The organism is Variovorax sp. 01N425, from assembly GCF_056399465.1.
Window position 1 is genome coordinate 1 of record NZ_JBFTRJ010000014.1, and the last position, 112,568, is coordinate 112,568.

General features: G+C 69.2%; 98 protein-coding genes, 3 tRNA genes and 2 pseudogenes (1 of these 103 running past the window's edge). 34 read left to right on the forward strand and 69 right to left on the reverse strand.

What is annotated here, in order from left to right; genetic code table 11:
* From AC1DSC_RS23455 to trpE, 12 genes are all read right to left on the reverse strand, one after another.
* Nucleotides 1-144: GTP-binding protein (locus tag AC1DSC_RS23455; protein ID WP_341888899.1), on the reverse strand; the 144-nt coding region annotated here is incomplete at its 3' end.
* 74 nt (nt 145-218) lie between these two features.
* Nucleotides 219-293 (reverse strand) — tRNA-Thr (locus tag AC1DSC_RS23460).
* A gap of 41 nt (nt 294-334) precedes the next feature.
* A tRNA-Gly gene (locus tag AC1DSC_RS23465) sits at nt 335-408 on the reverse strand.
* 65 nt (nt 409-473) lie between these two features.
* Nucleotides 474-559 (reverse strand) — tRNA-Tyr (locus tag AC1DSC_RS23470).
* Nucleotides 560-651: 92 nt separating this feature from the next.
* Complete coding sequence (locus AC1DSC_RS23475) at nt 652-1,371, reverse strand: uracil-DNA glycosylase (protein WP_027730227.1); 720 nt, start codon at nt 1,369-1,371, stop codon at nt 652-654.
* Entirely contained in the window at nt 1,368-2,168 is an 801-nt protein-coding gene (gene trpC, locus AC1DSC_RS23480; protein WP_278875526.1) for an indole-3-glycerol phosphate synthase TrpC, read from the reverse strand. Before trpC ends, AC1DSC_RS23475 begins: the two co-directional genes overlap by 4 nt.
* A 29-nt stretch (nt 2,169-2,197) precedes the next feature.
* Nucleotides 2,198-3,223, reverse strand: a complete 1,026-nt coding sequence (trpD, locus tag AC1DSC_RS23485; RefSeq protein ID WP_278875528.1) for an anthranilate phosphoribosyltransferase — start codon at nt 3,221-3,223, stop codon at nt 2,198-2,200.
* Nucleotides 3,224-3,243: 20 nt separating this feature from the next.
* On the reverse strand, nt 3,244-3,903 hold the full coding sequence (locus tag AC1DSC_RS23490) for a LysE family translocator (protein ID WP_278875531.1): 660 nt from the start codon (nt 3,901-3,903) through the stop codon (nt 3,244-3,246).
* An 18-nt stretch (nt 3,904-3,921) separates the two neighbouring features.
* Entirely contained in the window at nt 3,922-4,980 is a 1,059-nt protein-coding gene (gene ltaE / locus AC1DSC_RS23495) for a low-specificity L-threonine aldolase (RefSeq protein ID WP_278875533.1), read from the reverse strand.
* A gap of 8 nt (nt 4,981-4,988) precedes the next feature.
* On the reverse strand, nt 4,989-5,573 hold the full coding sequence (locus AC1DSC_RS23500; protein WP_278875536.1) for an aminodeoxychorismate/anthranilate synthase component II: 585 nt from the start codon (nt 5,571-5,573) through the stop codon (nt 4,989-4,991).
* Nucleotides 5,570-5,962, reverse strand: a complete 393-nt coding sequence (locus AC1DSC_RS23505) for a GxxExxY protein (protein WP_436287230.1) — start codon at nt 5,960-5,962, stop codon at nt 5,570-5,572. Before AC1DSC_RS23505 ends, AC1DSC_RS23500 begins: the two co-directional genes overlap by 4 nt.
* On the reverse strand, nt 5,959-7,461 hold the full coding sequence (gene trpE / locus AC1DSC_RS23510) for an anthranilate synthase component I (RefSeq protein ID WP_018904105.1): 1,503 nt from the start codon (nt 7,459-7,461) through the stop codon (nt 5,959-5,961). Before trpE ends, AC1DSC_RS23505 begins: the two co-directional genes overlap by 4 nt.
* Before the next feature lie 328 nt (nt 7,462-7,789).
* Here trpE and AC1DSC_RS23515 point away from each other — a divergent pair, with 328 nt between their 5' ends.
* Nucleotides 7,790-8,392 carry a chalcone isomerase family protein gene (locus AC1DSC_RS23515; RefSeq protein WP_436287229.1) on the forward strand — a complete coding sequence of 201 codons (603 nt, stop codon included), beginning with the start codon at nt 7,790-7,792 and terminating at the stop codon, nt 8,390-8,392.
* A 12-nt stretch (nt 8,393-8,404) separates the two neighbouring features.
* Here AC1DSC_RS23515 and gph read toward each other — a convergent pair whose 3' ends face one another.
* From gph to AC1DSC_RS23530, 3 genes are all read right to left on the reverse strand, one after another.
* Complete coding sequence (gph, locus tag AC1DSC_RS23520) at nt 8,405-9,133, reverse strand: phosphoglycolate phosphatase (protein ID WP_436287227.1); 729 nt, start codon at nt 9,131-9,133, stop codon at nt 8,405-8,407.
* 85 nt (nt 9,134-9,218) lie between these two features.
* Nucleotides 9,219-9,704 carry a ferritin-like domain-containing protein gene (locus tag AC1DSC_RS23525; protein WP_018904102.1) on the reverse strand — a complete coding sequence of 162 codons (486 nt, stop codon included), beginning with the start codon at nt 9,702-9,704 and terminating at the stop codon, nt 9,219-9,221.
* 192 nt (nt 9,705-9,896) lie between these two features.
* Nucleotides 9,897-10,082 (reverse strand): hypothetical protein, encoded by a 186-nt coding sequence (locus tag AC1DSC_RS23530; RefSeq protein WP_436287226.1) that lies wholly within the window; start codon nt 10,080-10,082, stop codon nt 9,897-9,899.
* A 273-nt stretch (nt 10,083-10,355) separates the two neighbouring features.
* Between AC1DSC_RS23530 and AC1DSC_RS23535 the strand changes: the two genes are divergently transcribed.
* Both AC1DSC_RS23535 and AC1DSC_RS23540 read left to right on the forward strand, forming a co-directional pair.
* Complete coding sequence (locus AC1DSC_RS23535) at nt 10,356-10,706, forward strand: hypothetical protein (RefSeq protein ID WP_012745731.1); 351 nt, start codon at nt 10,356-10,358, stop codon at nt 10,704-10,706.
* A 21-nt stretch (nt 10,707-10,727) separates the two neighbouring features.
* Complete coding sequence (locus tag AC1DSC_RS23540; RefSeq protein WP_012745730.1) at nt 10,728-10,955, forward strand: hypothetical protein; 228 nt, start codon at nt 10,728-10,730, stop codon at nt 10,953-10,955.
* A 23-nt stretch (nt 10,956-10,978) separates the two neighbouring features.
* Here AC1DSC_RS23540 and AC1DSC_RS23545 read toward each other — a convergent pair whose 3' ends face one another.
* Nucleotides 10,979-11,434 (reverse strand): hypothetical protein, encoded by a 456-nt coding sequence (locus tag AC1DSC_RS23545; RefSeq protein WP_012745729.1) that lies wholly within the window; start codon nt 11,432-11,434, stop codon nt 10,979-10,981.
* A gap of 20 nt (nt 11,435-11,454) precedes the next feature.
* The gene (locus tag AC1DSC_RS23550; RefSeq protein WP_018904099.1) at nt 11,455-11,823 is read right to left on the reverse strand and encodes a hypothetical protein; all 369 of its coding nucleotides are present in this window, start codon (nt 11,821-11,823) and stop codon (nt 11,455-11,457) included.
* A gap of 273 nt (nt 11,824-12,096) precedes the next feature.
* Here AC1DSC_RS23550 and AC1DSC_RS23555 point away from each other — a divergent pair, with 273 nt between their 5' ends.
* On the forward strand, nt 12,097-12,546 hold the full coding sequence (locus AC1DSC_RS23555; RefSeq protein WP_278876454.1) for a beta/gamma crystallin domain-containing protein: 450 nt from the start codon (nt 12,097-12,099) through the stop codon (nt 12,544-12,546).
* Between the two features lie 15 nt (nt 12,547-12,561).
* Here AC1DSC_RS23555 and AC1DSC_RS23560 read toward each other — a convergent pair whose 3' ends face one another.
* Entirely contained in the window at nt 12,562-13,959 is a 1,398-nt protein-coding gene (locus AC1DSC_RS23560; RefSeq protein WP_278876452.1) for an aminotransferase-like domain-containing protein, read from the reverse strand.
* A 350-nt stretch (nt 13,960-14,309) separates the two neighbouring features.
* On the opposite strand from AC1DSC_RS23560, the gene AC1DSC_RS23565 reads away from it, so the two are divergent.
* Genes AC1DSC_RS23565 through AC1DSC_RS23595 form a run of 7 tightly spaced genes read left to right on the forward strand, consistent with a single transcriptional unit; the run spans nt 14,310 to nt 20,106 of the window.
* Nucleotides 14,310-14,792: an MSMEG_0572/Sll0783 family nitrogen starvation response protein gene (locus AC1DSC_RS23565; protein ID WP_018904096.1), complete on the forward strand. Its 483-nt coding sequence runs from the start codon at nt 14,310-14,312 to the stop codon at nt 14,790-14,792.
* A gap of 15 nt (nt 14,793-14,807) precedes the next feature.
* On the forward strand, nt 14,808-15,860 hold the full coding sequence (locus tag AC1DSC_RS23570) for a Nit6803 family nitrilase (protein WP_436287224.1): 1,053 nt from the start codon (nt 14,808-14,810) through the stop codon (nt 15,858-15,860).
* A complete protein-coding gene (locus tag AC1DSC_RS23575; protein WP_412512118.1) occupies nt 15,823-16,905 on the forward strand; it encodes an MSMEG_0568 family radical SAM protein in 1,083 nt (360 codons plus the stop codon). The genes AC1DSC_RS23570 and AC1DSC_RS23575 overlap by 38 nt, the downstream gene beginning before the upstream one ends.
* Before the next feature lie 2 nt (nt 16,906-16,907).
* On the forward strand, nt 16,908-17,468 hold the full coding sequence (locus AC1DSC_RS23580; RefSeq protein WP_436287223.1) for an MSMEG_0567/Sll0786 family nitrogen starvation N-acetyltransferase: 561 nt from the start codon (nt 16,908-16,910) through the stop codon (nt 17,466-17,468).
* On the forward strand, nt 17,465-18,463 hold the full coding sequence (locus tag AC1DSC_RS23585) for a sll0787 family AIR synthase-like protein (protein WP_436287222.1): 999 nt from the start codon (nt 17,465-17,467) through the stop codon (nt 18,461-18,463). The genes AC1DSC_RS23580 and AC1DSC_RS23585 overlap by 4 nt, the downstream gene beginning before the upstream one ends.
* A complete protein-coding gene (locus tag AC1DSC_RS23590) occupies nt 18,454-18,738 on the forward strand; it encodes an MSMEG_0570 family nitrogen starvation response protein (RefSeq protein WP_062363556.1) in 285 nt (94 codons plus the stop codon). Before AC1DSC_RS23585 ends, AC1DSC_RS23590 begins: the two co-directional genes overlap by 10 nt.
* 36 nt (nt 18,739-18,774) lie before the next feature.
* The gene (locus AC1DSC_RS23595; RefSeq protein ID WP_436287221.1) at nt 18,775-20,106 is read left to right on the forward strand and encodes an MSMEG_0569 family flavin-dependent oxidoreductase; all 1,332 of its coding nucleotides are present in this window, start codon (nt 18,775-18,777) and stop codon (nt 20,104-20,106) included.
* A gap of 8 nt (nt 20,107-20,114) precedes the next feature.
* Here the strand turns inward: AC1DSC_RS23595 and AC1DSC_RS23600 are convergent, their stop codons facing one another.
* On the reverse strand, nt 20,115-20,798 hold the full coding sequence (locus AC1DSC_RS23600; RefSeq protein ID WP_436287220.1) for a response regulator: 684 nt from the start codon (nt 20,796-20,798) through the stop codon (nt 20,115-20,117).
* A 262-nt stretch (nt 20,799-21,060) separates the two neighbouring features.
* Between AC1DSC_RS23600 and AC1DSC_RS23605 the strand changes: the two genes are divergently transcribed.
* Together AC1DSC_RS23605 and AC1DSC_RS23610 are read left to right on the forward strand one after the other, a co-directional pair.
* On the forward strand, nt 21,061-22,386 hold the full coding sequence (locus AC1DSC_RS23605) for a DotU family type IV/VI secretion system protein (RefSeq protein WP_012745717.1): 1,326 nt from the start codon (nt 21,061-21,063) through the stop codon (nt 22,384-22,386).
* A 10-nt stretch (nt 22,387-22,396) separates the two neighbouring features.
* Entirely contained in the window at nt 22,397-23,527 is a 1,131-nt protein-coding gene (locus AC1DSC_RS23610; RefSeq protein ID WP_012745716.1) for a type VI secretion protein IcmF/TssM N-terminal domain-containing protein, read from the forward strand.
* A gap of 22 nt (nt 23,528-23,549) precedes the next feature.
* Here the strand turns inward: AC1DSC_RS23610 and tssJ are convergent, their stop codons facing one another.
* The gene (gene tssJ / locus AC1DSC_RS23615; RefSeq protein ID WP_230537763.1) at nt 23,550-23,978 is read right to left on the reverse strand and encodes a type VI secretion system lipoprotein TssJ; all 429 of its coding nucleotides are present in this window, start codon (nt 23,976-23,978) and stop codon (nt 23,550-23,552) included.
* 158 nt (nt 23,979-24,136) lie between these two features.
* On the opposite strand from tssJ, the gene tssA reads away from it, so the two are divergent.
* From tssA to AC1DSC_RS23645, 6 genes are all read left to right on the forward strand, one after another.
* Complete coding sequence (gene tssA / locus AC1DSC_RS23620; RefSeq protein ID WP_012745714.1) at nt 24,137-25,168, forward strand: type VI secretion system protein TssA; 1,032 nt, start codon at nt 24,137-24,139, stop codon at nt 25,166-25,168.
* Nucleotides 25,169-25,238: 70 nt separating this feature from the next.
* Nucleotides 25,239-25,757, forward strand: a complete 519-nt coding sequence (tssB, locus tag AC1DSC_RS23625) for a type VI secretion system contractile sheath small subunit (protein ID WP_012745713.1) — start codon at nt 25,239-25,241, stop codon at nt 25,755-25,757.
* 41 nt (nt 25,758-25,798) lie between these two features.
* On the forward strand, nt 25,799-27,292 hold the full coding sequence (gene tssC / locus AC1DSC_RS23630; RefSeq protein WP_018904086.1) for a type VI secretion system contractile sheath large subunit: 1,494 nt from the start codon (nt 25,799-25,801) through the stop codon (nt 27,290-27,292).
* Nucleotides 27,293-27,438: 146 nt separating this feature from the next.
* Nucleotides 27,439-27,921 carry an Hcp family type VI secretion system effector gene (locus AC1DSC_RS23635; protein WP_012745711.1) on the forward strand — a complete coding sequence of 161 codons (483 nt, stop codon included), beginning with the start codon at nt 27,439-27,441 and terminating at the stop codon, nt 27,919-27,921.
* Between the two features lie 72 nt (nt 27,922-27,993).
* Entirely contained in the window at nt 27,994-28,554 is a 561-nt protein-coding gene (locus tag AC1DSC_RS23640; protein ID WP_012745710.1) for a hypothetical protein, read from the forward strand.
* A gap of 27 nt (nt 28,555-28,581) precedes the next feature.
* Nucleotides 28,582-29,121 carry an N-acetylmuramoyl-L-alanine amidase gene (locus tag AC1DSC_RS23645; RefSeq protein WP_012745709.1) on the forward strand — a complete coding sequence of 180 codons (540 nt, stop codon included), beginning with the start codon at nt 28,582-28,584 and terminating at the stop codon, nt 29,119-29,121.
* Nucleotides 29,122-29,147: 26 nt separating this feature from the next.
* Here the strand turns inward: AC1DSC_RS23645 and AC1DSC_RS23650 are convergent, their stop codons facing one another.
* The 35 genes and pseudogenes from AC1DSC_RS23650 to phnD form a co-directional block, all read right to left on the reverse strand.
* Nucleotides 29,148-29,987: a PP2C family protein-serine/threonine phosphatase gene (locus AC1DSC_RS23650; protein ID WP_012745708.1), complete on the reverse strand. Its 840-nt coding sequence runs from the start codon at nt 29,985-29,987 to the stop codon at nt 29,148-29,150.
* Between the two features lie 55 nt (nt 29,988-30,042).
* A complete protein-coding gene (gene tagH, locus AC1DSC_RS23655; RefSeq protein ID WP_436287218.1) occupies nt 30,043-31,713 on the reverse strand; it encodes a type VI secretion system-associated FHA domain protein TagH in 1,671 nt (556 codons plus the stop codon).
* Nucleotides 31,714-31,826: 113 nt separating this feature from the next.
* The gene (locus AC1DSC_RS23660; RefSeq protein ID WP_012745706.1) at nt 31,827-31,997 is read right to left on the reverse strand and encodes a hypothetical protein; all 171 of its coding nucleotides are present in this window, start codon (nt 31,995-31,997) and stop codon (nt 31,827-31,829) included.
* A gap of 2 nt (nt 31,998-31,999) precedes the next feature.
* On the reverse strand, nt 32,000-33,304 hold the full coding sequence (locus AC1DSC_RS23665; RefSeq protein ID WP_436287217.1) for a TIGR02270 family protein: 1,305 nt from the start codon (nt 33,302-33,304) through the stop codon (nt 32,000-32,002).
* A complete protein-coding gene (locus AC1DSC_RS23670; protein WP_018904079.1) occupies nt 33,277-34,182 on the reverse strand; it encodes a beta propeller repeat protein in 906 nt (301 codons plus the stop codon). The genes AC1DSC_RS23665 and AC1DSC_RS23670 overlap by 28 nt, the downstream gene beginning before the upstream one ends.
* 23 nt (nt 34,183-34,205) lie before the next feature.
* Nucleotides 34,206-35,375, reverse strand: coding sequence for a PAAR-like domain-containing protein (locus tag AC1DSC_RS23675; RefSeq protein ID WP_012745703.1), 1,170 nt, complete (start codon nt 35,373-35,375; stop codon nt 34,206-34,208).
* Nucleotides 35,372-36,403, reverse strand: a complete 1,032-nt coding sequence (locus AC1DSC_RS23680; protein ID WP_436287216.1) for a hypothetical protein — start codon at nt 36,401-36,403, stop codon at nt 35,372-35,374. The genes AC1DSC_RS23675 and AC1DSC_RS23680 overlap by 4 nt, the downstream gene beginning before the upstream one ends.
* A complete protein-coding gene (locus tag AC1DSC_RS23685) occupies nt 36,400-37,521 on the reverse strand; it encodes a DUF2169 family type VI secretion system accessory protein (protein ID WP_012745701.1) in 1,122 nt (373 codons plus the stop codon). The genes AC1DSC_RS23680 and AC1DSC_RS23685 overlap by 4 nt, the downstream gene beginning before the upstream one ends.
* A 19-nt stretch (nt 37,522-37,540) precedes the next feature.
* Entirely contained in the window at nt 37,541-38,023 is a 483-nt protein-coding gene (locus AC1DSC_RS23690) for a DUF6484 domain-containing protein (protein WP_018904076.1), read from the reverse strand.
* Nucleotides 38,024-38,049: 26 nt separating this feature from the next.
* On the reverse strand, nt 38,050-40,428 hold the full coding sequence (locus tag AC1DSC_RS23695; RefSeq protein ID WP_436287215.1) for a type VI secretion system Vgr family protein: 2,379 nt from the start codon (nt 40,426-40,428) through the stop codon (nt 38,050-38,052).
* Nucleotides 40,429-40,515: 87 nt separating this feature from the next.
* The gene (locus AC1DSC_RS23700; protein ID WP_012745698.1) at nt 40,516-40,911 is read right to left on the reverse strand and encodes a DUF4150 domain-containing protein; all 396 of its coding nucleotides are present in this window, start codon (nt 40,909-40,911) and stop codon (nt 40,516-40,518) included.
* A 12-nt stretch (nt 40,912-40,923) separates the two neighbouring features.
* Nucleotides 40,924-41,610, reverse strand: coding sequence for a DUF3540 domain-containing protein (locus tag AC1DSC_RS23705; RefSeq protein WP_012745697.1), 687 nt, complete (start codon nt 41,608-41,610; stop codon nt 40,924-40,926).
* 67 nt (nt 41,611-41,677) lie between these two features.
* Nucleotides 41,678-42,745, reverse strand: a complete 1,068-nt coding sequence (locus tag AC1DSC_RS23710) for a pentapeptide repeat-containing protein (RefSeq protein WP_012745696.1) — start codon at nt 42,743-42,745, stop codon at nt 41,678-41,680.
* 1 nt (nt 42,746) lies between these two features.
* Nucleotides 42,747-45,359: a DUF2169 family type VI secretion system accessory protein gene (locus tag AC1DSC_RS23715; protein ID WP_436287214.1), complete on the reverse strand. Its 2,613-nt coding sequence runs from the start codon at nt 45,357-45,359 to the stop codon at nt 42,747-42,749.
* Between the two features lie 85 nt (nt 45,360-45,444).
* Nucleotides 45,445-46,269: pseudogene (locus tag AC1DSC_RS23720) on the reverse strand (hypothetical protein); the annotation flags it as partial.
* A gap of 194 nt (nt 46,270-46,463) precedes the next feature.
* Nucleotides 46,464-48,326 (reverse strand): annotated as a pseudogene (locus tag AC1DSC_RS23725) (type VI secretion system Vgr family protein); the annotation flags it as partial.
* A gap of 24 nt (nt 48,327-48,350) precedes the next feature.
* Nucleotides 48,351-51,080, reverse strand: a complete 2,730-nt coding sequence (gene tssH / locus AC1DSC_RS23730; protein WP_436287213.1) for a type VI secretion system ATPase TssH — start codon at nt 51,078-51,080, stop codon at nt 48,351-48,353.
* 69 nt (nt 51,081-51,149) lie between these two features.
* Nucleotides 51,150-52,484, reverse strand: coding sequence for a methyltransferase domain-containing protein (locus AC1DSC_RS23735; protein ID WP_436035011.1), 1,335 nt, complete (start codon nt 52,482-52,484; stop codon nt 51,150-51,152).
* Nucleotides 52,481-53,584, reverse strand: a complete 1,104-nt coding sequence (gene tssG / locus AC1DSC_RS23740) for a type VI secretion system baseplate subunit TssG (protein WP_436035010.1) — start codon at nt 53,582-53,584, stop codon at nt 52,481-52,483. Before tssG ends, AC1DSC_RS23735 begins: the two co-directional genes overlap by 4 nt.
* A complete protein-coding gene (gene tssF, locus AC1DSC_RS23745) occupies nt 53,581-55,473 on the reverse strand; it encodes a type VI secretion system baseplate subunit TssF (RefSeq protein ID WP_436035009.1) in 1,893 nt (630 codons plus the stop codon). Before tssF ends, tssG begins: the two co-directional genes overlap by 4 nt.
* 7 nt (nt 55,474-55,480) lie before the next feature.
* Nucleotides 55,481-55,996 (reverse strand): type VI secretion system baseplate subunit TssE, encoded by a 516-nt coding sequence (gene tssE / locus AC1DSC_RS23750; protein WP_012745689.1) that lies wholly within the window; start codon nt 55,994-55,996, stop codon nt 55,481-55,483.
* 2 nt (nt 55,997-55,998) lie between these two features.
* Nucleotides 55,999-56,835 (reverse strand): type VI secretion system accessory protein TagJ, encoded by an 837-nt coding sequence (locus AC1DSC_RS23755; RefSeq protein WP_436035008.1) that lies wholly within the window; start codon nt 56,833-56,835, stop codon nt 55,999-56,001.
* A gap of 1 nt (nt 56,836) precedes the next feature.
* On the reverse strand, nt 56,837-57,394 hold the full coding sequence (locus tag AC1DSC_RS23760) for a type VI secretion system tube protein Hcp (RefSeq protein ID WP_012745687.1): 558 nt from the start codon (nt 57,392-57,394) through the stop codon (nt 56,837-56,839).
* 34 nt (nt 57,395-57,428) lie between these two features.
* Nucleotides 57,429-59,375, reverse strand: a complete 1,947-nt coding sequence (locus AC1DSC_RS23765) for a caspase family protein (RefSeq protein ID WP_436287212.1) — start codon at nt 59,373-59,375, stop codon at nt 57,429-57,431.
* A 170-nt stretch (nt 59,376-59,545) separates the two neighbouring features.
* Nucleotides 59,546-60,694 carry a hypothetical protein gene (locus AC1DSC_RS23770; RefSeq protein ID WP_436287211.1) on the reverse strand — a complete coding sequence of 383 codons (1,149 nt, stop codon included), beginning with the start codon at nt 60,692-60,694 and terminating at the stop codon, nt 59,546-59,548.
* Between the two features lie 28 nt (nt 60,695-60,722).
* A complete protein-coding gene (locus tag AC1DSC_RS23775) occupies nt 60,723-61,472 on the reverse strand; it encodes a hypothetical protein (RefSeq protein WP_012745684.1) in 750 nt (249 codons plus the stop codon).
* A gap of 105 nt (nt 61,473-61,577) precedes the next feature.
* Nucleotides 61,578-63,182: a murein transglycosylase A gene (mltA, locus tag AC1DSC_RS23780; protein ID WP_436287210.1), complete on the reverse strand. Its 1,605-nt coding sequence runs from the start codon at nt 63,180-63,182 to the stop codon at nt 61,578-61,580.
* 54 nt (nt 63,183-63,236) lie between these two features.
* Complete coding sequence (locus tag AC1DSC_RS23785; RefSeq protein ID WP_436287209.1) at nt 63,237-65,162, reverse strand: protein kinase domain-containing protein; 1,926 nt, start codon at nt 65,160-65,162, stop codon at nt 63,237-63,239.
* A 622-nt stretch (nt 65,163-65,784) separates the two neighbouring features.
* Nucleotides 65,785-66,408 (reverse strand): type VI secretion system-associated protein TagF, encoded by a 624-nt coding sequence (gene tagF, locus AC1DSC_RS23790; protein ID WP_436035003.1) that lies wholly within the window; start codon nt 66,406-66,408, stop codon nt 65,785-65,787.
* Nucleotides 66,405-70,004, reverse strand: a complete 3,600-nt coding sequence (gene tssM, locus AC1DSC_RS23795; RefSeq protein ID WP_436287208.1) for a type VI secretion system membrane subunit TssM — start codon at nt 70,002-70,004, stop codon at nt 66,405-66,407. Before tssM ends, tagF begins: the two co-directional genes overlap by 4 nt.
* Nucleotides 70,001-71,329 (reverse strand): DotU family type VI secretion system protein, encoded by a 1,329-nt coding sequence (locus tag AC1DSC_RS23800; RefSeq protein WP_436287207.1) that lies wholly within the window; start codon nt 71,327-71,329, stop codon nt 70,001-70,003. Before AC1DSC_RS23800 ends, tssM begins: the two co-directional genes overlap by 4 nt.
* 32 nt (nt 71,330-71,361) lie before the next feature.
* Nucleotides 71,362-72,693 (reverse strand): type VI secretion system baseplate subunit TssK, encoded by a 1,332-nt coding sequence (gene tssK / locus AC1DSC_RS23805; protein WP_369664137.1) that lies wholly within the window; start codon nt 72,691-72,693, stop codon nt 71,362-71,364.
* A 197-nt stretch (nt 72,694-72,890) separates the two neighbouring features.
* Nucleotides 72,891-73,292, reverse strand: a complete 402-nt coding sequence (locus AC1DSC_RS23810; RefSeq protein WP_369664136.1) for a hypothetical protein — start codon at nt 73,290-73,292, stop codon at nt 72,891-72,893.
* Nucleotides 73,293-73,363: 71 nt separating this feature from the next.
* Nucleotides 73,364-74,422: a phosphate/phosphite/phosphonate ABC transporter substrate-binding protein gene (locus AC1DSC_RS23815; RefSeq protein ID WP_436287206.1), complete on the reverse strand. Its 1,059-nt coding sequence runs from the start codon at nt 74,420-74,422 to the stop codon at nt 73,364-73,366.
* A gap of 14 nt (nt 74,423-74,436) precedes the next feature.
* The gene (phnD, locus tag AC1DSC_RS23820) at nt 74,437-75,420 is read right to left on the reverse strand and encodes a phosphate/phosphite/phosphonate ABC transporter substrate-binding protein (RefSeq protein ID WP_307592889.1); all 984 of its coding nucleotides are present in this window, start codon (nt 75,418-75,420) and stop codon (nt 74,437-74,439) included.
* Nucleotides 75,421-75,711: 291 nt separating this feature from the next.
* Between phnD and AC1DSC_RS23825 the strand changes: the two genes are divergently transcribed.
* The 4 genes from AC1DSC_RS23825 (at nt 75,712) to AC1DSC_RS23840 (ending at nt 81,671) form a co-directional block, all read left to right on the forward strand.
* Nucleotides 75,712-77,601: an ATP-binding response regulator gene (locus tag AC1DSC_RS23825; protein WP_278873640.1), complete on the forward strand. Its 1,890-nt coding sequence runs from the start codon at nt 75,712-75,714 to the stop codon at nt 77,599-77,601.
* Nucleotides 77,602-77,825: 224 nt separating this feature from the next.
* A complete protein-coding gene (locus tag AC1DSC_RS23830; protein WP_436287204.1) occupies nt 77,826-78,821 on the forward strand; it encodes an ABC transporter substrate-binding protein in 996 nt (331 codons plus the stop codon).
* Nucleotides 78,818-80,809, forward strand: a complete 1,992-nt coding sequence (locus AC1DSC_RS23835; protein ID WP_436287203.1) for an ATP-binding response regulator — start codon at nt 78,818-78,820, stop codon at nt 80,807-80,809. Before AC1DSC_RS23830 ends, AC1DSC_RS23835 begins: the two co-directional genes overlap by 4 nt.
* A gap of 58 nt (nt 80,810-80,867) precedes the next feature.
* Nucleotides 80,868-81,671 carry a hypothetical protein gene (locus AC1DSC_RS23840; protein WP_436287202.1) on the forward strand — a complete coding sequence of 268 codons (804 nt, stop codon included), beginning with the start codon at nt 80,868-80,870 and terminating at the stop codon, nt 81,669-81,671.
* A gap of 18 nt (nt 81,672-81,689) precedes the next feature.
* On the opposite strand, the gene AC1DSC_RS23845 is transcribed toward AC1DSC_RS23840, so the two are convergent.
* The 7 genes from AC1DSC_RS23845 to AC1DSC_RS23875 all read right to left on the reverse strand — a co-directional run bounded on the left by AC1DSC_RS23845 (nt 81,690) and on the right by AC1DSC_RS23875 (nt 95,878).
* Nucleotides 81,690-82,469 (reverse strand): glycosyltransferase, encoded by a 780-nt coding sequence (locus AC1DSC_RS23845; RefSeq protein ID WP_436287201.1) that lies wholly within the window; start codon nt 82,467-82,469, stop codon nt 81,690-81,692.
* A 1-nt stretch (nt 82,470) separates the two neighbouring features.
* Nucleotides 82,471-83,571 carry a radical SAM protein gene (locus AC1DSC_RS23850; protein ID WP_436287200.1) on the reverse strand — a complete coding sequence of 367 codons (1,101 nt, stop codon included), beginning with the start codon at nt 83,569-83,571 and terminating at the stop codon, nt 82,471-82,473.
* A gap of 13 nt (nt 83,572-83,584) precedes the next feature.
* Nucleotides 83,585-89,122, reverse strand: coding sequence for a two-partner secretion domain-containing protein (locus AC1DSC_RS23855; protein ID WP_436287199.1), 5,538 nt, complete (start codon nt 89,120-89,122; stop codon nt 83,585-83,587).
* Between the two features lie 7 nt (nt 89,123-89,129).
* Entirely contained in the window at nt 89,130-90,842 is a 1,713-nt protein-coding gene (locus AC1DSC_RS23860; protein ID WP_478131932.1) for a ShlB/FhaC/HecB family hemolysin secretion/activation protein, read from the reverse strand.
* A gap of 372 nt (nt 90,843-91,214) precedes the next feature.
* The gene (locus AC1DSC_RS23865; protein WP_436287197.1) at nt 91,215-93,368 is read right to left on the reverse strand and encodes a CHAT domain-containing protein; all 2,154 of its coding nucleotides are present in this window, start codon (nt 93,366-93,368) and stop codon (nt 91,215-91,217) included.
* Nucleotides 93,369-93,527: 159 nt separating this feature from the next.
* Complete coding sequence (gene katE, locus AC1DSC_RS23870; protein ID WP_436287196.1) at nt 93,528-95,714, reverse strand: catalase HPII; 2,187 nt, start codon at nt 95,712-95,714, stop codon at nt 93,528-93,530.
* Nucleotides 95,711-95,878 carry a hypothetical protein gene (locus AC1DSC_RS23875; RefSeq protein ID WP_012745663.1) on the reverse strand — a complete coding sequence of 56 codons (168 nt, stop codon included), beginning with the start codon at nt 95,876-95,878 and terminating at the stop codon, nt 95,711-95,713. The genes katE and AC1DSC_RS23875 overlap by 4 nt, the downstream gene beginning before the upstream one ends.
* A gap of 336 nt (nt 95,879-96,214) precedes the next feature.
* On the opposite strand from AC1DSC_RS23875, the gene AC1DSC_RS23880 reads away from it, so the two are divergent.
* Nucleotides 96,215-97,033: a transglutaminase-like domain-containing protein gene (locus tag AC1DSC_RS23880; RefSeq protein WP_018904044.1), complete on the forward strand. Its 819-nt coding sequence runs from the start codon at nt 96,215-96,217 to the stop codon at nt 97,031-97,033.
* A gap of 22 nt (nt 97,034-97,055) precedes the next feature.
* On the opposite strand, the gene ligD is transcribed toward AC1DSC_RS23880, so the two are convergent.
* The 3 genes from ligD to AC1DSC_RS23895 all read right to left on the reverse strand — a co-directional run bounded on the left by ligD (nt 97,056) and on the right by AC1DSC_RS23895 (nt 100,127).
* A complete protein-coding gene (gene ligD, locus AC1DSC_RS23885) occupies nt 97,056-97,964 on the reverse strand; it encodes a non-homologous end-joining DNA ligase (RefSeq protein ID WP_436287195.1) in 909 nt (302 codons plus the stop codon).
* The gene (gene ku / locus AC1DSC_RS23890; RefSeq protein ID WP_278877594.1) at nt 97,961-98,983 is read right to left on the reverse strand and encodes a non-homologous end joining protein Ku; all 1,023 of its coding nucleotides are present in this window, start codon (nt 98,981-98,983) and stop codon (nt 97,961-97,963) included. The genes ligD and ku overlap by 4 nt, the downstream gene beginning before the upstream one ends.
* Before the next feature lie 130 nt (nt 98,984-99,113).
* Nucleotides 99,114-100,127: a M14 family metallopeptidase gene (locus tag AC1DSC_RS23895; RefSeq protein WP_436287194.1), complete on the reverse strand. Its 1,014-nt coding sequence runs from the start codon at nt 100,125-100,127 to the stop codon at nt 99,114-99,116.
* Nucleotides 100,128-100,309: 182 nt separating this feature from the next.
* Here AC1DSC_RS23895 and AC1DSC_RS23900 point away from each other — a divergent pair, with 182 nt between their 5' ends.
* Nucleotides 100,310-100,582 carry a hypothetical protein gene (locus AC1DSC_RS23900; RefSeq protein WP_278877596.1) on the forward strand — a complete coding sequence of 91 codons (273 nt, stop codon included), beginning with the start codon at nt 100,310-100,312 and terminating at the stop codon, nt 100,580-100,582.
* Nucleotides 100,583-100,591: 9 nt separating this feature from the next.
* Here the strand turns inward: AC1DSC_RS23900 and rpe are convergent, their stop codons facing one another.
* A complete protein-coding gene (gene rpe / locus AC1DSC_RS23905; RefSeq protein WP_436287193.1) occupies nt 100,592-101,290 on the reverse strand; it encodes a ribulose-phosphate 3-epimerase in 699 nt (232 codons plus the stop codon).
* Nucleotides 101,291-101,361: 71 nt separating this feature from the next.
* On the opposite strand from rpe, the gene apaG reads away from it, so the two are divergent.
* The 4 genes from apaG to AC1DSC_RS23925 all read left to right on the forward strand — a co-directional run bounded on the left by apaG (nt 101,362) and on the right by AC1DSC_RS23925 (nt 106,314).
* A complete protein-coding gene (apaG, locus tag AC1DSC_RS23910) occupies nt 101,362-101,757 on the forward strand; it encodes a Co2+/Mg2+ efflux protein ApaG (RefSeq protein ID WP_012745656.1) in 396 nt (131 codons plus the stop codon).
* Nucleotides 101,758-101,876: 119 nt separating this feature from the next.
* Entirely contained in the window at nt 101,877-103,847 is a 1,971-nt protein-coding gene (locus AC1DSC_RS23915; RefSeq protein ID WP_436287192.1) for a site-specific recombinase, read from the forward strand.
* Nucleotides 103,844-105,115, forward strand: coding sequence for a cation:proton antiporter (locus AC1DSC_RS23920; protein WP_012745654.1), 1,272 nt, complete (start codon nt 103,844-103,846; stop codon nt 105,113-105,115). The genes AC1DSC_RS23915 and AC1DSC_RS23920 overlap by 4 nt, the downstream gene beginning before the upstream one ends.
* Entirely contained in the window at nt 105,112-106,314 is a 1,203-nt protein-coding gene (locus AC1DSC_RS23925; RefSeq protein WP_081247509.1) for a YbdK family carboxylate-amine ligase, read from the forward strand. Before AC1DSC_RS23920 ends, AC1DSC_RS23925 begins: the two co-directional genes overlap by 4 nt.
* On the opposite strand, the gene AC1DSC_RS23930 is transcribed toward AC1DSC_RS23925, so the two are convergent.
* Nucleotides 106,311-107,288, reverse strand: coding sequence for a GlxA family transcriptional regulator (locus AC1DSC_RS23930; RefSeq protein WP_436287191.1), 978 nt, complete (start codon nt 107,286-107,288; stop codon nt 106,311-106,313). The genes AC1DSC_RS23925 and AC1DSC_RS23930 overlap by 4 nt on opposite strands.
* 103 nt (nt 107,289-107,391) lie before the next feature.
* On the opposite strand from AC1DSC_RS23930, the gene AC1DSC_RS23935 reads away from it, so the two are divergent.
* Nucleotides 107,392-108,021: an isochorismatase family protein gene (locus tag AC1DSC_RS23935; RefSeq protein WP_436287190.1), complete on the forward strand. Its 630-nt coding sequence runs from the start codon at nt 107,392-107,394 to the stop codon at nt 108,019-108,021.
* 25 nt (nt 108,022-108,046) lie between these two features.
* Nucleotides 108,047-109,006, forward strand: a complete 960-nt coding sequence (gene thiL, locus AC1DSC_RS23940) for a thiamine-phosphate kinase (RefSeq protein ID WP_436287189.1) — start codon at nt 108,047-108,049, stop codon at nt 109,004-109,006.
* Here the strand turns inward: thiL and AC1DSC_RS23945 are convergent, their stop codons facing one another.
* Entirely contained in the window at nt 109,007-109,717 is a 711-nt protein-coding gene (locus AC1DSC_RS23945; protein ID WP_436287188.1) for a DUF3053 domain-containing protein, read from the reverse strand.
* Between the two features lie 88 nt (nt 109,718-109,805).
* The gene (locus AC1DSC_RS23950) at nt 109,806-111,290 is read right to left on the reverse strand and encodes an MFS transporter (protein ID WP_436287187.1); all 1,485 of its coding nucleotides are present in this window, start codon (nt 111,288-111,290) and stop codon (nt 109,806-109,808) included.
* A 166-nt stretch (nt 111,291-111,456) separates the two neighbouring features.
* Here AC1DSC_RS23950 and AC1DSC_RS23955 point away from each other — a divergent pair, with 166 nt between their 5' ends.
* The 3 genes in view from AC1DSC_RS23955 to AC1DSC_RS23965 are tightly spaced (at most 1 nt apart) and all read left to right on the forward strand, a layout consistent with a single transcriptional unit that may run on beyond the window.
* Nucleotides 111,457-111,984 (forward strand): phosphatidylglycerophosphatase A family protein, encoded by a 528-nt coding sequence (locus AC1DSC_RS23955; RefSeq protein WP_062363668.1) that lies wholly within the window; start codon nt 111,457-111,459, stop codon nt 111,982-111,984.
* Nucleotides 111,978-112,532 (forward strand): CinA family protein, encoded by a 555-nt coding sequence (locus AC1DSC_RS23960; protein ID WP_436287186.1) that lies wholly within the window; start codon nt 111,978-111,980, stop codon nt 112,530-112,532. The genes AC1DSC_RS23955 and AC1DSC_RS23960 overlap by 7 nt, the downstream gene beginning before the upstream one ends.
* A 1-nt stretch (nt 112,533) precedes the next feature.
* Nucleotides 112,534-112,568 carry the beginning of a nuclear transport factor 2 family protein gene (locus tag AC1DSC_RS23965; RefSeq protein ID WP_436287185.1) on the forward strand. The gene runs 463 nt beyond the window's last position, so the window shows 35 of its 498 coding nt (coding positions 1-35); it begins with the start codon at nt 112,534-112,536; its stop codon lies off the right edge, out of view.

Genomic DNA, 112,568 nt, shown 5'->3' on the forward strand with positions numbered 1-112,568 from the left:
GTCGTAGGCCTTGGCTTCGCCGCCGAACTTGGCCGACAGCACCGTGGCGATGGCCGCCGTCAGCGTGGTCTTGCCGTGGTCAACGTGACCGATCGTGCCCACGTTCACGTGCGGCTTGGTGCGGGTGAATTTACCTTTTGCCATTTTTCGACTCCGAAAAAAACGATTTCAACGTATGCAGATGGGTTGCAAACCTGCCGTTGCAACCCCCTAAAAACTGGTGCCCTTTGCGGGAATCGGACCCGCGACCTCTCCCTTACCAAGGGAGTGCTCTACCACTGAGCCAAAAGGGCTTTTGTCTAACCAATCGCTTTCCGGCGCCGAACCGGGTCTCTGGAGCGGGAGACGGGAATCGAACCCGCGTCATCAGCTTGGAAGGCTGGGGTTCTACCATTGAACTACTCCCGCATCGGGGGCACTTCAAGGCACCCAAAGCGCTAGATCCAATCGCTCTTAGAAACCAAATTCATCGCTGGTGGAGAGGGCTGGATTCGAACCAGCGTACTCGTTAGAGGGCAGATTTACAGTCTGCTGCCATTAACCACTCGGCCACCTCTCCGGCGAACCTCGAAATATAGCACGGTTTTGTGACTACGCAGAACTCAGCACCAAGAAGATGCGGGGAAACTGCCCGAGGCGAAACAGCCGGCATTATCCGTGAATTTCGCCGCCCGGCTGGTGCGCGAGCCGCCAGGCGCGCGCCTCGCCGAAGTGGCCGCAGCCGATGAACGGAACGGGCGGGCGCAAGGCCGAAAGCGGCGACGGATGATTCGACATCAGCACCTTATGGCGGCCAATGTCGATCAACGCACGCTTACTCTGGGCATGCGAACCCCAGAGCATAAAAACAACAGGTTTCTCGCCGTCCGATACATGGCGGATGACGGCATCGGTCAGCACCTCCCAGCCGCGGCCCGAATGGCTGGCCGGCTGCCCTTCCTCGACCGTGAGACAGGTGTTGAGCAGCAGCACGCCGTGGGTGGCCCACTTCACCAGGCTGCCGCCCGGGTTCGGGAATGGCGGCGGCGCCGTTCCCAGGTCGCGCTGGAGTTCCTTGAAGATGTTGCGCAGCGATGGCGGCAGCGCCACGCCGGGCGCCACCGAGAATGCGAGCCCTTCGGCCTGGCCGCGGCCGTGGTACGGGTCCTGGCCCAGGATGACGACGCGCACGTCCTCGGGCGGGGTCAGCTCCAGGGCCCGCAGCGGCTGCGGCGGGAAGATGACGGCGCCCGCATCGAGGCGCTCGCGCAGGAAACCGAGCAGCTTCTGGCCCACGATGCCGGCAAAGAAGCCGTCCACCAGCGGCCGCCAGCCCGGCGCGACGGGCCAGTCGGCCGGATCGCTGCTCGCCAGCTGATCGGGCCGGCTCATTTGAACAATGCGGCGAGCGCCTCGCCGGGTTCCTTGGCGCGCATGAAGGCCTCGCCGACCAGGAAGGCATGGACGCCGGCCGCGCGCAGGGTTGCGACGTCCTCGCGCGTGGCAATGCCCGATTCGGTGACGGCCAGCCGGTCGGCCGGCAGCCTGGGCAGCAGGTCGATGGTGGCCTGGATCGACACCTCGAAGTTGCGCAGGTTGCGGTTGTTCACGCCGATGAGCGGCGTCTTGAGCTTGAGCGCGCGCTCGAGTTCGGCCGCGTCGTGCACTTCGACCAGCACCGCCATGCCGAGGCCGCGCGCGATGGCCTCGTAGTCCTTCATCTGCGCGTCGTCGAGGCAGGCAGCGATCAACAGCACGGCATCGGCGCCCATCGCGCGCGATTCGTACACCTGGTAGGCGTCGACAATGAAATCCTTGCGCAGCACCGGCAGGTCGCACGAGGCGCGGGCCTGCTTGAGGTAGTCGACGCCGCCCTGGAAGAACTGCTTGTCGGTCAGCACGGAGAGGCAGGCCGCGCTGATTTCACCGTCGCCTTCGGCATAGCTCTGCGCGATGTCGGCTGGAATGAAGTCCTCGCGCAGCACGCCCTTGCTCGGGCTGGCCTTCTTGACCTCGGCGATCACCGCGGCGTGGCCGGCGGCGATCTTGGCGCGCAGCGCGCCCTCGAAATCGCGCGTCAGCACGCGGCTTTCAGCGTCGAAGCGCACGGCTTCGAGCGGGCTTCTCTTCTGCGCTGCAGCAATTTCCTGCCGCTTGACGGCCATGATCTTGTCGAGGATGTCGGACATTTTTCTGCGTTCCTGGCTGTTTTCCTGCTTCACGCGGCGGCCGTGGAGGCCTTGACCAACTCGGCCAGCTTGGCGCGCGCCGCGCCCGATGCCACGGCCTCGCGCGCACGCTCGATGCCCGCGGCCATCGACTCGGCCACGTTGGCGGCATACAGGGCCGCGCCGGCGTTGAGCAACACGATGTCGAGCGCCGGGCCGGCCTGATTGTCGAGCACGCCGAGCAGCATGGTCTTCGACTGTTCGGGCGTTTCCACGCGCAGCGCGCGGTTGCTCGACATCGCAAAGCCGAAGTCCTCGGGGTGCAGTTCGTATTCGCGGATCTCGCCGTCCTTGAGTTCGCCCACCATGGTGGCGGCGCCGAGCGAGATCTCGTCCATGCCGTCGCGGCCATACACCACCATCGCGTGCTCGGCGCCCAAGCGCTGCAGCGCGCGCACCTGGATGCCCACGAGGTCGGGATGGAACACGCCCATCAGGATGTTCGGCGCGCCGGCCGGATTGGTCAGCGGCCCGAGGATGTTGAAGATGGTCTTGATGCCGAGCTCCTTGCGCACGGGAGCGACGTTCTTCATGGCCGGATGGTGGTTGGGCGCGAACATGAAGCCGATGCCCACCTCTTCGATGGAACGCGCGATCTGCTCCGGCGGCAGGTTGATGTTGACGCCCAGCGACTCCAGCACGTCGGCGCTGCCCGATTTGCTCGACACGCTGCGCCCGCCGTGCTTGCTGACCTTGGCGCCCGCCGCGGCCGCGACGAACATCGAGCAGGTCGAGATGTTGAAGGTGTGCGAGCCGTCGCCGCCGGTGCCGACGATGTCGACCAGGTGCGTGGTGTCCTTCACGGGCACCTTGGTCGACACCTCGCGCATCACCTGCGCGGCCGCGGTGATCTCGCCGATGGTTTCCTTCTTGACGCGCAGCCCGGTGATCAGCGCCGCCATCATCACGGGCGAGCATTCGCCGCTCATGATGAGCCGCACGATGTGCAGCATCTCGTCGTGGAACACCTCGCGGTGCTCGATGGTGCGCTGGAGCGCTTCCTGGGGGGTGATCATGGGGAGTCTCCTCGGTGTTTTCAGGGGCCGACGCGGCCGGCCGGCGCGTCCGTGAATGCAAGCTTGAGGCCGAAGCCGATGAACAGCACGCCGGCCGCGCGGTCGAGCCAGTGCATGCCCTTCTGCACGGCGCTGCGGCGCGCCATCCAGCCGGCGAATGCGGCCCATCCCACGATGACGGGAATGGAATTGAAATTGAACAGCACGCCCAGCAGCACGAAGTACAGGCCCTTGTTGTCGGCGTCCGGTGCGATGAACTGCGGCACGAAGGCCAGGAAGAACAACGCGACCTTGGGGTTCAGCACATTGGTCCAGAAGCCGCCCAGGAAGATCTCCTTGAGCCCGCGCTCGCCCGATGCGGCCGCCGCCTGCTGCAGATCGGCCGGCGCCTTGGCGCGCGAGAACACCATGCGCACGCCCAGGTACAGCAGGTAGGCCGCGCCAACATACTTGAGCACCGTGAAGGCCGCCGCCGAGGTGGCCAGCAGCGTGCCGACGCCGACCGCCGCCGCAAAGATGTGGACGAAGCAGCCGGTGAGGATGCCGAAGCCGCCGACGATGCCCGCGCGCACGCCGGAGCGCAGCGAGTTGGCAATGATGTAGAGCACGTCGGGCCCCGGCGTGAGGTTCAGCAGCCAGCCGGCGGCGATGAAAGCGAGCAGATGCGGGAGATCGGGCATCGCACGGCTCCTTGGGGTTCAGGCGTTGAAGAAGCCGCGGATGGCCGCCACGGCGCGGTCGACGCCGGCCGCATCGACATCGAGGTGCGTCACGAAGCGCAGCCGATAGAGGCCGGTGGCAAGAATGCCCTGCCCGTTGAGGTTCGCGAGCAGTTCGGCCGAACGCGCCTGCGCTGCGCCCATGAGGTCGACGAACACGATGTTCGTGTGCGGCGCCTCGACCTTCAGGCCCTCGATGCCCTCGAGCCCCTCGGCCAGGCGACGGGCCAGGGCATGGTCGTCGGCGAGGCGGTCGATGTGGTGGTCGAGCGCATGCGAAGCGGCTGCAGCAAGCAAGCCCGCCTGCCGCATGCCGCCGCCCGCCATCTTGCGGATGCGGTGCGCCCGCGCGATGAACTCGCGCGAACCGACCAGCGCCGAGCCGATGGGTGCGCCCAGGCCCTTGCTGAAGCAGACCGACACGCTGTCGAAGCACTGCGCGATGCGGCGCGCTTCGGTGCGGACGTCGCCGTTCTTGTTCAGCGCGGCCTGCGCGGTGGCGGCATTGAAGAGCCGCGCGCCATCGAGGTGCCGCTGCAGCCCCCTGCTTTTCGCCAGGTCGGTTGCCGCCTGCACGTATTCGAAGGGCAGCAGCTTGCCGCCCAGCGTGTTCTCCAGTGCCAGGAGGCGTGTGCGCGCGAAGTGCGCGTCGTCGGGCTTGATGGCGGCTTCGATCTGCGCGAGCGGCAGCGTGCCGTCGGATGCGTGGTCGAGCGGCTGCGGCTGCACGCTGCCGAACACCGCGGCGCCGCCGCCTTCCCAGCGGTAGCAGTGCGCCTGCTGGCCGACGATGTACTCGTCGCCGCGCCCGCAGTGCGAAAGGATCGCGCACAGGTTGCTCTGCGTGCCCGTCGGCACCAGCAGTGCCGCCTCGAAGCCCAGCAGCGCGGCGATCTTTTCCTGCAGCGCGTTGACGCTCGGATCGGTGCCGAAGACGTCGTCGCCGAGCGGCGCCGCCATCATGGCCTCGCGCATCGCCGGGGTGGGCTGCGTGACGGTGTCGCTGCGCAGGTCGACGAGCAAGGAGCGGTCTGTCATGGCGGGTTTCAATCGAGAAAGTTCTTGAGCATCGCGTGGCCGTGCTCGGTGAGGATCGATTCGGGATGGAACTGCACGCCCTCGATGCGCACCTCATGCGCAAAGCCGGTGTGCCGCACGCCCATGATCTCGCCGTCGTCGGTCCAGGCGGTGATGGCCAGCACCTTCGGGCAGCTCTCGCGCTCGATCGAGAGCGAGTGGTAGCGGTTGACGGTGAACTTCTCGGGCAGCCCCGCGAACACGCCCTCTTGCGTGGTCGTGATCTCGCTGGTCTTGCCGTGCATGAGTTGCTGCGCGCGAATGATCTTGCCGCCAAAGGCCGCGCCGATGGCCTGGTGGCCCAGGCACACGCCAAGGATCGGCAGCTTGCCCGCGAACGCCTCGATGGCCGCCACCGAAACACCTGCTTCCGCCGGCGAGCAGGGACCCGGCGACACCACGAGCCGCGTGACGCCGGAGGCGATCAGTTCGCCGATCTGCGCCACGCTGATCTCGTCGTTGCGGTGCACCTGGACATCCGCACCCAGCTCGCCCAGGTACTGGACGATGTTGTAGGTGAAGGAATCGTAGTTGTCGATCATCAGCAGTTTCATGGCTTGCTCACAATCCGGTGCACGCCCTTGACGACGGGGAACACGTTGAAGTTGATCAGGAGGCCCAGCTTGAGGCCCGACAGGCGCAGTGCGGCCAGCACCTGCGCGCGGTGCAGGTCGGTCAGCACGTCGACCGCCTTGAGCTCGACGATGACCGACTGCTCGACCACGAAGCCCGCGCGGTACACCTCGCCGAGCGAGCGGCCCTTGTAGCTGGCCGAGAGCGCCACGTCGCGCGTGAAGCCGATCTCGCGCTCGGCGAGTTCGATGGCCAGCGCGGCGGCGTAGGCCTCCTCTCCAAGGCCCATGCCGAGCACGCGCTGCACCTCGACGGCGGCGCCGATGATCTCGTGCGAGAAATCGTTCTGGATGTCGGGTACGTTGCTCATTCCAGGCCTTCCTCGACCAGTTCGGCGGCACGCAGCAGTGCGCGCGCCTTGGCCTCTGTTTCTTTCCACTCCAGCTCGGGCACCGAGTCGGCCACCACGCCGGCCGCGGCCTGCACGTGCAGCATCTGGTCCTTCACGATGCCGGTTCGGATGGCAATCGCCACGTCCATGTCGCCGGCATAGCTGATGTAGCCGCAGGCGCCGCCATAGAGGCCGCGCTTGGTGGGTTCGAGCTGGTCGATGAGCTCCATCGCATGCACCTTGGGTGCGCCGGTGAGCGTGCCGGCCGGGAAGGTGGCCTTGAGCACGTCGATGGCGGTCATGCCGTCCTTCAGCGTGCCTTCGACGTTGCTCACGATGTGCATCACGTGGCTGTAGCGCTCCACCGCGAAGGCCTCGGTCACCTTCACGGTGCCGGTCTTGGCGATGCGGCCGATGTCGTTGCGTGCGAGGTCGATCAGCATCACGTGCTCGGCGCGCTCCTTGGGGTCGTTGATGAGTTCTTCCTCGGCCGCCTTGTCGAGCTCGATCGAGGCGCCGCGCGGGCGCGTGCCGGCCAGCGGGCGGATGGTGATCTTCTGCTCGCCGTCGCCCGTGTTCTCCTGGCGCACCAGGATCTCGGGCGAAGCCCCCACCACGTGGAAATCGCCCAGGTGGTAGTAGTACATGTAGGGCGAGGGGTTGAGCGAGCGCAGCGCGCGGTACAGCGACAGCGGCGACTCGGTGTAGCGCTTGCTGATGCGCTGGCCCACCTGCACCTGCATGAAGTCGCCGGCGGCGATCATGTCCTTGGCGCGTTCCACGGCCGCGAGGTAGTCGGCCTTGGCAAAGCTGCGCTCGGGCGGATGCGGCTGCGTGGGCTTCACGATGGGCGCGCTCACCGAGTACTTGAGCTTTTCCTTCAGCTCGCGCAGGCGGCGCTTGCCCGCCGCGTAGGCCTCGGGCTGCTTCGGGTCGGCATAGACGATCAGGTAGAGCTTGCCCGAGAGGTTGTCGATGACCGCCAGTTCCTCGCATTGCAGCAGCAGGACGTCGGGGCAGCCCAGCGCATCGGGCGGGCAGCTTTTTTCGAGCTTGCGTTCGATGTGGCGCACGGTGTCGTAGCCGAAGTAGCCCGCAAGGCCGCCGCAGAAACGCGGCAGGCCGGGCCGCAGCGCCACCTTGAAGCGCTTCTGGTATTCGGCGATGAAATCGAGCGGATTGCCCGCGGCCGTTTCGACGACCTGGCCGTCGGTCACCACTTCGGTGACGGCATCGGCGCCGAAGCCGCTCGCGCGCAGCAGCGTGCGCGCCGGCAGGCCGATGAAGCTGTAGCGCCCGAAGCGCTCGCCGCCCACCACCGATTCGAGCAGAAAGCTGTGCTTGCCGCCGCCTTGCGAATGGGCGAGCTTCAGATAGAGGGAAAGCGGCGTTTCGAGGTCGGCAAAGGCCTCGGCCATCAGCGGGATGCGGTTGTAGCCCTGGGCGCTGAGGCTCTTGAATTCAAGTTCGGTGATCACGGATTCGTTCTCCAGTTGCCGGCCGGCGCTTCTTGGCCGGTGGCAAGGTCATTCACTGGTGGCCCGGCGTCGAGAAAAAACGATCCGGTACCGCGGGCGCACGGCGTGCGCCGTGCAATCAAACAGTCAGCGATGTATGGCGACGCCAGGGCCAGGCTCCCCGGCTGCCTTCACCTGTTTGAATGATGTGATGAACGAACATGGAGCGTGGAGTTTAGCCCACGAAAACGCTGGCGGGTGCAACCGCCGCCTTCAGGGTTCGCCCGAGGGGCCGGCAGTAAAACGAAAAGATACATTCGAACGATCGTTCGCAAATCAAGGAAGCCTCGTGCCCGCTGCCCTTTCGCTCCCGACCCGGTTGTTCTCCCGACTGGCCGTGCTGGCCTGCGCCTGGTTCGCGCTCGGCGCCTCGGCCGCGCAGGTCGACGTGGCCGGCGTCAAGCTGAACGACACCCTCGACCTGCGCGGCAGCACCCTGCAGCTCAACGGCGCGGGGGTGCGCTACAAGGCCATCTTCAAGGTGTACGCGGCGGGCCTGTACGTGGAGAAGAAGGTCTCCACGCCCGAGGAGGCGCTGGCCGCGCCCGGGCCCAAGCGCGTGGCCATCACCATGCTGCGCGACATCGATGCCGACGAGCTCGGCAAGTTCTTCACCAAGGGCGTGGAAGAAAACTCGCCCAAGAGCGAAATGGTCAACCTCATTCCGGGGCTGCTGCGCATGGGCCGGATGTTCTCCGACCAGAAGCAGCTCAAGGCCGGCGACAGCTTCACCATCGACTGGCTGCCCGGCACGGGCACGCTGGTGACGGTGCGCGGCGTGCCGCAGCCCGATCCGGTGAAGGAGCCGGCGTTCTTCAACGCGCTGCTGCGCATCTGGCTCGGGCCGGCGCCGGCCGACTGGAAGCTCAAGGACGCGCTGCTCGGCAAGTAGCCGCGGCGCCGATCAGGAAGCGGTTCGGTCGATCTCCGCGAGCGAGTCGACGAAGCCATCGGCATCGACGCCGCGCACCGGCTCGCCGTGGTTGTAGCCGTAGGTGACCAGCACCACCGGGCATCCGGCGGCGCGCGCGGCCTTGGCGTCGTTGCTCGAGTCGCCGATCATCAGCGTGCGCGCGGGGGCGGTGCCCAGCGCTTCGCAGGTCTTCAGGAGCGGCAGCGGATCGGGCTTCTTGCGCGCGAAGGCATCGCCGCCGAACGCGAAGTCGAAGAAGCCGTCGAGCCCCTTGGCCGCCAGCAGCGGCTTGGCGAACGAGGTCGGCTTGTTGGTGAGGCAGGCCAGGCGCAGGCCGCGCGAGCGCAGCGCCTTCAATCCTTCGACCACGCCCGGGTACACCGCCGAGTGCTGTCCGTTGATGGCCAGGTAGTGGTGCTGGTAGCGTTCCCAGGCTTGATCGAAGAGCGCTTGTGCGCGCGCATGCGGCACCTCTGCGTCGGCGCTACCGGGCACCGCACCGCCCGACGACATCACATGCGCGAGTGCCGAAAGAATCAGGTGCTCCGATCCCTTGCCTACCATCTTCTCGATGGCGGCCGGTGCCACCGGCGGCAGCGAAAGGTCGCCCAGCATGTGGTTGAGCGACACCGCGAAATCGCCGAGGGTGTCGACCATGGTGCCGTCGAGATCGACGATGGCGGCATCGAAGCGCGCGAGGTCGTAGTGAATGGAGGTCAAGGACAAGGCCGCCGGAGTTGCAGGACGATGTCCATTTTGCCCCGTGCGGCCCTGCCGGGCGGCGCAGTCCCTTGCCCCTTGTGACTTACTTGCTCTTGCTGCGCATCTCGTCGCGCAGCCGCTTGATCTGGTCGTGGTTGCGCTTGGCGCCTTCGGACTGCTGCTGGATCACGGCGCGCACGTCGGCCGGCAAGTCCTCCTTCAGCGCCTTGCGGTAGCGCGCCACCGCGGCGTCTTCACCGCGCTCGCATTCCTCGAGCATGGAGAGCGCGCTGTTGGCGCCCACCGTGCCCTTCACGTGCACCCAGCCGCGGTGCATGGCACCGGTCGCCGTGCCGCCCTTGTCGGGCGAGCCGCCGAAACGCTGGATGAGCTGGACCAGTTCCGCTGCCGCCTTGGCGCATTCGGCCGAGCGGCTCTGGAAGACCTGCTTGAGCTGCGGCGAGTCGACCTCCTCGGCACAGGCGCGGAAGCCGTATTCGCCGTCGCGCGAGTTCTCCAGAAGATCGTTCAGCACCTTGACCACGTCCTCGGTGGTGGCGGTGTCCGCGGTGTTCGTGTAGTTGGCCATGTCATGACTCCTTCGTAGGCCTCGTCGAGATCGAGGCAGGTTGAGAATTGCCAGCGCCAGCTGCTGCACTGCGTGCGCTGGTTCCATGAAGAAATGGTGTTCGAGCGGAGAAGGACCGGTGTCGGTGCCGCCTGACGTCCGCTGTAAGCGTTCTTCGGGGTGGGCTGCCCCGATGCATTCACCGGCGGCTCATCATTCCTCGCGCAATGCCTTCTCGGGGCGGCCGGGCTGGCTGCCCGGCGAACTGCCGTGGTTGCCGCTTTCGCCGACCGCGGCATCGCCGGGGGTGGGCGGCTTTCTTTGCTCGGTGATGGCCGGGCCGTTGTTGGGGCCCATGGGCTCGCCGTTTTCAGCCGGCGTCCTGGCCTCGCGCTTCATGCTGCGCTCGGCGGGCACGGGCGGCCGTAGGCCGGTGCATTCGCTGATTCGGTGGATCGTTTTTGGGTCACGCTGTGGATTCCTTTGCTAGAAAGAAAATTCCACCGTGCGCCGCGCTGGCGGCGGCGCGCGTAGGAAAGCGGCGCGTCTTCGGCGCAAGCGAGTCGCGCGCAGGCCTGCCACCGGCGCGGGAATGCTGTCCCTGCCTACAAGCACGCGGCCAGGCTGCGCGAGAAAGGAGGCTTGCAGCTTCTTCTTTTCGAGGACTCCTCCATGCACGGCAAACCACTGCGCTTCTTCCAATGCGGCCTCGCGGCAGCCGCCATGGCCCTGGCCGCCATGGCCGCGGTCGCCCAGCCCACCGGCACGCCCAAGGGCACGCGCGCTCCGCCGATGAGCGATGCGGAAAAACCGCCGGCCACGCGCCCCGCGGACCAGCCCGCCGGCGCGACCGACCAGCGCCAGCTCGGCGCCGACCAGGGCCCGGCCAGCGCGCGCACGCAGACCTCGCGGCCGCCCTCGGCGGGTTCGCCCGGCGGCCTCGCACCCACGCGCGATGCCGATCCTTCCAAGGAGCAGCGCAGCGACGGCAGCCACCGCCACGCGCGCCCCGCGCCGCAATAGCAAGCAAGGCAGATCAAGACCATGACTTCCACCACGCAGATCGACGCCCGCATCGCAGGCGATGTGGCCTTTCGCGCCGGCGACGGCCCGCAGCTGAAGATCCCGAAGGGGAACTGCCAGATCATGATGGCCGACGACAGCGTCGTGCTCACCTGGACCGACCAGGGCCAGTCGCTGACCGCGGCCATTCCCAAGCTCGAATTCGACCGCTACATCCAGGACGGCGCGATCGTGCTGGGCCGGGGCTGAGTGAAGGCCCGCCCGCCGCGCGCTCACTCCTCGCGCAGGCTGCTGCTGGCGCGCGCGTCGAGCGCCTGCGCGTACGAAGCGGCTTCCTCGGGCGTCATGGAGCCTTCGAGCTCGGCCAGTTCGAGCCGTTCGAAGTCGTAGGAAATCCATTCGAACAGGTGCGACTTGGGCATGTCGTCGAAGCTCTCGCTGTCGCTCCACGACTGCAGCCGCACGGGCGCGCTTTCCAGCAGCAGGCGCAGGTACAACGCGCGCGCAATCTTGATTTCCGCGATCTGGTGCGGATCGTCGATCAGCAGGCGCAGCTGCGCGAGCACCTGCTCGCACTGCTGCACCCGGCGATGCGACTCGCCGATGGCGGCTTCGCAGGACGCGGGACAGTCCGTCCTCGCCTGCCAGGCCTGGTGGAATTCGCGCGTGATCCGGGCATAGGCAAGCTGCTGGAGCCCGTGGAGCGCGCAGTCAAGTTGGCCGTGCATGGCGTTGCACCGAACTCGCCTCAAGCGGGCTTGTTGCCGGCGTCCTCCGCTTCGTCGTCGTTGTCGCCGTCGATTTCTTCTTCTTCCGTGCCGGCAAGCTCGTCGGGCGAGCCCGCGTCCTCGGTGCGGTCCGGCAGGATGTCCGCATCGGGCGCTGACGGCGGAGCGTCCGCCGACGCACGCTCACCGGTGCCCTCGGCATCGGTGCTGCTTTCATGCGAAATGGGAATGGCGCCTTCCGCGGCGTCTTCGGGAATGGCGCTGCGTTCGCGCGAGGTGCGCACGTCGCTTCCGCTGTCGCTCGTGTCGCTGGGGCCCAGGCTGTCGACGTCCGTCCCCTTCGGTTCCTCCGGCGGGCGTTCGCCTCCCAGGATGCTGCTCGTGGCCATGGCTTCCTTCGATGATGAACAAGAAAAGAATTGGATGGGTGCGAATCGCCAGACTGGACATCCGCAGCACCGGCCGGCGTAGGAAAGGGGCGCATCCGGGCCGCAGCCATTCGCGGAGATTTGCCGCCCGGCGTTGTGCGCGGCAAACGCCGCCGTCGCGGCGCGGGGACGGGCGCTTGGGCTTTGCTCCTACGCGGCGGGCAGCCGTGGCCGCTAGCCTGAAGAGCCTGCTTTCCCAACCGCAAGCAACCACCATCCTCATCCAATGAACCAATGAAGAATTTCCGCTACCTCATGATTGCCGGCGCCGTGGCGCTCGGCGCCTGTTCCCACATGCCCGGCCCCACGCGCTCGGCCAGCCCGACCGCCGCCGCGGACAACCGGCCCGATCCCACGATCCTGCTCGTGCCCGTGCGCATCGAGGACCCCGCGCTGGCCTCGGGCTGCTGGGCCCAGTTCTATACCGGCCGCAACTTCCAGGGCGACATGCTGACGCTGGTGGGACCGGCCGAGGTCCAGAGCATGGACCGCGGCACCGCGCGGCAGCTCAAGCGCGACATCGACAGCGTCAGCGTGGGCCCGCGCGCCACGCTGAAGGTGTACGAGCATGCGATGTTCAAGGACCGCACGGTCGACTTTCCCGCGAACAGCCGCGAGGGCGGCCTGATGCGCAAGCTCGGCTTCGGCGGCCGCATCGAGGCACTGAAGCTCGACTGCGCCTGAGCACGGCCACCGCGCTCAGCCGCCGCGCAGCGTGGCGTGCGGATGCAGCGGATGCGCGAGCGTGTCGGCAATGAGCCGCAGCGCCTGGTCGCACTGCTCGCGCGACATCGGGCCGCCCAGGCAGATGCGCACCGCCTCGGGCGGATCGCCATCGGTGGAGAAGGCCGCGCTCGCCACCACGCCGACGTTCTGCGTGCGCAGGTAGGAGGCGAACTCCACCGGGCTCCAGCCCGGCGCGAGCGGCAGCCAGGCATGGAAGCCCTCGGGATGCGCCTGCAGCCCGCTGCCGCCCAGATGCCGCGCGGCCAGCGCCTGCCGCGCCATCGATTCGCCGCGCACCGCCTGCAGCATGGCCTCGGCGGTGCCGTCCTCGACCCACAGCGTGGTCAAGGCGTTGGTGATGGGCGAGGCCATCACGGTGGTCGCTCGCATCGCGCCGGCCAGGCGCTGCGACTGGACCACGGTGGGCGAGCACACGTAGGCGCTGCGCAGTCCCGCGCCAAAGCATTTGGAGAATCCGCTCACGTAGTAGGTGAGCCCGGGCGCCAGCGTGGCGAGCGCGGCCGGCGTCTGGCGCGGCAGCATGCCGTAGGCGTCGTCCTCGATGATCGGCACCGCATAGCGCAGCGCCACGTCGGCCAGCGCTTCGCGCCGCGCGCGGGGCACCGTGCCCGCGGTCGGGTTCAGCAGCGTGGGGTTGCAATAGAGCGCCTTGGGCTTGAGCGTCCTGCAGGCGTGCTCGAAGGCATCGGCAATGGGGCCGTCGTCATCGAGCTGCAGCGCATGCAGCTGCACGCCCAGCTGCGCCGCGATGGCCTTCACGCCCGGATAGGTGAGCGACTCCACGCAGATCAGCTCGCCCGGCCGCGCGAGCTGCGAGAACAGCGCCGTGAGCACGCCGTGGATGCCCGGGCACACGAGGATGCGGTCGATGCCCGCGTCGGGCACGAAGGGCCGCAGCCAGTGCATCGCGGCCTCGCGGTCGTGCGCGGTGCCGCCGAAGTCCTGGTAGCGCAGCAGGTCGTGCAGGTTGGCCTCGGCGAAGGCGCGGCTCGCGCTGTCGTGCAGCCGCGCCATCAGGTGCGGGTCGTCGGGCTCGGGCGGCATGTTCATCGTCATCTCGGCGCCGCTGCCGCCGCGCAGCCGCAGGCTCGGGCTGCCCGAGCGGATGAAGGTGCCGGTGCCGGCGCGCGAATCGATCAGGCCGCGCTTGCGCGCCTCGGCATAGCCGCGTGCCACCGTCGTGTAGTTGAGCTCCAGCTCGGCCGCGAGTTCGCGCAAGGTGGGCAGCCGGTCGCGCACGGCGAGGCGGCCGGTCTTGATGTCGTCGGCAATCAATTCGGCCAGCAGCAGGTAGGCCGGCTTGGCGGTGTTGCGCAGCTGCTTGCGCCAGTGGGCGGTGATCGTGGTCATCGGCAAAGTTGATTGCATCCATTGATTGCATCGGGCCAACGATCAGGCACGCAGGAATCGCGCCCGCTCCAGAGGGGCCGGATGCCTCGATCAGGTGCGATCAACCCCGTTGATCGGGTGCATTGATCGCATGGCGGATGCGTCTTCCCGGTGCAGGCGGGGCCGCGCCGGCCGCCTTGGCCGAGGGGTTTTCGTGCGGCCGAAAAAAGTTTTCGGGCGTGCAGGCCGCATCCCGGCGAATTGATCGCGCATTGATCGCACGCGCCGCGCCGGGCGCTGGCACATCGCCTGCAAAGAGAAAGGCACGCAGGACCTGCGTTCATCCCCTTTTTCTTCAACCGGAGTACCCCATGCCCAAAGTCACCCGCCCCCGCAACGAGAAAGGCGAGTTCCTCGTCGACTACGAAGAGAAGGTGTTCGAAGACGTCAAGGCCGAGCCCGGCGAGAAGGCGCTCGTCACCTTCCACACCGTGGCCTTCGAGGGCTCGATCGGCTTCGTGAACCTGCTGCAGGCCACGCGCCTCAGGCGCAAGGGCTACGAGACCTCGGTGCTGCTGTACGGCCCCGGCGTGACGCTGGGCGTGCAGCGCGGCTTTCCGACGCTGGGCGACGAGGCCTTTCCGGGCCACCAGAACTTCAACAAGCAGATCAGCAAGTTCATGGAGGAAGGCGGCAAGGTGTATGCGTGCCGCTTCGCGCTGCAGGCGCTGTACGGCCACGGCGAGGGCGCGCTGATCGAGGGCATCACGCCGATCAACCCGCTCGACGTGCTGGACCTCGTGCTGCTGCACAAGAAGGCGGGCGCCGTGATCCTGGACACCTGGACGCTGTAAGGCAGGACCCGAGCGATGGCCTCCCCACCCCGCATCGTGCGTGCCGCGGCGATCCAGATCGCGCCCGACTTCGACCGGCCCGACGGCACGCTCGAGCGGGTGTGCGGCGCCATCGACGAGGCCGCGGCCAAGGGCGCGCAGCTGGCGGTCTTTCCCGAGACCTTCGTGCCCTACTACCCCTACTTCAGCTTCGTGCTGCCGCCGGTGCTGCAGGGTGCGCCGCACCTCGCGCTGGCGGAGCGCGCTGTGGTCGTGCCCGGGCCGGTCACGCAGGCCGTGGCCGAGCGTGCGCGGCATCACGGCATGGTCGTGGTGCTGGGCGTGAACGAGCGCGACCACGGCAGCCTCTACAACACGCAGCTGGTGTTCGATGCCGATGGCACGCTGGCGCTCAAGCGCCGCAAGATCACGCCGACGTACCACGAGCGCATGGTGTGGGGCCAGGGGGACGGCGCCGGCCTCAAGGTGGTCGACACCGCCGTCGGCCGCGTTGGCGCGCTCGCCTGCTGGGAGCACTACAACCCGCTCGCGCGCTACGCCCTGATGGCGCAGCACGAGGAGATCCACTGCGCGCAGTTCCCGGGCTCGCTGGTGGGCCCGATCTTCGCGGAGCAGATGGAAGTGACCATCCGCCACCACGCACTGGAGTCGGGCTGCTTCGTGGTCAACGCCACCGGCTGGCTCACTGACGAACAGATCCGCAGCGTGACGCCCGACGCCAGCCTGCAGAAGGCGCTGCGCGGCGGCTGCCACACCGCCATCGTCTCGCCCGAGGGCAAGCACCTTGCGCCGCCGCTCACCGAGGGCGAAGGCATGGTGATTGCAGACCTCGACATGGCGCTGATCGCCAAGCGCAAGCGAATGATGGATTCGGTCGGCCACTACGCGCGGCCCGAGCTGCTGTCGCTCGCCATCAACGACCGGCCGGCGCAGACCACCGTGCCGATGCATCCCACGCAACCCCTCGCTCAACGGAGCCCCGACCATGACCACCATCACCACGACGACCCCACCGGACAGCCGGCAGCTGATGACCGAGCTCCAGTCCTTCGGGTTGCGGCTGGTTGATCCTTCGGCCGGCGTGGCAAGCCGCCGCGGCGGCGCGGGCCCGTCCGACCACAAGGCCGTCACGGTGGACGGCCACACGATCATGGTGCCGGTCCACACTTCGAGCGCCTGGCATTCGCCGTTCACGGCCGAGGCGCCCGATGCGCGGGGCATGAGCCGCGTGATGCGCGGCAGCATTCCCATTGCAAGCATCAGCTTTCCGAAGCAGCCGCGCTTCTATGCGATGCAGACCTTCGATGGCGTGCCCTATTCGCACATTGCCACGCTGCACGGCAGCGACGTGCTCGCCACCACCGTGCTGCAGAGCTGCATCCGCTACGAGAGCCGCAAAAAGAGCTGCAAGTTCTGCGCGATCGGCCAGTCGCTCGCGGCCGGCCGCACCATCGCGCGCAAGACGCCCGAGCAGCTGGCCGAGGTGGCGCGCGCGGCCGTGCTGCTCGACGGCGTGAAGCACATGGTGATGACCACCGGCACGCCCAACGCCGCCGACCGCGGCGCGGCCATCCTCTGCGAGAGCGCCTTCGCGATCAAGGCCGCGGTCGACATTCCGATCCAGGGCCAGTGCGAGCCGCCCGACGACGACCAGTGGTTCCACCGCATGAAGGCCGCGGGCATCGACACGCTGGGCATGCACCTGGAGGTGGTCACGCCCGAGGTGCGCGAACGCATCATGCCGGGCAAGGCCAGCGTGCCGGTCTCGCGCTACATGAGCGCCTTCGAGGCGGCCGTGCGCGTGTTCGGGCGCGGCCAGGTCAGCACCTACATCCTGGCCGGGCTGGGCGACACGCGCGAGGCCATCCTGGACACCTGCGACCAGCTGCTCGCGCGCGGTGTGTACCCCTTCGTCGTGCCCTTCGTACCGATCAGCGGCACGCCGCTCGAGGACCATCCCGCACCGTCTCCGGAATTCATGAAGTCGCTGCTGGCACCGCTGGGCGAGCGCGTGGTGGCCGCGGGCCTGCGCTCGGCCGACATCAAGGCGGGCTGCGGCAAGTGCGGCGCCTGCTCGTCGCTGTCGATCTACGAAAAAGAAAGCGAAAGCTGACCATGCTGTGCATCGACGACCTCAGCGGGCTCGACCCGCACTACGCGCCGGTCGAATACCTGGTGCGCGAAGCGGCGCAGCAGTGGGAGCGCGACGAAGCCATGGCGCTGCGCCGTGCGGTGTTCTGCATCGAGCAGGGCATCTTCGCGCGCGACGACCGCGACGCGATCGACGGCCATGCGCGGCTGCTGGTCGCCATGTCGTGCAACGGCGGCATGCCCGAGCAGGTGGTGGGCACGGTGCGCATCCACCGCGGCGAGGCGCCGGGCGAATGGTGGGGCTCGCGCCTTGCGGTGCATCCCGCGTTCCGCAGCCAGGGCCACCTGGGCGCCACGCTGATACGGCTCGCGGTGTCGCGCGCCAACGCGCTGGGCTGCGATGCGTTCTTCGCGCAGGTGCAGATGCAGAACGTGCCGCTGTTCCAGAAGCTCGGCTGGAAGATGCTCGATGAAAGCGCCATCCACGGCCGTCCGCATGCGCGCATGCAGGCGGGGCTCGCTTTCTACCCGCCCTGCCACGACCCGGTGAGCGGCTTCGTCACGCGCGCGAAGGTGCTGTCATGACGACGGCCCACGACATTGCCGAAGCCCTGCGCGCCACGCGCGGCTTCGCCCACAAGCGCGACATCAGCGACGTGGTGTCGGCGCTCGGCCGGTCGCTGCCCGGTGGCCATGCCGCGCTCGCGCAGGCCGTGCCCATCGGCGACGACTGCGCGGCCATTCCCGACGGCCATGGCGGCTACCTGCTGTTCGCGATCGAAGGCATGGTGGAAGACTTCATCGTGCGCATGCCGTGGTTCGCGGGCTACTGCGGCGTGATGGTCAACGTGAGCGACATCTATGCGATGGGCGGCCGCCCCACAGCCGTGGTCGATGCGCTGTGGAGCACCGGCATGCACCCGGCCGACGAGGTGCTGCGCGGCATGGCGGAAGCCTCGGTGCGCTACGGCGTGCCGGTGGTGGGCGGCCACAGCAACAACCGCAGCGAGCGGCCGCAGCTCGCGGTTGCGATTCTCGGCCACGCACGCAAGCTGCTCACCAGCTTCGACGCCAGGCCCGGCGACCTGCTGGTGATGGCGGCCGACCTGCGCGGCGCCTACGAGGAGCCCTTTCCCTACTGGAACGCGTCGACCACGGCGCCGGCCGCGCGGCTACGCGCGGACCTCGAACTGCTGCCCTCCATTGCGGAAGGGGGCCTGTGCCGCGCCGCGAAGGACATCAGCATGGCCGGCGCGGTCGGCACCGCGATGATGCTGCTGGAGTGCTCGGGCGTGGGCGCGCGCATCGACCTCGATGCACTGCCCAGGCCCGGCGGCGTGCCGCTGCTGCGCTGGCTTTCTTCTTTTCCGAGCTACGGATTCGTGCTCAGCGTGGCGCCTTCGCAGGTTGCGCCGGTGCTCGGCCGCTTTGCCGCGCGCGACATCGCCTGCGCGGTGGTCGGCGAGGTCGATGCGACGCGGCAGGTGCGGCTGCAGGCCGGCGGCGACGAGGCCCTGCTGTGGGACTTCGGCCGCGATGCCTTCATCCAGCCGCCGCAGGAGGCGCTCGCATGCCCGTGATGCACTTCCAGGTGCGTTGGCCCGACGCCAGCGAAACGCGCTGCTACTCGCCCTCTTCCGTGGTGCAGGATTTCTTCGCGCCCGGCGAGCGCTATGCGCTCGAAGACTTCCTGCAGCGCTCGCGCGAGGCCTTGGGCATCGCCTCCGAACGCGTGCGCGCCAAGTACGGCTTCGCGTGCTCGCAGGCCATGGACCAGCTCGCCGAGATCGAGCGCATCGCCGCCCGCTTCACCGGCGCCGACGATGCCCAAGTCACCGTCGTCGCCTTCGATTGACGCCCCCCGCATCCAGAGAGAAAGAAAGAAGACCCCATGTCCTATCCATTTGGCGGACGCAGCCACTACAGCGTCATCGTCGTCGGCGGCGGCCAGGCCGGCCTGTCGCTGAGCCACTGCCTGCAGCAGCGCGGCATCGACCACCTCGTGATCGAGAAGCGCAGCCTGGTGCACAGCTGGCGCACGCAGCGCTGGGATTCGTTCTGCCTGGTCACGCCCAACTGGCAGTGCCAGCTGCCGGGCTGGGCCTACCACGGCGACGATCCGCACGGCTTCATGGTCAAGGACCAGATCAACGAATGGCTCGCGGGCTTCGTCGCGCAGGTGAAGGCGCCGGCCATCGAGGGCGTGACCGTCGAGCGCGTGGCGCGCGTGCCAGGCACGGGCGAGCGCGACCGCTTCATGGTGCAGACCGACGCCGGCCTCTACACCGCCGACCAGGTGGTGGTGGCCTCCGGCGGCTACCACCGCCCGATCGTGCCGCGCCTGGCCGAGAAGCTGCCGCCGCACGTGGTGCAGTACCACTCGGCGCAGTACCGCAACCCGGCGCAGTTGCCCGAGGGCGCGGTGCTGGTGGTGGGTTGCGGCCAGTCGGGTTCGCAGATCGCCGAGGACCTGCACCTGGCCGGGCGCAAGGTGTACCTTGCCACCGGCGATGCGCCGCGCTGCGCGCGCTTCTACCGCGGCCGCGAAGTGGTCGACTGGCTCGCCGACATGAAGTACTACGACATGCCCGTGACCGAGCATCCGCTGCGCGAGGGGGTGCGCGACAACACCAACCACTATGTGACCGGCCGCGACGGCGGCCGCGACATCGACCTGCGGCGCTTCGCGCTCGAAGGCATGGAGCTGTACGGCCTTCTGACCGGCCTGGGCGGCGACGGCACGCTGGAGTTCCAGCCCAACCTGCGCGAGCACCTGGACAGCGCCGACGCCACCTACAACCGCATCAACGCGTCGATCGACAAGTTCATTGCCTCCCGGGGCATCGAGGCGCCGCCGCCCTCGGTCTACACGCCGATGTGGGAGCCGCCCGAGGAGCGCACGCGCCTGAGCCTTGCCGAGGCGGGCATCGCGAGCGTGCTCTGGTGCATCGGCTTCTCGCCCGACTTCGATTGGGTGGATGCGCCGGTGTTCAACGGCCGCGGCGCGCCGGTGCACCAGCGCGGCGTGACGGGCGTGCCGGGACTCTATTTCCTGGGGCTGCCGTGGCTGCACACCTGGGGATCGGGCCGCTTCTCGGGCGTGGCGCGCGATGCGGAGTTTCTTGCCGAAGCGATCGAGGAGAGAAAGAAGGCGGCGGCGGCCGGCCGAGCCGATGCGCAGGAGGAGGAACCGGCCGGCGCCGGGCTGCGCGCTGCAGCCTGAGCTCAGGCTCAGGCCTGCTGCGCCTCGGTCAGCGCCTGCGCGGCCACCACGGCCTCGGTGCGGTTGCGCACGTTGAGCGCGCGGAAGATGGCCGCCAGGTGGATCTTGACCGTGCCCTCGCTGATGCCCAGGCTGCGGCCGATGAGCTTGTTGGGCTTGCCCTGCGAGAGCAGCTGCAGCACCTCGACCTGGCGCTCGGTGAGCACGCTGCGCAGGTGCTCGAGCGTCTGCGAAGAAGCGCCTGCGGAGCGCGCGTCGCCGTTCTGCGCGGGCGCCACGCCGGCCACGATGCCGGGCGGCAGCGCCGTGAGCATCATGGGCGGCACGTACACGCCGCCGGCCAGCACCAGCCGCACGGCCGACAGCATGACCTCGGGCGAGTAGGCCTTGGGAATGAAGCCGAGCACGCCGCGCTCGAGCGCGCTGCGCATGATGGCCGGGTCTTCGTAGCCCGAGAGCACGATGACCGGCACGGCCGGATGGCGGCGGCGGATTTCGTCGATGTGCGCCTGGCCGTCGGCGCCGGGCATGTTGAGGTCGATCAGGGCCAGGTCGAGCTCGTCGGTGGCGCCGGCAAGCAATTCGTCGACGCTCATCGCCAGGACGAACTCGATGCCGGGCTCGAGCTCCGACAACTTGGCCTTGACCGCCTCGATGACGAGCCGGTGGTCGTCGGCGATCAGAATTTTCATGGCATGTCCTAGTGTCCCGGGTGTCCCAGCGTGCGTGCATTGAACTCAGCGGATGCCGAAGATACCGGCGATTGCCCCGTACAGCAAGCCGGTTTGCCCGACGAACGGCATAGTCCCCAAGCGATATGGCGCCCGCCGCCCGGCGTTCGGAAGATGGAATCCTTACTCGAAGGAACCGGGGACATGGGGATGTGCCATCGCAGCAGACGCCGGTGCAAGGGATCCTCCGCAACGCAGGCGCGGTGAGCGGGCGCGGTCATCCATGCTCCGGCTGCTCGACTGTTTTTCCGCATTCGTCTCCTTCGGCCTCGCCCTCGACGCATCGATCGCGGCCGGCCGCGCCGCGCCGCCCTCGCACGCTGCCGCGCAGCAACAGGCCCGCCGGCTGCTCGACGCGGCGCGCGCCTGCGCATCGGGCCAGCCCGCCGCGCAGGTCGAATCGGCGGTCTTTGCGATGGTGGCCTGGATCGACGAGATCCTGGCGCGCCATCCCGGTGCGGCCGCGGGCGCGGCGCCGCTGCAGGTGCAGCTGTTCAACTCGAACAACGCCCACAGCGAGTTCTTCCACCACCTGTCGGCGCTGGGCGCCGAGGACGACGAGCTGCGCGAGGTCTACTGGCATGCGCTGGTGCACGGCTTCAAGGGCCAGTACTACTTCGAGAGCGACGACCGCGGCGAGCTCGGCAAGCTGAAGGAGCTGCACGGCCACCAGCTGCGGCAGAGGCCCCTGGCGCTCGGCAGCCTGGTGCAGGACCGCATCACGCCGCAGCCCTATGGCGTGGCGGATCCGCCGGGCCCGCACGACCTGCACCGCCGCGACCGCAGCCTGCTGCGCGCGCTCGGGGCGCTCGCGCTGCTGCTGCCGCTGCTCTATCTGCTGTGGTGGCAGTGGCCGGCCGGGCTGCACGCGGGCGAGCCGGGACCGGCGCAGCGCATCGAGCAGCATCTTCAAGGCTATGCATGCGCCGATCTCTCGGCTTCGGCCGACAGGGGCGGTAAGCTGCACGTGAGCGGCTTCGTCTCGCTGCCGGCCGACCTCGAGCGGGTGGAGCGCGAGGTGGCCGGCCTGCTGCCCGATGGCGGCTCGCCCACCTTCGACGTCAGGCTGCGCGTGTGGCCCCACTGCGAGGTGTTCGCCATCCTGAAGCCCTACCAGCTGCGCAACCGCGAGAAGGCCCTCGGACTGGACGTGACGGCCGTGACGGCCCGCAACGGCCGGCTGCGCGAAGGAGACGACGTACGCATGCAGGTGGCCGCGCCCCGGCACGACAGCTACCTGTGGGTCGACTACTACACCGCCGACGGTTCGGTCATGCACCTGAACACAGGCCAGCCGATGCGGCTGCGCGCCGGCGAGAAGCTGGAGCTGGGCCGCGACATCCCGGCGAGCTGGCTGGTGGGCCCGCCCTTCGGCACCGTGCTGGTCACGGCGCTCTCGTCCCCCACGCCGCTCGACGGCGCGGCCGACCGGCCGCCCTACGAACTCGCTTCGGCCTACCTGCTGCGGCTGCGCGAGGTGCTCGCGGCCAACAAGGGCAACGAGCGGCTGCTTGCCGATTTCGAGTTCCTCGAGACCACTGCACGTTGAAAGCCGCAGCATGCCCGCCGCGTTGTTGCCTGCCCATTTCTTCTGGCTCCTGCTCGCGCTGTGCCTGGCCGGCTTTGCGCTGCTGTACGCCGCGGTCCACGACGCGGGCCGCGGTGCGCGCCGCCGCGCGCTGCGCCGGCGCATTGCCGCACTCGGCCCGCCGGCGGCCGAAGCCGACGAAGCCGCGATCGAATCCATGAGGGAGGCCATGAGGAAAGCCATGTCGCACGCACGCCAGCTCCTGCGCCAGCCATCGTGCCAGCAAGCCGCACCGGTGCCCTGGTTCCTCTTTCTCGGCGATGCGGCGGCCAACCTGCCGGGGCTGCTGGCGGCGGCCCATGCCGAGCACCTGGCACCTTCGGGCAGCGAGCCTTTCGGCGAACCCTACTGGCGCTGGTGGCTCACCGGCTCGATGACGGCCATCGAGCTGCACCCGAGCGCCGTCAGCGACGTGGCCGCGGCGCCGCACACGCGTGCGCTGTGGCTCCAGGCGCTCCTCGCACTGGCCGAGCGGCGCGACCGCGTGCCGATCAACGGCGTGGTGGCCTGCGTGGCGGCGAGCGAACTGCTGCACCCGTCCAGCGCAGGCATGAAGCCGCTGGCCGGCAGGATGCGCCGGCTGCTCGACGAGGCCGCGGACACCCTGCGCCTGCAGCTGCCGGTCTACCTGGTCGTGACCGGCCTGGAGCAGCTGGCCGGCTATGCCACGCTGCGCGGTGCGCTGCCGCCCGAAGTGCTCGCACAGGTGATCGGCCATCGCCTGGCCGGGCCGGCCGCCCACGGCGAGACCGCGGCCGAACGGCTCGATGCCCTGTTCGACCCCATGGCGCGCCAGCTGCATGCGCTGCGCATGGCGCTGCTGCGCGAACAGCCGGGCGCATCGGGCCGGCTCGCGATCCATGAGTTCATCGAGGCGCTGCGGGCGCTGCAGCCCGCATTGCGCGAAGTGGCCGAGGCCCTGTTCGAAAGCCATGGCCGCGGCTCGCGCGGCCCGCGATGGCGCGGCCTCTATGTGACGGCTGCCGCATCGGGTGCGGCCGGCGGCGCCTTCGTGACCGACCTGTTCGAGCGCTTCCTGCCCGCCGACCAGCCGCTCGCGCGGCCCGGCCGCGCGCCGAACGCCAGCGCGGCGAAGGCGTGAATGAGCGGCCCTTAGGCGGGGTTTATTTGCTGCTGTCGATGCGGATCTGCCGCGCGCCGAAGGTCACGGTGAGCGTCTGCGGCTTGCCGGGCTCCACGGCGCGCACTTCGCGCCAGCGCGCACGGTCGAGATCGCGGAACGCGGCCATCACGCCAATGGCCTTGGCATCGGCCGGCAGCGTGAGGTCGAGCTTTCTGCTTTCGCCCGGGCGCAGCAGCATCTCTTCGCGCTGCACCAGCTCGGCGCCGAGCGTGGCCTGGTCCTTTTCGAACAGCGAGAAGAAGTCGGCCCCTTCGAAGGGGCCGGGCGACTTCAGCGCATAGATGCGCACCGTGAGCGGCGATGCGCGGCCGCGCGCATCGGGGTTGGCGTCGGCACCGGCCGCGAGCGTGATCGACACCGGCGTGACCACGGGCTTGCTTGCGCAGCCTGCGATCAGGGCACCGGTCAATGCGAGGCCAGAGGCCAATGCAACGCGCCGCGAGACCGCAGCAAAAGAGCGTCCATAGGACGAATGGTGTGTACCCAGCGTGCGCATGCTATTCCCTTCGTTGCATTGACCGGTTCGGACGCATCTTTGATTATCACCAGCCAACTCGAACAGGCAACATGCTGACCACCGAACTTGTCGAAGCCCTGCTCACGCCCATCGGCGAGGCCTCGCCGTGCGGCGACGATCTGGAGTACGACGCGGCCTTTACCGCGCTCACCACCGCAGCGCAGGGCAAGCCCGAGCAGCAGTTCGGCGACACCGTCATCCCCGCGGTGGAGCCGGAGTGGCGCGAGGTGGCCGAACAGTCCGATGCGATCCTGCGCCGCAGCAAGGACGTGCGCGCCGCCGTGCTGCTGCTGCGTGCTTCCACGCGGCTGCAGGGACTTGCCGGTTTCGTTGCCGGGCTCGAACTGCTCACCCGCCTGCTCGACAACTTCTGGGACGGCATACATCCAAAGCTCGATGCCGAGGACGACAACGATCCCACCATGCGCCTGAACGCGCTCGCGCCGCTCGGCGACGAGACGATGGTCCTGCGCGACCTGTACGACGCGCAGGTGGGCGTGGCACCCGGCGTGGGCGCGATCCGCGTGCGCGACATCGCGGTAGCCAACAACGCATTGAATGCGGTGGGCGGCGAAGCCACCTATTCGCCGGCACAGATCCAGGGCGGCCTCGAGGCGCTCCATGCCGAGCGGCCCGAGCTGATCCAGGCCGCCATCGGCGTGCCCGGCGGGGTCGAGAAGCTGCAGGCCCTGCTGGTGGAGCGCACCGGCCGCTCCGACGCGATCGACCTCTCCCCGCTGCGCGCCATCGGCCGCATGCTGCAGAAGGCGTGCAGCGCGGCCATCGGTGCGCCCGAAGAAGCCGGCACCGCCGAAGAGGCGCAAGGCGATGCGCCGCAGGCCGGCGGCGCGCCGCGGCCCGCTGCCATGCGCGGCGAGATCCAGAGCCGGCAGGACGCGCTGCAGATGCTGGACCGCGTGATCCGCTTTCTCGAGCAGACCGAGCCCGGCAACCCCGCCCCGCTCCTGATCGAGCGCGCCAAGAAGCTCATCGGCGTGAGCTTTCTCGAAATCATGGCCAACCTCGCGCCCGGCGCGCTGGACACGATCGAGACCGTGACCGGCAAGCGTCCGTCCGAGTAGCCGGCTTTTCCCTTTCCTTTTTTTTCCTGTTGATCGAACCGCCTCATCTACCCCCGCAAGGAGCATCGCCATGGCCAAGAGCAGTCAGAAATTCATCGCCCGCAACCGGGCGCCACGCGTGCAGATCGAGTACGACGTGGAACTCTACGGCGCCGAGAAGAAGATCCAGCTGCCCTTCGTGATGGGCGTGCTGGCCGACCTGTCGGGCAAGCCGGCCGATCCGCTCGCGCCCGTGGCCGACCGCAAGTTCCTCGAGTTCGACGTGGACAACTTCGACTCGCGCATGAAGGCCATGAAGCCGCGCGCCGCCTTCGCGGTGGAGAACTCGCTGACCGGCGAAGGCGAGCTCAAGGTCGAGCTCACCTTCGAGAACATGGAAGACTTCTCGCCCGCCGCCGTGGCCAGGAAGGTCGGCGCGCTCGACAAGCTGCTCGAGGCGCGCACCCAGCTGTCGAACCTCGTGACCTACATGGACGGCAAGAACGGCGCCGAGGAACTGCTGGCCAAGGTGCTCGAGGACCCGGCCCTGCTGCAGTCGCTGGCGGCCACCGCCAAGCCCGACGACGAAGCGGCCAAGCCGGCCGCCTGATCCCCCACACCCGACACACCGGACCCCCGAGGAGAACCACCATGGCCGAAGCACTCGAGCAGAGCGCACTCAAGGATGTCGCCTATGCGGGCAGCGATTTTTCGTCGCTCCTGCAAAAGGAATTCAAGCCGCGCAGCGACGAAGCCAAGAGCGCCGTCGAAGCCGCGGTGCTCACGCTCGCGCAGCAGGCGCTGAGCAACAGTACCGTCATCGGCAAGGACGTGACCAAGTCGATCCAGTCGATGATCGCCGCGATCGACGCCAAGCTGACCGACCAGGTCAACAAGATCATCCACCACCCCGACTACCAGAAGCTCGAGAGTGCGTGGCGCGGCCTGCACTACATGGTGAACAACACCGAGACCGACGAGCACCTGAAGATCCGGGTGATGGACATCTCGAAGACGGACCTTGCCAAGAGCCTGAAGAAGTTCAAGGGCGCGGCCTGGGACCAGAGCCCGATGTTCAAGAAGATCTACGAGCAGGAATACGGCCAGTTCGGCGGCGAGCCCTTCGGCGCGCTGGTGGGCGACTACCACTTCGACCAGAGCCCGCCCGACATCGAGCTGCTGGGCGAGATGTCCAAGATCGCCGCCTCGGCGCATGCGCCCTTCATCACCGGCGCGAGCCCCAACCTGATGCAGATGGAATCGTGGCAGGAGCTCGCCAACCCGCGCGACCTGACCAAGATCTTTCTCACGCCCGAGTACGCCGGCTGGCGGTCGCTGCGCGACTCCGACGACGCCAAGTACCTGGGCCTGTGCATGCCGCGCTTCCTGGCGCGCACGCCCTACGGCGCCAACACCAATCCGGTGGAGGAGTTCGACTTCGAGGAAGACACCGCCGGCGCCGACCACAGCAAGTACGCCTGGGCCAACGCAGCCTATGCGATGGCCACCAACATCAACCGCTCCTACAAGCTCTACGGCTGGGGTTCGCGCATCCGCGGCATCGAATCGGGCGGCGCGGTGGAGAACCTGCCGCTGCACACCTTCCCGAGCGACGACGGCGGCGTGGACCAGAAGTGCCCGACCGAGATCGCCATCAGCGACCGGCGCGAAGCCGAGCTCTCGAAGGCCGGCCTGCTTTCGCTGATCCACCGCAAGAACTCCGACTTCGCGGCCTTCATCGGTGCGCAGTCGCTGCACAAGCCGGCCGAGTACGACGACCCGGACGCCACGGCCAACGCCAACCTGGCGGCGCGCCTGCCCTACCTCTTTGCCTGCAACCGCTTTGCGCACTACCTGAAGTGCATCGTGCGCGACAAGGTCGGCAGCTTCAAGGAGCGCGACGACATGCAGCGCTGGCTCAACAAGTGGATCATGAACTACGTGGACGGCGACCCCGTCAACTCCTCCGAAGAGACCAAGGCCAGGAAGCCCCTGGCCGCGGCCGAGGTGGTGGTGGAAGAGGTCGAGGGCAACCCCGGCTACTACACCTCCAAGTTCTTCCTGCGCCCGCACTACCAGCTCGAAGGCCTCACGGTGTCGCTGCGGCTGGTGTCGAAGCTGCCCTCGGCCAAGGGCGGCAAGTAGCAACGGGCGGCATATGCCGTCGGTGGGCCTTTGAAAACAGGGCCCATTGCTCGTTCTCTCCATAGCTCCCGGGCACCACCGCCGACCAGGCACCGCACGGAAGCCCTTTTTTTCTCTGACTCGCACACAACTGAAAGGTAAGCATCATGGCTGCAGACATGTTTTTGAAGCTCGAGGGCGTCGACGGTGAATCCAAGGACGATTCGCACAAGAAGGAGATCGACGTTCTCTCCTGGAGCTGGGGTGCCAGCCAATCGGGCACCGGCCACGTGGGCGGCGGCTCGGGCGCAGGCAAGGTGAGCGTGCAAGACCTCTCGGTCACCAAGTACGTGGACTCCTCCTCGCACCTGCTGCTGCTCGACTGCTGCAATGGCCAGCACATCAAGAAGGGCACGCTGGTGGTCCGCAAGGCCGGGGCCACGCCGCTCGAGTACATCAAGCTCACGATGGAAGACATCATCGTCAGCAACATCCACACCGGCGGCAGCGGCGGCGAAGACCGCCTGACCGAGACCATCACGCTGAACTTCTCGAAGTTCAAGTACGAGTACACGCCGCAGAAGGCCGACGGTTCCGGCGACGGCACCAAGGAAACCGGCTGGGACATCGCCGCCAACAAGAAGGTCTGAGGCGCCTTGCGCCAACGGCCGCCCGGTGGACGGCGGCCGCCCCTTGATTGACCTTCCAGCCGGAGAGACGCGATGGCCACACTCAACACCACGGTCCTTCAGTGGGCCAGCGCACAGCTGGGCAAGCAGATCGGCGCGGGCGAATGCTGGGATCTGGCCAACTCTGCCCTCGGCCAAGCCGGCGCCGGCACCTCGTCGGACTTCGGCCCGATGGGCGACGACGACGATTACATCTGGGGCAACGAAGTCGCGCTCAAGGATGCGCTTCCCGGCGACATCCTGCAGTACCGCGACTACGAGATGACGACGACCACCACCACCGACGTCACCTTTGCCGATGGCACGGGCTGGACCGACAGCCCCTACGTAACGGTCGGCCATCCGCACCACACCTCGATCCTCTCCAAGAACCCGGGCACCGGCGCCATCACGGTGCTGGAGCAGAACCACCAGGGCAACAAGGAGCCCGTGCGCGCCAGCACGATCCGCTGGAAGGGCAGCTCCACCTCGACCACCACCCGCAAGCCGATGAAGCGGCAGGACAACGGCAAGACGGAGTCGGCTCTCGTGGTGGTCACGGTGGACGTGACGGTGAGCGGCAAGCTCAAGGCGTACCGGCCGAAGAAGCCCTGACACCTGCCAACGAACAGGAGTTCGAGCATGAGCAGCAAGTGGAACGACAACGACTATCACCCCTATGCGGATGCGTACTACCCGCTGAGCAAGCACTATGGCGGCCCGGGGGCTGCCGGCCTGATGAAGAAGACCGGCATCAAGGGGCTGATCGTCCACATCACCGACGGCAACAGCCTGCTCAGCTCGCTCAAGACCACCTGGGAAAACCGCGCGGCCTCGGCTCACTTCGCGGTGGACAAGGGCGGCACGATCGCGCAGTACATTCCGCTGTCGCAGCGCTCCTGGGCCGTCGACGGCTGGAAGGTGGACAACCTCTGGTACAGCGTGGAGAACGTCGCGGTGCACGGCGAGACGCTCACCGACATGCAGATCCGCATGAACGGCTATCTGCTCGCGTGGCTCAACGGGGAATACGGCGTGCCGCTGAAGCTCGCGGCCACGCCGGACGACAGCGGCCTGTCGTACCACGCGATGTTCACCAAGTCGAAGCCCTGCCCCGGCAAGCCGGTCATCGCGCAGCTGCAGGACATCGTGGACGCTGCCGTGGGATTGAACGGCGGCTAGATTCCCGCGGGTCCGGCCCCGGTTCGTCAATCCGGCAGTTTGCCGGGCGCCGCCGAAGGTTCCTCGATCGACGCCGGCATCGTCTCTTCCTCGGCCGCCGGCATCAGGCGCGTGGCGTCGTCGACGTCATCGGGAATCACCCACAGCGTGAGCGCCGTGTAGTTGTCGTACCCCGGCTTGGCGTGCGCCTTGATCTGCGCGTCGAGCTGCTCGGTCCACTGGCTGGGCGTGCGCGAGGCGTGCAGCGTGTCGACCAGGCACTCGTCGCCCAGCGGCTCCCACACGCCGTCGCTGCACAGGAGCAGCACGTCGCCGGGCATCAGGCGCATGCGGTCGGACACCGTGATGTCGGGCGCTTCCTCGATCGAGCCGAGCGCCGAGAGCAGCATGTTGCGCTGCGGATGCAGGCGCGCGCCTTCCTCGTCGAGCATGCCGCCGGCCACCATCTGCTGCACCAGGCTGTGGTCGGTGGTGCGCGCCACGATGGCGCCGCCGCGGAACAGGTAGGCGCGGCTGTCGCCGCTGTGCACCCAGGCCAGCGCCTGGCTCTCCAGGTCGATGGCCGCGAAGACCACCGTGGAGCGCATGCCGGCAAGCTTGCCGCCTTCGGACTGCCGCGCCACCACGTCGCGGTTGGCCTGCTCGACCAGCGTGCGCAAGGTGAACTCGTCCAGCCCCGGCGCCGCCGAGAAGCCGCCCAGCACGCTGCTGCGCGTGGTTGCCGCCGCCACATCGCCGCCGCCATGGCCGCCGGCGCCGTCGGCCACCAGGCAGGCGACGTAGCGCTCGTCGTGCCAGTGGCCGTGGACGTCTTCGTTGTAGTTGCGGCCGCCCTGCCGGGACAGCGTGACGATTTCGATTTCCAAGCGGGGTGCCTCGCGTTTGCTGGTGCTGTTGTAGTGGTGCCTGAGAGAGCGTTCTTCAGGTGTCCGACTTGAGGCGCGCCATCTGCTCTTCATAGGCTTCGAGGAAGGCCTTGCCGAAGAGGCTGTGGAAGTCGTCTTCCGCCTCGCTCGCGATGCCGCCGTAGAGCGCGACGAACTGGTCCCAGAGCTTGGCCTTGCGGTTGGCGCTGAAGAGCGTGTCGAGCGCCGACTTCGCGCTGATCTTCTTCTCGAGCTCTTCAGGCTCGAAGCGCGCAATGACATGGGCCAGCGCCGCGCGCATGCCCACCATCACGCCGAACTGGTGCGCGCGCAGGTCGTTGAAGGCATCGCGCATCGCGGCCTCGGGCGGCATGAAGCCGCGCACGCCCGGGCCCAGCAGGTGGGCCAGCGCGACCTCCACGGTGGGCGAGAACTTGAGCGGGTTGTTGGCCTGCGCCGCGATCATCGTGACCTCGGCGCGCACCTCGCGCTTGAACTCCTGGCGCGTGAGCAGGAGTTGCAGCGTGCCTTCGGTGGCGCTGCGCAGGATCGAGCCGATGCGCTCCATGAGGCCGGGCGTGAGCATCTCGGGCGGCTGGTGCGTGCTGGCGAGGCCACGCAGGAAGGCGGCGAGCAGTTCGTCGTCGGATGCGGTGCGCGGGGCTGCGGCGGGCGCCCGCTGGACGGGCGCTGGCGCTGGCGCTGGCGCTGGCGCCGGTGGTGGTGGTGGCGGCAGCGGCTCGAACGGCCGGCTCGCGACCTCAGGGCCGCTGATGCGTATCGGCTGCCCTGTGATGTCGTCGAAGCGCGGCAGCGCTTCCACCGGCGCGGCGGCCGGAACCGGCGTGATCGCCTTCGGCGGCGTGAAGCCGAACTGGTCGATCGGCAGGTGATCGGAGCGCGGTGTCGGCGTGGGCGGCGCCGCGCTCTGCAATGCGGCCAGCGGATCGGCGGACGAAGCCGTGTTCGGCTGCAGCAGCGGGTCGGCCAGCGGCGACAGCGCGAGCGGATCGCCGCCGATGCCGCCGCCACCGCCCATGCCGCCGAAGAGCTCGTCGATGCCGGCGGCCTTGCCGTGCGCGGGCGGCGCGCCGAGGTCGGAGAAATCGTCGAGCGCACCGAAGCCTGCGGCCGGCGCAGCGGACGGCGTGGGCCCGAGCAGGTTGGCGAAGGGATCGACCTGCGCGGCCTGCGCGTTGCGCGAGCCGCTTTCCATCGGGTCGGGAAAGAGCAGCGGATCCGCGCTTGCCGGCGCGGCCGCCCTGGCACCGGATGCACGGGCCGCGGCAGGCGCGGGCGATCCGAGCCCCGCAAGCAGGTCGGCAAAGGGATCGTCGCTGGTGCTGGCCGCGGGGGCGGCGCCGAGCGGCGCCGACATCACGGTGTTGGGAATGGCCAATGCCGGCGGCGCGGCCGCGCTCATGCGCACGCTGAGTTCGAAGCTGCCCACGATCAGCCGCGCGCCATCCGCGAGCGGAGCCTCCTTGCCCGAGCCCAGCGACACGCCGTTGCACTGCATCGGATTGCTGCCGCGGTCGATGACGAAGTACTGGCCGTCGCGGCACAGCACCTGCGCGTGCACGCGCGAAACCGTGCGGTCCGGATCGTCGAGCACCAGCGTGTTGGTGTCGGCGCGCCCGATGGTGCCCCCGTTGGGCCCGAAATCGGCAGCGATGGGCTGCCCCGCCGGAGCGCCTTGCCGGGTGATGACAGCGATATGGATCATGAATCTGCCCCCGAGGCTCTATGCCCTTCTACGCCCGAACACAGCCCGCGCATGCACGGGCGAAAAAACTCAGAAGGAGTATTCATTCCGTGGAGCGGGTTGGCAATCTCGCCTTAAGAGGTATGCCATTGCAGCCATGCGGCGACGGCGGTGAAGATGAGCGCGATGAGGAGCCAGGTGCGGGTGGCGGGATCGGGGCGGCGCCTCGTGTTGCGCACCCGGCGCATCGCAGCCGCGACCAGGAAGGCAGCAGCCAACGCGGCAAGGATGTACCGAGCCTGCATGGCTAAGCCTCCATCTGCGACAAGAGCCACTGCTGGCGCCAGGCCGGCGCTGCCGCATTGAACAGCGGCCTGCCCGGCGCCATCAGCGACAGGTGCTCGGCGGCGGCGATACGCTGGCGCTGGAACCCTGTCTTGAGCACGGCGAGGCAGTGCCCCTGCGTGACTGGTTCGCCCACGAAGCATCGGATGCCGTGCGGAAAACGGTGTCCGTCGGCTTGCCACCACGCATCGATCTTTTCGGCATCGGGCCAGGGAAGACCTTCGTCCTCGTCCATGGCAACGTCTTCGTCGTCCGGGTTGTCATTGGGGCCGGCCACCGGGTTCTCCGGAGGCTTCAGCTCGAGATCTTCGGCGGCGAGGTCCAGCCCTGTGATCGTGCTGAAGGATTCGCCGGCCAGCCTCGCGAGCTTCAGGTCGCCCATCTGCGCGATGAGCCAGGGCACGTAGTGCGGGTCACCGGCGGCACCGATGCCGCGGATCAGGATGCGGACCGAGTCCTCCTTCCGGGCAATCGACTGGAGCAGCGCATGGGCCTGTTCGGCAGGGAGGACCTTGAGCGCCAGCATCGCAGCTGCCGCCTGGCAAGGACCGCCCTCGCCCGTGAACGCAACGAGCATTCGGAGCGCGCCTTGCCGGTCGCCGAGCAGCAGCGCTGCGCGGGCCGATTCGAAGCGGTGCTGGGCGTCCTCGTGCATCAGCCCGCCCAGGCAGCCGGGCAGCAGATCGATGCGGCCCAGCTTGCCGGCGACAACGATGGCCTGCGCGGAGTGCTCTTCATCGGCCATGGCGGTTTCGAGCACAGTTTGCGGGTCGGCATGATGCATGGCGCATGCGGCCAGGCCGATGTCCCGGCGAAAGGCATGCGGCGAATCCAGCAGTGCGCGGGTGATGCCGCGCAACTCGGGGGCCGGCACCCAGCCGAAGGCGGAGACCAATCCGACCCGCGCCTCGGGCACGGCTTCTGCGAGCGACAGCAGTCTTTCGAGCAGCGCGGGGTCGCGGGTGTCGATGGCACCGATGGCGTTCGCGAACATCGCTCCCCGCCCCGGGGTTTCGAGGGCCGCCATGCAGAGACCGCGCGCGAAGTCGCCGGCGATCGCCAGTCCATCGAGGCTCGCCGCCAGGCGCTCGTCCAGGCGGCTCAGCCGGTGCAACTGGACATGCGGGGCGCGGACCAGCACCGCGCGTGTCGAGCGCAGCACACTGGCGTTGTCGAGGTGCTGCTGCACGACGAAAGGGATGGGAGGGCGAGCAGCCGCAAACATCGGGTGGGCTGTGTTCACAGGGTCGGGGTCTGCGCGGTCCACACAATGGCATCGGTCGTCCAGGCCAGCTGCAGCGTGCCGAACGACCACAGAACGCCATCGTTGGCATGAAGGTATCCAAACGAAGTCAGCCCGGGAACGGCAACCTCTTCGAACGTCGCGTCGGGCAGGAGCTTGAACAATCGCGTCGAGGTAGCGGCAAACAATTGCCCGCCAAACCATTCGAGATCCCAGATGTCCTCACCGCCTGGTATCTGCGCAAGGACGCGCCACGCGTCATCCACAAAACCGAGAACGAGCCCCATCTTTCCAGCTGCGAACACGAGGTGCTTCTTGAAAGTCCTGACGACATGGAGCGTCAAGTTGGTGGGACTCGCCATCTCCGACCATTGCAAGCCGCTTGCACGCCAGATCTCACCGCGATATCCGACAGCCCATATCTCGTCTTCATCCACGCCGTCGATCGACGTGAAGCCACATATGTCGATCTCGCCCGGAACTGGCACCTTTGGCGGGTCCAGCACCTCCCAGACACCTGCATCCGCCCTTCGATAGACCTGTCTGCCCATGCCGGCCGCGTACAAACGCCCGGCGATCGCGCGGAGAACACGAAGCGGGCCTCGTCCCCGAGGCCCGGTGTCCGTCGTGTTGATGCTCTCCTCCGAATACCCTCCGTAGCCGAGACCGACGGTTCCGTCGCCGCCGAGTGCGAAGACACATGGTTGCGGAAGTTCGAGCTGCGCCAGCCGGACCGGCATCCACTGCATCGGAAAAAAAGTCCAACCCGCTTGAGGCCCATGCCAACGGGCAAGCGCCGGTTGCTTGCCGTCATCGACCTCGATCTCGCAGATCACCCTCACCGAGTGATCGTTTTCAACGAGACCAGGACCGAATTGGAGAAAAAAGGATTCTGAGGCCATGGCATGCGGATTGAAGATTGAAATCAGAAGCCCTTGGCAAGCACCGTGAGCAAGCGCCGGCCAAGTTTTGCCTCCTGGCCGGAATTCAACGTACCCGTCGAGCGGCCATCGGACCCCATGTCCGATCGCACCGGCGTGTGCTCATCGCATCCGGGGCCATCCGGCGGAGGCTTCTTGTGATAGTCGTCGAGTTGCGCCTTGGTGCATTCCGGGTCGCATTCGGGCATGACGATCGTCTGGGCAGCGACACCCGCATCCCTGGCTTCGCCATAGGTCCAGTTCGAGATGCCTTTGCCGTCGCTCATCACTGTCTTGGGCGCAAAAAGGCGCTTGTTGTAGGCCGTTTCGATTTGCTGCTGCACCGCATGAAACTCACCATGCTGCTTGGCCTCTCGTGGACCATCGACGCACATACATGGAGCGGCTCCCTGGTTGTACCCCTCCCCGCTTGCGTTCTTGAATTCGGACATGACATGTCCTCCTTCTCTGCCGCCGATCGGCGTAAAGCAATGGACCTCGATCAGGTGATGCGGCGTTTTTCCCGGGCAGCAATTGCCTTGCGAATTCTTTCCATCGCTGTGCTTGGCGCTTGGGGCGTAAGGCGACAGGACGCACTTCATGGCGTCTCGGCACGAGGAGTCCGGGTTGTCGCACATTTTCTTGACCCAGCCCTTGCGTTGGTGCGGCTTGGGCGGAGGCCCGCATTTATCCGTCAGTGCCTTTGCCACGTCCTTGCATGGACCGGTGCCTGCAAACGCTGCTTCGTCGATGTACGGCCAGGGCGGCGCATTCCCCGGCGACGATGCATGGTTGTGCGTGGTGAGGTCGACATTGCGCACAACGTTCTCGCCCTCCACCTTGACGTCCATCGACCACGCGTTGAAGTACACCTTCCCCATGTTCTTGCTGGTCACGACCCCCTTCTTGGGCGCGCATCCCGCCTCGTCTCCGGTGCTTTTCTTGAAATAGCTCTTGTTCTTGAGCATCACCTCCTGGCCTGATATCTGCACGGTCGTCGAACCATCGCTCGTGTCGGTGGCCATGCCGGTGTTCGGATACGGGATCGGCACGCCGGGCGGCGTTGCCGGCGTCTGCGGCGGCGTGAAGCACACATCCGGGAACGCGCAGACCGACTTGCCCGCCGCCTGCTTGCACGATATCTCCATGTTGTTGGCATAGACTTGGTTGCTCATACCGGCATCCGATACTGCAGGCAGAGCGCCGCTCGCTGCCCCGCGTCGTTGGCCAAGTGCGCGAGGATATTCGGCCCCTTGGCGTACTGTTTCTCGCAGGCAGCCTGGGCCGCAGAAACGATGGCGAGCCCTACCGCGGCGCCGATCTCGCCAGTGCATTCGGCGGGATGCCAGATGTCAAACTCCTTCTTTCGGACATGCAACGTGCGCGAGAGTGCCAGCGCAGCCTCCTTGAAGTAGTACTGTTCTCCCGAAAGATCGGTGATGCGGAAGTCCATCTGATGCATCTGGCACCCCGCATCGGCCAGCGCAGCCTTGACGGCCTGGGAGAGCCCCTCGGCGCGCAGCGGCACCTCGCTTTCGACATGAGCCTCTTCGAGACCGAATCCGACGCCGGTGCAGAGCAGTTCTCCCGCGTTTCCCTCCGGTTCACCCAGCAACATCGCGCCGGCCGCCTCGCCCGGCATGAAGCCATTGGAATTTCGGGCCGTCAGCAGGCGATCACTCTGCTCGTAGTGGCTCAGCGTCGACCATGAGAGCAGGCTGTCCGTAGCGGCAACAAGCACTTGTGGCATGCCGGACTCGATCAATAGCGCACGCGCCTGCGCGAACGCCACGGCAACCCCGACACGGCCCTGCGCGATGATCTGCGATTGGGGCGCAAAGGCAGTGCCGAGCTCTTCCTGTATCTGCAGGAAGAGCTCGTCGTCCAGCCCCGGTGTCCGTCCGGGCCGCATCGGCTCCGCCACGCAAAGGATCAAGGGCAACTGTCCCCACTGGCTGCGTGGCACTTCTCCCAACGCTTCCTCGATTGCCATGGCGGCCATCCTTGTCAGCTTGGGGAGCCCGCGGCACAAAGGCGCCAGCGGCACCTCGTGCGCCATGATCCACTCTCCGCCCGCGTCGATGAAACGCGTCTCGACGGGGTTCGTCAGCTTGGCCCGGAACGCGGCGCAGCTCGATTCGGCGTCCAGCCCCACCGGCGTCACCAGGCCGCTGCGAAGAATGGCGATTGCACGCGAATTCATTCGGTTTCAACCTCATCTGAGGTCATCGGAATCATCACAACCGGAATCGGGAAAGGGACCTGCTCGCGCTGCTGCCACCACTCCCGTCCCTTCTTCCCAACCAGCACCTGTGCGATCTCGAACAGGCTCTTTTTGAGCGGCCTCGTCACTCGCCACGACAGCGTGAAGCGCTGCGCATCGGGCTCGATCACCACCGTGTCGAGCGTGGCTGTGTAGTCCTCGCGCGCCCCGTGTCTGGGAAATACATGCACCGGCGCCACCAGATGCGGAATGGTGAAGCGCGTGATGCCCTCTGGCGTGAGATTGCCGAGCACCACATCGATCGGTGCCTGCTGGAACAGCTCCAGCGGTACCTGCTGGTCCATCGGCGCTGCCTGGAAGTACTGCGGATCGAAATCCGGCGGCAGAAACGGAAAGTGCTTGTCCAGCCACTCGTCATCGTAGGTACCGGCGAAGCACGACCGAGTGGACCAGCCGCGCCCCACGGGGCCGAAGGCCATTGGCCGGTAATTGCCGCCCGGGTCGTGCACCGCATGGCCGATTTCCTCCGTGCGCGGCAATGGGGTCCCGTCGACCCAGTCCATGCGGATGTGCTTATGGAAACCAAGACCCACGGGGTTGGGCATGAAAGCAGCATGTTCCGACAGATCTTCATGCCGGAGGTCGGCGCCGCCAAAGGCAACGTCGTACGACAGCGGCTGCTGCACGAACACGCCGGGCGGCGAGGCCGTAGCGCCCAGCGGCCCGCATTCCCAGTGGCGCGGACCGACAACCGCCAAGCTCTTGCTCCAATTGCCCGCGCGCACACCGGCCTCGATCCGCGTGGCGGGTCGCCCCTGCGGTGCGTAGGCGCTGCCCAGCAACAGAATGTCGCAGCGCTGCTTGTGCGGCGCGAAGTCGACCTCATAGACCGGCGCGGAGAGTCCCGGCTCGCCGGTAAAGGTATCGGCCATCACGAGCGGCACCTGTTCCTCGTGCAACGCGAAATGACCGGCGGGCGCATCGGGCGGCGGCATGCGAAAGGTACCTTTGATGACCACCACGAGCGATTCCCGCCCACTGGGCTCCAGGCCCATGTTGTAGCTGGCGACCATGCGAGTGGCGTTGATCAGTTCCACGAGCTTCTCTCCGGGTGCATCAGTTCAGTTGCACCGAACCGCCCTTGATGCGATTGACACCCGTCGAACGGCTCGACACATAGCTGCCCTGGATCAGCACCTTGCCGGCCTTGGTGAGCGTGATGCTGGCCTTGCCACACCGCAGCACGAGCTGCTCCTTCGCACTCACGGCGATCCGGCTGCCGTCAGCCTCCACATCGACCTGCGGTGGCATCGCGGGCAAGGGCGATCCGTCCCCGCTGCGCAGCACGCCCATCACGACGGGCCGGGCCGGGTCTGCCGCCTCGAACATCAGCACGACCTGCCGGCCGATGTGCACGCCATGCAGATCGACCACGCTGCGCGCGCGCACGGCCGCGGTGCCAGGCTGGCCCGGGAACACGACAAGGGGCGTGCATCCCTCGTCAGTGATGGCGACGAGTTCGCCCGTCGCCACGGCATTCCACGTCATGATGGCCGTGGCCACCTGCAATTGCGCTTCGATCAGATCCCTGCCGCTCATGGTCGGTTCTCCGTCATGTGATGGATTCAGTTCTGCAAGATCTTCGAGCCCTTCATCACGATGTCGCCGCTCGCCTTCGCGTTGATCTTCCCCGAGGCTTCGATCGTGATGTCCTTGCCCTTGATCACAATGGTCCCGTCCTTCTTCATCGTGATGCTGGCGCTGCCTGTCTTGATGGAGATGGAGTCGCCCGCATCGATCACGAGGTTCTTCCCGACGGTGAGCGCGTCGTCCTTGCCCACGCTGGATGTGCGCCCTTCGCCCACGCTGCGCGACTCGTTCTTGCCCACGGTGGTGGAAAGGTCCGCCCCCACATCCACCGACCGGTTCGCCCCGATGCTGCTCGACTGGTTCGCGCCCACATTGATCGTCTGGCTCGCCCCCACCGTCACCGCCTGCATCGCCCCCACCGTGATCTCCTGCGCCGCGCCCACGGTGATGGTCTCGTTGATCCCCACCGAATGCGTGCGCTGCAGTGCCACCGTGGCCGTCTCGCTCGCGCCCACCGTGATCGAGCGGTTCTGGCCGATGGAGATGGTCTCGTTCAGGTCCACCGTCTCCGTGCGGTTCTGGTGGATCGTGATGGTCTCGTTCTTGTCCACCGTTTCGGTGCGCTGGCCGTGCACGGTGATGGTCTCGTTGTTGTCGACCGTCTCGGTGCGATCGTGCTTGACGTGCGTGGTCTCGTCGTGGTCGATGGTCTTGGTGCGGTCGTGGCCCACCCAATGGGTCTCGTCGTTCTCGACCTCGATGTCCTGGTTTTTTTCGGCGTGCAGGTACACCTGCTCCGAACCCTTCTTGTCCTCGAAGCGGAACTCGTTGCAGTTGGACGCGCTGCCCTTGGGCGTGGAGCGCGTGCGAAAGCCGCTCTGCGTGTGCGAGCCGAAGGGGATCGGCTGGTCGTCGTTGTAGACACGGCCCACGATGATCGGCCGGTCGGGGTCGCCGTTGATGAAGTCGACGATCACCTCCTGCCCGATGCGCGGAATGAAGTACCCGCCCCAGCCCTTGCCCGCCCAGGGCTGCGACACGCGCACCCAGCAGGTGGACTTCTCGTCGCTCTTGTCGTAGCGGTCCCAGTGGAAGTGCACTTTCACGCGGCCGAAGTCGTCGGCGTGGATCTCTTCGCCGGCCGGCCCCACCACGATGGCCGACTGCGGGCCGGGCATGACGACGCGCGGCGTGAGGCGTGGCGGGCGGAACGGCACGTCGACGGGAATCGCGGTGATCAGGAAGGCACTGGTGCCCTGCAGGTCGGTGCGCAGCGCGGGCGCCTCGGCGATCAGCGCCTCGAGTGCGGGCCGCGCCTGGGCATTGACGGCATCGTCGTCGAGCGCCTCGCGCAGCGCCTGCTCGATGGGCATCCTCGGCGTGGCATGGGGAATGCTCTCGTAGCCCGGGTGGCTCGCCGCGAAGATGCAGGCGGCGATCACGTAGTCGCCATCGCGCGTGCCGTCGGGGTCGCCCTCGAAGGTGAAGCTGCGCCCCGCCGCCACGTCGGGCCAGGTGGTGAGCGCCCAGTGGCGCTGGCGGCGCGCGACGATCTCCTCGCCGCGCAGCTTGCCCTTGTCGTCCGCATCCGCACCCGTGAAGTAGCCGCCGGCAAACTCGAAGGCCTCGAATTCGGCCAGCTCGTGCTTGTCGGGCTGGCCGCCCGCGGCCTCGAGCTTCTTCTTGATGGCCTTGAAGTCGCTGTCGCGCGAGGCGTAGGTGCCGGTGTCGAACTGGCGCGCGCTCACCCAGCGCGAGATCTCGTTGTGGCGCGCCTCGGTGGTGTCGGTGGCCATGTGGCGCAGCGTTCCCTCCACGGGCAGCTTGTCGTGCGCGATGTCGCTGGCGTCCGACAGGTGCATGGTGCCGGGCGCATCGTGCGCATCGAACCAGTAGTAGATGCCTTCGTCTTCCAGCAGCCGCGACAGGAACTGGTAGTCGCTTTCCTGGTGCTGCACGCAGTAGCGGCGCGGGTTGTGGGTGCCGATGACGTTGCTGGTCCTGGTCTTCTTGAAGCGCCTGATCGGGCTGTCTTCAAGGACCGCGTCGAGCACTTCGAGCACCTTCTTTTCCTGCAGGATGCGCGAGTTGATGCGCTTGGTGAGAAGCCAGAACCACGAGCGCAGGCCGATGCGGTATTCGAAGTGCCGTCCCACGTGGCCGGTGCGCTCGAAGCGCACGGCGTGGCCCTGGCAATGGCGCTCGTGCATGCCGCCGTCCTTGTCCTGGAACTGGATGACCACGTCGAAGGCGCGGCCGAGGATGTCCTTGGCATCGAGCGCATGGTTCTTGGACAGCACGGTGAGTTCGTAGCTCGACGAGCGCGCGAGCGCCTCATGGCCCACGATGCGCCAGAACATCAGCTCGCCGTTGGCGGGCGAATCGCTTTCGATGCGGAACTCGTGATCGGCCATGTGCTTCGGCTCGAGGCCCCTCTCCCATTTCTTCCGGTCCCTGACTCTTTCCCGGCAGGCCTTGCAGCCTGCCGGATTGGCAGCGCCTCAGGGCGCAAGCAACAGCACCATCGTCTGGCTCGGCACGATCCGCACGCCCGGGCAGTTGGTGCTGTTCTGCAGCGACATGCTGGTCAGCCGGGTCGCGGGCATGCCGAGGTACAGCACGGTGAAGGCGCCCGTCAAGTGCCGGCTCGGTCCCATCACGGTGCCCGACGCCACCCCCATGTTGACGCCCGCGTTGTCGCCGTTGGTCATGGGAATGGTGGTGGCCAGGTTGTGCACCGGCATGCCCATGATGAGGATGTTCGGGCAGTTCGGCACCGCCATCGGCCCCATGGCCACATTGGGATAGGGAATGGGCACCGGGCCAGCCGGCGTGGGCGTCAGGCACACATCGGGAAATCCCATGTCGGTGCCCATCATCTGGCAATTGGCGAACATGAAGCGCCTCCTCTATCCGAAATGGATCTGCCCGCCGCGCGCCTTGACCAGCTTGCTGCCGTTCACCAGTGCGTGCTCCGCGCTGATGTGCACGAGCTGCTGCGCTTCCATCTCCAGATGCGCCGCATGCACGCGGTCCAGGCCTTCGGTGGTGCGCGCATGGTGCTTGCTGAAATGCGTGACCCGGTCGAACACCGTGGAAAGCGCCGATCCGATCAGCCGCATTGCCCCGGCCACGATGCGGACCTGGCCTCCGGCGAATTCGAGATCGTCGCTGGCGATGTCGGTGCGCGCGCTGTCCAGCGCGAAGCGCCGCGAACTCAGCGCGATCGCCGGCGCATGCAGCTCGAGCGCGCCGTCGGTAACCTCGAACCGCGTCGGGCCATGGCTGCGCAGCACCCGCGGCGCGCCGGCTTCGCGCTCCAACACCGCAAGGATCCAGATCTCGTCAGGTGCCACCCGGAAGCACGCCACCGTGTCGCCGGGCTGTGGCACGAGCAGGCAGCTGGCAGCGAGGCGCGCGCGGGCGCCGAAGTCGCCTGCGACCACGCGCAGTTCATCGGCCGCACCGGCCACCACCACGCCCACGCAGGATTCGGCGGCGATCGGCGAAGGCCGCCGCGGCGGCGCCTGCTTGTGGGTGCGCGGCTGCGCCTTCGGGCGGCTGGCGTCGAGAGGGGCGGCAGTAGCGTGAGTCATCGGAAGGCACTCCTCGGAAGTGTGGAGAACAGGAAGAAAGCGGCATGGCGGGCCGGCGGATTTCGCGTCATGGCGCAGGCCCCCTCCAGAGTTCCGCGCGCGCCAATGCCGCGTCGGTTTCCAGCGCCCGGGGGCGGTCGGTCCACAGCGCGTCCTCGGTGTCGGCGCGATGCAGCACGGTGCGCAACAGGGTGGCGCCGCGGCCGTCGACCTTTTGCAGGTCGGCCCGGCTGAAATCGGCATAGCTCAGATCGCAGTCGCGCAGCGAGGCGGCAGCCAGCTTCGCATCCGCAAAGTGGCACTGGTGCAGGTCGGCGCCATCGAAGCGCGCGCCGGGCAGCATGCTGCGCGTGAACAGCGCCTGCCGCAGCCCCGCACCCGCGAAGTTGACGGCTTCGCCCCGGGCATCGCAGAACACGGCCATCGGCCCTTGCGCGCCGGAGAAGTCGACACGATCGAGGCGCGCGCCCTGGAAATTGCATTGCCGCATCGGCGCGTTGCGAAAGCTCGCGCCGCCGAGGTTGCAGTTCGCGAACTGGCAACCGTCGAGGGACAGGCCGGCGAAGGATTTCCCCTGCAGGTCGACCTCGTGGAACACGACCCGCTGCATCCGGGCGCGCGCCCAGGTCATTTGCGCCAAGCCGCATGCGAGCATCGAGGTGTGGACCCAGCGGCTGTCGTCCGCGTTGACGTCCACCAGGTTCGACCGCGTGAAGGTCGAAGACTCCAGGTCGGCTCCGATCAGCGCGGCATGGGCGAAGTCGCAGTTCGAGACGGTTGCCATCGACAGCACAGCCTGGGTCAGTTGCGCATGCGGCAGCGCGCAGTCGGTCAGCACCGCGCCGTGCAGGTCGGCACTGCGCAGCGCAGCATGGTCGAAGGTGCACCGGTTGAGCACGGCGCGGCGCAGGCTGGCGCCGTCCATCAGCGCGCCCTTGAAGCTGCACTGGTCGAACAGCGTCTCGCGCAGGTCGGCGCCGCGCAGGTCGGCCTCGTCGAACCGGCAGCGCGAGAACACGCCGCCGGCCAGGTACGCGCGCGCATAGGCGCCGGCGCCAAAGTCCTTGTCTTCCATCGGCTCGCCCAGCGTCACGGCGAGTGCCAGCAGTTTCGGGGTCAGCAGTGCGCTGGGCATCTCAACGCCCTCCCGCATGCTGTTCCGGCGTCAGCCGTGGGTGGATGCGCGCACGTTCGAGCAACGCTCCGTCGAACTTCGCGTCGCCATCGAGCCGCACGCGCGACAGGTCGGCGCCGAAGAGGTTGGCCTCGCGCAGATCCGCGCCGCGCAGGTCGGCGGACTGCAGGATGGCATCGTGGAAGTTGGCGCCCGCGAGACGGGCCCGTTGCAGCCCCGCCTTGCGAAACAGCGCCCCTTTGGCGTTCGCCAAGCGCAGGTCGCTGTCCGAAAGAAGGCCCATGCCGAAGTTCGCCCCCGCGAGGTTCGCCCGCGCCAGCCGCGCGCCGCTCAGGTCGCATTCGCCCAGGTTGGCATTGGCCAGCATGGCGCCGGTGAAATCGGCTCCCGCCAGGCGTGTGGTCTTGACCACCACCGCGCCAGCCATCCGGGCGCCGACGAAGCGGGCGTTCGCGGCATTGCAGCCGACCAGGCTGGCCGCGCCGAGATCCGCGCCGCTGAAGTCTGCGCCCTGCAGGTTGCATTCGATGAAGCTGCAGTTGGCCAGGACGGCTTCGACGAACCGCGCCCCGCTCATGTCGAGCTTGTAGAACAGCATCCCCGGCGCCACGATCGCCGAGGCGTCGGCTCCGGCCCAGACGCTGTCGAGCCATTGAGCCTGCGCCAGCCGCGCGCCGCGCAGCTGGGCCAGGCCGAGCCGGGTGCCACCGAGGATGGCGCCTTGCAGGTTCGCGTTGTCGAACACCGCCTGTGCGCATTCGGCGCCGCCGAGGTTGGCCGCACGGAAGTCGGTGCCGATGGCGATCGCCCCACGCAGGTCGGCGTGGGCCAGCACCGTGGCCTGCAGCTTCGCGCCCGACAGGTTGGCGTTGCGCAGGTTCGCGCTCTCCAGCCAGGCGCCGGTGAAATCGACGCCGCGCAGATCGAGGTTCGACAGGTCTGCGCCCGTCAGGTCGATGCCCGGCCACCGCTTCAGATGGCTCCGCAGCAAGAACGCCACCTCGCGGCGGCTCGCCGCCGCGGCCTCGCCCGCAAGGGGAACGGCGGCGGCCTGCAGGTGCGCCGTCTGCAGGTAGTCGACGTGCAGCGAGTTCTGCATGCGCCAGAGCGCGGTACCGATGCGCGCACGGTCGAAGGGCTTGCCGGCAGTACGGTGCGCGCCTTCCAGTTCCGCGAGCTGCTGCTTCGCGCTGAAGAGCGGCGGACCGCGGTGCTGGAGCTTTTCAGCGGCGGGTTTGTGCTTTCTGACGAAGGCGATCGCGGTTTCGGCGTGCGTTGCCGCGTCGTCCAGCGCCGCCCAACGCTGCGCGTCCATCTGCTCGCGCAGCTTCTTCAGGTAGGCCGGCATCTCGGCGGCGGTCGGCGGCTTTTCTCGCGGCGCCAGCCGAACGCCGAGCGCATCGGGGTCCCTGCCCTTCGACTGCAGGAAGTCGCGCGCCAACTGCACCTCGACTTGCGCGCGGCGGTACTGCGCCGCCTCCTGCAGGCCTTGCGACTTCATGACGGCTTGCAGGGCTTCCAGCGAGGGATCGGCGGTGTCCAGGCCCTCGGGCTGCAGATCGCCGTCGTTCAGGGCCTCGAGCGCCGCGTCGCGGCCGCGCGTGCGCTTCTCGAGCACCGACAGGTAGTGCGCGCCAGTGCGCGCCTCGGCCGGATCGATGCGCTCGACCGCCCCGAGCAGATCGTGGATGTCGGATGCGTCGTCCTCGGCGGTTTCAGCCAGGCCGTGGAAGACCAGGACCATCCGCTGCGCCGCCGGGAAGAACCACACCGTCGTCAGCCGCATCGGAATTTCACGCAGCTTGAAGACCGCGCTGTCCCCCTCGCCCATCCGGTAGTGCGCGAACGCACGCACGCGAAGACCTGGCAGCCGGCCTTCGATGTGCGGGCGCTCGGGATGCATGTGATCGAGCTCGTAGGGCTCGTCGCCGCGCAAGGGCGCATCGATCCACTGGTCGCGCGGCGCCATGTTGAAGTGCTGCCAGTTCAGGTCGGGCGCGTAGCCGGGTGCATGCTCCTTCAGCCAGTTGGCGTCGTAGGTGCCGCGCAGCGCCGCCCGCTGCGGATGCAGCACGTCGAGCGGCGTGAAGGCCGCGGGCGCCACCGCCTGGTCCGGCCTGCGCAGCCGGTCGCCCGGGTATTCGAGGGCGGGCAGCCATCGAATGCGGTCGGCGGCCTGGCGGCCGCGCCCCGATGGGTTCTCGGCGAAGTCCGCGCCGCCATAGGCATTGGGCCAGTCCAGGGCCAGCGGCTGCATCGGCGCCGGCGCACTCGGCGCGTCACCGTCCCAGTAGCGCTCCCCGAATGCCAGCAGTGTCTTCGAGGTGCCGCCAAGCCGAGCGCGCACCGCAACGGCCTCGGGGCGCTCGGGCGCCGCGAAGGCCCTGCCATGCACGAGAAACTCCGGCGTCAGCTTGGCGATGCCCTCGTCGATCAAGGGCACCGCCATCTCGGCGCCGAGAAAATTCCACATCGACTGCTCGCCCCAGAGACAGCCCTGCGCCGGCTGCGCGAAAGGGACGTGCAGGTAGCCCGACACGGACAGGCCGAACCGCTTGCGGAACGCCATGGGCCTGAACGAGAGCCCGAGTGTCTGGGGCTTGATGATCTGCATGGGGGCAAGCTTGTTTCAGAAACCGGAGGAATTGGGTTCGGACGAATTGGGCTCTGATGAGCTGGGCTCGGATGAGCTGGGCCCGGATGAACTGGGCTCGGACGAACTGGGCTCGGACGAGCTGGGCTCTGACGAGCTGGGCTCCGACGAGCTGGGCTCCGACGAGGTCGGCCCGTCGCCGCCGGCGGATGGATCGCTGGAAGATCCGCCGTCGGGCACGGCAAAGGGGTCGTAGTCCGATGAGAAGGCGTCGCCCCGGGTGTTCTGGGTGCTCGTCGGCGCGTCCTTGTCCATGGTGCCCGCGCCGTCGGTCGCCAGGCGGTTCAGGCGCGCGGCCAGGCCCGGGTGCCCGGCAGCGGCGGCATCCCGGGCCGCCTGCGCCAGTTCCGCCTTGGCATCGCTGTACTGGTCCGACAGCTCGGCGAACCCGATGACGGAGGACATGAAGCCCACGTTCACCCCTTCCAGCACGCCGACGATCGCCAGGAACTCCGCGCCCTCGCTCAGCACCGTGGCGCCGCCGCCGGCGGCCCCTCCGCCGGGCACGTACATCTTCATCGAGTTCATCTCGATGTGCGGCCCCACCGCGATGCTCAGCTTGGCGGCGGCCACCGCCTCGAACTGCAGCGCCAGCGTGTTGCTGATGCTCGCACCCATGAAGGTGTCGATGGCCACGCCGAGAAAGGTGCTGCGGGCCAGCCCCATGTTTGTCTCGCTCGCCATGCCGACGTAGCCGCTGTTGTTGTTCCCCATGACCGTGACGTTGTTCTCGATCGACGTCTGGTTGATCTTGCCGACCGCCAGGATCGAGGCATCCGTGTTGCTCAGCACGCTGAACTTGTTCGCCATGATCGAGTAGGGGCCGCTGGGCACCGCCATCACCGCGGAATTGGCACCGGTGATCTTCCATTCGAAGTGCGGCGTTTCCATCACGATGGTGGCCGCCTTGAAGCCCATGTTTCCGGAGACGGTGAAGGTCTGGTTGCCGCTTACCTTGCGCGTTTCATTGCCTGTGGTGTGGTCGATGCGGTTGCCCGAGGTCTTGGTGCGGATGTCGCCCTTGGCCTCGACCTGGTGCACGCCGTCCACGGTGGTGACCTGGTTGCCGACGATCTTGTTTTCCTGGTTGCCGATGACCTTCAGGCTCTGGTTGACGTCGACGATGTGCGACTCGTTGTTCTTGACGTGGATGCTGCGGTTGCGCGTGACGGCCAGGCTCTGGTCGCGCTGGACGATGCCGCTCTGGTCGCGCTCGACCACCAGGCTCTGGTCGCGGCCCACGGTGGTGGAATCGTCGCGCTCCACGCTGCGGCTCATGTTGCGCTCCGCATGGATGTTGATGTTCTCCTCGCCCTTCTTGTCCTCGAACATGATCTCGTTGTAGTTCGCGGGACCGCCGCCGGGCGTGGAGCGGGTCTTGAAGCCGCTCTGCGTGGGCGACTTGTAGGGAATGGGCTGGTCGTCGTTGTAGACACGGCCCACGACGATCGGCCGGTCGGGGTCGCCGTTGATGAAGTCGACGATCACCTCCTGGCCGATGCGCGGAATGAAGTACCCGCCCCAGCCCTTGCCGCTCCAGGGCTGCGACACGCGCACCCAGCAGGTCGACTTCTCGTTGCTCTCGTCGTAGCGGTCCCAGTGGAAGTGCACCTTCACGCGGCCGTGCTCGTCCACGTGCAGCTCGTCGCCCGCGGGGCCGACCACGATGGCCGTCTGCGGACCGGGCATGGTCACGCGCGGCGTGAGGCGCGGCGGCCGGTAGGCCCGCTCCATCGGTATCGCGGTGATCAGGAATGCGCTGGTGCCCGGCTGCGAGGTGCTGAGCATCGGCGTGCTGGCGATCAGGTCTTCCAGCACCTGCAGCGTGTCGGCGTTCACCGCATCGTCGCGCAGCACGCCGGCCAGCGCCGTGCGCAGGTCCTGCGGAACGGCCGTGCCGGCGCCCACGCTTTCATAGCCGGGGTGGCTTGCCATGAAGGTGCAGGCCGCGATCACGTAGTCGCCGTTGCGCGTGCCGTCGGGGTCGCCCTCGAACTTGAAGCTGCGCCCCGCAGCCACGTCGGGCCAGGTGGTCAGCGCCCAGTGGCGGTCGCGGCGCGCATTGAGCTCGTCGCCGCGCAGCTTGGTGCGGTTCTCGCCGTCGTCGCCCGTGAAGTAGCCGCCCGGGAATTCGAACTCCTCGAAGTCGGCCAGTTCGTGGTCGTCCTTCACATCGATGGTGGCAGCCAGCTTCTTCTTGATCGCCTTGAAGTCGCTGTCGCGCGAGGCCTGCTTGCCGGTGTCGAACTGGCGTGCGCTCACCCAGCGCGAGATCTCGTTGTGCCGCGCCTCGCTCGCGTCGCTGGACATGTAGCGCAGCGTGCCTTCCACCGGCAGCTTCTCGTGCGCCAGGTCGCTCGCGTCCGACAGGTGCATGGTGCCGGGCGCGTCGTGCGCGTCGAACCAGTAGTAGATGCCTTCGTCCTCAAGCAGGCGCGAGAGGAACTGGTAGTCGTTCTCCTGGTGCTGCACGCAGTAGCGCCGGGGCGTGTGGGTGCCGATGACGTTGCCGGCCTTGGTCTTCTTGAAGCGCTTGATCGGGCTGTCTTCGAAGACCGCGTCGAGCACCTCGAGCACCTTCTTGTCCTGCAGGATGCGCGAGTTGGTGCGCTTGGTGAGCAGCCAGAACCACGAGCGCAGCGTGATGCGGTATTCGAAATGCCTGCCCACATGCCCGGCCCGCACGAAGCGCACCGCATGGCCCTGGCAGTGGCGCTCGTGCACGCCGCCGTCCTTGTCCTGGAACTGGATGACCACGTCGAAGGCGCGGCCGAGAATGTCCTTGGCATCGAGCGCCTTGTTCTTCGACAGCACCGTGAGCTCGTAGGCCGACGGGCGCGCGAGCGCCTCGTGGCCCACGATGCGCCAGAACATCAGGTCGTCCTTGGCGGGTGAATCTGTCTCGATGCGGAACTCGTGATCGGCCATTTTTTACTCTTGATGCGCAGTTGCTCAGTCGAACGCGTAGGTGAAGTCGGCGTCCTTCACATCGAGCGCGACGCGGCGGATCTCGCCGCCCGAGGCCAGCCGCTGCAGGTACTCGACCGAGATGGTGGGCAGCACGGTGTTGGTCAGGATCGCGTCGATCACGCGCCCGCCCGACTCCGGGTCCTGGCAGCGCGCAACCACCTGGTCGACCACCGCGTCGCTGTATTCGAAGGGCACGCCGTGGTTGGTCTCCACGCGCTTCTTGATGCGGCCCAGCTGCAGCCGCACGATCTTCTTCATCATGTCGGGCGACAGCGGGTAGTAGGGAATGGTGACGATGCGGCCCAGCAGCGCAGGCGGGAACACCTTCATGAGCGGCGCTTTCAGCGCATCGGCCAGCGCGTTGGAATCGGGCAGCAGCTCGGGGTCGCGGCACATGCTCATCACCAGCTCGCTGCCGGCGTTGGTGGTGAGCAGGATGATCGTGTTCTTGAAGTCGATCATGCGGCCCTCGCCGTCTTCCATCCAGCCCTTGTCGAACACCTGGAAGAAGATCTCGTGCACGTCGGGGTGGGCCTTCTCGACCTCGTCGAGCAGCACCACGCTGTAGGGCCGGCGGCGCACCGCCTCGGTCAGGATGCCGCCCTCGCCGTAGCCCACGTAGCCCGGCGGCGCGCCCTTGAGCGTGGAGACGGTGTGCGCCTCCTGGAATTCGCTCATGTTGATGGTGATGATGTTCTGCTCGCCGCCGTACAGCGCCTCGGCCAGTGCCAGCGCGGTTTCGGTCTTGCCCACGCCCGAGGTGCCGCAGAGCATGAAGACGCCGATCGGCTTTTGCGGGTTGTCCAGCCGCGCGCGAGACGTCTGGATGCGCCGCGCGATCATCTCCAGGCCGTGCTTCTGGCCGATGACGCGCTGGTTGAGCGTGTCGGCGAGCTTGAGCACCGCCTCCACTTCGTTCTTGACCATGCGGCCGACGGGAATGCCGGTCCAGTCGGCCACCACCGAGGCCACCGCCTGCTCGTCGACCGAAGGCAGGATCAGTGGCGACTCGCCTTGCACCGCATGGATCTTGGCCTGCAGCGCATGCAGTTCTTCAAGCAGCGCAGCGCGGTCTTCGCTCCCTCCCTCGCCGGGGGAGGGCTGGGGTGGGGGCACGTCGGCTTTCGCATCGCCCTCGGCGGAAGCAGTGTCCACCGGCTTGCTCCCCGCACGCAATTTGCTGCGCAATTCCAGCAACCGATCGACCAGCCCCTTCTCTTCCTTCCAGCGGGCGTTGAGCGCTTCCAGCTGCCCGTTCGATTCCAGCAGCAGCGCGGAGACCTGCGCCGCGCGCTTGGTCACGTCGATGCCGATGGCTTCCTCGCGGCCGATGATCTCCTGCTCGACCGTGAGTCCCTCGATGCGGCGCATGCAGTCCTCCACCTCCGGCGGCGTCGCGTGCTGACTCACAGCCACGCGCGCGCATGCCGTGTCGAGCAGGCTCACGGCCTTGTCGGGCAATTGGCGCGCGGGAATGTAGCGGTGGCTCAGCTTCACGGCCGCCTCGATGGCCTCGTCGAGCAGCTGCACGCGGTGGTGCTTCTCGAGCACGCTGGCCACGCCGCGCAGCATCAAGATGGCCTTCACCTCGTCGGGCTCGGGCACCTGCACCACCTGGAAGCGCCGCGTCAGCGCCGGGTCTTTCTCGATGTACTTCTTGTACTCGGCCCAGGTGGTGGCGCCGATGGTGCGCAGGTTGCCGCGCGCCAGCGCGGGCTTCAGCAGGTTGGCCGCATCGCCGGTGCCGGCCGCGCCGCCCGCGCCCACCAGCGTGTGGATCTCGTCGATGAAAAGAATGATGGGCGTGGGCGATGCCTGCACCTCGTCGATCACCTGGCGCAGCCGCTGCTCGAACTCGCCCTTCATGCTGGCGCCGGCCTGCAGGAGGCCGATGTCGAGCGTGAGCAGCTTCACGTCTTTGAGCTGCGGTGGCACGTCGCCGCGCGCGAGGCGCTGCGCGAAGCCTTCAACCACGGCCGTCTTGCCAACGCCCGCCTCGCCCGTGAGCAGCGGATTGTTCTGGCGGCGGCGCATCAGGATGTCGACGATCTGGCGGATCTCCTCGTCGCGTCCGGTGATCGGGTCCATCTCGCCCTTCTTGGCCTTCTCGGTGAGGTCGACCGCGAACTTCTTGAGCGCGTCGCCCTTGCCCATGGCGGCGGGCGCCATCGCGCCCGAGTCTTCGCCGGGAGCGCCGCTGCCCATGCCGGTGCCGTCCTGCGCGCGCATCTGCGATTCGGGCGAGGCGTCGCAGATCTTCGCGAAGTTGTCGGCCAGGTCCTCGACCTTGACCTTCTCGAACTGCTTCGACAAACCGAACAGCGGGTTGCGCAGGCTCTGCGTCTTCAGCATGCCCACCAGGATGTAGCCGGTGCGCACCTGCGCCTCGCCGAACTGCAGCGTGGCATAGGTCCAGGCGCGCTCGATGGCGTTCTCGATGTGCGGGGAAAAATCGCTGATGGCGGTGGCGCCGCGCGGCAGGCGGTCGAGCGCGGCCGTCATGTCCTTGGCGACGACCGACACGTCGAGGCCGTAGTGCTGGATCACGCGGTGCAGGTCGGAGTCCTGCGCCTGCAGCAGCTGTGCGAACCAGTGCTCCAGTTCCACATACGGATTGCCCCGCATCTTGCAGAACACCGTGGCGCCCTCGATGGCCTTGTAGGCCAGCGAGTTGAGTTTGCCGAAAAGGGCGGTGCGACTGATTTCACTCATGGAAGACTCCGTATCTGTTGAAGACGATTCATGCCGGTAAATTCGAAGTTCGACGATCCGTGTCCGGCGTCAATGCGCAGAAAGCCTTGCGCTGGCCAGCCACCCCTGCACGTCCTGCCCCGCTTCGCGGCGCGGCACGATCGGCTCGATGCGAACGGCACCAAAGTCGGCAGCCGCAAGGCAGGCCTCCACATGCGCAGCCGCATGGCGGTAGCGGCCGCTGCCTTCGAGCCTGAAGTCGTGCTGTCCCCCGGGCATGGCCTCGACCGTGAACACCACCCCGCCCGCCGGACGCAGCGCGCGCGCGGCCGCCGCCAGCACCTCGTGCAAGTCGCCGAAGTAGCACAGCGTGTCAGCCGATATCACCAGGTCGAAGCGGCCGGGCTGGGTCTGCAGGTAGTGGGTGAGCTCGGCCTTGTGCAGCACGTCGTAGCCGCCGCGCTGCTCCGCGCGCTGCAGCATGCCGACCGACAGGTCGCAGCCGGCCAGGTGCGCGGCCCAGGGCCGCAGCAACGGGGCGCAGAGCCCGGTGCCGCAGCCGGCATCGACCACGGCCAGGCTCGCGGCCGGCGCGCCATGCATTTGCTGCACCGCCTGCGCCACCAGTTCGGGCGCACGGTAGTGCAGCTTCTCCAGGCTGGCGTCGAAGCTTCCGGCGTAGCTGTCGAACACGGTCTCCACATAGCCGTCGCTGGCGCGCGCGGGCGCCTGCCCCTCGCAGGCGGCCAGCAGATGAGTGACCACGGGATTGCCTGGATCCTCGGCCAGCCACTCCCGGTACATGCCAAGGGCCTGCCCATGCTCTCCGAGCAGTTCCAGCGCGCGAATCACCTGCGAGCGGGCGCTCAGGTTGCGCGGCTGCAGCAGCACCGCGCGGCTGTTGGCGATGACGCTCTCATGGATGCGCCCCTGCTCCATCAGCGCGATCGACAGGTTGTACCAGGCCTCGCTGAATTCCGGCCGCAGTTCGATCGCCTGGCGGCTCACGCGCTCGGCGGCTTGCCAGTGGCCCTTGCGGCGTTCGAGCGATGCGATGTTGCTCAGTGCATCGGCGCCTTCGTCGCCTTCTTTGGCGAAGGAAACGCTGTTGCCGTAGGCCAGCATCGCGCCGTCGATGCGGCCGGTCTCGACCAGCAGGTTGCCCAGGTTGTTCCAGGCGCCGCTTTGCGCGGGTTGCAGCGTGAGCGACCTTCCGATCAACGCGATGCTCTCGTTGCTGCGGCCTTGCGCATGGCGCAGCAGGCCCTGGTAGTGCAGGGCGTCGGGGTCGGCCGGCGCGGCCTCCAGGAGGCGGTCCAGCAATCGGTCCGCCGCGTCCAGCTTCTGCGCCTTGACCAGGGCCGCGGCTTGCGCCAGCGCGGCCGCGTGCGCCGTCGTGTCCGGGTGCACGGGCGTCGTCGTCATGCGGCGGCTCCCACGGTGGCCTGGGCGCTGCGGGCGGTCATCGGGCGGTTGCCGATGCGCACGTCCGCCGCATCCTTGGCACGCGTGCGCTGGCCGAGCCACGAGACCCAGCCCAGGCGCGGCGCGTTGCCCTTGGCCTGGCCAAGGCGCGTGGCGGGCACCTGCGTCGTCTCGAGCACCAGCTCGGCGTCCCATTCGAGTTCGTCGCCGAGCAGCTGCTGCATCCAGCGCTGCAGCACCGGCTGCGCGTTGCCGGTCGGCAGGAACATGCGGTACTGCGCGAGCGTGAGCGGGCCGATGTGCAGGCGCACACGGTGCTGCCGGTCCCACGCGCGCGTGCCGAGCATCGCGCCCATGCCCATCGAACGCGAACTCTCGCCCTGCCCCAGCCGCGTGAGCTCGCCGGCGGGCAGGCTCATCCAGTGGCCGACCCAGCGCTCCAGCTTCACGGGCACGCCGAAGTAGCTGCACAGCACCGCTTCCACGCTCTCGGCGTTGTGCACGCGGCGCGCGAGCCAGCCCGAGAAATGCAGGCGCGCATCGTCGTGCACCTCGTCGCGCTCGATGCGCCCCGGCGTGCCGATGCCCACGAACGCGCCAACCTGCAGGCGGAAGCGGTCCTCGCCCGGCCGGTCGAGCGCCACCGCGGGCCGCGCCTGCGCCCAGGCGCGGTAGAAGTGCAGCGAGAAGCGGTGCAGAAAGCTGTCGAGAAAGGCCAGCCAGGTCGGATCGCCATGGTTCAGGCTGCGCTCGCGGATGAAGTCGCTCAGGTGCACCGGCAGCGGACCGTTGGGCCCGACATAGCTGAAGAAGTGCTGGCGCAGGCGCGGTGGCGAATACGCGCTGGCCGGCTCGAAGCGGCTGAAGCTGGCCGGCGCGAACGACAGCGACGGCTCCTGTCCCACGCGCACCGGCTCCGCGCTCGGCAGCAGGGCACGGCCCCAGCGCGGCGTGGTCGCGGCCACCGACTCCAGCCGGCGCAGCACCGCAAAATAGTCGAAGGACCACGGCTCGGCCGACCATGCGCGCAGCGCGGTGTCGACCCGCGTGTTGACCGCCCCCCCCAGGCTCGCGCCCTCGGGGGGCCGGGCGGCGCTCACAGGATCTGCCGGGTCCCGCACAGCGGCCTCCATCGCATGGTCTCGCCCCGGCCCGCCACGCGCAGCACGGTCTCGACGAAATGGTTGACCTCCACATGGCGCGCCAGAAAGCGCGCCATCACCGCGCCGAACAGGAACACGCTGTGGCCGTGGAATGCGTCCTTGTCGACCTCGAGCGTCACTTCGAGCCCGCGCCCAAAGGCGATCGGCCCCTTGAGCGGCAGGCGGCGCGCCACGGGCTTGGCTTTCACCGAGAGCAGCCCGCGCACCTGGCCCTGGCGCATCTCGTCGGCATGCGTGGCATAGAGCATCAGCGTTTCGCGCAATGCGGCGGCGCCTTGCTCCGGCGTGCTGTCGGAGATCGACAGGTAGTTGAGCGCCAGGTGATCGACCACCCGCCAGCCCAGCCCCTGGCTCACCACCGGCGACACCGGCCGCGAAGGACCGCGCACCATGCGTACCCGCTGCACGGGGAAGGAGTCGACGCAGTCGAAGTCGTTGTCGCGTCCCAGCGGCATCAGGAGCGGCAGGTCGCGGTTGGTGCACAGCGCGGCCACCGCAAGCTGCCGCAGCGCGGCCGCATACGGCGCCTGCTGCGGATCGACGATCTGCATGTAGACCTCGGAGCCGATGTGGCTGCTGCGATGGCCCTCGGTGCGCTGGCGCACCGACAGCATCCGCGGCTCGCGCGTGGTCGTGAAGTAAGCCGGGTGGCTGTGCCGCGTGCCGTGGAAGGCCGAATAGAAGGGGCGGAACACCTGTTCGGCGGCCGCTGCATCGGCGCCCGGTGCGCCGTGGCCGATGACCTCGGTGACGGTGTGCACCTCGAAATCCTGCGGGCGCGTGCGGTCGGGCACCAGGTGGAACTGGCTCACGCCTTCGGTCAGCGGCACGCGGTCGAGCCGCTTGTTGAACAGGTTGATCACCGGCACGCAGTGCAGCTGCACGTTGTCGGCGCTCACCAGTTTTTCGAGCGCCGCATCGCCGCGCGAGAACAGCAGCACGAGCTCGACCTCGGCGACCGGCATGGCCGCAAGCACCGACTGCAGCCCGGCAATGCGCAGGAACTGGAAGCGCTGTGGAAACGCGAAGTACTCCTGCAGCAGCCGAAAGCCCGAGAAGCCGGTGGCCGTGACCGGCAGCAGCGCTTCATCGTCCTCGAAGCCGACCGGCAGGATCGCCGTGGCCGGCAGGCTCTGCGCCGCGCCCTGCAGCGCACCGGTGGGCGACAGCGGCCGCACCATCACGCCGATGGGCTGGCCCAGCGCGCACTCCTGCAGCTGCCACGCCACATCTTCGGCGCCGCCCAGATGCAGCACCAGGTCGTCGAGCTGAATCTGGCTGAAGTTGAGCCCCGCCGTCGCATGCAGCGTGATGCGCAGGCCGCCGCGGATGGCGCGGGACTGGGGGTGCGTGGCGAGCGGCAGGTCGGGCGCATAGGTGAAGTACTGGGCGCGCTGGATCTCGATCGGCCAGATGCGCAGCGCGCTCGAGGTGCGGAACTCGCAGTGCGTGTTCTGCCCCACGGCCTGCCGCGCGCGCAGGCCCGCGCCGCGCGGCAGCCTGGGACCGGTCGCAAGGTTGGCGTCGTCCAGGTCGGGCGAGAACGAGACCACCGCCATGGCGGGCGTGGGCGCGAGGAAATTCGGATAGACGATGTCGAGCAGGTGGCCCGTGAAGCGCGGGTATTCGGCATCGAGCTTGAGGTTGACGCGCGCCGACAGGAAGGCCGTGGCCTCGATCAGCCGCTCGACGTACGGATCGGCGACCTCCTGGCCTTCGATGCCCAGGCGGTGCGCGATCTTCGGAAAGGCGCGCGCAAACTCCGAGGAGCTCTCGCGGAAGTAGCGCAGTTCCTGTTCATACAGGTTCAGCAGCCGAGGGTCCATGTCGGACTCACCTTGGGTTTTGCGCCATGTCCACGATCTCGATGCGTCCTTCTTCCAGGTCTACACGGCTTCGCATCAGGAACTCGAGCGGCACGGGCTGCGCCCACAGCATGCCGCGGATCTGCAGGCCGATGCTGTTGTGCGAGTCGAGTGCCGAGCCTTCCATGACGAGTTCAACTTCGAGAGTGCGGGACAAAATGCGCGGCTCGAACTGCAGGATTGCGTTCTTCAAAGCCTGTTCCATGCTGACACGCTGCACCGACGAGGTGAACTGGCCAGACAGCATAGGCAATCCGTAGTTGATGACCGAGCGCGCGGCGTTCGGGTATTGCTTGTCGTCCATCGCAAGCCCGAAGCCGGTGGCGTTGAAGAGCCAGCTCAGGTCGCGCAGCACGGCCGAGCGCAGCGCCTGCTTGGTGAGCGTGCGCTTGTCGTCGCTCTCGCGCTTTTCGGTGGGCGCGTCGTCGACCAGGCGGTCGAGCAGCGACGGCTGCAGGCGCTCCTGGGCGGTGAGCTCGGCCACGATCAGCCGCCTGCATCGCCGAGGCCGTCCTGCGCTGCGGCAGAGGCGGTGGGCGTGAAAAGGATCTCGCGCACGTCCATGAGCGCGTACTCGCCCGCGTCGCTGCCGAGCACGCGCTGGCCGCGGCCGGCCCAGACCTCGGGGCGCAGTTCGCGCCACTCGGTCTTGCGCGCGAGCCGCAGCTCGCCGTCCTCGCTGTTCTCGCTGCCCTCGTAGCGCGTGGGAATCAGCGCCAGCGTTTCGCCGCCGTTCTCGAACTGCAGGTGCGCGGGCATCCAGACGCAGTCGCGCAGGTCCTCGGGCGGCTCGATCTTGATGTGCGCAAGCCGCGCGTAGGGAATCCAGTAGTACTTGCCGTTGACGAAGGCTTCGAGCACCGGGCCCAGGCGCATGTCGGCATCGGCCAGCCATTCGAAGGGCACGCCGTCGATGGTGCCGGCGATGGCGGGTGCGCCGTCGAAGGCCCGCTGGCGAAGGTCCTCGGCCAGTTCGCTCTCGCCGCGGCCCTGGCGCAGCAGCGATTCGATCAGCAGCGCCAGCCATTCGTCGGGCTGGCCGAAGATCATCGGCGTGCGCGTGCCGGCGAACACCTCGGCGCGCAGGCCTTCGCAGCGCACGGCGTCGCCATACACCTGCTTCATGGGAACGGCGAGCGCATCGAGCTCGGCCGCCACGGTGAGCTGGTTGAGCGCGCGTTCCCACTGGCCCAGCACGCACAGCAGCTGCGCCATGAAGACGCGGTGCTTGCTGTCGGCGGGCTTGGCGCGGACCTCGTCGCTCAGGGCCTTGAGCGCGGCGACGGGGTCGGCGGACTTGAGGAGTTCGGCGGAGCTGGCCATGTCAGTTCCCCGCGAAGGTGCAGGTGCGGACGGCGCCCCGCGCGCCCGTCTGCTGCTGCGGCGCCGAGCGGATCTCCAGCTTCGTGTAGTCGAAGAAGATCAGGTCGCAGGGCCGCTTGGGCGTGCCGCCGGTGACGATGGCGTGGCAGTTCACGCGCGCGCCTTCGAGCACGAATTCGAGGTGCGACTGCTGGTCCTTGGAACTGTCGCCACCGGCCTTGAAGACCGAGATGGTCACCTTCAGGTCGCTGTCCTGGCTCTTCAGCAGGCTCGCGATGGAGGCCGTGGCCGCATCGCAGTCGCGGATCACGATGAAGGCGTGGTTGCGCAGCTTGCCCTTGGTGGAGCCGGGCGGAACGACGACGTCCGACTTGTACGAGTAGCCGCCGATGTCCATGCGCTGCTTGCCGTCTTCGTAGGTGCGCTTGGACTCTCCCTCGATCGGCGAGCCCTTGCTCTCGATCATCATCGCGAAGTCGTTGCCCGATTCGCCCGACAGGTAGTCGAGCAGGCGCAGGGCCTCGTCGGGGTCCAGTTTTCCATCGTAGGTCCAGCTCATGTCGATCTCCTGAAAAAAATCCGGTGGTCTGTCGTTACCTGGCGGACAAGGCTTCGCCCGCCCAATGCACCATTGCGGCAAAGCTCTGCCGCTCGCTGTCTTGCTGCAGGGCGCCGCGCACCCGCACCTGGGCCACCCCGTCGGCCGTGCCGGCGCCGAACAGGCGCGGCGCGCTGTAGGGCGTTGCCGGCGCGGCCAGCACCAGCAGCCGGCCGCCTTCGGCGTTGAACCAGGGCAATTCGAAGCGCTTGACGGCGGGCGCGTCGCGCGTGCCGCGCTTGAAGCGGTTGGTCTCGCCAGGGTCCCCGGGGTAGACCTGGCGTGCACCGCCCTGCGGGTCGATGCCGACGACGACAAGGTCCACCGAGCGCCCGGTGGCATTGCGCACATTGAGCACGGCGCGCTCGCCGGCACGCAGCGGCAGCAGCCCGGCGCCGGCCTGGCGGGCCGGACCGCTGCGCACCAGGCGGTCGCCGTTCCACACTTCGAACAGTGCGTCGAAGCCCTCGAACTGCGCATCCCTGGCGATGGCGTAGAGCTGGCTGAGCCACTTGAGCCGGGCCAGCATTTCAAGATGCCGGCGGGCCGCTGCGGCATCGGCCGGCACAGGCCTGGCGCCGGCGCCGAGCGCGGGCGAGAGCACGTCGAGCCGGGAGGCGCTCCAGTGCACGTCGGCACCGTCCGCCGCGGCCACGGCGACGACCGAGGCGGGGTAGTCGAGGCTCAACCCGGGCGGCAGGCCCTGCTCCGCACGCACGCGCAGCGCGACCGACGCCGGTTCGCCGAGCGGCGTGATGTTCCAGAGCGCGGCGCCGGACAGCTCGCGCAGCGCGGGCGGCACCGCCATGCGCGCCTTGTCGGTGTAGGCCTGCAGCAGCAGGCCCTCGGCGCTGCGCACCGTGCCGTCTTCCATCGTGGCCAGCACGCGCAGCGGCTGCTGCGCCACCAGCCCGTCGAGCTGGCCGGCCTGCAGGACCAGCGCGTCGCCGGAGCGCTGTGCGCGCCACACCGGCCGCGTCGAAACCGGCTGCGCGCGGTTGGCGAAGATCGGCGCATCGAGGTTGCCCTCGGCCACCGGCGATGGCAGCTCGCGCGTGGGAAAGCGCTGCGCGAGTTCGTCGATCACCGGCGGATAGGCCGCGAGCACGCCATCGAACAGCTCGCGCCAGGTGGCGGGCCGGCGCGAGAGCGCCTCCACCACGGCCCAGGTCAGGAGGCCCTGCGGGCGCGCATTGCGGCTCTTGCGCGGCAGCCGCAGCTCGGGCGTGATCTGGTGGCTCTCGGAGGCGAAGAGCGCGACATAGCGCGCGCGCGGCACCGGCTCGGTCGCGGCGGGCCGCGCCACGGGAGCGCGCGCCGCCGGAGCGGGCGCCCCGAGCAGCTGTCCGATGCGCAGGCCGCGCCAGCGCACCTCGTCGTCGGCCGGCCCATCGGCGATGAGCGGGCTCTCGGCCGTGCCGCTGCGGGTCATCGAGTTTGCCGAGCAGGTGTCGAAGATGGAGGCGACGAACACGTTGCGCGCGAGGAGGGCCTGGATCCAGGCATCGAAATCGGCATCGCGCAGGTCGCCCGTGAGCGCGCTGTCGCTGCCGAGCGTGCCGCGCACATCGCGCGCGAGAAAGTTTTCCGAAAGGCCGTCGGGCTCCTGGTAGAGCTTGCTGCTGTCGCGCAGGCGGGTGCCGTGGCCCGAGAAGTAGAGCAGCACGAAGTCGCCGCTTCTCGATTGCGCGAGCAGCCGGCCGAGTGCATCGTGGATGGCCTGCGATTCGGGCAGCACCGCGCCGCCCACGCCGTCGGCGAGCACGGTGATGTCGGATGGGGCAAAGCCCTGCTTCAGCAAGGCATCGCGCATCAGCATCACGTCGTTGCGCGGCGCCTGCAGCCACAGGGCCTGCGGCTGGTTGACGAGTTCGGAGACGCCGACGAGCAGGGCACGCTGGGTGGCGAAGGAAAAGCTGCTGCAGGCAAGCAGCCACGCCATTAGCAACGTTTGCAGGAAGCGCCGCTGTGTTGCTCCCTCTCCCCTTGGGGAGAGGGCTGGGGTGAGGGCCGGCGGCGATGGCGAGGGCGATGCTTTTGCGAAGGCACCTACCCTCACCCTGCCCCTCTCCCGCAAGCGGGAGAGGGAACAAGACAGCATGCAGGCCGATGTCATGGCCGCCCCGAGACCGGTCCGGCCGACTCGACCAGCGGCGATGCCGCAAGCACCGCGCGGCCGCCGACCGGATCGGCCGCGCGCAGCCGCCAGACGCCGTTCGCATCCGGCCCGCCGACCACCTCGGCCGGCATCGAGCGCAGCAGGCGGCCGGCCTCGTCGATGCGCACGCCGTCCTTCCAGCGCACGACCAGGTTGGCTTGCGTTGCAACGGGCACGGCGGGCACCGCACGAAAGCGCACATCGTCCTGCTCCGCATCCCGGCTGCCGAGCAGGCCGGTGTTCTGCACCACCGCGAACAGCGCCAGCACCGCGAACGCGGGACGCAGCCATCCGCCGGAACCGAACCAGTGCCGGATGCTGCCCCACCAGCCGCCTTCGGGCCGCGGCTGCGGCCGGGCGCGCGGCACGCTCGGCGGCGCCGATGCGCGGCTCGAAGCCGGCTGAAGGGCCGTGCCCAGCTGCGATGCGGCGGAGCGATAGAGCGCCTGGTAGTCGGCACGCGGATCCTGCGCAGCGAGCGGCGTACCGGACAGCACCGAGAACACGCCGCCCACGGTGCGCAGCGCAATGCGCCCGGGCTCGGGCGCGATGGCCAGCGGCGCCTGCGCGGCCCATTCGTCGTGCACCGCGCGGATCGCGGCGAGCCGGGTGGCCGAGACCTCGCCGAGCACGCGCGCGCACAGCTGCGGACTCGGTTCGAGCGTGAGCATGTTCCAGGCCTGCACCAGGCCGAAGGCCGGCTCGAAGGGCTCGTCGCCGGGCTCGAGCAGCACGTCGAACGGCCCGGCCCAGTCGGCCTCGCCCGCGGCCATCCAGCCCTGCCACAGGTTGCCGTGGATGCAGCGGTCGAGCAGTACGCCGAGCAGCCGCCCTTCGTGCACCACGCTCACGAGGCGGCCCGGCGCCCAGCGCGCACTGAAGGCGCGCTGGGCGACAGCCTCGCGGCGCCGGGCCAATTCGGTGAGCGGAAGCACGAGATCGAGCACGGCACGCGGCGGCGCGGCCGCGGTGCCCTGCTGCGCGGCGCCGGGCATCGCGACGGCGGTCTCCTGGCCGGGCGCGCCCGGCCCCGCAGGCGCGGTGCCCGCGGCCTGGAATGCGCTTCGGATCACGCTGAGCGGGGGCCAGAGGTCGGTGTTCATGGCGGTCTGTTCCTGAATGGCTATGTCTTCAGGCATAAGACGCTTCAGCACCGAGGATTTTGAAAACCTGCAGGATCGCCGCCATGTTGCCGGGCTCGATCGCGATGCCCAGGGTCTGCTGGATCCAGCCCCCAAGCCGGGTCTTGGCGTAGTCGGCGGTGAGGCCCTCGCGCTTGTGCACCAGGCCCAGCCGGCCCGCGCGGTAGTGGTAGGAGGCGATGGCATGGCGCGAGGCAATGCCCGAGAGGCCGCCCTCGGCCTCCTTGCCGAAGCCCTCGCACAGCAGGATGCGCTCGGGCTCGGGCAGCTCGGCGATGAAGGCGCGCGCGGCCAGCTGCACCGCGCCGGCGCTCAGGCCGTGTTCCGCGAGGCAGCCTTCGAGGTCTTCACCGGCGCCCAGCGCATCTTCGAGCTGCGCTTCGCTGACCTGCTCGCCGATCGAGAGCTTGCGCCGGAATGCGCTCGCGCGCGTGCAGTCGATCAGGTAGCGGCGGAAGTACGCGCACAGCGCAAAGGCGGTGGAGGGCGCGCTGTGTCCCGCGCGCTCGTCGGCCTCGTCGGGATCGGCATCGAGCCGCAGCACCTTCACGTAGATGAACTGCGCCACCAGCTCCTGCCGGCCTTCGCCCAGCACCTGCAGCTCGGGCGGATTGCAGGCCACGAGCGCATCGCCCACGATGCGGTACATGGTGCCCATGTCGCCCGGGGACAGCGTCTGCCGGCGCTGCCAGAGGCGGACGAGTTCGGTGCTTTCCGCGGACGAAAGGGTTTCTTGCATGGGTCAGCGGCCGCCGCCGGGCCGCCCCAAGGCGGGCCGCGCCTCACCCTCGGGGGGTGGAGTTACAGGAGCGCAGCGAGTGAAAAGCCGGGGGGCAGACATGACTCAGTCGTCCACGCACACGCCTTCGGTCGGCACCAGGCACTGCGGCAGGCCGGCGCCCGCCGGGCCGCCGCGCGTGCGGATGGCCGAGGACACCGCCGCCGTGGCCACGGCCAGGCCGCGCGGCAGCAAGATCCAGAGCTGGCCGCGCTCCTTCATGCGGCGCGCGTTGTTCGCGGCCTGCTGGCCGTTGCCGAAGAAATAGTCGGCCCGCACCGCGCCGCGGATCGCGCCGCCGGTGTCCTGCGCAATGGTCAGCCGCTGCATAGGCGCACCGGTGCCGGGCGCGCGGGTCGACACGAACACCGGGTAGCCCAGCGGCGTGCTGCGCGGGTCCACCGCGATCGAGCGGCCCGCCGACAGCGGCACGCCGAATGCGCCCACCGGCCCGCCCGAAGGCGACGGCGATTCCTTGAAGAACACGTAGCTCGGGTCCTTGATGCCCGAGCCGACCACCGGCCCGGCCGTGCGCCGCCCCGGCACCAGCACCGCGCCGCTGGCCGTGGGCTGCGCAAGCGTGAAGCCGCGCGTGCGGATGGTGCCGGTCGCGGGGCCGCCAACGTCGTCGTCCTCGTCGCCGTCGTCGAGCTGCAGTTCGATCGACGAGCCGCGCACCTTGACCGGGCTGCGCGGCTTGCCGTTGGCCGCCTGCGCCAGCGTGGGGCGGAAAGGCTGGCCGTTCTGCTCGGCATAGGCCACGCGGATGATGTCGCCGTTGGCCAGCTTGATGCGGCCCGAACCCTGGATCTGCATTTCGTAGAGCGCGGTGGCGCTGCTCACGAAGGCCAGCACGCGGGCATTGGGCGCGCCCTTGGTCTCGATCTCTTCGCGCGTGTAGTAGGGCAGCAGTTGCTTGCCCTCGATGCGCAGGCGCACCTTGCGGTCGAGCGTGTCGCGCGTGATGGCCGAAAGGTCCAGCGCATAGAGCCCCGGCGCGCCCATGTCGCGCGTGCTGAGGCCGGTCTGCACCACCACGTTGCGGCCCTCGACCTTTGCCGCCACCGTGCCGCTGCCGGCCGGCAGCTTGCGCGCATCGGCAAACAGCATGTCCTCGGGCTGGCCATAGACCGGGTAGATGAACGGCGCCGCGTACTGCCGGCTGCCCGGGATCTCGGGCTCGAAGTAGCCGGTGACCACGCCATCGGGCTTGCGGTCGTCGTCGCGGATCTGGTAGGCCGAGAACTCCTGCTCGAAGAAGGCGCGGATCGCGCTGTTGTTCTTGCTGTCGACCCGGAGGGCGCGCGCGCACACGTCCTTCCACTCGGCGCCGCGGCCGGTGAGCACCTTGCAGCTGCCGAGGAAGGCGGGCCAGCTTTCGGAGAAGTCGTCGCGCGCCCATCCGGGCACGGCATCGAAGCTGACCGAGGTGTAGGTGGCCAGCTGGGTCGAGAAGGTGCGCGCCTGGCCGGCCGTGCTCGAGCCGGCGGGGCGCGGCGGTGGGGGCGTCGCCGTCGTCGAGCCGGCGGCCGCCGCGCTGGCCGCCGTGTCCGAAGCGCCGGCGCTCGCCGTCGGCGGCGGGTTGGCGCAGCCCGCCGCAAGCATGGCTGCTGCGGTGGCCGCCCAGCGCAGGGCGGAAATGAAAAGAACCGGCGACGGTGTCGTGTTCATGAAAGCCTCCTTGTCCGGAAAGAGCGGCCCAACGGGCCAACGCTCTGCAGACGATTACTTCTCGACGATTTTGAAATTCGCGACGCCGTAGACGTCGTTGCAAGGGGTGTTGGGCGCGCAGACCGGCTTGCCCAGCAAAGGCGACGGACCCGTGCCGCGGCTGGCTTCGAGCGCCGCCAGCACGGGCAGCGGAAATTGCGGAAACACGCCGTCGTTCTGCACGCCCGAACCGCCGAAGTCGCGCTCGTGCTCGCTCACGAGCACCGCGAACTGGTTGGTGCCGGCCGGACCGCCCGCATCCATCGGCCAGGAGGCGCGCGGTAGCGAGAGCGGGCTGCCTGCGGTGATCTTGTTGTACTTGTCGAGCAGGTTCGGGAACAGCAGGAACATCTCGCCGCCGCTGGACAGCAGGAACACGTAGACGAAACCCTCGCGCTTGCTGCGGACCTCGAAGGCGAGCTTGTCCTTGCCGATCGACACCTCGGCCTTCCTGGGCGCGGCCGTCACGTCGAAGCCCGGCGCCGCGCCCGCCGCGAGCGACTGCAGCGATTCGAGCGGCGTGCGGGGCGCCGGAGGTGGCGGCGGTGGTGGCGGAGGTGCCTGGACCACGCGCGGTTCGGGCGGCGGCGGCGGTGCGACTACCGCGACCTGCTTGCCGCCGTTGTTGTCCCCTTCCGCGGCCGCGGTGGTGCGGCCCTGGTACCACCACCAGCCGCCGCCGGCCACGGCGGCCAGCACCGCCACCGAGGCGATCGCGGCCACGGCCTTGCCGCTGTTCTTTTCGCCCGCGCCCGGAGCGGGTGCCGGCGCGGGTGATGCCTTGCCGCGTCCGATCGTCGTCGGCAGGTCGGCGTTGCCGGTGTTGTTCCGCGCGCCCGAGCCGCCGGGCGTGGTGCGCGGCGGCGGCGCGATGCTGTGGCCCACCTCCAGGTCGAGCGCGGCGCGGAACTCGGCCATCGACTGCGGCCGCGATTCGGGCCGCACGCCCAGGCCCGCGTCGATCGCCTGCAAGAGGCGCAGGCTGTAGCGCTGGCGCAGGATGTCGTTGCCCACGAGCGGCACGTAGCTGTCGGACAGGAGCCGCGCCACCGAGGGCGGCGGCGCGCGCCCGCACACGGCCACATGCATCACCGCCGCGAGCGCGTAGACGTCGGTCCACGCGCCCTGCGACATGTCGGGCATTTCGGCGTACTGCTCGATGGGCGCGTAGCCGGGCTTGAGGATGACGGTGATCGCCTGCGTCTTGTCGGTGATCACGCGGCGCGCAGCGCCGAAGTCGAGCACCACCGGCCGGCCGGAGCCTTCGAGCAGGATGATGTTGTCGGGCGCGATGTCACGGTGGTAGCAGTTGGCGCCGTGCATCACCGCCAGCGCCTGCGTCACGCCGTCCATGATGCGGATCAGCCAGGCCTCGTCCACGCCCGCGGGAATGGAGACCAACGCCTGGCGCAGCGTGTCGCCGCGGTAGAACGGCATCACCATGTAGGTGGTGCCGCGCTCCTGCCAGAAGCGGTAGACCTTCAGCAGCGAGGGATGGTCGAACTGCGCGAGCAGGCGGGCTTCGTTGATGAAGCTGCGCATGCCGAGGTCGAAGGTTTCGCGGTGGCGCTCGGACAGCGGGACCACCGTGCCGTCGTGCTGCCTTGTGGACAGCGATGTGGGCAGGTATTCCTTGATGGCGACGACGCGTTCCAGCGTGTGGTCCCAGGCTTCGTAGACGACGCCGAAGCCGCCCTGGCCGACGACCCGCGTGATCTCGAATTCGGCGAGGCGGCTGCCTACGGGGAGGAGGCCGGCTTCGCTGGTTTCTGCTGCAGCGGCGACTGCTGCTGGTGGCGCGTTGGAGAGGCTTGTGGAGCCGGATGTGATGACGGTGGCGGAGGTGTCGGTTTCGCTGTCTGCGGGTTGCTGCGCGGGCCTGGACATGACGCGGGTGCGGTCGTCTTCTGGGGGCATGCTGGGGTTTGGAGCTTCGGTCATTGACGGGCTCCTTTGTTTGTTCTTGTTTGTGTTCCGAGGCCGGGTCTCGCCCCGGCGGGCGACCTACTTTTCTTTGCTTCGCCAAAGAAACGTAGGCAAAAGAAAGGCGACCCTACTGTCTGCGTCCCTCCGCTTCGCTGCGGGCAACGTGCGGTGCTCGACTCCGGCGGGGGTCCGCAGAACTCGCTTCGCTCAAACAGCTGCGGCCCTGATCCCGCCTCCATCTGCGCTCCTCGGCGCAGCCAGAAGGGGTGGGGAGAAGACAGGCCTTCGCTTCGCTCGGCCGAGTCCGATCCAAACAGCCAATACCAACCACCGCAGGCGCTGCGCGCCTGCGGTGGCTTGGTGGCCGAGCGAAGCAAAGGCCCGTTCGGTATCCAAGCCCCTCTGTATGCGCCGAGGAGCGCAGGGTTTCGCGGATCAGGGCTCGCAGCTGTTTGAGCGAAGCGAGTTCTGCGAGACCCCGCGAAACCCGAGCACCGCAGGTTGCCCGTAGCGAAGCGAAGGGTCGCAGACAGTGGGGTCGCCTTTTCTTTGGCTACTTTCTTTTGGCGAAGCAAAAGAAAGTAGCTCGCCCGCCGGGGCGAGACCCGGCCTCCGGCAACAAAAGGAAGCAGGAACTTCATTCCCCACCCCCCAAAAACAAGGCTTCAAACCGACCATCCAAAGGCAACCCCGCAACAAGCATCCGAGCCCCGTCACCAGCCCCCGGATCACCAAGCCACAAAGACTCCCCCACCCCCGGCAAGGCAAGCGACTCCACTGCCATCTCGCGCACCTCGAGATCACCGGCAGCAGCAAACACCCTCTCCAGTACCGCATCAAACCGCAGCGCATCCAGATCCCCTTCAAGCCCTTCGAGCGCAGCCCGCGTCCCCCGCGCCCACCACCCCAGCGCCTGTTGCAGCGCCTCGCCCTGCAGCGCCCCGCCCGCAGAAGCATCGAGCCCCACCGCCAGCGTGAACGGAAAGTACCTCCCTACCCCATCGACCGACGGCATCAGCACGCCGATCCATGCGCCTTCGCCAACCACCTGCGGCCCGAGCGCAAAGCACCACACCGGCGCTTCGAGGTAGTGCGAAGTCCAGTCCGCATGCCGGTCGCGCAGCCGCGCCAATCCGCGCTGCAGCCACGGGTCCCACACCGAGCGAAATGACTCCGGCAGGCGCCGGTGCGCGAAGTCGCCCATGCCCGGCAGCTTGCCGAACCATCCGGGCAATGCAGAAAAAACAGCGGCTTCGCTCACAGCCCCTCCGGACAGGAGAACTCGCGCAGCTCCTTCAAGCGGATCGGATGCTGCACGCTGTTCGTCGTCACCTCGAAGCGCGTCTTGCGCGCGCCGATCTGGAAGGTGATGAAAAATTTCTCGGGCGCATCGCCCGCTTCGAGCTGGCCGTCGTCGAGCGCGCGGAACAGCGCCCATGGCCCATCGACCGCCGCGCCCGAACTGCCGGTGGCCGAAGGCGGGCTCACCTGGATGCGCACCTGGTTGCTGCCCTTCGGGCCGGGCCACTGCACGGCCATGGGCACCACCGGCCCGTGCGCGTACTTCACGAGCTGGCCGTCCACGTCGAGGATGAATTGCGTGATGCCCGCATCCATTTCCACCGGCTTGAAGTCCAGCCGCATCGACGGGCCCCGGCCGCCGCCGCGGAAGAAGATGTCCTTGATGCGCGCGGCCCGCTCGAACTGCGCCAGCGCCTGCGTGGTGACGGCGCCGCGTTCGGCCACGGGCTTGTAGCGCCAGGGCTTGGTGCTGGTGTCGACCAGCGCGGCCAGCCGCTTCTGGAAGAACTCGTCCATCAGGCCGCCGGCGCCGAACATCTGGCCGAAGTCCTCGGGCAGCACGTCGCGCTTGCTGCTGCCCACAAACGGGTAGCGGCCCGCGATGGCGCGGTTGCAGAAATCGGTCACGGGACGCAGGTCCTGGCTCAGGTTGCCGCGCTCGGCCACCTGGGCCTGCGCCGCGCCCGACTGGCTCAGGTTCTCCACCATGGTGCGCACTGGCTCGGGCAGGCGGCCCGCGTCGGACTTGAGCTTGCCGGCCACGTCGCCGGGCGGCGGCGAGGTGCGGCCCTTCACGGCGGTGTCGACGGCCGTGAGGTACACGTAGACCTCGTTGAAGAGCTTGAGCGCATCGTCGATGGGCGCGGGCTGGTTCGGGCCGGCCGCGGTGACCAGGCGGCGCAGCGGCTCGAAGCGGTCGTCCACGATGCTCTCGATGCGCTTGCCGCTGGCCACGGCCTTGTTGGGGTCGCCGCCGAACAGGTCTTCCAGGCCCTTGCGCGTGCTCGCGACGGTGGCGGTCGCCTTGCTCACCACGTCCTTGGGCTGGTCGGCCGGGATGAGCGTGGTCTCCTTCACCACCGCGCGCAAAAAGTTCGCAAGCGGCGAGCCCACGCCCGAGAGAATGCGCGCGGCCTCGATGTTCTTCTCGAGCCCGCTGGCGCGGATCAGCCGCACGTCGGCCAGGAGCGCCTCCCAGACCTTGACGTACTCCGCAAGATAGAGGCGGCGCACGCGGTCGGTCAGCGCGCCGAGCGCCGCCACGTCGCGCATGCGGTCGGCGGCGCTGCGGTCTTGCCCGAGCACCCACGGGTCTTCCTGCGCGAGCAGGCCGGTGAGCACCGTCACTTCATTCTGGAAGCGCTTGTGGTAGCCGTCGTAGGTGAACATGCCCGGCACGCCTTCGGTCAGCGGCTTGCCGCTGATGCGCTCGAACACCAGCGGCGCCGAGGGGCCGGCCGCGGTGGCAATGCTGAAGGCCGGAATGTCCTTGGTGGCGCGCTGGCGCTTCAGGCGGCTGAACACGCGCTGCTCCAGCGGATAGCTCGCGAGCACGGCTCGCACGCTGCGCACCAGGTTCTCGTCCATCTTGAGCGGCGAGCGCGGCGGGCCCTGGGCAATGAGCACGTCGAGCTGGTCTTCGAGCGCCTGGCGCTGGTCCTCGGGAATGCCGCGGTCCAGGCTGCGCGCCCAGTCGAGCGTGATCCAGGCCTTGAGCGCCTCGGCATCGAAATGCTCGGGCTGGTAGAGCATGAGGTAGCTCTTGAGCGCCTCGTAGGTGTATTCGAGGTTGTCCTTCTGCGCGGTGCGCAGCTGGTCCTCGATGCGCTTGGCGATCTGCGGCAGGAAGGCGTCGTTGAGCGCGCGCTGGTGCGTGAGCCTGGCGGCAGCGTCGAGCTTGTCGCCCTGGTAGAGGCCGAGCGTCATCGACAGCGGCTCGTCGCCCTGGCGGTTGTCGGGTGTCTTCCAGATGTTGCGCAGGCCCTGCAGCACCGGCGCCACCTCGACCAGGTTCTGCACCCGCGAAGGCAGGGCCGCCAAGGTCTGGCGCGCGGGGTCGACGCGCGCCTCGACCGACTTCAGGTAGTTGAGGTTCTGCAGCGTGCTGTAGCCCCAGCCCGCGAGCAGCGCGAGCGTGACCAGCGTCATGGCCGCCACGCCCGCCATGCGCAGCGCATGGCGCCGGCGCTCCAGCTTCACGTTGGCGCCGGCCAGGCGCTGCTCGGGGAACACCACCTCGCGCAGCAGCGCAGTGAGAAAGTAGCTGCGGCCGCTGGACTTCTGCGGCGCGAGCATCGCGCGCTCGATGCCAAAGCTGCGCGAAAGGCTGCCCATCACGCGGTCGATCGGGCTGCCTTCCTGCGTGCCGCTGGTGAAGTACACGCCGCGCACCCACGGCGGCTGCGCGAAGCGCGAGCCGGTGAACACCTGGTCGAGCAGGTCCGACAGCATCGAGCCGATGGAGCCGAACTGCGCCGGAAAACCGAAGATCGCCGCGCGCCGCGTGCCGTCGGTCTCGCGCTGCATGCGTGCGATGAGCCCGTCGTTGACGCGGTTGTGCAGCAGCGCGAATTCGCGGTGAAAGGCCGTGGACAGGCCCTTCTCGTCAGCCTGCACGTTCTCGTCGGCCGCCAGCGTGAAGCCGAAGACCTGCGCGCGCTGCTCCTTGCCGAGGTCGTCGAAGTAGTCGGTGAAGCCATAGAGCAGGTCGCTCTTGGTGACGAGCACATACACCGGCAGCCGCGTGGTGAGCTTCGCATCGAGCTCGAGCAGCCGCGCGCGAATGGACGCGGCCAGCTGCGTGCGCTGCTCGGGGCCCTGGCTCAGCAGGTCGGCCACGCTCACCGTGAGGAACACGCCGTTGAGCGGCCGGCGCGGGCGCGCCTTCTTGAGCAGGCCGAGGAAGCCTTCCCATGCGCTCTTGTCTTCCGACTGGTGGCTGTCCTGCGTGGTGTAGCGGCCGGCGGTGTCGATGAGCACGGCCTCGTCGGTGAACCACCAGTCGCAGTTGCGCGTGCCGCCCACGCCGCGGATCGCACCGGGGCCGAACTTCTCGGCCAGCGGGAACGAGAGGCCCGAGTTGACCAGCGCCGTGGTCTTGCCCGCGCCAGGCGCGCCGATGAACACGTACCAAGGCAGGTCGTACAGGTAGCTGCCGCCGGAAATGGAGAGCCAGTCGCGCCAGCCGGGCTTCTTGCCTGCGGCATGCAGGCGCATCTGCTTGAGCGTGGCCACGGCTTCGCTGAAGCGCGTGTCCAGGATCTTCTGCTCGCCGTTGACCGGCGCATCGGCCTTGGCGGCGGGCGCCTTCATGAGGCCGTCGGTCAGGTGCTGGCTCGCACGGCGCGCGCGCCAGCGGCGGTAGATCGCGCGCAGCACCACGACGAGCACGATGGCGCCGATCAGCAGCGCGCGTGCGAGCTCGCTTTCGAGCGGCACCCACGCGCCGATCTTCACCAGCGGGCCGATCCACCAGATCAGGAGCGCGACGATGACCAGCGCCAGCAGCGTCAGCAGCAGCGGGCTGAACAGGAAGCCGAAGATTTTCTTGATCATTTCGTCACTCCCGCCGCGGCAGCCACGCGGTCCGGCTCGGACAAGAGCACGATGTCCACGCGCCGGTTGCGCGCGCGGTTGGCCGGCGTGTCGTTGGCGGCCACCGGCTCGGCGTCGGCCTTGCCGTCGGAACGCATGCGCGCCGGCTCGACCAGCGTGCTGAGCGCGCCCTTCACCGCATCGGCGCGCGCGGCCGACAGGTGCCAGTTGGAGGGATAGCGCAGCGAGCGGATCGGCTGGTTGTCGGAGTGGCCGGTGATCAGCACCTCGCCCTTCACCTCGGCCAGCGCCTGGCCGATGCGGCGCAGCACCGGCAGCGAGGCGGCCATGGGCTCGGCGCTGCCGGAGCCGAAGAAGGAATCGCCGCGCAGCCGCACCACGCTGCGGTCGGCCTCGTCGGTCACGGTGACCAGGCCCTGCTTGATCTCGGGCTCGAGAAAGCGCGCGAGCCGCGGCGACTTGGCCGGCGCGGCAGGCGGCGCAATCTGGAGGTTGGGCACGCGCAGGCCCGACACCGCGGCATAGGTGGTGTCGGAGCGGTAGTTGAGCGTGAGCCTGAGGCCAAACCAGGCCAGCGCGAGCAGCAGCGCGAAGCCGGCCGCGAACACCCACAGCGGCAGCGATTCGCGCAGCCGCACCGTGCCCGCGCCCTGCCCGCGCCAATGCGGCGAAAGCTCGGCTTCGAGCGGCGGACGGTCCTTGGCGATCAGGTCGGCCAGGCGCTGGCGCACCGAATCGAGCTGCGCGCGGCCGTTGTCGACCACGCGGTAGCGGCCTTCGAAGCCGAGCGCGAGCACGCTGTAGATCAGCTCCAGCAGCTGGCGGTGCGTGGGCACGTCCTGCGCGAGCTTGGCGAGCAGCTGGAACACCTTCTCGCCGCCCCAGGTCTCGTTGTGGAACTGCACCAGCAGGCTCTGCTTGTTCCAGCCGGCCTGCACGCCCCAGGGCGTGTTGGCCACGGCTTCATCCAGCGCGGTGCACAGCACGTAGCGTGCGGCCAATACCGATTCGTTGCTGGCGCCGGCGCGGCGCGCGGCGGCGTCGAACTGGTTCACCGCGTCGGCGGTGGAGGCGCGCAGGGCCGGCACATTGGGCGGCTGCACCAGGTTGCGCAGCTTGCCGATCAGCACCAGCAGCTTGCCCGCGGCCGAGACCAGCGGATTGAGCAGGCCGATCTCGCCGACGTCGACGGCCGGCGTCGGATCAGCGCCGCCGAAGAACGGTGCGGGAGCCGGCGCGGGCGGCGTGCCGGCCGGCGTGCGCGGCTTGGGCTTGATGACCGTGCGCTCCGACTCGAAGGCGGCGAAGGGATCGGGTGTTGTCATGATGGTGTTCCGTTTCCGTCAGCCCGATGCGGCTAGGAACGAATGGCCCAGAAAGCCAGATCCAACCCTGGGAAGTCGCCCGCGATGTGCATCGCGATGCCGCCCGATTGCTCCAGCTGGCGCCACAGGTCGCTGTTGCGCGTTTCGAGCTCGAAGTAGTTGGCGCCGGTGTGGAAGGGAATCTGCCTTGGCGCCACGGGCATCGGCGTGAGTGTGACGCCCGGCAGCGCCAGGTTGACGAGGTCGCGGATGCGCTCGACCGGGCCGATCTTGACCTGCGTGGGAAAGCGCGCGCGCAGCGCCTCGCTCGGCATGTTGGCATTCACCGCGAGCACGAAGGTCGCCTTGCGCTGCAGCTCCACGTCGGTCACCACCGCCACGCGCACGCCGTGCTTGCGGTCGTGCAGGTCGATGCGGATGGCCGACTGCTCCAGCACCATCGAGAGGCTGCGCCGCAGGTCGTCCATCAGCGGGCGGAAGCTCAGCGCCAGGTCGTCGTGGACGTAGGGGCCGAAGCGCGTGACGCGGCGCGAATCGCGAAAGCTCGCCAGGTCGCCGGCCAGCCCGAGCGCATGCTCGAAGAAGTGCCGCGGATGCAGCATGGCGCTTTGGGCCAGGTGCGCGAAGACCGCCTCGTTGCGGTTGACGGCCTGCAGCAGCATGAAGTCGGCGATCTCGGCCACGCCGCCGGTGCCGCCCTGCGTCATGCGGCCGGCCAGCGCCTCGCCGCGCTGGCGCAAGAGGCCCAGCAGCTCGTCGAGCCAGGAACGGATCACGGCATGGCCCGCCACGTCCAAGAGCGGCGGCAGCATCGCGCGGTCGAGCTGCACCTGGTTGTCGACGCGGCGCTCCAGCACGCGCGCCACGCCCAGCGTGGTCCAGGCGTCGGTGGCTTCGCTGGCGCGCATCAGGCGCGTGTGGAGCTGGCCCAGCTGCAGCACGGCGGTGCGCTCGCCCGCGGTGTTGGAGTCGGGCACCTCGGACTCGAGCACGCGGTGGCGCACCAGCTCTTCATAGTCTTCGGCATCGGCCTCGCGGGCGCCGGCGCGGCGCAGCGGCAGCGCCAGCACCACGGCCTCGTCGCGCATGGCGGGCGGAATGTCGATGGGCTCGGGCAGCGGATCGACCGCAGGCATGTCGAACACCGTGCCGTCGCCGAACAGGCCCACCGCGCGCACCAGCGCGAGCTTGCCCAGCGTGAGCGCGGCCTGGTCGATCTCGATCTCCGCGAATCCCCAGGCATAAGGCGTGGTGGAACGCAGCAGCACATGCCTCGCATGGTCGGCATGACGCTCGCTTTGCTGCAGGTGCTGGGGCTGCAGCAGCATCCCCTCGCTCCAGACCACTTTTGTTCGCCAACTCATCCGCACTCCGTCAACGGCAAGGGCTGCCTGAAAGAAACACGAAGTTTCCGGCGCGCGCCGCGGCGGGCAAATCCGCCTAACGGCCTAGATGCGGGGTTTTGGAGCTACGGCGAAGGGAGTAGATGCCTCGATGGCGGTGGCGCAAATGTCCCGCCAGATGTCCACCGGCAAACGGAACGGGCAGCCCTGGGCGGGCGCTACAGGCCGTAGATTGCGACGATGGCCCAGAAGGTCAGCCAAAGGGCTCCTGCGCCCAGCGCAAGCATCGCGGCGACGAACGCCACGAAGTACCCGATGCGGCGCGAAAGTTCGGGCGCGGCCGGAACGCATCTCGCGTAGATCAAGGCGGCCCAAAGCAAAAGCGCAATCGCTCCGGCCGCCACGGCGCTCCCCGACATCGCCAGGATCCGATGCTGCTCCAGGAAGCGCAGGCCGACGCTGAGCAAAGGCATCGCCAAGGTCCAGGCCAGCATGTTCAGCGGCAGCCACCACCACCGCGTTTTCATCGGATCGCCTCGTTGGCGACGAGCTGGCGTGGATGTAGAGCAATGCGCAAGATGATGCTGCGCACGCGCAGCCGAATTCATGTTCGACGGCATTTGTTCTCTCCCTTGACTGACGCGTTGCCCTGGTGGGCCCGATCCATGATATCGATGCCAGCTGCAGATGCTCAGCGCGCGCCAGAACTGGGGGCCGCGCTCAGGGCCTCGACCTGTTCCCGGTAGTTCTTCTCGATGCGCTGCAGGCGCTTCTCGCGCGCGGCGTCGTTGACCCAGGCGGCGGCCATGGCGCTTTGCTTGCCGAGCTGGTATTCGAGCATGGCCTCGGCCAGCAGCGCGCTGTCGTCGGCGGGGGCATAGCCGTAGGCCGCGCGCAACGTCTTCAGCACCTCGCGCTCGGCATCGGCGCCGGGGCCCTTGCCCTGGCCGTAGCCCACCAGGAAGGCCTGCAGCCGGGCCTGGAACTCGGGCGGATAGCTGCGCCGCACCACCATCTGCGCACCGGGCGGCGGCTCGGACTCCCACACGATATGCAGCCGCGCGGCCTCCACCGGGAACTGTTCCCTGAAGCGCTCGAAGTCGGTGGTGTTGTTGGTGGCCACGTCGGCATCGCCGTTGGCCACGGCCAGCGCGGTGGCCTGGTGGGTGCCGACGATCTCTCCGCGAAAGCGCGTTTCCATCGCGATCCCGCGCGGCAGGAACAACTGGCTCTGCGGAATGAGGAAGCCGGTCACGGAGCGGCTGTCGCCGCGCGCCAGCCGCCAGCGCTCGGGCTCGGCGAGCACGGCCTCCAGCGTGCTGGGCAGGCCGGCCTTGCGCGTCAGCAGCACGGCGCGGTGGGTCGGCATGCCGGGCCGGCGCGCGATCTGCGCCACCACCTTCATGCGCCGCTGCATCACGGCGTCGAGCGCCATCTTGGCCGAGAGAAAGGCCATGTCGATCTCGTCGCGCTTGATGGCGCGGTCGAGTTCCTCGTACGACGCCACCGAGTAGGCGCTCACGGGCACGCCCATGGCCTGGCTCAGGCCGGCCAGGAGCGGCGTCCACAGGGCGCGCGATTCGACCGCGCCGCCCAGCGGCAGCACGCCGAAGCGGATCGACTTGACCGGCGCAGAAGCTGCCTTGTCCGCCGTGCCGGCACCGCCCTGCGCCAGGCAGGCCGCGGCAACGGCCAAGAGCGCGAGCGCCGCGGCAACCGAACGCAGGAGACGCAGCATGGACATGGACATGGGCAGGGCCCGCGTCAGGGAGACAGGTCGCGCAGCACGGCGGTCTGTTCCGCGTACCCGCTTTCGATGCGCGAGAGCCGCGCCTGCCGCGCCGCATCGTTGACCCACTGCGCACCCATGGCGTTCTGCCTGGCCAGCTGGTAGGCCAGCTTGGCGGCAGGCTGCAGCGAGCTGTTGTCCGCCGCCACGAAGCCGGCCAGGTCATGCAGCGACTTGAGCACCACGCGCTCCGCATCGCCCTTGGGCCCCTTCGCGCGGCCGTAGCCGACCAGGAAGGCCTGCACGCGGCTGCGCAGCTCGGGCGGATATTCGCGCCGCACCACGATCTGCGCGTGCGGAATGAGTTCCGACTCCCACAGCACCTGCAGCCGCTCGGCCTCGGCCGGAAAGCGCTGCCTGAAGCGCTCGAAGTCGGCGGTGTTGTTGGTGGCCACGTCGGCTTCGTTGTTGGCCACGGCCAGCGCGGTGGTCTGGTGGGTGCCGACGATCTCGCTCAGGAAGCGCGTCTCCATCGCGATGTGGTTGGGCAGGAACAGCTGCAGCTGCGGCACGATGAAGCCCGACACCGACTGCCGCTCGCCGCGCGCGAGGCGCCAGCGCTCCGGCTCCGCGAGCAGGCTCTTCATGCTGTTGAACGGCGGCGCCTTGCGCGCCAGCAGCAGCGCCCGGTAGCCGGGCAGCCCGTCGTGCCGCACCACCTGGGCCACCACCTTCATGCGCCGCTGCGTGACGGCGTCCAGCGCCATCTTGCCGGACAGGAAGGCCATGTCGACCTCGTCGCGCCGGATCGCCTGGTCGAGCGCTTCGTACGAGTTGACCGACAGCACGCTCACGGGCCTGGCGATGGCGCGGCTCAATTCGGCCAGCAGCGGGTCCCAGTCGCTGCGCGACTCGAAGGCGCCGCCCAGCGGCAGGATGCCGAAGCGAACCGGCGCATCGGGCTGCAGCGCAGGCTGCGCAAGGGCGATTTGTGGCAGGCCGGCAAGCAATGCGAGCATGGCGGCCGCTGCGCCGCGGCGCGCCACGCCCACCATGGCGGCGGCGCGCCCGAACCTCGGGCAGCGAGAGGCGCGAAGGGCGTCGGAAGCGCCGGAAGCCTTCCGGGCGCGGCATGGGGAGGCCTGCATTTTTGGAACACGAAGACATGGGGCCGCTGCGGACCAGCGGGTCTAACATGGGCAACGCGACGCAATTAGATACCAAATACAAGTTAATTTCGTGATGTTTTTCCCATCTTTCGCTCGCATGGCCGCCCCTCTAAGCTCGACATTCATGCGCCAAATTCCCCCATGAACTGGAACTTCCGCGTCCTCCGGGGGCTTGCGCGCCTCACCTTCGCGCAGCAGCTGATCCTGCTGGCGCTGGTTCCGGCCACCGCGGCCACGCTGGCGGCCATTGCCGTCCTGACGCGCCAGCACCTGGACAACCTGACCGCGCTGATGCGCGCCAATGCGCAGACGGTGGCCATGCAGGTGGCCACCGCGGCGCAGACGCCGCTGCTGCGCATGGACCGCCGCATGCTGCAGCGCACCGCCCAGTCGGGCACCTACCAGCCGCACGTGCAGCAGGTGCAGATCTGGTCGGAGGACGGCGAGATCGTGGCCAACTCCGAGACCGTCGACCGCGCGCGCGGCGATGGCCTGCAGGTGGTGGTGCCGATCGTCAGCGACGAGGGCCGCCAGAGCGGCAAGGTGATGGTGGAGATGAGCCTGGACGCGGTGCAGGACGCGCGCCGCTCGGTGTGGCTCAACGTGGTGCTGGTGCTGGCGATCAGCCTGGTGGGCGTGGGCCTGGCGGGCTGGTGGGCGGCGCGGCGCATCAGCGAGCCGATCCGCGCGCTCGGCAGGGCCGTGGACCGGCTGGGCGCGGGCGAGGCCGCGAGCGTGGCCATCGAAGGCACCTCCGAGATCCGGCACCTGCAGCACGGCTTCAACCAGGCGGCGCGCGCGCTGGCCGAAAGCCACCGCCTGCTGCAAAGCCGCATCAGCGAGGCCACCGCCGAACTCGCGCGCAAGAACCAGCAACTCGAAGTGGCAAGCCAGGCCAAGACGCGCCTGCTGGCCGCGGCCAGCCACGACCTGCGCCAGCCGCTGCATGCGCTCACGCTCTTTTCCGACGGGCTGGCCAACGGCGAGACCGATCCGCTGCGCCTGCAGCGCATCGGCCACATCCGCGAGTGCGTCGATTCGCTCGACCGGCTGTTCTCCGAGCTGCTCAATCTCTCGCAGCTCGACGCCGGCGTGCTGCAGCCGCAGTGGGCCGACTTTCCGCTGGACCGGCTGTTCGACGAGATCAGCCGCAACTTCCGCCCGGTGGCCGAGCAGCAGGGCCTGCGGCTGGTGGCGCGCAAGACCGAGCTGTGGGTGCGCTGCGACTACGTGATGCTCTCGCGCATCCTCAACAACCTGGTGTCCAACTCGCTGCGCCACACGCTCGAAGGCGGCGTGCTGATCGGCGCGCGGCGGCGCGGCAAGGGGGTTCGCATCGACGTGGTCGACACCGGCGTGGGCATCGCGCCGCAGCACCAGGCGCGCGTGTTCGAGGAGTTCTACCAGGTGGAGACCACGGGCCGCCAGGCACCGCGCGGCGCGCGCGGCATGGGCCTCGGGCTGGCCACGGTGCAGCGGCTGGCGGAGCTGCTCAACACGCGCGTCGACCTCACGTCCAGGCCGCACAAGGGCACCTGCGTGCGCGTGCTGGTGCGCTCGGCGCCGGCCGCGCTGCCGCCGCCGGCCGCCGCACCCGCCGCCGGCGGCGCCGAGGAAGAAGCGAGCCTGGAAAACCTGCGCATCCTGGTGATCGACGACGAGCGCACCATCCTCGAAGGCCTGACGGTGGTGCTCACCCACTGGGGCGCCGAAGTGCTGGCCGCGCAGACGCGCGCCGAAGCGCTGGCGCTGGCCGACACCTGGGCGCAGCCGCCCGACGTGGTGGTGAGCGACCTGCTGCTGCAGGGCGGCGACAACGGCCTGGACGTGATCGCCGCGCTGGAGCGCCATCCGCGCGGCATCGGCCCGGGCACGGCGCGGCTGCTGGTCACGGGCGAGACCAAGCCCGACCGCTTGCGCGAAGTGGCGAGCGCCGGCATCGCGGTGCTCTACAAGCCGGTGTCGCCGCGCGTGCTGCGCCAGGCGATCCAGGCGCAGCGCGCGGCGGCGCTGTCCAACGCCGACACCTGACCAGGGTAGTGCGTCGGACATAGGCCAAGCGGCTGCCGGCGCTGTGATCTTCCTCACAGCCGCGCGGGGCTGCGGGCGCCGACATAAGCCCTCTGCCTTATCGCGCGGAGCAGGCGGCTTCCGTACATTGGGTGCTGCACTTGCTGCAGCCGCAGCCCATGTTTGTCGCCGTGAACCCTCTCATCTCGCTCCTCCGGAAACGGCGACGCCAAGGCGCCTGCGCCGTGCTGGCTCTTGCTTGCATGGCGCAGCCCGCCGCCAGCGCCTCGGCGGCCGAGCTCACGGTGCTGGTGGGCGACGAGCTCCCGGCGCATGCCGAGTTCGTGCAGCATCTGCGCGCGAGCCAGGAGCCCGGCAGCCGCTTCGAGCTGGTGCGGCTCGCGCCGGGCGGCGCCGAAGCCGCGCAGCCGGTGGAAACGGCCCGCGCCGAGCCAGACTACGAGCGCGGTGCCAATGCCGGCGTGCGCACGCGCAGCCTGCGCACCGCACCCGCGAACGCCGCGCTCACGCTGGCCGTCGGCGCGCTGGCCGCGCGCGCCGCGCTGGAGCGCCCGGGCCAGCAGCCGCTGGTGCTCGCGATGCTGAGCCGGCTCGACTACGAGGGCCTTCGCGCCAGCAGCCCGGCGCTCAAGCGCGGCGACCGGCGCGTGGGCGTGCTGCTGCGCGACCCGGCCATGGCCGACCAGCTCGCGCTGATCGGCGCGGTGCTGCCGCAGAAGCACCGCATCGGCGTGGTCGCCACGCCCGAATCCGAACCGCTGGTGCGCGAGCTGCAGCGCGCCGCGCAGAACGGCAACCCACCCTGGGACATCCAGGTGGAGTACGCGCCCGACGACAGGTCGCTGGCCGGCGCGCTGCGCTCGGTGGTGCCGCGCAGCGATGCCCTCCTGGTGCTGCCCGACCTGATCGGCGACAACCAGGCCGCCACGCTGTCGGTGCTGCGCGCCGGCGCCGGCGCGGGGCTGCCGGTGTTCGGCGCCAGCGAAGGGCTGGTGCGTTCGGGCGGCCTGGCCGCGGCCGTCTCGACACCGGCGCAGCTGGCCCAGCAGGCGCGCCTGCTCGGGCAGAAGCTCGCGAGCGGCGCCGGCGGCAGCGGCAATCCGCTGGTGGAATCGGCCGCGCCCGCGACCGTGCGGGTCAATGCCACGGTGGCGCGCGGACTCGGCCTGCGCCTGCCCGAGGAGCGGGAACTGACCGAGCGGCTCACGGTCGTCCGATGAGCGAGACGCTGCCCTCCGCGGGCGGGCGCGCCGACGCAGCGCCGCCGCCCTCTGCGCCAACGCCCACGCTGCTGGTGCGCGGCAACCTGCAGCGCGACCTGTTCCGGCTTGGCGTGGTGCCGTGCGCCGCGGTGGCGCTCGCGCTCACCGGCTGGTTCACCCACAGCCGGCTGCAGACGCTGGAGGCCGCCTTCGACGCCGAGGGCCAGGCGGTGGCGCGCCAGGTGGCGGCCATGTCCGACCTGAGCCTTTATGCCGGCGACCTGCCGGCGCTGCAGAACGTGGCCAATGCCGCGCTGCGCGGCGGCCAGGTGATGCGCGTGGAAATCAGCAACAGCGCCGGCGTCTACGTGACGGCCGGCCCCAAGGCCTCGTCGCTTGCGCAGCTGCGCATGTTCACCTCGCCGGTCACGCTGCGCGAGGCCTCGCGCGCCAGCGCCTTCGCGCCGGCCGGCTCCACCGCCGCCGGCGACGCGCCCATCGGCCTGGTGCAGACCTTCCGCGACACCACGGCCTATGCGCGCGAACGCAGCCGCTCGCTGATCGCGAGCATCGGCATCGCGCTGGTGGCGCTGCTGGCGGCCTGGGCCTCGGTGCGCCACATGGCGCGCACGGTGGCGCGGCCGCTGCGGCGCATCTCGCGCACCGTGGCCGCGCTCGAAGCCGGCCACTTCGAGGCGCGCTGCGACGTGGCCGAGGGCGACAGCCGCGCGTCCGCCGGCGGCGCCGGCAAGGGCCGCGCGCACGAGCTCACGGTGCTCGCGCACGACATCGACCGCCTGGCCGAGCGCCTGCAGCGCAACCGGCAGATCAGCGAGGAGCGCGTGCGCGAGGCCACCGCGGTGGCGCTGCAGCGCATGGCCGAGGCCGAGCAGGCCGCACTCTCGCGCGCCCGCTTCCTGGCCGCGGCCAGCCACGACCTGCGCCAGCCGCTGCATGCCATGGGCCTGTTCATCGACGGCCTGCTGCCGGGCGCCAGCGCCGCGCAGCGCCCCGCCATGCTGCGGCTGCAGGAGAGCACCGAATTCATGGGCGTGCTGCTGGACGACCTGCTGGAGATCTCGCGGCTCGATGCCCAGGTGCTGACGCCGGCGATCACCAAGGTGCCGCTCGCGGCGCTGTTCGACCAGCTCGATGCGCAGCATGCCGCCACCGCGGTGGAAACCCACGTGCGCCTGCGCTGGAGCGACCGCGGCCTGGCGGTGCGCAGCGATGCGGCGCTGCTGCAGCGCATCGTCGGCAACCTGGTGGCCAACGCACTGCGCCATGCGCCGGCCGGCGGCACCGTGCTGGTGGCCGCGCGCCGCGCCCGCGGAAGGAACGGCGGCAGCGTGCGCATCGAGGTGCGCGACAACGGCATCGGCATCGCGCCCATCCACCAGGGCCGGATCTTCGAGGAGTTCTACCAGGTGGCCAACACCGAGCGCGACCGCCGCCGCGGCTTCGGCCTGGGCCTGGCGATCTGCGCGCGCATCGCGGCGCTGCTGGGCACCCGCATCACGCTGCGCTCGGCGCTGCAGGCGGGCAGCACCTTTGCGCTCACGCTGCCCGCGGCCCATGCGGCCGACGCTACGGCGCCCGAACCCGCGCCGTTGGCGCTGACGCCGCTGGCCGGGCTGCACTGCATGGTGGTCGACGACGACCCCGCCATCCTCGACGGCAGCCGCGCGCTGCTGGAGCAGTGGGGCTGCCAGGTCGAATGCGTGGCCACCGGCGCCGAAGCCATCGCGCGGCTGGGCACGGGCGACGTACATTTCGACGCGGTGCTGTGCGACCTGCAATTGGCCGGCGACGCCGACGGCATGGAGGTGATCGATGCCGCCCGGCGCCTGCAGCCCGATGCGCTCGCGGTGCTGGTCTCGGGCGCCACCGGCCCCGAGGTGCTGCAGCGGCTGCGCCACGGCGGCGTGATGCTGCTGACCAAGCCGGTCGCGCCGGCCAAGCTGCGCGCACTGCTCACCACGCGGCGCCATGCGCACGCGGCCTGAACTGCACGCCCCTCTTCCACCAGCATTCACCAGGCATTCACCACGCACCGACCCCGCCATGCTCGACACCGCCGCCCTCAAGGGCATCCGCCCCTTCGTCGCCACGCCCAGCTACAGCGGCGCCATGGCCAGCCTCTACGTGCGCAGCCTGCTGGGCCTGGTCAATGCGGCGTGGACGCACGGCTTCGCCATGCAGACGCGCTTCCTCGACGGCGACAGCCTGCTCACGCGCGCGCGCAACCGGCTGGTGGCCGAGTTCATGGCCGATGCGCAATGGACGCACCTGTTCTGGATCGACGCCGATGTCGGCTTCGCGCCCGATGCGGCGCTGCGCCTGCTGCTGTCCGGGCATGACGTGGTGGCCGGCGTCTACCCGCACAAGAACGACGGCTGGCCGGCCCAGGGCCTGGCGCGGCCGCTGCCGGCGGGTGCCACGCAGGCCGACTTCGACGCGCTGCATGCGCGCTATCCGCTGAACCTGCGCCACACGCCGACCGAGGCCGACGCCGACGGCTTCGTCGAGGTGCTGGACGCGCCGACCGGCTTCATGCTGATCGCGCGCGGCGTGTTCGAACGCATGGCCGCGGCCATGCCCGAACTGCGCTACAGCCCCGAGGCCGGCGACCACGCCAATGCGCACCTGCCGCACTGGCGCTTCTTCGACACCCAGTTCGAGCCCGCCACCGGCCGCTACCTGAGCGAAGACTTCGCTTTCTGCCGGCGCTGGCAGCAGCTGGGCGGCCAGGTGTTCGTCGACCTGCAGTCGCGCCTGTCGCACCAGGGCCTGAAGACCTGGCACGGCGACCTGCCGCGGGCGCTGGGCGCACTGGACGCACCGGGCGGCCACGGCCTCCCGCGATGAGCCGGCGCGCCGGGTCCGTCACGCCCGCCGGGCCGGCGGATCGAAGCTCCACTGCACCCGCAGCAGGCCCCAGAGCTCTTCCGGCGTCAGGCCGACGCCGGCCGAGCGCAGCAGCTCGTCGTGCAGCCCCTCGGGCGGCGGCAGGCCGGCCTGCAGATAGGTGGCGCGCCAGCGCGATTCGTACAGCACGGTGCACTGCCGGGTCCAGCGCACCCGCAGCCCGTGGTGCTGCATGAGCCAGCACATCGCCCGGTCGCACACGGGCGTCAGCGAACGCGGCAGCTGCGACCACGCGCCCCAGAGAAACCCGGCCGAGCGGGCCAGGCTGATGCAGTTGGTGTCCACGAAATCCGAGCCCGGCGCCTCGTCCGGCGGAACGATGCGCAGGTGCTCGTGGCCGGGCAGGAACATGTACCGCGAAGAGAACACCGCATCGACCGGCCGGCCCCGCTCCCGGGCCTCGGCGTAGGCCTGCACCACCGAGGCGACGTGGCCGGGCAGGAACAGGTTGTCCGCGTCCAGGAAGCACACCACGTCGGCGCCGTCGGCCAGCGCGCACAGCGCGCCGATGCCGCGCGGCGTGCAGCCGAAGTTGGCGTTGACCTGCGGCAGCACGATGTGCCGCACATGCGGCCATTCGGCCAGCAGCCCGGGCTGCGGGAGGCCGTCCGCCACCATGTAGTGCACCACCTGCGGATGGCTCTGCGCATGCACGCTCTGCATGCAGCGGCGCAGCACGGCGGCCGGCTCGCGGTGGTAGGGGGTGACCACGGCCACCCTGAGCGCCGCGCCGTTCACCTCAGCCTCCGCGGTCCACGTGCAGGGGAATGGTGCGCGCCACGCCGACCGCGGGCCGCGCCGCGGGAAAGAGCGCGGCCGGTCGGCGCGAGGCGCAGGTGCTGGTCTCCCGCCGCACGCTGTGGCTGATGCCGCAGAACTGGTTGCACCCGCGCATCGCCGTGCGGACGAACTCCGCCTCGCGCCAGAACAGGCGCAAGTCGCCGGGCTTGTCCAGCTGCATGCCCGGAAAGCTGCCCGAGAAGCACAGGCGCGCCACGCCGTAGTGGTCCACCATGATGTTGCGCTCGTAGGTGTTGCAGATGTGTTCCGTCGTGCGCGTGTGCGAGCCCCAGCCGCGCGCGGCGTCCGGGCAGGCGCGCAGCGTGGAGAAGTACATGTGCACCTGGTGCAGCCAGAGCGGGTTCAGCCCCTGGCCGAAGCGCTGGTCGCAGCGGCGGATCACCTCGACCAGCCGGTCCGGGTCCACGTTGCGGTGGGCGGCGAAGAAGGGGTCGACCAGCCCCATCTGGCCGAAGCTGGGCTGCAGGAAGTTCAGCTTCAGCTTGTCGGCGCCCAGCTCGTCCAGCACGAAGGCGTAGAAGTCCTCCAGCTCGAGGTAGTTCTCGTCGAAGACGAGGCCCATCACGTTGATCCGGGTGTCGCCGCCTGGCGGGCGCGCCGCCAGCAGCAGGCGCAGCGCGGCGACCGCCTTGCCGAAGGCGCCCTTCACGCCGCGCGTGCGGTCGTGCAGGGCCGGCCGATGGCTGTTGAGCGACACCGAGATGCCGTGCGGGCCCTCGCGGATCATGCGCTCGGCCGTGGCCTCGTCGCGCACGCGGGTGCCGTTGATGACCGACAGGCAGGCCAGGCCCAGTTCGCGGCAGGTGCGCGAGATGTGGAAGTAGTCCTCCAGGTCGAGCATGCTCTCGCCGCCGCAGATCACCACGCTGCCCTGGGGATTCATCGCGGCGAACTCCGCCAGCACCTCGTGCCGGCGCGCCGGGCCGAGGTAGCGCGCACGGTCGGCGTCGTCGAGCTTCCAGAAGTCGCAGTGCTCGCAGCGCAGGTTGCAGCGCTTGTTCGTCTGGATGAACAGGAACAGGGGCGGCGGCAGTTCCACGGCCAGGTCGCTCTCAGAAATCGGCGCAGCCGTTCTTGCGGTCGGTGGCCACGCAGCTGGTGAGGTTGGGCCGCGAGCGCACACGCGACCATTCGCGCGCCAGCAGGTCGCCGTCCTGCTGCGCACGGTCGCCTTCCAGCGGCCCGGTGGCAAAGCAGATCGGCGGCGCGCCGAGGTTGCGGTCGAAGGTGTAGGTGTTGGTGTTGGGCAGATCGCGCACCAGGTCCGCGCTCGGGAAGTCCGGCCGGCGCAGGGCCGCCGTCACGGTCAGCGTGCCGGGCACCACGTCCACCGCATAGCCGGCCGCCGAGGTGAAGCTGCCGTTGATCCCATAGCGCCCCGCGGGGCTGAAGATGCCGGCCGGGCTCATGGGCGTGCCCAGGAAGCCGGCCGTGCCGTCGCCCAGGATCAGCCCGCCGATGGTGAAGCCGAAGGGCGGGTTGGCCATGCCGAAGGGCCGGCTGGCGTCGCCGATGACCACCGTGGCCCGCGGCTGCTGGGCGTAGATGAAGTGGTTGTCGCCCGGCGTGATGCTCACGGTGCACAGCCCCAGGTAGGCGCAGTGGAACAGGTTGGGCGTGGCGCCCGAGCCGGCGAGGCCGCCGCGCGACTCGCCCACCCAGGTGTCGGCCCAGATGCGCCAGGGCGCGCCGCCGATGCTGCCGCCGCCCGCATTCTGGAAGCGCGCCGCGGCCACCAGGTCGGTGCCCGAGCTGCTGGTGACGGCGGTGTCCAGCGTGAGGTCGCCCGAGAGCGTGCGCACGAACACCGTGTCGGCCGCCATCGAAGTGGCCGACACCAGCTGCGGCTGGTTGCTGCCGGCGTCGAAGCCGGTGACCGACAGCGCGCCGATGCGCACGCCGTCCACGTCCTGGTAGCGGAAGGCGCCGGCGGCGCCGCCGCCCAGGGTGTTCTCGCTCACGTTGTTGGCCGCCTGGTCCAGCAGCACGCTGCCGCGGCTGGAGCGCGCCAGCAGGTGCTGGGCGGTGATCGGTGCTTTCACCGTCTGCGTGATGTCGCCGGCCGAGAGCAGGCCCAGGCGGTCCGCCGTGACGGCGCCGTTCAGCACGATGCCGCCGGCGCCGGCGCCCACGCCTTCGTTCTGCAGCGTGAGCGCGCCGCCGCTCGTCAGCGGTCCGGCCACGGTGATGGTGCCTGCATGCGTGTTGCTGCCCACCACCACGCTGGGCGCATTCAAGCGCGACATCAGCGCATCCGACAGCGTGAACCCGCCCCCCGCCGCACCGCCCACGGTGATGCCGGCGGCCGTGGCGTCGAAGGCATTGAGCGCCGCGTCCATGCCGCCCGGCCGCAGGTTGATGGTGCCGGCGGCGCTCACCGGCACGTCGATCGCCAGGGCCGGCGCGCTGCCGTCGTTGCTGGCGCGCAGCACCAGGTTGCCGCTGCTTTGCACCTGCGGCGCCGCGCCGGGAGCGCCGGTGGACAAGAGGCCGGTCTGGATCGACACGCCGGGCGTGCCCTGCAGCGAGCTGCCGGTCAGCTCGATGCTGCCGCCGCCAGTGGTGGCCAGGCGCGCGCCGTTTTCCAGCCGCACGCCGCTGTCGGTGCCGTCGACCACCGCGCTGGCAAACAGGCCCTGCAGCGCGATGTTGCCGCTGCCCGTGGTGATGCTGCTGCCGCCGGTGACCAGCACGCCGTGCGTCGCATTGAACGCGCTCGAGCCGCGGTTGAAGTCCTGCACGCCCCGCACCAGCACGTTGCCGCTGGTGGTCGAGATGGCGGTGGGAACCGGAACGCCCACGGCCCTGAGGAACAGCGAATCCAGCTGCACCGCGCTGCCGCTCTGGCCCGTGCCGCCGGTGCCGGTGATGGCCACGTCGCCGGTGGCGCTGTCGATGCGCGCGCCGTTGATGCTCACGCCGCCGCCGGCGATGCTCACGTCGCCGCCGGCGCCCGCATCGGACTGGCCGACGCGCGTGTCGATCCGGGTGCCCTGGAGCAGCACGAAGCCCGAGGGCGCGCCGGTCTGCCCGTTCAGGATCGACACCGCCCCGCCGTTGGTGATGATCTGGTTGTTGAAGCGGCTGGTCACCGAATCGTAGATGCCGCCCACGCCATGCGCATGGATGGACACCGCGCCGCCGCCCGTGTCGATGGTGCCGTCCACGTCGATGTTGATGTCGCTGAACGCGGGGCTGGCACCGACGAAGCCGGAGTCCAGCGTCACGCTGCCGCCGCGCGTTTGCACATTGCCGCTGAGCCCGACGAACTGGGTGCTGCTCGGCCCGTCCGTCACAAGGCTCAGGTTGCCGCCGCCGGTGTCGATGCTGGCGGAGTTGAAGACCACTTCGGCATAGCCCGTGCCCGTGGCGTGCGCCAGCACGCTGCCGCCGTTGGTGGAAATGACGGCCTGGTCGGCCCCCGTGTTGCCGAAGTAGTGGACGTAGCCGTCGAGCGCGCCGGCCGAGCCGGCATTGAAGATCACGTCCATCGGCCCCGTGGTCGAACGGATGATCGGCGCCAGGTACGAGCTGGAAAACACGCGGTCGCCGATCGAATGCGCCGCGTTCAGCTCGAACACCAGCGGCGCGCTGCCCACCGTGCGCTCGATCACCATGCCGCTGCCAAAGCGGATGTCGCCCGCATCGGTGCCGCCGCTGCCGGTGGTGATGCTCACACTGGTGCCCGTGTTCAGCGCGCCGTTGATGTCGCCGTCCTGGATGGTCGAGGTGGCCACCGGATCGAAGGGGTTGGTGGGCAGGCTGCCGCCGCCGGCCACGCCGTGGACGATGGTGACGTCATACGGGTCGACGATCCACCGCCCCGCCAGGCCGGCCGGCGCCGAGGCGTCGATGCGGATGCCGCTCACGTCGAACGAGCCGCCCGAGGTTTCGATCGTGCCGCCGTTGCCGCCGGCGCTGCCGCCCCGGGCCTGCAGGTCGCCGAAGGCGCGCACCGAGCGCTCGCCCACGAGGGTGATGCTGCCGCCGTTGCCGCTGCCCAGGGCGTTGGCCAGCAGCGTGAGGTTCGGGCCGACCGAGACCACGCCCGTGTTCTCGTTGCCGGCGCCGGCCGCGGTGCTGCCGCGGATCTCGATGCTGCCGCCACCGCCCGCGCCGCTGGCGTCCGCCAGGCCGCTGCTGTCCGCCGTCGATTGCGCGAGGATGTTGCGCCCCGTCACGCCGATGCTGCCGCCCATGCCGGTGGCGCTGGCGGCATCGAGCAGCGTGCCCTCGAAGGCGCCGGCTGTCAGGGCGATATCGCCCGTGCCGGCCGCGATCCGGATGCTGCCGCCCGCAGCATGCAGCCCGTCGGTCTGCTGGGACGACGAAAGCCGCACGCCAAACGGCGTGACCGTCGCGTCCAGCGGCGCGAAACCCAGCGCCGCGCCCGTGCCGTCGTAGCCGAAGCCCGCGCTGCCGGCCGTGCCGGTGATCGCGATGCTGCGGCCCGCGCCGGCCTCGATGCGCGTGCCATCGATCGCCACGCCATTCGAGGCGCCCACGGTGTAGCTGGTGCCCAGTTCGACGGCCTGCGTGCGCAGGCCCGCGGCCATGCCCGACAGGTCGCCGCCCTGGCCCGTGATACGCACATCGCCGCCGGTGGCCAGCTTCGCGCCCGTGATCCGCACGCCGGCGCCGTCCGGCGGCTCGCCGACCGGGCCGCCGCTGGCCCAGTCACGCACCGTGCCGGTCAGGGCGATGTCGCCGCTTGCGGAAGACAGGGCGACCGAATAGTCGTCGCCGTTCAGCCGCACGCCCGAGCCGCCCGCGGCGCCGCGGCCGGTCAGCGTGATGCCGCCGGCCTGCGTGCCGAGCGTGCTGTCGCCGTCGATGCGCACGCCGTCGGTGGCGCTCAGGAAGCCGCTGCCCACCTCGCCGGTGCCGCCTTCGCCGCGCAGCAAGATGCTCCCGGCGCCGAGCGTGCTCAAGGCGCTGCCGCCCAGCCAGACGCCGCTGCGGATTTCGCCGGCGCCATCGGCACCCGGGCCCTTGACCTGCCCGCCGATCGCCCGTCCGTTGTCGCTGTCGCCCTGTCCGAAGAAGCGGATGTTCCCGCCGTTCGCATCGATGCGCGCGCGGTCCAGCCGGACGGCCGCTGCAATGCCGTTGGCCTGGCCGGCCTCGGCCGCGGCCAGGCCCTGCGCGTCGGCATTGAAATCGACGTTCAGCGCGCCGCTGGTGGAAGCGATGGTTGCGCCACCGCCCTCGGCGTCCCAGCGCATGTCGATGTTGCCCACCGAATTCACGCGCAGCGTGGCCGTGCCGCCGCCGTCCTTGATCACCTGGGCGCCGGGCTGGAACACGACGGCGTCGTTGATCTGCGCCACCTTGCTGGACGAACGCGTGGTCAGCGTCACGTCGGTGCCCTGGCTCAGCGCCTTGCCGATCACGCTGGCCGCGATGTTGCCGGAATCGGTGTCGGCCACGATCGAAAGATTGCGGCCCGCCTCGGCCGTCCAGCTGCCGTTGGCGCCTGCATTGCCGCCGGCAGTTATCTGCGTGCCCGCCAGCATGTTCAGGTTGCCGGCCGTGGTGCGGATGCTGCCGCCGGCCACGCCGGGCGCATTGCCGCGCGCATCCAGCGTGCCGCTCACCTCGAGGCCCGCGCCACTGTCGACCTGCGCGCCGATGGCCTCCAGCACGATCTCGCCGCCGCGCTCGACCAGCGAACGCGCGCGCACCGTGCCGCTCTGGTTGACCACCTGCTGCACCAGCCCGGAGGCGCCCACCAGCACCACGCGCCCGCCGTCGGCCGTGATGGTGCCGGTGTTCATCACCAGCGCCTTGGTGGTGGGATCGGTCACCTGCACGCCGGCCACCGAGGTGTTCATGAGCCCGCCTTCGAGCGGCACCGTGAACTTGGTCAGCCCGTCGCCTTCGAAGTCCAGCGTCACCCGCGCGCCCGACACCAGGCCCGCCGAGCCGCGCGCCACGTTGATAGTGCCGTCGTTGCGCACCAGCGCGCCGATCAGCCCGAGCGTGCCGCCTTCGCCCACGCTGATGACCGCGCCGGGCTGGACCGTCACGCGGGCAATGCTGTTGGCATCGTTGATGCCGCCGCCGAACAGCAGCTGGCCGCCCTTGCCCACCACGCTGCCCTCCTTGGCGATCTGGCTGTCGCTGATGTCCAGCGTGGAGGCCACCAGCCCGCCGACGTTCACCTGGGCGCTGCCGCCGAAGAGAACGCCCGAGGGGTTGACCACGAACACATGCCCGTTGGCCGACAGCGTGCCGTTGATGACCGACTGCTCGATCACGCCGCCGCTGCCCACCACGCGGTTGAGCATCACGCTCGCGGCGCCCATCTGCTGGTTGATGTTGAGCGTCTTGCCGCCGGCCAGCGAAAACGCATTCCAGTTGACGATGGCGTTCATCGTGCTCTGGTTGAGCCCCTGCACAGCCGCCGTGCCGAGAGGAACGACGCTCACATTGCCGAACACCACATTGCCGTTCTGCGGAAAGCCCGCCGGCAGGTTGAGCTGCGCCCAGGCCGGCACCATGCTGCCCATGCAGGCCAGCGACAGCACGAGCGGCCGCACGCGCCAGTGCCGCGGCAGGGCGTTCGCGGAAAGATCATGGTTTCTCATGCTGCCCTCAGAAGGTCTTTTGCGCCTGCACGTACAGCCGCGGGTTGCGCCCGCCGCCGTCGGTGCGCGCGGGGTCGGTGCCGGCGCGCCAGGCCAGCGTGGCGTTGATGGTGACGTTGCCGGGCCGCGTCCAGCTCAGGCCGATGCCCGCGCCGCGCAGGCTGCGCGAACCGGGGCTGGCGTCGAAGACCGTCGGGTTCTTGGTCTGGCGCCCGCGCGCCGCGTCGTAGAACACGAAGGGCGTGAACTCGGCATCGAGCGACCAGCGCCATTCCACGGTGGCGATCACGCCCTGGTCCACCAGCAGTTCGCCCGAGGGGTAGGCGCGCACGGCACGCGCGCCACCCAGCGAGAGCTTTTCCGAGGCGTCGAGGTTCTTGCTGGCCCACTGCCCGCCCAGCGCCAGGTACAGCGAGTGCCGGGGCAGCACCGCCTGCAGCCGCGAGAGCTGGAAGGTGGCCTTGGTGAAGCCGCCCTCGGTGCGGTGGCCGCCCAGGCCCTGGTCGGTCTGCAGGCTGTCGGCATCGCGGATCGAGAGCCGGCCGTGGTAGAGATTGCCGGTGCTGGCCCAGTAGCCGCCGCCCAGCCAGTCGTCGCGGCGCTCCCAGGTCCAGCCCAGGCCGAAGCCGCGCACCCGCTTGCGCGCCGAGAAGTCGACCGCCGTGTACTCGTCGGTGAGCTTCTTGCTGTCGGCCGACAGGCGCAGGAAGAGGTTGTGCTGGCGCTGGCGGATCACCGGGTAGCTCAGCGAGACGTCGAACACGTCGGCCTTGCCCTGCGCGCCCAGTTCCGAGAACTCGCCGCCCAGCTCGTAGTTGACGCGCGCCAGCCCGAGGCCCGCGCGCAGGCCGCTGCTGCCGATGGGCGCCTCGTAGGCGACGCGGCCGAACTGCAGCGCATTGCCGTTGGAGACCATGGCGCGCACGTCCAGGTTGTCGCCGATGCCCAGCGGGCTCGCCCAGCGCATCGTGCCGCCGAGGCGGTAGCGGCCCGATTCCTTGGTGCCGTGGTTGTCGGCCTCGGCCGCGAAGGCCCAGCGCGGCGCCGGCGCCACTTCCACCGACAGGTCGGTGGTGCCCGGCTGCGTGCCTTCCTGCAGCGCGGACGAGACCTTGATGCCGGGCTGGTCCGACAGCAGCAGCATCGAGCGTTCGTAGGCCGGTGCGTTGACGGCCTCGCCGGGCTGCAACGGCGCAAGGAAGCCGCGCACGCGCGCCTCGCTGATGGCCGCATCGGGCGCAACGATCACCTCGACCTTGCCGAGCCGGCCTTCGATGACGCTGATCTCGACGATGCCGTCGCGCACGGTCTGCACGGGCACGACGGCCTGCGCGAGGAAGTAGCCGCGCTCCTTGTAACGCGCGGTGATGGCCTGCGCCAGGCTTTCGAGATCGCCGAGCGTGACGTCGCGCCCGATGTACGGCGCGGTGATGCCCTGCAGTTCCTCGTTGCTCAGGGCCTTGACGCCGTTGAGCCGCAGGTCGTTGAGCTTGAATCTGGCCGCAGGTGGCTGCGGCGGCGCGGGCAGGCTCTGAGGCGCCACGGTGCCAGTGGCCTGCGCGACGGGGCGGTCGCAGCTGCCGCAGGGATCCTTTGTCGGCAGCAGCGCATTGGCATCGGCCTCTGCCGCGTGGGTGCGCTGGGCGGCAACGAGAAGCGTTGCGCTCACCAGGGCGGCGACTGCGAGGGCGATCGGGGTGGAGCGTTGGATTGCGCGCATCTGCATCTCAGTGCTCCACCGTGCGTTGCTGTTGTTGTTGTGAGCGCTGCTGTTCGGGGTGCGCTCCCGCCGACGGGGTACCTTGCTCCGCGAATGTCCCCCGGGCTTCGCCCTCCTCCTTTATTTCGCTGCGCAAGGCACCCCATCGACGGGAGCGTTGCACGGAGCGGTTGTTGATCAGCTGTGCACCCAGAGCGTGCCCTGGTGCACAGGGCATCGGGTGCTCCCCGCAGCGAAATAAAGGAGGAGCCGAAGGCGGGGGACATTCGCGGAGGGGAGTACCCGGTGGCCTGCGCACGCGCCCTGAACAACAGCGCCTCGAACTACGCACTTCAAATACAACAGACATGGCAGTTCTTCTTTTCATGTCATTCAGCTCCCCACCGTGAGACGCCAGTTGCCGATCAGGTTGAACGGCGCCCAGAAGAAGGGGTGGGACATCTTGGGATCCTTCAGCACCGCCAGCTGCCCGGCCTGCATCGCCTTCTGGATGTCGCGGCCCTTCGCCAGCTCGCCGTAGAGCGTGCCCATGAGCACCGCGGTTGCGTCGTCCGACACCGGCCACAGCGATGCGATCAGGCTCGAGCTGCCGGCCGAGAGAAAGGAGCGCGTGAAGCCCAGCACCTCGTCGCCCTGCGCGATGCGCCCGAGCCCCGACTCGCAGGCCGACAGCGTCACTAGCGCCGTGCCGTCCATCGGCAGGCCGAGGATCTCGTGCGCCTCCAGGAAATTCTGCTTGCCGCCCTCGTTGGCCAGCAGGATGCGCGAGTACAGAGGGTCCACCGCGTCGGCCTCGGCATGCGCCGCCACGTGCATCAGCGGCGAGCGCGCGGCCACGTCGCGGAACTGCGTCTTGGTGGCCGCGGCGCCCATGTACACGGTGTTGCGCGGGAACAGCTGCGCGAGCTGCTTCACCTCGACCTCGGCGCCCGGCAGGTCGTACTTGTCCTCGATGCGCGGATTGCCGAAGGCCGTGAGCGACGCGCCCACGCGCGGCGAGCGCTGCGCGAGCTGCACCGCGATGCTGATCGAAGGCGCCACCGCCACCGGATGCGTCTCGATCACGTAGCGCCCGTCGAGCCGCAGCGCCTGGAACGGCAGGTAGTGCAGCGGCCCGTGCGGCACCACGATCAGCCGCTGCCCCGGCGCCAGGCCCAGCGGGCCGAGCAGCGCGGCGCCGAGCTTGTCGGCATTGGTGATGGCCGCGCGGCGGCCGCGCACGATGGAGTTGCGGAACACCTCGACCAGCTCGGTGAGCTCGTCGCGGCGCACCGGCACCGTCCTGGCCTCGATGCCGGCCGGGCCGACCACCCACACCAGCAGCCGGTCGGGCAGCGAATGGAACTGCACCACGCGCTCGTCGGGCGCGAGCATGCCCTGCAGCGCGGCCAGGTCCACGGTGGTCGCGGCGCGCTCGTTGATCTTCGCGCGGCCGCGCACCGCATCGAGCAGCGCGCGCGAGCGGCTGCGCTCGCTCACCTCGAAGGCCTGGCGCGCATCGCCCGCGTCGCTGTAGATCGAGACGCCGCGCTCGAACACCGACTGCAGGTCGGAGAACAGGCCCATCTTGAATTCTTCGCTGCGGAACCTGGCGCGCACCTGGTCGATGCCGCCCAGCGCGCGCGCCACGGCCTCGGCCGCGGCCTGCTTCTGGCCGAGCGCAAGTTCGCTGCGCGCCACGCCGTCCCAGGCCCAGAGGCGGTAGTACTCGGTGTCGGTGCCGACCTGCCGCGCGGTGAGCGCGCGGTAGAGGTCGCGCGCCTCGGCCGGCTTGTTCTCGGCCAGCAGCAGCCGCGCGCGGGTGCGGTCGAGCTGCGCCGTGAGCGGCGCGTCCCGGGGCGGCGCCATGCCCCCGAGCACTTCGCGCGCCCTGGCGGCGTCGCCCGATTCGATCAGCGCATTGACGAGCGAGGCCTGCACCAGCGGCGCATAGCGCGACGAGCTGTTGGCCAGCGCCTCGTCATAGCTGATGACGGCGCCCGCGTAGTCGCCGCGGCGGGTGCGCACGTCGCCGATCACCTTCTGCACCGGGCCGACCACCAGCTTGGGATCGCGCGCCGGATGCTTGAGCGCCTCGCGCGCGAATTCCTCGGCCTTCTCGAGCTGGCCCGAATAGCTGTAGACGATGGCCAGGTCGCGGTTGGCCATGGCCAGCAGGTTGGGATCGCTCGTGGCATTGGCCAGGTGCAGCGCCTTGCTGGCGGCGCGCACGCTCTGGCGGAATTCGCCGGCCTCGGCCAGCGCCACCGCCTGGCTGCAGTACTGGTAGCCGGACAGCTTGACCGCATCCTGCCCGTAGAGCACCGCGCCCTCGCTGGTCAATGCGAGCAAGGTGTCGGTGTCGGCAAGACGGGCCTGCTCCGCCCTGCCGGCCGCGGCTTCGGCATTCGGCGCCTGCTGTGGCTGCTGCGCCGATGCCGGGGACCCATGGCCCAGCAGAAGAATGGCTGCCAGCCCCAGCGCACCCGCGGCCCCTGCACGACGTGCCGAGCGCTCCCGTTCCGTTCTTCTCGAAAACCACGTCATTGGACCCCCGCGCGCGGCCCGTGTGCCCGCGGTTGCGGGGGTCGACGCCGCGGAAGTGCGCGCCGTTCAGGCCTCGTAGGGAAAGTCTAGGAGCGGCCCCCTGCGGCGCCTATTCGCAAGAAGGCCTAGCGCGAACGGACTAGGACCGCAGGCCCTGCATCAGGCGGGAATCGCATCGATGTTGGCGCGGTCCCAGTGGCGGTGCTTGGCAATCGCGGCGATGAAGGCCTGCGCGATCTGCGTCGCCTCGCTGGTGTCGCCGAGGTTGGTGACCGGCGTGGCCGCCACGATGATGCCGGCGGGCGCATCGCCCTGCTGCGCGTTGGCGCCGATGCCGAGCGTGGAGAGCAGCTGCACGCCGTCGCCCACGGTGCAGATGGCCTTGCAGTGCTTGTACGCCTCCAGCACGAAGTGCACCGCATCGCCCATGCCCGCGAGCGCCGCCACGCCCTGGGCGCCGCCGGGGATCAGCACGGCATCGAACACCACCGACGGCCCGTTGGCAAAGGTCATGTCGACGTCGATCTGCCGCTTCGATGCGCTGGCGATGGTGCCCAGGCGGGCGCCCACCACCTTGCACTTGCCGCCGGCCTGCTCGAGCGCATCGCGGATCGGCTTGAGCGAGGCGGAGTCGATGCCGTCGGCCGCGAGGATCGCGATCTTGCGCGTGCGGATCGAGCCGTCGCCGCTGTCGGCCATGCTGAGCGCGGGCGACTCCTCGATGGGCAGGGTCATGCGGTGCTCGCGGTAGCCCGCGCGGCCCGCGGCCGCCTTGGCGTCCGGCGCGCCGATGCCCAGCGGCTCGGCCACGCGGCGCGCGAGCTTCTCGTCGACGTGCGCCAGGTTGTCGACCATGCGCTGGCGGATGGCCGGCACGTCGACCTTGGAGAGCTCGAAGCGGAAGGCCGCAACGATGTGCTCCTTCTCGGCCGCGCTCTGGCTGTTGAAGAACAGCCGCGCCTGCGTGAAGTGGTCGTCGAAGCTCGGGCTGCGCCGGCGCACCTTGGGCGACTCGAGCTCGTCGGGATGCGGCTGGAAGCCGACGCTGCCGCCGTCCACCCTGAACTCCTTGCCGTCGCCCAGCGAGTTGGGCTCGTAGGCCACCTGGCCGCGCGCGATGGTCTGGCGGTGCATGCCGTCGCGCTGGAAGTTGTGGAACGGGCACACGCTCTTGTTGATGGGCAGCTCGTGGAAGTTGGCGCCGCCCAGGCGCGAGATCTGCGTGTCGGTATAGGAGAACAGGCGCCCCTGCAGCAGCGGGTCGTTGCTGAAGTCGATGCCGGGCACCACGTGCCCCGGGTGGAAGGCCACCTGCTCGGTCTCGGCAAAGAAGTTCTCGGGGTTGCGGTTGAGCACCAGCCGGCCGATGCGCTGCACCGGCACCATCTCCTCGGGGATCAGCTTGGTGGGATCGAGCAGGTCGAAGCCGAGCGAATCGGCCTTGTCGGGCGGCACCAGCTGCACGCCGAGCTCCCACTCGGGAAAGTCGCCCTGCTCGATGGCTTCCCACAGGTCGCGGCGGTGGAAGTCGGGGTCCTTGCCCGCGACCTTCTGTGCCTCGTCCCATGCCAGGCCATGGATGCCGAGCTTGGGCTTCCAGTGGAACTTCACGAAGTGGCTCTCGCCGCGCAGGTTGACGAAGCGGAAGGTGTGCACGCCGAAGCCTTCCATCATGCGCAGGCTGCGCGGAATGGCGCGGTCGCTCATCGCCCACATCAGCATGTGGGTGCTCTCGGGCATGAGCGAGACGAAATCCCAGAAGGTGTCGTGCGCGCTGGCGGCCTGCGGCATCTCGTGGTGCGGCTCGGGCTTCACGGCGTGGATCAGGTCGGGAAACTTCATCGCGTCCTGGATGAAGAACACCGGGATGTTGTTGCCCACGAGGTCGTAGTTGCCTTCGCGGGTGTAGAACTTGACGGCAAAGCCGCGCACGTCGCGCACCGTGTCGGCCGAGCCGCGCGAGCCGGCCACGGTCGAAAAGCGCACGAAAACGGGCGTCTTTGCGTCCGGGTCCTGCAGGAAGTCGGCGCAGGTGAACTGCGACATCGACTTGTAGACCTGGAAATAGCCATGCGCCGCCGAGCCGCGCGCATGCACCGCGCGCTCCGGGATGCGCTCGTGGTCGAAGTGCGTGATCTTCTCGCGCAGGATGAAATCTTCGAGCAGCGTGGGCCCGCGCACCCCGGCCTTGAGCGAATTGTGGTTGTCGGGGATCTGAAGACCCTGGTTGGTCGTCAGATTGGGCGCATGATCGGTTGCGAATCCATCGAGCTGCTGCTGCTTGGCGTTGCTGCCGTCCGTGGCCTTCGAGCGGCGTCCGGCGGCGGCCTTGTTCTGAGGCGTCATCGAGGGTCTTTCATGGGAGGGTCGGCTTCGTTGTCGAGAAAGAGGTCCAGCACGTTCACCAGCGCAATCAGGCAGATGAAGCCCGCCACGGCGGCCACCACCCAGAACAGGATTTCATCCCCCCAAGCACCGGTGAGTGAATCGAACAGCGACGACAGATCCATGATTCGCTCCAGCAGATCAGATTGAACAACTCGATGCTTGCGCTGCGGCCTCCATGAAGCCACGAAAGCGGGTTCGCGGGGGCAGTTGCGAGCGAATCCAAAGGTTATGTTTTTCTCACACTGTTACCCGTAGTGGCGCCTCGCCCGCGCTTGTGGGAGAGGCGGCGTCTACGCGGTAGGAGCGCACCGACAGCGGCTGGCTGCCGCCTACGCGGGCTGGCGTGTCGGCCCGCATCCGCGCCCGGGGCGCAGCCGTAGCATCGAACACGGTCGGCACGAAGCCTGCTTGGGCATTCGTGGACCGAAGCCATTCACACAGGGAAGAAAGAAAGAAACATGCAGATCAAGATCGGTTTCGACATCGAACTCGCCGTCACGGCGCCCACCGCACTGGTCTACATGCTGCATGTCCACCCTTCGCGCGCGGCGGACCTGCAGGACGGCGAGCACGTCACCCTCACGCCGCCGCTGCATACCGACTACTACGTGGACGGCTTCGACAACCATTGCGCGCGCGTGCGCATTCCCGCGGGGGTGCCGAGCGTGCGGCTGCGCAACCATGCGGTGGTGTTCGACCCGGGCTGGGCCGATCCGGTGGACTTTGGCGCCGTCGAGCACGCGGCGGCGGACCTGCCGGTCGCCACGCTGCCCTTCCTGCTGCCGAGCCGCTACTGCGAGGTCGACAGCGAACTGCTCGCCTTCGCCTGGAGCAACTTTTCCAGCGTGGCGCCGGGCTGGCACCGCGTGCAGTCCATCTGCGACTTCGTGCACGAGCACCTGCGCTTCGACTACCAGAGCGCGCGCGCCACGCGAACGGCGCTCGAAGGGTTCCGCGAGCGCACGGGCGTGTGCCGCGACTTCGCCCACCTGGCGATCACGCTGTGCCGCTGCATGAACATTCCCGCGCGCTATGCCACCGGCTACCTGGGCGACATCGGCATTCCGCCCGTGCCCTCCCCGATGGACTTCAGCGCCTGGTTCGAGGTGTACCTGGGCGAGCGCTGGTACACCTTCGATGCGCGCCACAACGTGCCGCGCATCGGCCGCATCGTGATTGCGCGCGGACGCGACGCGGCCGACGTGCCGATCACCATGGTGTTCGGCGCCAACTCGCTCAAGCGCTTCGAAGTGACGACCGAGGAAGTGCCGCAGTAGGCTCGCGGCCCCGCTCACGCAGTCACTCAGGCAGGAAGCCGAGCATCTGCATCGCGGCGCGAAGGCCGGTGCGGCTGCGCTCCATCGCGTCCCAGGGCGTGTTGCCGGTGGCCAGGCGCGGGCCGATGTTCGCCACCGTCCAGTGGGCGGCGCTGTCCAGGTCGGGCAGCTCTTCCCAGGCGAGCGGCACCGACACGCCCATGCCGGGCCGCGCGCGCGCCGACCAGGCGCTCACGGTGGTGGCGCCGAAGCCGTTGCGAAGGTAATCCGCGAAGATCCGGCCCACGCGGTTGCGCGGCCCGCTCTTGGCCACGAAGCGCTCGGGCACGGTGCGCGCCAGGTGCTCGACGATGGCCCGCGAGAAGCCGCGCACCTCGTCCCAGCCGAACTGGCGCCGCAGCGGCACCACCACGTGCAGCCCCTTGCCGCCGCTGGTCTTGAGGAACGACGGCAGGCCGAGCTCGTCGAGCAGCACGCGCACCAGCAGCGCCGCCTCCTGCATCTGCTGCCAGTCGATGCCTTCGCCGGGGTCGAGGTCGAAGGTCATGCGGTCGGGCTTGCCGAGGGCGCGCGAGGTGGCGTTCCAGGTGTGCAGCTCGACGGTGTTGAACTGCGCCGCGCCGACCAGCGCCTCTGCGGTGTCGATCTGCAGCAGCGGGTCGTGGCCCGGGTCGAGCGCGGGATCGAGCAGCTTGATGCCCGCGATGTCGCTGTGCTGCGCATGCTTCTGGAAGAACAGCTCGCCGCCCACGCCGTCGGGCGCGCGCACCAGCGCTACCGGGCGCCCTTCGAGGTGCGGCAGCATCAGCGGCGCCACGCGCGCGTAGTAGGCCGCGAGATCGCCCTTGGTGAGGCCGCTGGCGGCGTCGATCAGGCGCTCCGCGTGGGTGATGCGCGGCGCCTTCTGCGCCGTGGCCATGCGCGCGCTCATGCCGCGCGGCGCCGGGCGGTGGCGCTCTTGGCCGGAGTGCGCTTGCGCGCGGCGCCGCTGCTGCTGCTTTTTGCGGCGGCCTTGCCATGGGCCCGGGGCTTGGCCTTGGACCTCGGTTTGGTTGCCGCGGGCGCCTCTTCTTCTTCATCGCCGCTGTCTTCGCCGGCCGCGGCCGCCTTGCCGCCGCCACCGCCCTTGCGCAGGCTGCGCTGCAGCAGCTCGGTGAGGTCGATGATCTTCGCGCCGCGGCTCTCCAGCGCCTGGCCTTCCTCGGGCTCGATCTGCGTCACGGTCTCGGTCTGGCCCGCGGCCACCTTGCGGTCGACCAGGCGCAGGATCTCGTCCTTGAACTCGTCCTTGTAGTCGTCCGGATCCCACTCGGCGCTCATGTCCTCGACCAGCTGCTCGGCCATCTTGATCTCGTGCTCGCGCAGCCCCGCCTTCTTCGCGTCTTCCGACGGCAGCGGCAGTTCGGTCCAGGGCCGGATGTCGGCGCCCCAGCGCAGCAGGTTCAGCACCAGCCCCGGGCCCACGGGCACGAGCGCGGCCAGGTGCTGCTTGGTCTGGATCACCACGCGCGCCACGCCGATGCGCTGGGTGCGCTGCAGCGTCTCGCGCAGCAGCGCGTACACCTTGGCGCCGCGGTTGATGGGCGCCACGTAGTAGGGCCGCTCGAGGTAGACGAAGGGGATGCCGTTGGCGGGCACGAAGCTCTCGATCTCGATGGTCTGCGTGGTCTTGGGATAGGCGTCGGCAATCTCCTTGTCGCTCAGCACCACGTATTCGCCGTCTTCGTACTCGATGCCCTTGACGATGTTCTCGCGCGCGATCTCCTTGCCGGTCTTCTTGTTGATGCGCTTGTAGCCGACCGGGTCCATCGTGCGCTTGTCGAGCCAGTCGAAGTCGATGGCGTGGTCGGTGGTGGCCGAGTACAGCGCCACCGGGATGTGGACGAGGCCGAAGCTGATCGCGCCCTTCCACAGGACGCGCGGCGCGGGGGCTTTTTTCGAGACTGCCATGGACACACTCCTTCAGCCTCGAGACTCTGCGCCCCGGGCCGCTCGGCGATGTAGGAGCGCGGCGGCGCCTGCCGTAAGGCGCGGGCCGGCGTTTTCTCTCCCTCCCCTTCCGGGGGAGGGAGCAAATGCTTCAGGCCGATGGCGCGTTCGCCGCGGACCCGAGCACGCGCTCGCTCGGGCGCGCGAAGTAGAACCATTCGGCGCCGGGCAGCGCCAGCGCGTTGGGAAAGACGATGAAGCCGTCGTCCGGCGCGCTCACCAGCGTGCCGTCGTGGCGCATGCCGATGGGTTCGCCGCGCTGCACCGCATCGAATGTGGCCCAGTCGCGCACGAAGCTGTCGTCCTCGTGCAGCCGGTCGGTCACGCTCGCCAGGCGCAGCAGCCGGGGCGGCGCGGGCGGCGTATCCGCCGGGCCCTGCGGCAGCGCCGCCATGCCGAGCAGAGCGAGCGCGCGGCGGATGGCGCGCCAGGCCACCTCGGGCGCCTTCGGGTCCCGGTGCTGGCCGCATTCGAGCGTGACGCCGTAGCCGCCGCAATTGCGGATGTATTCGTTGGTGCCGCGGCCGAAGTCGATCGCGTCCTCGCCCACCGCGATGCCGGCGGAGCGCTGCGCGAGCCCCGCGGCATAGATGTCGAGCCAGCCCTCCACCACGATGGGCGTGCCCAGGTGCAGCGCCAACAGTCCTTCCTCGCTGGCGCGTGCAAAGGGCTCGAGCGTGCCGGTGTTGTCGCGCGGGCCGATCATGGCGAAGGCCTCGCCCTCGCTCTGGAAGGAATGCAGGTCGAGCAGCACGTCGTGCCGCTCGATCAGCGGGCACAGCACGTTGGTGACCCGGTCTTCGTAGTCCGCGGGCGCAGCGCTCGGCTTGAACAGGCGGTTGAGGTTGCGCTCGCCTTCGCGCTGCAGGCGCCGCCGCGCCAGCGGGTTGGCAACAGGCACCAGCGTGAGCTGCCCGCGCCGCAGCCGGAAGGTGCCGCCGTCGAGCTCGGCCAGCACGCGCTCGATGCCCGCGGTGCCGCAGGTCTCGTCGCCATGCACGCCGCCCAGCACGAGCAGCCGCGGGCCCGGCTCCAGCGCGGCGAAGGTATGGATGCGCAGGTTGTCGGTGGCGGCAGCAGCGGCGGCAAGAGGATCGGAGGACATCCGGGCGATTATTGCGGAGGCCTTCCCCTGCGCGCAAAGACGCTACTCGTTTCATAGCGGCGCAGCGCGGCGCGCCGTGCCTACAGGGCATGCCTGGGCTGTCCTACCGGCTGCGGCCGGCGCGCCATGCAGGCTCGGTCGTGGATGCACACAGACACCGCAGCAAAAAGGAACCGAGCGCCATGAGCAGCACCAAGCCCCGTACCAAGGATCCGGCCGACCCGAGCGACCCGCTGCGGGACGCCGGCGGCGGCGACACCAAGACCCGGCAGGGCGGCGATTCGGCGCCGCGCCTGCCGCACGAGCGCGACGAGTCTTCCGACAGCCAGCAAACACCGAACGGAAAGCCGCCCGAGATCGGCCGCAAGGGCCACGAGGACATCGAGCGCGGCAGCGTGGACACCGACCGCGGGCCGGTGGCGGACCGCGTCTACAACGACAAGGTCAAGCGCTGAGCCGGGGGTTTATTTGCCGACCACGCCTGCCAGCTGGTCGCGCATGGCCGAGATCACCGCCGCGTAGTCCTTGGCATCGAAGATCGCGCTGCCGGCCACGAAGGTGTCGGCGCCGGCGGACGCCACGCGCGCGATGTTGTCCACCTTGATGCCGCCGTCCACCTCCAGCCGGATGTCGCGCCCGCTCTGCTCGATGCGCTTGCGCGCGAGTTCGATCTTGCGCAGCGCCGAATCGATGAAGCTCTGCCCGCCGAAGCCGGGGTTCACCGACATGATCAGGATCAGGTCGATGTCGTCGATCGCCCAATCGAGCGCCTCCAGGCCCAGCCCGGGGTTGAACACCAGCCCCGCCTTGCAGCCCGCGCCCTTGATGGCCTGGATGCTGCGGTTCACGTGCGGCGAGGCATCGGGGTGGAAGCTGATGTAGTCGGCGCCCGCTTCCGCGAAGGAGGCGGCCAGCGCGTCGACCGGCTGGATCATCAGGTGCACGTCGATCGGCACCGCCTCGCCGTCGGCCGTCTTGGCATAGGGCTTGAGGGCCTTGCAGATCATCGGGCCGAAGGTCAGGTTGGGCACGTAATGGTTGTCCATCACGTCGAAATGGATCCAGTCGGCGCCGGCGGCGATGACCTTGGCCAGTTCGTCGCCCAGATGGGCGAAATCGGCCGAGAGAATGGAGGGGGCGATGCGGAACGGCGTGCTGCTCATGCCACGATTGTCGCAGCCGGCGGAAAACCCGGAAAGCAGTGCAAGAGAAGGCTCCAGTTACCATCGCGCGCATGCCGCACAGTCCCATCCGCGTCCAGGTCGAACCGCGCTATCTCGCAGACCAGTCCTCGCCCAAGGACAAGATCTACACCTTTGCCTACACCGTCACCGTGACCAACGAGGGCGAGACCAGCGCCCAGCTCATCGCCCGCCACTGGCTCATCAACGACGCCTCGGGCCATGCGCAGGAGGTCAAGGGCCTGGGCGTGATCGGCCAGCAGCCGCTCCTGGCGCCCGGCGAATCGTTCCGCTACACCAGCGGCTGCCGCCTGCAGGCGCCCAGCGGCACCATGCACGGCAGCTATTTCATGGTGACGGAAGACGGCGAGCGCTTCGACGTGCCGATTCCGATGTTCGTGCTGGAGGCGGACATCGGCGGGGCGCCCGTTTCGCGCGTACTTCATTAGCTCGCCCCCAGTCTTCGCGCACTTCGTGTCGCTACGCCAACCCCCTACCGGGGGCAACACCAGCGGCCCGGCAAAGCCGGTTCCGCGGTGTTTCTGGTATCTGAATTCTTTACTTTTTTATGGCTGCTGCATCGCTTGACCTGCAGGGGCTGCTGGCCCGGCTCGATCCGACGGCGGATGTGGCGCAGCGCCACATCTGGCTGATCGACGTCTTCGACTGGCTGCGCGGCGACCGTGCGTCGCCGCAGGCGGCGGTGGGGCGGGTGTCGCTGCTGCTCGACGCGGTCGAGGCGCGGCCCGAGCTGCGCGGGCGGCTGCGGGCATGGTGGCGCGCCTTCACGCAGGCGGTCGACCTGACCACGCTGCTCGCGGACTACGGCTTTGCGCCGCGCACCGCCTTCGTGAGCGAGCTCACCGAACGGCTGCGCCGCAAGATCCTGCCCGGCACGCCCGAGACCACCGACGCCTCGGACCTGTTCCGCATGGTGCTGCCCGGCGCGTTCGACGCGGGCTGGATCGCATTGCTCGACGACGCACAGCTCGCGCGCATCGGCAATCTGCTGGCCGACGCCGCACTCGACGACGATGGCGCCCCGCGCTGGCGCCACACCGTGATGGACGCCGTCACCTACTGCAGCAGCCAGGTGGTGGCGGCCGGCTTCTCGCCCGAATTGCGGCTGCGCATGAGCGCGGCGAGCGAGAGCCGCGCCTTCCATGCGCTGATGTCCGATCTCGACGCCTTGCGCGAGCAGATGTTCCGGGCACCCCGCGACGAAGACGCGCTGCAGGCCGCGTTCCTGGCCTTCCGCGACCGGCTCGACGCCTGCCGCGCCAGCGCCTCCTCGGTCTACACGCACCTGGAGGACAACGGCATCTCGGTCGGCCTGGTGTTCCGGCTGCGCCAGCTGCGCGAGCGGGTGCTGCGCATCCGCGAGCTGCTCGACTGCCTGATCTCGCCCGCACCCGCGCCCAGCGTGGCGCGGCTGGTGGGCCGGCTGGTGCTGGCCGGCGGCGAGCGCAACAGCATCCGCGCGCTGATCGCGTCGAACTCCTCGATGCTGGCGGCCAAGGTGACCGAGCGCAGCGCCGAGACCGGCGAGCACTACATCACGCGCGACCGCGCCAGCTACCTGCAGATGGTGCGCAAGGCCGCGGGCGGCGGCGCGCTCACCGCGCTGACGGTGCTGCTCAAGTTCGGCATCTATTCGCTCGCGCTGTCGGCCTTCTGGAGCGGGCTCTGGTCGGGACTGATGTATGCCGCGAGCTTTGTCGCGATCCAGCTGCTGCACCTGACGCTGGCCACCAAGCAGCCCGCGATGACGGCGCCGGCCATGGCGGCGCGGCTGCGCGACATCAAGACCGATGCCGCGGTGGCCGATTTCGTCGACGAAGTGGCCAACCTGGTGCGTTCGCAGGTGGCGGCCGTGCTCGGCAACGTGGGCTTGGTGGTGCCCGCGATGCTGGCGCTCGCCCTCCTGGTGCAGTTCGCGCTCGGCCGGCCGCTGCTGGACGCGGCGCATGCCGCGGCCACGCTGCAATCGCTCTCGCTGGCGGGCCCGACCGCGGTCTTCGCGGCCTTGACCGGCGTGCTGCTGTTCGCGGCCAGCATCGTCGGGGGCTGGACAGAAAACGCCTTTGTCCTGCATCGCCTGGACTCCGCCATGCGTTACAACCCTCGCATCGGCGCTTTTCTGGGTGCCGCCCGCGCCCGCCGCTGGGCCACCTTCATGCGCACGCACATATCGGGCTTTGCCTCCAACATCTCGCTCGGGCTCATGCTCGGACTGCTGCCCGCATTCGCGGGTTTCTTCGGGCTCGGGCTGGACGTGCGCCACGTGACACTGTCGGCCGGGCAGATCGCGGCGGCCGCGGCCTCCACGGGCATGGCGGTACTCCAGCAGCCCGCGCTGTGGTGGGCGGTGGCGGCTATTCCCGTGATCGGCGCGCTCAATGTGAGCGTGAGTTTCTATTTCGCGTTCCGGCTGGCGCTGCGCGCGCACAGCGTCAGCCTGGGTGACCGCGCACGCATCCGCAGCGCCATCTGGGCGCGCTGGCGCAGCCGGCCCATCAGCTTTTTTCTACCTGCATGAATCTGACGAATCTCATCAACGATCTGCTGGGCTTCTGGTCCGAGTGGCTGCGCCCTTCGGCCGGCCTGCCCACGGTGCTGTGGTCGCTGCTGCTGGCCGCGGCGGCGGCCTCCGGCCACCTGGTGCAGCGCTACCTGGGCCTGCCCAAGGTGGTGGGCTATTCGATGGTCGGCGCGGTGGCCGGCCTGGCCGGTTTCGAAGGCGCGATCTGGCCGCTGCGCGGCATCAGCCTGTTCCTGCTGGAGCTCGGCGCGGCCGTGGTGCTGTTCGAAGCCGGCGGCCGGCTACCGCTGCGCTGGTTCCGCCACAACCCGATGGTGCTGGTGCAGAGCCTGCTCGAGGCCACGCTCACCTACTTCGGCGTGTTCTGGATGCTGCAGCTGCTGGGCCTGCCCGATCCGGTGGCCAACCCCATCGCGCTGATGGCCATCGTCGCCTCGCCGGCGGTGCTGAGCCGCGTGATCATCGACACCCGCGCCTCTGGGCCGGTGACCGAGCGCGCCATGACGCTGGCCACGCTCAACACCTTCTATGCGCTGGCGCTCGGCTATGCGCAGGCCGGCCTGATCGAACGGGCGCCGCAGACGCTGCTGCAAAAGCTCTATCCGGTGGCGGTGGTGCTCGGCCTGTCGTTCGTGGTCGGCGCCATCCTCGCGCTGGCGCTGCGCACGGCGCTGCGCTTCATGAGCCCGACGAGCGAGAACACCTCGATCCTGCTGCTCGCGCTCATTGCAGCCGCCAGCGCGCTCACGGCCCACGTCGGCGGCTCGGCGCCGCTGGCCGCGCTGATCGGCGGGGTGCTGCTCAAGACGCTGAACCCCAAGCCCTGGGCCTGGCAGCGGCAGCTGGGCACGGCCTCGTCGCTGCTCACCATGCTGATGTTCGTGCTGGTGTCCATCGTGGCCGCGCAGGCCGACTGGACGCTGCCCGTGGCCAGCGTGGTGCTGGCGGTGATCGGCATCCGCCTGTTCGCCAAGATCGCCGGCGTGGCCATTGCCAACCCGGGCAGCGGCGCGAGCTGGAACCAGGCCTTCTGGGTGGGCTGCGCGATGTCGCCGCTGTCGTCGATCGCGCTGCTCATCGCCTCGAACTTCACCACCGCGTCGCCGCTGCTCGGCACCATGATCACGCAGGTGGCCCTGCCCTCGATTCTCCTGATGGAAGTGATGGGCGCCGTGCTCGCCACCGTGGCCATCCACGCGGTGGGCGAAAGCTCGGTGCCCTGGACCCCGCAGGCCTTCAGCACCACGGAGGACACGCAGCGATGACCGCGGCCATGCCTTTGCCCGACAGCGACGACTTCCGCTCGCCCGCCCTGCCCGCGGACCCCGCGAGCCGCGTGGTCAAGCTCGAGCCCTTCAACCGCTCCGAAGCGCTGTCGCTCGGCGTGGAGCTCGAGCTGCAGCTCGTCAACACGCACGACTACGACCTGGCGCCCTATGCCGAGGACATGCTGCGGCTGATGTCGCAGACCCCGCTGCCCGGCAGCGTGGTGCCCGAGATGACCTCGAGCATGATCGAGATCTCCACCGACATCTGCCATTCGGCGCAGGACGTGATCACGCAGCTCTCGCCGATCCGCGAGGCGCTCATCAAGAACGCCGACAAGCTCAACATCGCGGTGGTGGGCGGCGGCACGCATGCCTTCCAGCAGTGGCACGAGCGGCGCATCTACGACAAGCCGCGCTTTCGCGAGCTGTCCGAGCTGTACGGCTACCTGAGCAAGCAGTTCACCATCTTTGGCCAGCACGTGCACATCGGCTGCCCCGATGCCGACTCGGCGCTCTTGATGCTGCACCGCATGTCGCGCTACATCCCGCACTTCATTGCGCTGTCGGCCTCGTCGCCGTTCGTGCAGGGGCAGGACACGCAATTCGACTCGGCCCGGCTCAACTCGGTGTTCGCGTTTCCGCTCTCGGGCCGCGCGCCGTTCACGCTGAGCTGGAAGGAGTTCGAAGCGTACTTCGAGCGCATGACCCGCACCGGCGTCGTGCGCAGCATGAAGGACTTCTATTGGGACATCCGGCCCAAGCCCGAGTTCGGCACCATCGAGATCCGCGTGTTCGACACGCCGCTCACGGTCGAGCGCGCGGCCGCGCTCGCGGGCTACGTGCAGTCGCTGGCCGCATGGTTCCTGCAGGAGCAGCCCTTCGAGCCGACCGAGGACGACTACCTCGTCTACACCTACAACCGCTTCCAGGCCTGCCGCTTCGGGCTCGATGCGGTGTACGTCGACCCGGCCAGCGGCCAGCACATGCCGCTGCGCGACCACATCCTCATGACCATGACGCAGCTCGAATGGCACAGCGAGGCGCTCAACGCCACGCAGGCGCTCGGCGAGCTGCGCACCAGCGTGGAAGCCAACCGCAACGACGCGCGCTGGCTGCGCGAGAAGCAGGGCAAGGAGCGCCTCCTGGCCGAGGTGGTGCGGCAGGCGGCGCTGCGCTTTCGCGGCGGCGGAGCCTAGGCCGCCACCGCCTCCTGCGAGAACTGCCTGCGGTAGGCCGTGGGCGACACCTTGAACGCCGCCGCGAAGTGCTTTCGCAGCGACACCGCCGAGCCGAAGCCGACGTCGGTGGCCACGCGTTCCACCGGCCGGTCGGTGGTCTCCAGCAGCCGCTGCGCGAGCGCAAGCCGCTGGTTCTGCAGCCATTGGCCGACGGTGGTGCCCGTGGCCTCGCGAAAGCGCCGCGTGAAGGTGCGCCGGCTCATCAGTGCGCGCCGCGCGAGGCTGTCGAGCTCGTGCGGGCTCTGCAGGTGGCGGCCCAGCCATTCGAGCAGCGGCGCAAGGCGGTCGCCCTCGGCCGCGGCGGGCATCGGCTGGCGGATGTACTGCGCCTGTCCGCCCTGCCGGTGCGGCGCCACCACCATGCGCCGCGCGGCGCGGTTCGCCGCCTCGGCGCCATGGCGCACGCGCAGCAGGTGAAGGCAGCAGTCGATGCCCGCGGCCGTGCCGGCCGAGGTGAGCACGTCGCCGTCGTCGACATACAGCACCTCGGGCTGCAGCCTGACCTTCGGATATTGCCTGGCAAAGGCTTCGGCCAGGTTCCAGTGCGTGGTGGCCGGGCGGCCATCGAGCAGGCCCGCCTCGGCCAGCACGAAGGCGCCCAGGCACAGCCCGACCACGATGGCGCCGCGCCGATGGGCCGCCTGCAGCGCGCGGATCAGCGCCGGCGGCGCGGGCCGGCCGTCGTCGCACCATGAGGGCACGATCACGATCTGCGCACGCCGGATCGCCTCGAGACCGTGCGGCACCCCGAGCGTGAAGCCCGCATTGGTCTGCAGCGGGCCCGGCTCGGTGCCGCACACCTGCAGGCGAAAACGCGGGTCGCCTGCTTCGGTGCGGTCTTCGCCGAAGACCATGCACGGCACCGACAGGTGAAAGGGGCTGATGCCGTCGAAGGCGACGAGGGCGATGGTTTCCAGGGTTTTTCGAGCCATGGCCCGATTTTATCGATGAATGGCTTTCGGGCCACTTTCTCCCAAGGGCCCCAGCGCGAACAATCGGGCCATCCCAACCACTTGCAACACGGAGCCACCCACCATGAGCAACCACCCCGCCCCGCGCCGCGCCCTCGTCGTGATCGACGTGCAGAACGAATACTTCGAAGGCGGCGGCCTGCCCATCGAGTACCCGCCGGTCGAAAGCTCGCTGCCGAAGATCGCGCAGGCCATGGACGCCGCGCGCGCGGCCGGCACGCCGGTGGTCGTGGTGCAGCACCACGCACCCAAGGGCGCGCCGGTGTTCCAGGCCGACGCGCACAACGGCCAGCTGCATCCGGAAATTGCGAGGCGGCCGCGCGACCACCTCATCACCAAGACCTTGCCGAGCGTGTTCACCGGCACCGACTTTGCCGACTGGATCGCGCGCCACCAGATCGACACGCTCAGCGTGGTGGGCTACATGACGCAGAACTGCGATGCGTCCACCGTGTTCGAGGCCATGCACCGCGGCCTCAACGTGGAGTTCCTGTCGGACGCGAGCGGCGCGCTGCCGTACTCGAATGCGGCCGGACAGGTCAGCGCCGAGGAAATCCACCGCGTCTTCAGCGTCGTGTTCCACAGCAACTTCGCGGCCGTGGCAAGCACCGAGGCCTGGATTGCCGCGCTGCAGGCCGGCCAGCCGATCGAGAAGGACAACGTCGTGATGTCGAACCGGCGCGCGCGGGGGTGAGCGGTTCAGCGCTTATGCTCGCCCCATGGGTGAATTCGACCTGATCACACGCTACTTCCAGCGCCCCGCCAAGCGCTCCCCGCTCGGCGTGGGCGACGACTGCGCATTGCTCGCGCCCGCGCCCGGCATGCAGCTTGCCGTGTCCTGCGACATGCTGGTCGAGGGCCGGCATTTTCTCTCGACCGTCGATCCCGCGCGGCTCGGCCACAAGGCGCTGGCGGTGAACCTCAGCGACCTGGCGGCCTGCGGCGCAAAGCCGCTGGCCTTCACGCTCGCGCTCGCGCTGCCCGGTGTCGACGAGCCCTGGCTCGAAGCCTTTTCGCGCGGCCTGTTCGCGCTGGCCGACGAGCACGGCTGCGAGCTCGTGGGCGGCGACACCACGCGCGGCCCGCTCAACATCTGCATCACCGTGTTCGGCGAAGTGCCGGCCGGCGCGGCGCTGCTGCGCTCGGGCGCGCACGCGGGCGACGACATCTGGGTCAGCGGCACGCTCGGCGATGCGCGGCTCGCGCTCGAGGCGTTCCGCGGCACGCTCTCACTGCCCGCCGACGTGTTCGCGCAGGCGCGCAGGCGCATGGAGCAGCCCACGCCGCGCGTGGCGCTGGGCCAGGCGCTGCGCGGTACCGCTTCCGCGGCGGTGGACGTGAGCGATGGCCTCGTGGGCGACCTGGGCCACATCCTCGCGTCGAGCAAGGTGGGCGCCACGCTCGATGCCGATGTGGCCACCGGCGTGATCGCCGCGGCCGCGTCCTGCGGCCTCGGCACCGAGATCCTGCGCACCTGCGCGCTTTCAGGCGGCGACGACTACGAGCTGGTCTTCACCGCACCGCCCGCCGCGCGCGCCGCGGTCGAACAGGCCGGCAGGGAAAGCGCCACGCGCGTGACGCGCATCGGCCGCATCGACGCCGAAGCCGGCCTGCGCATCGTGGACGCCGACGGCGCGCCGGTGGCGCAGCGCTTCGGCTCCTTCGACCACTTCGTCTGATCAGGACCCTCGAACCATCGCCTGCATCTTGGCCTGGGCGGCGTTGATGTCCTTCGACTGGCCATTGAGCTCCTGCAGCATCTTGTTGAGCTGCGCCTGCACGGCCGGATCGCTCACGCTGACCGACGAGCCCGAGACCTGGATCTTCGACTTGTTCTGCTCGAGGTAGTCGCCCACCGCGAGCGCGCCGTCGAACACCTTGTCGAGGGCAGGGAACACCTCCTTGAAGGTGGCGGCCGGCGCCGAGACGGTCTTCTCGTAGGCCTTGTCGTAGACCTGCTTCAGGTCGTCGGGCTGCTTGAGCTTCGCGTGCGCGGCATCGGCCTTGGCCAGTTCCTGGTCGAGCGCGGTGCGCAGGCCGCCCAGGCCGTCCTTGGCGGCCTTGAGGTCGTCGCGCCGCGACGCCAGGTCGGCAATCGAGCGCAGCGCGCCCTTGGCCATGACCTGGCCCATCGGCTGGCTGACCGACTTGTTCATGCCCTCGTTGAAGTCGGCGATCACCGCGTAGTGCTGCGCATAGTCGCCGAAGGAGGCCTTCTCGTCGGCCGTGGGCGTGGGCACGCGCAGGCCGGGCTTGTCGAGCACGCGGGCCTGCAGGAAGCCGATGAAGGCGGTGCGCTGCTCGGCCTCCTTGCTGCCGCAAGCCGCGAGCAGGAAGCTGAACGCCAGGCACAGCCACAACGCGTTGAAACGGACCACGGCTCTGTTCATGATGGATGGGCTCTCACGCTGGAATGGGTCGCGAAGCATACGATGCGCATTGCCGCGGGCGAATACGCCGGACGGCATGCAGGAAGGCCTAGAGCGATTGCTTGGGCACGCCGATCGAGCTGCGCGCGGCAACGAAGCGCGCCACCAGCCATGCCGCCAGCGCGGGCGCGAACGCGAAGCTCGCAAACAGCCAGGCCGCGGCCGAGCGCGCCCCCGCCACGCCGCCGGGCTCGCTGAGGCCGGCCGCGTTGGCCACCAGCCCCGCCACCGCCGCGCCCACGGCCATGCCGTAGAGCTGCACGGTGGTGATCGAGGCCGAGGCCAGGCCTTCCTGCCCGGCCGGCGCGAGCGACATCACGCGCGTGACCAGGTGCGGCCATCCGATGCCCACGCCCAGCCCCACGGCCGCCAGCGCGATGGCGGCCAGCAGCATCTCGAGCCCCGGCGCAAAGCGCCCGGGTGCCGGCAGCAGCAGCGCGAGCGCGGCAAGCCCCAGCGTGCAGGCCACGGGCCCGGCGCGCAGCATGCGGTCGGCGCCCGCGCCGCTGCGCCCCGACGACAGCAGCGAGCCCGCGCTCCAGCCACCGGCCATCGCCGCAGTGAGATAGCCGGCCGACAGCGGCGAATGGCCATGCAGCAACTGCAGGAAGTACGGCACGAAGATCTCGGTGGTGGTGCCGATCAGGAGCAGCACCACGCAGGCATAGATGGCGCCCATCGGCGTGCGCAGCGCGTAGGCGCCGGCGGGCAGCAGCCGCACCGCGGCATGCCGGTCGATCCGCGTGGCGGCCACGCCGAGCGCCAGGCCCAGCGCCACGCCGGCGGCCTGCCAGGCCATGGCCGACAGGAACTCGCTGGCCGCGATCACCAGCACCGAGGCCGCCAGCAAGCCGATCTGCAGCGCCGCAATGCGCGGCATGGCCGATGGCCGTTCATGCCGCACGCCGGCCGCGGGCCGCAACTGCACCGCGACCAGCAGCGCCTGCACGGCAGCCAGCGGCAGCAGCGACCAGAAGGCCCAGCGCCAGTGCCCCGCCTGCGCGAACAGGCCGCCCACCGCCGGCCCGCAGAGCGTGGCCACGCCCCACATGCCCGACACCAGCGCCACCGCGCGCGGCCACAGCCGCGGCGCGAACACCCGCTGGATCAGCGCATAGCTCAGGGCCGCGAGCAGGCCGCCGCCCAGCCCCTGCACCGTGCGGCCCGCGAGCAGCCACGGCATGGCCGGTGCGAGCGCGCAGGCCATCGACCCCGCGCCGAAGACCACGAGCGCCGCCAGGCAGGCGCCGCGCGGCCCCAGCCGCGCCAGCAGCCGCACCGACAGCGTGGCGCCGAGGATCGATCCCACCACGAACAACGTGGTGCTCCAGGCATACCAGTCGAGCCCGCCGACCTCGTTCACCACCGAGGGCAGCACGGTCGTCACGATGTGCACGTTGACCGCATGCAGCGCAACGCCGCCCGTGAGCGCCAGCGCGCGCCAGCCGTTGCGGCCGCTGAAGAGTTCGCTCCAATCGGCAGCGGGCGAAGCGGGGTGGAGCGAGGCAGGGGCGTTGGATGAGGCGGCAGGCATATGGCGCGGTCCTTGGCGGACGACGGGTGGCAAGGCAAGGCCCGGATACTAGGCCGGCCTTGTGAATTAAACAAGCTATTGCTTTGATAAATAGAGGGCCTTGGACAGCCCCCCGAATGCGCGACACTCTGGCCTGATGCAAGCTGCTTCTTCCTCCACAGGCCCCATGCCGCCAGCCACGCCCCGCCGTCCCTCGATCGCTTTCCTGTTGTCCCACCCGGCGCATTTCATCGCCATGGGCTTCGGCTCCGGCCTGCCGCGCGTGGCGCCCGGCACCGTCGGCACGCTCTGGGCCTGGGCCGCCTTTGCCGTGATGCAGCTGTGGCTCACGCCCGCGGCCATCGGCTGGATCATCCTGGCCTCGCTGCCGATCGGCTGGTGGGCCTGCAGCATCACCGCGCGCGACATGGGCGTGGCCGACCCGGGCAGCATCGTGTGGGACGAGGTGATCGCGTTCTGGATCGTGCTCTGGCTCGTCACCCCCGCCGGGCTCCTCGCGCAGGCCATCGCGTTCGGCCTGTTCCGCTTCTTCGATGCCGCCAAGCCGGGGCCGGTGGCCTGGGCCGATGCGCTGTTCAAGCAGCGCGACGCGGTCCAGGTGCGCTGGTGGCGCGCGGGCTTCGGCATCATCCTCGACGACCTGGTGGCGGCGTTCTGCACGCTCTTGGTCATCGCGCTCTGGCGCGCATGGTGAACACGATGGAAGCCTCGACCCCAGCGAATTTTCTTGCCGACCAGGACACGCCCGCGCTCGTCGCGGCCTTGGCCGACCTGCTGCTGAAGAAGGGCTGGATGCTGGCCACGGCCGAAAGCTGCACCGGCGGGCTCATTGCCGGCGCATGCACCGAGCTCGCAGGCTCCAGTGCCTGGTTCGAGCGCGGCTTCGTCAGCTACTCGAACGCGGCCAAGACCGAACTGCTGGGCGTCGACGCCGCGCTGATCGAAGCCCACGGCGCGGTCAGCGAGCCGGTGGCGCGCGCCATGGCCGAAGGCGCCATCGCGCATTCGGCAGCGCGCGCCGCGGTGGCCGTGACCGGCGTGGCCGGCCCCACCGGCGGCAGCCCCGAAAAGCCGGTCGGCACCGTGTGGTTCGGCTGGTCGGTCGACGGGCAGGTGCGCACCGAGCGCCGCCGCTTCGATGGCGACCGCGCCGCGGTGCGCGCCGCCACGGTGCACTACGCCCTGCAGACACTGGTGGGCCTGCTCGGCCCGCAGCCCGGCACCACAACGAAGGCCCCATGACATGACAACTGCCACCGCCAATGCCCAGACCATCGA

Excerpts from the sequence above, each read along its gene's own strand:
- AC1DSC_RS23475 (WP_027730227.1), bottom strand. The coding sequence starts at position 1,371 with ATGAGCCGGCCCGATCAGCTGGCGAGCAGCGATCCGGCCGACTGGCCC.
- trpC (WP_278875526.1), bottom strand. The coding sequence starts at position 2,168 with ATGTCCGACATCCTCGACAAGATCATGGCCGTCAAGCGGCAGGAAATT.
- trpD (WP_278875528.1), bottom strand. The coding sequence starts at position 3,223 with ATGATCACCCCCCAGGAAGCGCTCCAGCGCACCATCGAGCACCGCGAG.
- AC1DSC_RS23490 (WP_278875531.1), bottom strand. The coding sequence starts at position 3,903 with ATGCCCGATCTCCCGCATCTGCTCGCTTTCATCGCCGCCGGCTGGCTG.
- ltaE (WP_278875533.1), bottom strand. The coding sequence starts at position 4,980 with ATGACAGACCGCTCCTTGCTCGTCGACCTGCGCAGCGACACCGTCACG.
- AC1DSC_RS23500 (WP_278875536.1), bottom strand. The coding sequence starts at position 5,573 with ATGAAACTGCTGATGATCGACAACTACGATTCCTTCACCTACAACATC.
- AC1DSC_RS23505 (WP_436287230.1), bottom strand. The coding sequence starts at position 5,962 with ATGAGCAACGTACCCGACATCCAGAACGATTTCTCGCACGAGATCATC.
- AC1DSC_RS23525 (WP_018904102.1), bottom strand. The coding sequence starts at position 9,704 with ATGGCCAACTACACGAACACCGCGGACACCGCCACCACCGAGGACGTG.
- AC1DSC_RS23530 (WP_436287226.1), bottom strand. The coding sequence starts at position 10,082 with ATGAAGCGCGAGGCCAGGACGCCGGCTGAAAACGGCGAGCCCATGGGC.
- AC1DSC_RS23535 (WP_012745731.1), top strand. The coding sequence starts at position 10,356 with ATGCACGGCAAACCACTGCGCTTCTTCCAATGCGGCCTCGCGGCAGCC.
- AC1DSC_RS23540 (WP_012745730.1), top strand. The coding sequence starts at position 10,728 with ATGACTTCCACCACGCAGATCGACGCCCGCATCGCAGGCGATGTGGCC.
- AC1DSC_RS23545 (WP_012745729.1), bottom strand. The coding sequence starts at position 11,434 with ATGCACGGCCAACTTGACTGCGCGCTCCACGGGCTCCAGCAGCTTGCC.
- AC1DSC_RS23550 (WP_018904099.1), bottom strand. The coding sequence starts at position 11,823 with ATGGCCACGAGCAGCATCCTGGGAGGCGAACGCCCGCCGGAGGAACCG.
- AC1DSC_RS23555 (WP_278876454.1), top strand. The coding sequence starts at position 12,097 with ATGAAGAATTTCCGCTACCTCATGATTGCCGGCGCCGTGGCGCTCGGC.
- AC1DSC_RS23560 (WP_278876452.1), bottom strand. The coding sequence starts at position 13,959 with ATGACCACGATCACCGCCCACTGGCGCAAGCAGCTGCGCAACACCGCC.
- AC1DSC_RS23565 (WP_018904096.1), top strand. The coding sequence starts at position 14,310 with ATGCCCAAAGTCACCCGCCCCCGCAACGAGAAAGGCGAGTTCCTCGTC.
- AC1DSC_RS23570 (WP_436287224.1), top strand. The coding sequence starts at position 14,808 with ATGGCCTCCCCACCCCGCATCGTGCGTGCCGCGGCGATCCAGATCGCG.
- AC1DSC_RS23575 (WP_412512118.1), top strand. The coding sequence starts at position 15,823 with ATGACCGAGCTCCAGTCCTTCGGGTTGCGGCTGGTTGATCCTTCGGCC.
- AC1DSC_RS23580 (WP_436287223.1), top strand. The coding sequence starts at position 16,908 with ATGCTGTGCATCGACGACCTCAGCGGGCTCGACCCGCACTACGCGCCG.
- AC1DSC_RS23585 (WP_436287222.1), top strand. The coding sequence starts at position 17,465 with ATGACGACGGCCCACGACATTGCCGAAGCCCTGCGCGCCACGCGCGGC.
- AC1DSC_RS23590 (WP_062363556.1), top strand. The coding sequence starts at position 18,454 with ATGCCCGTGATGCACTTCCAGGTGCGTTGGCCCGACGCCAGCGAAACG.
- AC1DSC_RS23595 (WP_436287221.1), top strand. The coding sequence starts at position 18,775 with ATGTCCTATCCATTTGGCGGACGCAGCCACTACAGCGTCATCGTCGTC.
- AC1DSC_RS23600 (WP_436287220.1), bottom strand. The coding sequence starts at position 20,798 with ATGAAAATTCTGATCGCCGACGACCACCGGCTCGTCATCGAGGCGGTC.
- AC1DSC_RS23605 (WP_012745717.1), top strand. The coding sequence starts at position 21,061 with ATGCTCCGGCTGCTCGACTGTTTTTCCGCATTCGTCTCCTTCGGCCTC.
- AC1DSC_RS23610 (WP_012745716.1), top strand. The coding sequence starts at position 22,397 with ATGCCCGCCGCGTTGTTGCCTGCCCATTTCTTCTGGCTCCTGCTCGCG.
- tssA (WP_012745714.1), top strand. The coding sequence starts at position 24,137 with ATGCTGACCACCGAACTTGTCGAAGCCCTGCTCACGCCCATCGGCGAG.
- tssB (WP_012745713.1), top strand. The coding sequence starts at position 25,239 with ATGGCCAAGAGCAGTCAGAAATTCATCGCCCGCAACCGGGCGCCACGC.
- tssC (WP_018904086.1), top strand. The coding sequence starts at position 25,799 with ATGGCCGAAGCACTCGAGCAGAGCGCACTCAAGGATGTCGCCTATGCG.
- AC1DSC_RS23635 (WP_012745711.1), top strand. The coding sequence starts at position 27,439 with ATGGCTGCAGACATGTTTTTGAAGCTCGAGGGCGTCGACGGTGAATCC.
- AC1DSC_RS23640 (WP_012745710.1), top strand. The coding sequence starts at position 27,994 with ATGGCCACACTCAACACCACGGTCCTTCAGTGGGCCAGCGCACAGCTG.
- AC1DSC_RS23645 (WP_012745709.1), top strand. The coding sequence starts at position 28,582 with ATGAGCAGCAAGTGGAACGACAACGACTATCACCCCTATGCGGATGCG.
- tagH (WP_436287218.1), bottom strand. The coding sequence starts at position 31,713 with ATGATCCATATCGCTGTCATCACCCGGCAAGGCGCTCCGGCGGGGCAG.
- AC1DSC_RS23660 (WP_012745706.1), bottom strand. The coding sequence starts at position 31,997 with ATGCAGGCTCGGTACATCCTTGCCGCGTTGGCTGCTGCCTTCCTGGTC.
- AC1DSC_RS23670 (WP_018904079.1), bottom strand. The coding sequence starts at position 34,182 with ATGGCCTCAGAATCCTTTTTTCTCCAATTCGGTCCTGGTCTCGTTGAA.
- AC1DSC_RS23675 (WP_012745703.1), bottom strand. The coding sequence starts at position 35,375 with ATGAGCAACCAAGTCTATGCCAACAACATGGAGATATCGTGCAAGCAG.
- AC1DSC_RS23680 (WP_436287216.1), bottom strand. The coding sequence starts at position 36,403 with ATGAATTCGCGTGCAATCGCCATTCTTCGCAGCGGCCTGGTGACGCCG.
- AC1DSC_RS23690 (WP_018904076.1), bottom strand. The coding sequence starts at position 38,023 with ATGAGCGGCAGGGATCTGATCGAAGCGCAATTGCAGGTGGCCACGGCC.
- AC1DSC_RS23695 (WP_436287215.1), bottom strand. The coding sequence starts at position 40,428 with ATGGCCGATCACGAGTTCCGCATCGAAAGCGATTCGCCCGCCAACGGC.
- AC1DSC_RS23700 (WP_012745698.1), bottom strand. The coding sequence starts at position 40,911 with ATGTTCGCCAATTGCCAGATGATGGGCACCGACATGGGATTTCCCGAT.
- AC1DSC_RS23705 (WP_012745697.1), bottom strand. The coding sequence starts at position 41,610 with ATGACTCACGCTACTGCCGCCCCTCTCGACGCCAGCCGCCCGAAGGCG.
- AC1DSC_RS23710 (WP_012745696.1), bottom strand. The coding sequence starts at position 42,745 with ATGCCCAGCGCACTGCTGACCCCGAAACTGCTGGCACTCGCCGTGACG.
- AC1DSC_RS23715 (WP_436287214.1), bottom strand. The coding sequence starts at position 45,359 with ATGCAGATCATCAAGCCCCAGACACTCGGGCTCTCGTTCAGGCCCATG.
- tssH (WP_436287213.1), bottom strand. The coding sequence starts at position 51,080 with ATGAGTGAAATCAGTCGCACCGCCCTTTTCGGCAAACTCAACTCGCTG.
- AC1DSC_RS23735 (WP_436035011.1), bottom strand. The coding sequence starts at position 52,484 with ATGACGACGACGCCCGTGCACCCGGACACGACGGCGCACGCGGCCGCG.
- tssF (WP_436035009.1), bottom strand. The coding sequence starts at position 55,473 with ATGGACCCTCGGCTGCTGAACCTGTATGAACAGGAACTGCGCTACTTC.
- AC1DSC_RS23755 (WP_436035008.1), bottom strand. The coding sequence starts at position 56,835 with ATGGCCAGCTCCGCCGAACTCCTCAAGTCCGCCGACCCCGTCGCCGCG.
- AC1DSC_RS23760 (WP_012745687.1), bottom strand. The coding sequence starts at position 57,394 with ATGAGCTGGACCTACGATGGAAAACTGGACCCCGACGAGGCCCTGCGC.
- AC1DSC_RS23765 (WP_436287212.1), bottom strand. The coding sequence starts at position 59,375 with ATGGCGTGGCTGCTTGCCTGCAGCAGCTTTTCCTTCGCCACCCAGCGT.
- AC1DSC_RS23770 (WP_436287211.1), bottom strand. The coding sequence starts at position 60,694 with ATGAACACCGACCTCTGGCCCCCGCTCAGCGTGATCCGAAGCGCATTC.
- AC1DSC_RS23775 (WP_012745684.1), bottom strand. The coding sequence starts at position 61,472 with ATGCAAGAAACCCTTTCGTCCGCGGAAAGCACCGAACTCGTCCGCCTC.
- mltA (WP_436287210.1), bottom strand. The coding sequence starts at position 63,182 with ATGAACACGACACCGTCGCCGGTTCTTTTCATTTCCGCCCTGCGCTGG.
- AC1DSC_RS23785 (WP_436287209.1), bottom strand. The coding sequence starts at position 65,162 with ATGACCGAAGCTCCAAACCCCAGCATGCCCCCAGAAGACGACCGCACC.
- tssM (WP_436287208.1), bottom strand. The coding sequence starts at position 70,004 with ATGATCAAGAAAATCTTCGGCTTCCTGTTCAGCCCGCTGCTGCTGACG.
- AC1DSC_RS23800 (WP_436287207.1), bottom strand. The coding sequence starts at position 71,329 with ATGACAACACCCGATCCCTTCGCCGCCTTCGAGTCGGAGCGCACGGTC.
- tssK (WP_369664137.1), bottom strand. The coding sequence starts at position 72,693 with ATGAGTTGGCGAACAAAAGTGGTCTGGAGCGAGGGGATGCTGCTGCAG.
- AC1DSC_RS23810 (WP_369664136.1), bottom strand. The coding sequence starts at position 73,292 with ATGCCGTCGAACATGAATTCGGCTGCGCGTGCGCAGCATCATCTTGCG.
- AC1DSC_RS23815 (WP_436287206.1), bottom strand. The coding sequence starts at position 74,422 with ATGTCCATGTCCATGCTGCGTCTCCTGCGTTCGGTTGCCGCGGCGCTC.
- phnD (WP_307592889.1), bottom strand. The coding sequence starts at position 75,420 with ATGCTCGCATTGCTTGCCGGCCTGCCACAAATCGCCCTTGCGCAGCCT.
- AC1DSC_RS23825 (WP_278873640.1), top strand. The coding sequence starts at position 75,712 with ATGAACTGGAACTTCCGCGTCCTCCGGGGGCTTGCGCGCCTCACCTTC.
- AC1DSC_RS23835 (WP_436287203.1), top strand. The coding sequence starts at position 78,818 with ATGAGCGAGACGCTGCCCTCCGCGGGCGGGCGCGCCGACGCAGCGCCG.
- AC1DSC_RS23840 (WP_436287202.1), top strand. The coding sequence starts at position 80,868 with ATGCTCGACACCGCCGCCCTCAAGGGCATCCGCCCCTTCGTCGCCACG.
- AC1DSC_RS23855 (WP_436287199.1), bottom strand. The coding sequence starts at position 89,122 with ATGAGAAACCATGATCTTTCCGCGAACGCCCTGCCGCGGCACTGGCGC.
- AC1DSC_RS23860 (WP_478131932.1), bottom strand. The coding sequence starts at position 90,842 with ATGCGCGCAATCCAACGCTCCACCCCGATCGCCCTCGCAGTCGCCGCC.
- AC1DSC_RS23865 (WP_436287197.1), bottom strand. The coding sequence starts at position 93,368 with ATGACGTGGTTTTCGAGAAGAACGGAACGGGAGCGCTCGGCACGTCGT.
- katE (WP_436287196.1), bottom strand. The coding sequence starts at position 95,714 with ATGACGCCTCAGAACAAGGCCGCCGCCGGACGCCGCTCGAAGGCCACG.
- AC1DSC_RS23875 (WP_012745663.1), bottom strand. The coding sequence starts at position 95,878 with ATGGATCTGTCGTCGCTGTTCGATTCACTCACCGGTGCTTGGGGGGAT.
- AC1DSC_RS23880 (WP_018904044.1), top strand. The coding sequence starts at position 96,215 with ATGCAGATCAAGATCGGTTTCGACATCGAACTCGCCGTCACGGCGCCC.
- ligD (WP_436287195.1), bottom strand. The coding sequence starts at position 97,964 with ATGAGCGCGCGCATGGCCACGGCGCAGAAGGCGCCGCGCATCACCCAC.
- ku (WP_278877594.1), bottom strand. The coding sequence starts at position 98,983 with ATGGCAGTCTCGAAAAAAGCCCCCGCGCCGCGCGTCCTGTGGAAGGGC.
- AC1DSC_RS23895 (WP_436287194.1), bottom strand. The coding sequence starts at position 100,127 with ATGTCCTCCGATCCTCTTGCCGCCGCTGCTGCCGCCACCGACAACCTG.
- AC1DSC_RS23900 (WP_278877596.1), top strand. The coding sequence starts at position 100,310 with ATGAGCAGCACCAAGCCCCGTACCAAGGATCCGGCCGACCCGAGCGAC.
- rpe (WP_436287193.1), bottom strand. The coding sequence starts at position 101,290 with ATGAGCAGCACGCCGTTCCGCATCGCCCCCTCCATTCTCTCGGCCGAT.
- apaG (WP_012745656.1), top strand. The coding sequence starts at position 101,362 with ATGCCGCACAGTCCCATCCGCGTCCAGGTCGAACCGCGCTATCTCGCA.
- AC1DSC_RS23915 (WP_436287192.1), top strand. The coding sequence starts at position 101,877 with ATGGCTGCTGCATCGCTTGACCTGCAGGGGCTGCTGGCCCGGCTCGAT.
- AC1DSC_RS23920 (WP_012745654.1), top strand. The coding sequence starts at position 103,844 with ATGAATCTGACGAATCTCATCAACGATCTGCTGGGCTTCTGGTCCGAG.
- AC1DSC_RS23925 (WP_081247509.1), top strand. The coding sequence starts at position 105,112 with ATGACCGCGGCCATGCCTTTGCCCGACAGCGACGACTTCCGCTCGCCC.
- AC1DSC_RS23930 (WP_436287191.1), bottom strand. The coding sequence starts at position 107,288 with ATGGCTCGAAAAACCCTGGAAACCATCGCCCTCGTCGCCTTCGACGGC.
- AC1DSC_RS23935 (WP_436287190.1), top strand. The coding sequence starts at position 107,392 with ATGAGCAACCACCCCGCCCCGCGCCGCGCCCTCGTCGTGATCGACGTG.
- thiL (WP_436287189.1), top strand. The coding sequence starts at position 108,047 with ATGGGTGAATTCGACCTGATCACACGCTACTTCCAGCGCCCCGCCAAG.
- AC1DSC_RS23945 (WP_436287188.1), bottom strand. The coding sequence starts at position 109,717 with ATGAACAGAGCCGTGGTCCGTTTCAACGCGTTGTGGCTGTGCCTGGCG.
- AC1DSC_RS23950 (WP_436287187.1), bottom strand. The coding sequence starts at position 111,290 with ATGCCTGCCGCCTCATCCAACGCCCCTGCCTCGCTCCACCCCGCTTCG.
- AC1DSC_RS23955 (WP_062363668.1), top strand. The coding sequence starts at position 111,457 with ATGCCGCCAGCCACGCCCCGCCGTCCCTCGATCGCTTTCCTGTTGTCC.
- AC1DSC_RS23960 (WP_436287186.1), top strand. The coding sequence starts at position 111,978 with ATGGTGAACACGATGGAAGCCTCGACCCCAGCGAATTTTCTTGCCGAC.